We start from the raw sequence: 114,890 nt of genomic DNA on the forward strand, positions 1-114,890 counted from the left end.
CATGGTGTTCCAGAAGCCGAACCCGTTTCCCAAGTCGATCTATGACAATGTCGCCTACGGGCCGCGCATCCACGGGCTGGCCCGCAGCAAGGCCGATCTCGACGAGATCGTCGAGCGCTCGCTGCGGCGCGCGGCGATCTGGGACGAGGTCAAGGACCGCCTGCAGGCACCCGGCACCGGGCTTTCGGGCGGCCAGCAGCAACGGCTCTGCATCGCCCGCGCCGTCGCGACCGAACCAGAGGTTTTGCTGATGGACGAGCCCTGCTCGGCGCTCGACCCGATCGCCACCGCCCAGGTCGAGGAGCTGATCGACGAGCTGCGCACGCAATATTCGGTGGTGATCGTGACCCATTCGATGCAGCAGGCCGCGCGCGTCAGCCAGCGCACCGCGTTTTTCCATCTCGGCAGTCTGGTCGAATATGGCGAGACGGCGAAGATCTTCACAAATCCGGGCGATCCCCGCACCGAGAGCTACATCACCGGCCGCATCGGCTGAGAAAGGACCTTTCATGTCGGATGTGATGAAAGACCCGCATATCGTCAAATCCTACGACCGCGACCTCGAATCTATCCAGGCGCTCATCATGAAGATGGGCGGGCTGGTCGAGATCGCGATCCTCGAGGCCGCGACCTCGCTCGAGGCGCGCGACGAGGAACTGGCCGAGCGCGTGCGCGACGGCGACAAGGCCATCGACGCGCTCGAGGAACAGGTCAACGAGGAGGCCGCGCGGCTGCTTGCGCTGCGCCAGCCCTCGGCCGGCGATCTGCGCACGGTGCTGTCGGTGATGAAGATCTCGGCCAATCTCGAACGCTGCGGCGATTATGCCAAGAACATGGCCAAGCGCACCGGCGTCCTGGTGCAGATGGCCCCGATGGAGGGCGCGGCCGGGGCGATCCGGCGGATGGCCAAGGCGGTCGAGCTGATGCTGAAGGATGCGCTCGACGCCTATATCCAGCGCGATGCCGAACTGGCCGAGGATGTGCGCCAGCGCGATCTCGAGGTCGACCAGATGTATAATGCCTTGTTCCGCGAATTCCTGACCTTCATGATGGAGGATCCGCGCAACATCACCGCCTGCATGCATCTGCATTTCATCGCCAAGAACATCGAGCGGATGGGCGATCATGTCACCTCCATCGCCGAGCAGGTGATCTACCTGGCCACCGGCCACATGCCCGAGGACGACCGGCCCAAGGCCGACCGCACCTCGGTCGAAACGCTCAGGAGTTGAGCCGATGAGCCCGAGCGAACAGCCGACCATCCTGATCGTCGAGGACGAACCCGCGCAGCGCGAAGTTCTGGCCTACAACCTGCAGGCCGAAGGCTTCCGGGTCTCGAAGGCCGAGAATGGCGAAGAGGCGCTTTTGCTGGTCGAGGAGCACGCGCCCGACATCATCGTGCTGGACTGGATGCTGCCCTCGGTCTCGGGGATCGAGGTCTGCCGTCGTCTGAAGACCCGACCCGAGACCCGGGGCGTGCCGATCATCATGCTCTCGGCCCGCTCGGAGGAGGTCGACCGGGTCCGCGGGCTGGAAACCGGCGCCGACGACTATGTGGTCAAGCCTTATTCGGTGGTCGAGCTGATGGCGCGGGTCCGCGCCCAGCTGCGGCGCACCCGTCCGGCGACCGTGGGCCAGCGGCTCGAATTCGAGGACATCCTGCTCGATGCCGAAACCCACAAGGTGTTCCGTTCGGAAAAGCCGTTGAAGCTCGGCCCGACCGAATTCCGGCTGCTCTCGACCTTCATGGAAAAGCCCGGCCGGGTCTGGAGCCGCGAACAGCTTCTCGACCGGGTCTGGGGGCGCGACATCTATGTCGATACCCGCACCGTCGATGTCCATATCGGGCGGCTGCGGAAGGCGCTGTGCCAGCATGGCGGCCCGGATCCGGTGCGCACGGTCCGCGGGGCAGGCTACGCCCTGGGCTGAGGTCGGCCGGGCATTTCCGGTCGAGTGTTTCCGTTCGATTGTTTCCGGCCCGGCGTTTCCGATTTTTTTCCTCAGGAATTGATCCCGGCGCGGGCGGTCCCTATGCTGCGCGCGGGTTCGGGGCGGCTCAGGACGCAGCCGGCCGCGATGATCTGAGCGAGCAGGGGATCGGAAAGATGAAACGAACCGGTACGGGAGCCGGACTGGCGCTGGTTGCGGCGCTGCTGGCAGGCGGCACGCTTGGCGCTGCCGAGCCGGAGGAGGGGGCCTACAGCTCTCCCGAGGCTTTCGGCGAGGCGTTGTTCTTCGACGTCAATCTCTCGAAGTCGCGGAGCCAGGCCTGTGCCACCTGCCACGATCCGGACCATGCCTTCACCGACCCGCGGCCGACGCTGGCCGGGCGGGCGGTCTCGCTCGGTGCGGATGGGCAGTCGCTTGGCGACCGCAACACGCCGACCGCCGCCTATGCCCGGTTCTCGCCGCCCTTCGGCCGGCGCGCCGACGGCATCTATATCGGCGGCCAGTTCCATGACGGCCGCGCCGCCGGTCTGGCCGAGCAGGCGGCCGGACCGCCGCTGAATCCGATCGAGATGGGGCTCGACGATGTCGGGGAGGCGGCCGCCCGCATCCTCGAGAATCCGCGCTATGGCGCGACGCTGAGCGCGCTTTACGGCGACGCGACGCCCGACGATCCCGAAGCCGTCTTCCGCGCCGCGACCTCCGCCATTGCCGCGTTCGAGGGGACCGATCGTTTCGCGCCCTTTGATTCCAGATATGACAGATACTTGCGCGGCGAAGTTCAACTGACGGACAAGGAAGAGCTTGGCCGGCTTCTGTTCTTCTCGCAGCAATTCACCAACTGCAATCTGTGCCATCAGCTGCGCAAGTCGCCGATGGCCGCGGATGAGACCTTCACCGATTACAGCTATCACAATATCGGCGTTCCGGCGAATGCGGCAGCGCGCGAGGTCAACGGCGCCGCAGGGCCAGATCTCGGGCTTTTGGCCAATCCGGCGGTCGAGGATCCTGCAGAGGCGGGCAAGTTCAAGGTGCCGACGCTGCGCAACGTGGCCGTGACCGGACCTTACATGCATAATGGCGTGTTCGAGGAACTGCGCACCGTCATCCTGTTCTACAACAAGTACAACAGCAAGGCGGCGGCGCGCCAGATCGACCCCGAGACCGGTGCGCCCTGGGCCGCGCCCGAGGTTCCGGACACGCTCTCGATGGACAAGCTCACCACCGGGCCGGCGCTCGATGACGAACGGATCGACGCACTGGTTGCGTTTCTCGAGACGCTGACCGACAGCCGTTATGAATACCTGCTGGACCGGGACAGCGTCACGGTCGGGGCCGGAGGTGCCCACGCAGACCCGTGACCGCCAGCGCCCGAAACCGCTTAGGGGCCGGTCGCGCCATTTCCGCATTCTGCCGCGTGACGGGCGGGCGTTTTTTTCATGTCGGGGCCGTGGCTTGCGGGACAGGAAGAGGGATTTCCGGCGTCACGTCAGATCTTATGGCCATCCAGAGAGAGAGCGGCGATTCAGGGGGGTGGCTCCGGCTGGGCTCCGGGAGCGAAGAGTGGTGCTGTCCCGCACCGCCAGATCATGATCCGATAATCATGATTATGTAAACAAATGATGCTGTCGCGCTGCGCCGGAAGCTGCGACCAATTCGACATTCCCTGCAACTCAGGGGTTTCCTTCGGTCCCTCCCTCGTGTTCCAATTGACGGAACAATATGCCCTGATAACAAAGGCTAGACGGTGCCTGACCGAATTTGCGCCCGAAAAACCATCCTCCTGCAGTCGTCACGGTTCCAGATATCCGGACGCGCCTGCACTTTGGCCGCGCTCGACAGTCCCCGCAGGCCTGCACTAAGAGACCTTTTCGGAGGGTAACATTATGACAGCCAGAATTCAGCGGGTCGCTTTGTCGTGCCGGCATGCACGACAACGCGGCCGGATGGGGTCTTCATGAGCCTCGAATACATGAGCGCATTGATCGCCGCGCGCAGCCTCGAGGAACTCTGGGCGCTTCATACCCGCAAGATGGCCGCTTTCGGCTTCGACCGGCTGATCTATGGCTTCACCCGCTTTCGTGCCGCCAACAGTTTCGGCGACCGAGACGACGTGATCGTGCTGTCGAACCATTCGCCCGAATATGTGCGCAATTTCGTCGACAAGGGCCTCTACAAGAACGCCCCCATGGTCCGCTGGGCCGCGAAGCATGAAGGCACCAGCAGCTGGCGACTGGTCTCCGACCGGCTGGCGCGCGGCGAGCTGACGCCGGAGGAACTGGACGTCCTGAAATTCAATCGAGACATGGGCGTGATCGCAGGCTACACGATCAGCTTCTGCGAGATATCGGTCCGTTCCAAGGGCGCGATCGGCCTGACGGCGCGGCCGGGGCTGAGCCAGGACGATGTCGATCGGATCTGGGCCAAGCATGGCGACGTGATCCAGCTGATGAACGATGTGATGCATCTGAAGGTACACAACCTCCCTTATGCCGCGCAGCGCCCGCCCCTGACGCCACGCCAGCGCGAGGTTCTGGAATGGGTCGGCGACGGCAAGACCACGCTCGATATCGCCACCATTCTCGGCGTCACCCAGGCTACGGTCGAAAAGCATCTCCGGCTCGCCCGCGAGTCGCTGGATGTCGAGACCACCGCGCAGGCCGTGTTGAAGGCCTGGTTTCAGAACCAGATCTTCCGCGCCGAGTCGCCATAAGCAGGTTCTTGCCCGCATCGCTCCGACCGGAAATGACGCAACGTTATATCGGGGCGGTTTTCACACAACAACACCTCGCCTAAAGGTTGAAATCATTTGATTTTTTAACCAATATAAGTACGGATTACCATACTATCTTTTCGGCCGGTAAGTAGGCAATTTTTAGCCGTTCCGTGAGTGGTGGCCTTGGGCCAGGGAACATGATCGGTGCTGAATCGCATCTTTTCGCGGTGAACGCCGGACCGGGAGACCGGAGCAGGATTGGACTGTCTATTGTTCGTCGGTCTGGTTCTGCGCCTTTTCGGTCAGGCTGCCCGATCCAACGGGCGGCTTACGGAAAGGCCAATAGGGGCGGCGGGCTATTTAGGGGGGCCTCGCCGCCCCTCTCATGTGTCAGGAACGGCCTTTTACGGGCTACCGATCCTGTAGTGCCCCCTGCCCCGTTTCCGCCAGTTCCGAGCCCCGCACGATGGAGCCGCCACCGCGGCGTTCGGCAACGTAAAGCGCATTCTCGGCACGTCGCAACGCCGCCTCGAGATTTGCTTCGCCGAAGGCCGACATGCTGATCCCGATGGCGGCGACCGGCCGGTCCGGCTCCGGCCTCAGCACCTGTTCCAGGCGTTCGCCGATCCGGGCCAGATCGGACTCGCTCGGCACATGAGCCACCACCATGAGCATGTCCCGCCGCCAGCGCCCGATATTGTCCTCGGCGCGAAGATTGCGGACCGCGCGCCGCAGCGCCGACTGCATCTCGCGCTCATCTGCCTCCGGATCGGCGCCGCGACCGCCAGGCCGGGGAGCGCAGAGGATCACCCCGACCGGCCCCTTGCCGTCGATCAGATCCCGGTCGGGCCGGAACCTGCAGGCCCGCCCGGTCACCGGGTCGAACAGTTCGGCACGCGCATCCGCACGGGCCGTCCGCTCCAGCAGCACCCCGACCGTCAGCACCAGCGCCAGCTGCGTCGCCCCGAACAGCCCCAGCAGAGGGGGCAGCAACAGCCGCGCCGATGCCGCCTGAGGCGCCAGATGCAGGGTCACAATGCCCACGAACCATGGCCCGATCAGCGCCAGAGCCAGAAGCATGCGCATCCGGCGTCCATGTCCCTCATGCGAGAAGAGCGGGCGCAACAACCGTTCCGCGCGCAGGATATGCGTCATGGCAAGACCGGCGAGAACCATGCAACTCAGCGAAAAGGCGGAAACCGGGCGCCCCCAGATCGTTGCCTCGAACAGATCCGTCATGGTGCTCCACCAGATCCCGGCCCAGGCCGCCGCCAGCACTGTCATTGCCGCTCCGCGATGAAATGGCTGGAGGGCAAGGCAGAGATGCAGCGTCATGAGGGCATAGGTTGTGGACAGATCGAAGGAGACGGGCCCCGGCATCCGCCCGGGCCAGAGCGCGACGGCCTCGCCCAGATAGGGGCCACCCGGCAGCAGCCCTTCGATCAGGCGCAGCCCGGCGAGCACCGCGACGCAGCCTCCGAGCATGCTCCACCAGAGAAGCTTCAGCGCTTTCCAGCCCCGCAACAGCACCGAAAGCGCGAACAGCACGAAGCCGAGAGCCTCGGCCGGATGCAGCACGGGCACATGGCGCGAAGCGGCGTTCAGGATGGAATGCAGCATGCCGAAGGTCGCGATGGTCAGCAGCGCCAGGCCGAGGAGGCGAAGCGCCTGAGGCGTTGGCAGCTGGGTATGGCTGGTCGTGGTCGAATGGAACAAGATCGGGCACCCCGGTGAGACGGCAGATCGGTCTCGCCAGGGTAACTTTTCGCGCCTAAATCGGAGTTAAGGTTAATAACTCTGCGTCAGAGACACGCAAAGCGCGCTCCGGGTAACCAAATATTAAACCTGTCGCGGCCCTATCCTGAGGCAGTTTTGTGTCGAGCGAGCATCAGGATGGCAAGCGAAGGCCAGAGGCCCCGAAAGACCCTGACGATCCGGCTTCTGGGCCTGGCCATTCTGATCGCGATCGGTCTGGGGCTGCTGCAGAACCTGATCGATCCGCCCGAAGACAGTGCGGCCGCGCTGCATCTTCTTCCGGCGGTCGGATTTTCCCTCTTCGGAGGGCTCTTTTTGCTCGGCCGCCGCGCGCCCGGCCTGCGCCGCCCCGTTCGGATTCTGGCTTGTATCGTCGCACTGCTGGCAACCGAACGACTGTTCGAAGCCGCCAGTCCCGGCTGGGCCCGGATCATCGGGCATCCCTTGCTTGCAGACAGCCTGGAGAGAATCGCACCGCAGGGCCTTCTCTCGGTCGAGACCGCCTTCGTGCTGGCGATGCTCAATATGGCGCTGCTGGCGGAAGCGCATCAACGCCAGACGGCGCTCTTGTTTCTTGCAGCGGCCTGGGTCGGCACCACCATGGGCATGCTCAAGCTCGCCTTCAACCTCACGATCTGGCGCGGAGAGATGTCTCCCTATGCGCTGGCGATCATGATCCTGGTCTGTTCGGCCCAGACGCTGAACCTGCGGGATCAGCCCTTGCTGCGACCGCTCTTCGCCCGCACCAGCTATGGGACCTATACCCGTGCACTTGTAAGCGGGGCGCTGCTCGTGCCCTGGATATCGGGGTTTCTCTACGTCCTCAATGTGCGCCCCGATCCGGCCAGCCATCTTGCGCTGGAGCTGGCCTTCGGCTTCATCGGCTGGATCATGCTGGCGCTGGTGCTGGCGATCGGCCATCTGATGGAGAAATCCAGCCTCGCGCTCGAATACGCCGCCCGGCACGATCCTCTGACCGGGGCGTTGAACCGGCGCGGCCTGTCGGTGGCGCTGAGCGAGCGCACCGAGATCCGTGGCGTCGTGCTGTTCGATCTCGACCACTTCAAGACGGTCAATGACATGCTGGGTCATGACGCGGGCGACAGGTTGCTCTGCAACATCGCGCAGGTCGTCACCCGCTCGCTCGGCGACAGCGATCTTCTTGTCCGCTGGGGCGGCGAGGAATTTCTTCTGGTGATGACCAGTTCTGCCGAGGTGCTTCTGGTGCAGATGGCGGAACGGCTGCGCCGGACCATTGCCGCCCAGGCGTCGATGCGGATCGGGGCCATGCCCTATCCGGTCAGCGCCTCCTTCGGGGTCAGCATGGTCAGGCCCGGCGAGGACGGTATCGGGTCGGCCATCCGCCGCGCCGACAAGGCGCTTTACGCCGCCAAGATCCGAGGCCGCAACCGCGTCGTGTCGGCCGCCTCCCTTGAAGAGGCCGACAGCGATCCCCTCTCCGCCGCCACCCAGAGGAGCGACGAGGCGACGCCGCCGCGTCTGGCCTCGTGAAATCCCCCTGCCCCGCGCCTCGCGAGCCGGAATGAAAAACGGCGCGGCACCGTCCGGGTGCCGCGCCGCCTGTTTCTGTCAGCCTCGGGGCTCGATCAGCCCTGGACGACCTTCGCCACTTCGGCCGCGAAATCTTCCTCGGCCTTCTCGATGCCTTCGCCGACCTCAAGCCGGACAAAGCCGGTGATGGTGGCGCCGGCGGCCTGGGCCGCGGCCTCGACGGTCAGGTCGGGGTTCACCACGAAAGCCTGACCCATGAGCGTCGATTCCGAGATGAATTTCTTCATCCGGCCGGGAATGATGTTGTTGGTGATCACCGCCTCGGGTTTCGGCTTGGCGGCGGTGGCATTCTCGTCCAGCGCCTTGGCGGTCTGAACGGCAAGTTCCTTCTCGAGCACGGCCGGATCCATATCGGCCTCGGACAGCGCCGCCGGGTTCACCGCGGCGACATGCATCGCCACCTGACGCCCGAAGGCCTCGTCGCCGCCGCTCATTGCGACCAAGACGCCGATCTTGCCCATGCCCTCGGTCGCCGCGTTATGGACGTAGGCCACGACCTGCTCGCCCTCGATCCGGGCCATCCGGCGCAGGGTCATGTTCTCGCCGACGGTGGCGATCTTGTCGGTCAGCGTGTCGGCCACCGACTTGCCGCCGAGATCGGCCGCTTTCAGCGCCTCGAGATCGTCGACGCCAAGCGCCGCCTTGGCGATATCCGAGACCATCGCCTGGAATTCGGCATTCTTGGCAACGAAGTCGGTTTCCGAGTTGACCTCGACCGCGACCCCCTTGCCGCCCTCGACGACGACGGCCACGAGTCCCTCGGCGGCGGTGCGGCCGGATTTCTTGGCGGCCTTGGCCAGCCCCTTGGTACGCAGCCAGTCGATGGCGGCATCCATGTTGCCGTCATTCTCGGTCAGTGCCTTCTTGGCATCCATCATGCCCGCGCCGGTCTTGTCGCGCAGTTCCTTCACCAGTGCAGCGGTGATCGCCATGGTTTGGCTCTCCTCGTAATCCTTGGGTGACCGGGCGGGCTCTAGCCGCGCCCGGTATCAATTCCGTGACGGGGTGAGGCTCAGGCCTCTCCCTCGGCCCGGGCGTCGGCCAGCAGTTCCTCGACCGGTGCCGCTTCCAGCGCACCGAGATCGACGCCGGCGGCATTCATCTGCGCGCTCATGCCGTCAAGCGCGGCACGGCTGACCAGATCGCAGTAAAGCTGGATCGCACGGGCCGCGTCGTCATTGCCAGGGATGATGTAGTCCACGCCCTCGGGCGAGCAGTTGGTGTCGACCACGGCGACCACCGGAATGCCCAGCTTGCGGGCTTCGAGGATCGCCAGATCTTCCTTGCGCACGTCGATCACGAACAGAAGGTCCGGCAGGCCGCCCATTTCGCGGATGCCGCCCAGAGACGCCTGCAGCTTGATCTGCTCGCGCTCCATGTGCAGCCGTTCCTTCTTGGTCAGGCCCTCGGCGCCGGCAACCATGCGCTCGTCGATCTCGTTCAGACGCTTGATCGACTGCGAAACGGTCTTCCAGTTGGTCAGCGTGCCGCCGAGCCAGCGGTGGTTCATGTAGTATTGCGCGCATTTCTCGGCCGCCTCGGCCACCGATTTCTGCGCCTGCCGCTTGGTGCCGACGAAGAGGATGCGGCCGCCACGCGCCACGGTATCGCGGATCACGTTCAGCGCCTGGTCCAGCATCGGGACGGTCTGGGTCAGGTCGACGATGTGGATGCCATTGCGGTCGCCATAGATATAGGGCGCCATGCGGGGGTTCCACCGCTGGGTTTGGTGACCGAAGTGAACGCCAGCTTCCAGCAGCTGACGCATGGAGAAATCGGGAAGCGCCATGTCCTTGTCCTTTCCGGTTTGCGCCTGGGCGGGACGTCAAGGGCATATGCCCAACCGGCGGACCGCTGCGGGATGTCTCCCCGCAGGGCCCAGCCCCGCCTGTCGAAGTGAGGCGCCCATACCCTCATTCTTCCCCCTGCACAAGCCCTGCCTCCTGTTCCGGGTGCAAATATACCCCGTTTGTCCGGCGTGCCAGAGCGTCTGCCGGATCCCGGAAAGAAAGAAATGGCGGGCTTTTCCCGATCCTGCACTGATCCTGCCCCGATCCAGCATGATGGTGTCCGCCCCCGACCTTCCCGCACGGACCTCCGTGCAGGATTTCACGCGCATGGCAAAGCGCCCGGGAAACAGGCAGCTCCGCGCCGCATGCCCGCCATGCCGGGCTCCAGGGTTCCAAATTGGTCCGCAGGCGGACCGGGGCTATTGTCGCGCGGCGGTGCTGCGCCTAGCTAAGGGGCGATAAGGGAGAATCCAGCCAAGCATGTTCGAACCCAAAGATCCCTCCGCCGAACCGGCCGATCCGCAGGACCCGCAACCGCGCAAGTTCTGGCGCGGCGTGCTGGCCAGGCTGCGCAACAACTTTCTGGCCGGTCTGGTGGTGATCGCCCCGGTCGGGCTGACCGTCTGGCTGATCTGGACCGTGACCGGCTGGATCGACGGCTTCGTGCTGCCCTTCGTGCCGCAGAAGTTCCAGCCCGAGCAATATATCGGCATCGATATCCGTGGCCTCGGCGTGATCTTCTTCCTCGTCTTCACGCTTGTCGTCGGCTGGATGGCCAAGGGCATGATCGGACGTTCGTTCATCGGCTGGGGCGAGCGGGTCGTGGGCCAGATGCCGGTGATCCGCTCGGTCTATAACGGGCTCAAGCAGATCGCCGAGACCGTCTTCGCCCAGACCGAGACCAGTTTCGACCGCGTCGTCCTGATTCAGTATCCGCGACCGGGGCTCTGGGCCATCGCCTTTGTCTCCACCAATGCCAAGGGCGAGATCCGGCGGCTGGTCCCGGCCGATGACCCGATCCTGTCGGTGTTCCTGCCGACCACGCCCAACCCGACCTCGGGCTTTCTTCTCTTCGTGCCGCAGAGCGAGGTGATCGAGCTTGAGATGAGCGTCGAGGAAGCCGCCAAGATGGTGATCTCGGCCGGGCTCGTCTCGCCCGAGGACCCGCAGGTTCTGGCCGCCGCAGCAGCTGCTGCTCCGCGCGCGCTGCAGCAGGCGACACGGCGAACGCGCGACCGCGAGAAGATCGGCGCCTGATCCGAGATGGAACGATGACCTTGCTGGCCCCGGCGCTGACCGGTTTCGCGACCTCGCTGTCTCTCATTCTGGCGATCGGCGCGCAGAACGCCTTCGTCCTGCGTCAGGGGTTGCTGCAATCGCATGTCTTCGTGCTGTGCCTGTTCTGCGCGCTGTCGGATGCGCTTCTGATCTCGGCCGGCGTCGCCGGCTTCGGGGCCATCACCGGCGCCCTGCCCTGGCTGCCCGGGGCGCTGACGCTGGGCGGCGCGGCCTTCCTGATCGTCTATGGCTTGCTTCGCGCCCGCGCGGCGCTGAAAGGCGGGCACCGGCTCGAGGCCAGCGGCCGCTCGGGCGCGGTCTGGACGGTGCTCGGGACAGCGGCGGCCCTGACCTGGCTCAACCCGCATGTCTATCTCGACACGCTGGGCCTGATCGGCGCGATCTCGACCGAGTTCGGCCCCGGCGGGCCGCGGCTTGCCTTCGGCCTCGGGGCCGTTGCCGCCTCGTTCTGCTTCTTCTTCGCGCTCGGCTATGGTGCGCGGCTTCTGGCTCCCGCCATGGCGCGCCCCCTCGCCTGGCGGCTGCTCGACGGGCTGATCGCGGTGGTGATGTGGGCCATCGCCGCGCGGCTGCTGCTGGGAAGCTGAGCCGGTCCCGGCTCAGCCATCCGCACAGATCCGCCTGAGATCGACGCTGCTGGCCTTCTGCAGGTTGGGCTTGACCTCGCACAGGAAGCGCTCGGCCGCCGCCTGACCAGCCGCCTTGAGTTCGGCCAGAACGATCGGGCTCGGCATCAGCTTGGTGACGATGCTGAGGCTATTCATCAGCCGGTCATCCGAGATCATGTGAATGCGCGGCAGCTTCAGCGGGCCGGGATCGATCCGGCCTTCGTCGATAAGCTCCTGAAGCTGCGAGATCGACCGCAACTCGCGCAAGAGCGACGAGTTGAAGCTGATCTCGTTGATGCGGTTCTGGATGTCCTGCGGCGTGGTCGGGACCTCGTCGCGTTCCATAGGGTTGATCGACACCACGACGATATCCTCGGGCAGTTCCGGTGCGAAGAGCGGAAAGAGCGCCGGGTTGCCGGTATAGCCGCCATCCCAATAGGCCTCGGTCCGGCCAGTCGCGGGGTCGTCGATCTCGACCGCCTGGAACAGGGTCGGCAGGCAGGCCGAGGCCAGCAGAACGTCGCTGTTGATCTCGTCGCCCTTGAAGATCCGCACCTTGCCGGTCCGCACATTGGTGGCGCCGACGAACAGAAGCGGCTCGGCCCGGGCGCAGACGCGCCCGAAATCCAGCCGGCGCACGACCCGCTCCAGCGGGTTGCGATAGAACGGCCCCAGCGCATAGGGGCTGACCGAGCGGCTGGCGGCGTCGATCAGCGAGACCGGCAACGCCTGTTCCATGAATTGCGCCACCGCGCCCGCGCCGGGCAGGAAGGCCGCCATCCAGCTGGTCAGCCGCATGTCGCCGACCGCGCCGACCTGTTGCCAGAACCAGTCGAGAGTCTCGCGCGCGGTCTGATGCCCGCCGGAAACGAGCCCGGCCTTGACCGCAGCACCGTTCATCGCGCCGGCCGAGGCGCCCGAGATCGCGGCGATCTCGATCTCGGGGTCCTGCAGCAGCCGGTCGAGGACGCCCCAGGTGAAGGCGCCATGCGCGCCCCCGCCCTGCAGCGCCAGATTGATGCGCCGGGTTGTCATCGCCGGCTCACAGCGCGGTCCAGCCGCCATCGACACTGATCGTCGTGCCGGTGATCTGTTTCGCCGCATCCGAACAGAGGAACACGGCCGTGCCGCCGATCTCTTCGACGGTCGCGAATTCCTTCGAGGGCTGGCGATCCAGCATCACCTCGCGGATCACCGTCTCGCGGTCCATGTCATGCGTCTTCATCTGATCGGGGATCTGCGCCTCGACCAGCGGCGTCAGCACATAGCCCGGACAGATCGCGTTGCAGGTGATGGGCTCTTCGGCGGTCTCGAGCGCGGTGACCTTGGTGAAGCCCACGATGCCGTGCTTGGCCGCGACATAGGCGCTCTTGAAGGGGCTCGCGGTCAGGCCATGGGCCGAGGCGATGTTGACGATCCGTCCCCAGCCCGCCTTGCGCATCATCGGCAGCGCCGCGGCGGTGGTGTGGAAGGCCGAGCTGAGATTGATGGCAAGGATCGCGTCCCATTTCTCGACCGGAAATTCCTCGATCCGGGCGACATGCTGGATACCCGCATTGTTGACCAGGATATCGCAGGCCCCGGCGCTCTCGATCAGCGCGCGGCACTCCTCGCCCTTCGACATGTCGGCCTTGATGTAGCGGACCTTGACCCCGTGCTGTGCGGCCATGTCTTCGGCCAGCTTGTGATCCTCGTCCCGGTCGGTGAACGAGTTCAGAACGACATCGGCCCCGGCCCGGGCCAGCTCATGCGCGACACCAAGCCCGATGCCCGAATTCGAGCCGGTGACGATGGCGACTTTTCCGGAAAGCGACATGGAAAACCTCTTTCGTGAATGCAGTTGCAGAAATCCTATATGGCGCATGGCTGCGGCGATAGCAGGAAACACACGGCATCGGGAGCCAACGTGAATTGGGTGTGCCCTGCGCGGGCTGTAGTCATTTCCCGCCCGGCCATCGGGCCGGATGAGTCTCACATTGGAAATGCGACTGCCGCGCAAAGAAAAAAACGCCCGCACGAAGCGGGCGTTAAGTTATTGAGGCAGGTTTCATACAGGCAAGAAACCTATCGAGCAGTGCCCTCTTTATACGCAATCTCGCGCCGAGGTCCAAGCTAAAAGTTTGAAAAGCCAAAGCGCTCCGCGTAGGGTCCGACGCAAAGAAAACAAGGCCCGGAACAAGGCCAGCCGGAAACGAGGCCCGAGCCCCATGACAGCCATCCACCAGCGCGCAGCCCGAGCCGCGGGAATCGCGTTTACTATGATTCTCTCCACGATTCTCTCTGCCGGGCAGACCCCCGCCGGCCCCCCTGCCCATGGCATCGCCATGTATGGCGCACCGGCCCTGCCACCGGATTTTGCGTCCCTGCCCTATGTCAATCCCGACGCCCCCAGGGGCGGCCGGATCGTCCTGGGCGAGACCGGCAGCTTCGACAGCCTCAATCCCTTCATCCTGAAGGGCACCCCGCCCTGGGCGCTGGCGCATGAAAGCTATGAAAGCCTTCTGGGCCGGTCCTGGGACGAACCCTTCACGCTTTACGGCCTGCTTGCCGAAACCGTCCAGACCGGCCCGAATCGGAACTGGGTCGAATTCACCCTGCGCCCCGGGGCGCGGTTCTCGGATGGCAGCCCGGTCACGGTCGAGGATGTGCTCTGGTCGGTCGAGACGCTGGGCCGGATCGGCCATCCGCGGTATCGCAACGGCCATGACAAGATCGCCCGGGCCGAGGCGGTGGGGCCGCGCCGCGTCCGCTTCACCTTCAATGCGCCCGACCGCGAACTGCCCTTGATCCTCGGGCTCAAGCCGATCCTGAAGAAGGCGCAATGGCAGGGCCGCGACTTCGCGCAAAGCGGGCTGGAGCCCCCGATCGGCAGCGGGCCCTATGTGATCGCCTCGGCCGAGCCCGGGCGCCAGGTCACGCTCAGGCGCAACCCCGACTACTGGGGCCGCGATCTGCCCTTCAACCGCGGCCAGCACAATTTCGACGAGATCCGCCACGACTATTACGCCGACGGCGCGGCGCTGTTCTCGGCGCTGAAGGCGGGTGAGGTCGATGTCTTCCGCGAGACCAACGAGGCCAAGTGGCAGACCGCCTACGACTTTCCGGCGATCCGCTCGGGCGCGATCCTGCGTGCCGACATCCCGCATGGACGGCCCTCGGGCATTGCCGGGCTGGCGATGAACACCCGCCGCGCGCTTTTCTCCGACTGGCGGGTGCGCGATGCGATGGTTCTGGCCTTCAACTTCGAGTTCATCAACCAGACCATGACCGGCAGCGCCCTGCCCCGGATCACCTCGTATTTCTCGAATTCCGAACTCGGCATGCGGCCCGGCCCGGCCGAGGGCAAGGTGCGCGCGCTGCTCGCCCCCTTTGCCGATACGCTCCTGCCCGGCGCGCTCGAGGGCTATGCCCTGCCGGTCTCGGACGGACGGCCGCAGAACCGGCGGAACCTGCGCGCGGCCCTCGAGCGGCTGGCCGAGGCGGGCTGGAGGGTCGGCCGCGACGGGGTCTTGCGCAATGCCGAGGGCCGGCCCTTCCGCTTCGAGATCCTGCTGCCGCAGGGGGCGACGGACAGCACGCGGATCGTCACGCTCTTTGCCGATGCGTTGCAGCGTCTTGGCGCCGAGGTCCGCGTGACCGAGGTCGATACCGCGCAATATGTCCAGCGCACCACCAGCTATGATTTCGACATGACCTTCTACACCCGGGCGCTGTCGCTCTCGCCGGGCAACGAGCAATGGCTCTACTGGGGCTCGGCCGGGGTAGAGGTCCCCGGCACCGGCAACTGGATGGGGATCGACAGCCCTGCCGCCGAGGCGATGATCCGGACCCTGCTGGGCGCGGAGGAGCGCAGCGATTTCGTGGCGGCCGTGCGGGCGCTCGACCGGGTGCTGACGACGGGGCGCTACGTGATCCCGATCTGGTATGCGCCGCAGTCCCATCTTGCCCATTCCGCAAGGCTGCATTACCCGGCCCGCATTCCGGTTTATGGTGACTGGGTCGGCTTCCTGCCGGATGTCTGGTGGTCAGAGGAGAACTGAGATGACACGACTGCTTTTCATCATGCTTGCGCTGGCGCTGGCGAGCTGTTCCACCGTCGAGGGCGTGGGCAAGGACATCTCGGCCGGGGCCCGCACCGTGCGCAACGCGCTCTGAGGGGATGCGGGGGTCTCGGGGCCCCCATCGCGGCCCCCCTTCATCGCCGCGGCAGGGCGAGAACACCTCCGGACCGCCTTGCCGCGCCGCCTCTCACTCGACCGAGGTCACCCAGAGGATCGTCGCATCCTCCTGGCTGATCGAAACCACGTTATGCCCCATCGCCGCGTCGTAATAGGCGCTGTCGCCACGGCGCATGTCCACGGGGGCGTAGAACTCGGTATAGAGGCGCACGACCCCGGTCAGCACATAGAGGAATTCCTCGCCCTCATGCCGCACCCAGCCGTCGAACTCGCCGACATCGCGGGCGCGGATCCGGGTCCGGTAGGGCATCATCCGCTTGCGCGCCAGCGCCCCCGCCATCAGCTCGTGCTCGTAGGTGGCAGTGGCATGGGCCGCGCCCTCGCCGGTGCGCGTCACCGCCATCCGCCCGCCCGCCCGGGCGCCGCGCATCGGCGTGAACAGCTGCGGCACGGACACGCCCAGCCCGGTGGCAAGCTTCTTGAGCGCGTCATAGGTCGGAGACATCTGGTCGTTCTCGATCTTCGACAGGGTCGAGCGCGCAAGCCCGGCATGGCGGGCGGCCTGTTCCAGCGTCCAGCCCTTCTCGGTACGCAATTCACGTACCCGACGCCCCAGATCGAGAGGCTCGGCAGCTTGCGCCTCGCTCTCGGCACGGATGATCCGGATCAGGCTATGTTCGCGCTCATCGGCCATGCTCTCGGCTCTTAGTGCTTACCCCTTGCAACCGCAAGGCCGCGCGGCTAGCACCGGGGCCATGCATGCGATCTTCGATGAAGGCGCGTCTGCGCCCTGCCCCGCCCCGTTCAACCTGGCCGCCTATGTGCTGGCCCCGGCCGCGCTTTCTCCGGAAAAGGTGGCGCTGGCCATCATCGGCCCGCATGGCGCCGAGCGCTGGTCCTATGCCCGGCTCGAAGCGGCCGTGCGCGGTCTGGCCGCGGGCCTTCTGGAAATGGGCCTGCCCGAGGGCGGGCGCGTCCTGCTGCGGCTCGGCAACGGGGTCGAATTCCCGATCGGCTATCTCGCCGCCATGGCCGCAGGGCTGGTGCCGGTGCCGACCTCGGCGATGCTGACCCGGACCGAGATCGGCAAGCTTGCCGCCGAGATCGAGCCCGTGGCGATCCTTGCCGGGCCGAATGTGGCGCTGCCCGACGACTGCCCGGCGCCGGTGCTCGACATAAAGGCCCAGAGGGGCTTCTACGATCATGCGCCCGCCGATTATGTGCAGGGCGACCCGGACCGGCCGGCCTATATCGTCTACACCTCGGGCAGCTCGGGCCAGCCACGCGGCGTGATCCATGCCCATCGCGCAATCTGGGCGCGGCGGATGATGTGGGAGGGCTGGTACGGGCTCTGCCCCGAGGACCGGCTGCTCCATGCCGGGGCCTTCAACTGGACCTATACGCTTGGCACCGGTCTTCTCGACCCCTGGACCATCGGCGCGACCGCGCTGATCCCGGCGCCGGGGGTGCTGCCGGGCGAGCTGCCGCTTCTGCTGCGCCGCTTCGATGCGACGCTCTTTGCCGCCGCGCCGGGTGTCTACCGCCAGATGCTGAAAAAGCATCCGCAGATCGTGCTGCCGAAGCTGCGCCACGGGCTGTCCGCGGGCGAGAAGATGCCCGAAGCCACCCGCGCCGCCTGGCGCGAGGCGACCGGCACCTTCGTCTATGAGGCACTCGGCATGTCCGAATGCTCGACCTTCGTCTCGGGCAGCCCCGCGCGGCCCGCCCCGCTTCCCGCCTCGGGCTATCCGCAGGCCGGGCGCCGCATCGCCGTTCTGGGCCCCGACAATACCCCCGTCGCGCGCGGCGAGCCGGGCCAGCTGGCGGTCTCGAACCGCGATCCGGGGCTGATGCTGGGCTATCTCAAGGCCGAGGCCGAGACCCGTGCGCGCTTCGAGGGCGAATGGTTTCTGACCGGCGACATGGTCGAGATGGCCGAGGACGGCGCCATCACCTATCTGGGGCGCGGCGACGACATGCTGAATGCGGGCGGGGTCCGGGTCTCGCCGCTCGAGGTCGAACGCGCGCTGATGGAGCATCCCGAGATCCACGAGGTCGCCGCGACCGAGATCGCGGTCAAGGCCGACACCACCGTCATCGCCGCCTTCTATACCGGCACGCCGCAGGACGAGGCCGGGCTTGCCGCCTTTGCCGCCGAGCGGCTGGCCCGCTACAAGCAGCCCCGGTTTTACATCCATCTCGACGCGTTGCCGAAGACCCCGAACGGCAAGCTGAACCGCCGCCTGATCCGGCAGACCCATGAGGCTGCGCTTGGTCCGGCTTGACATCTTCGCCGACCCGATCTGCCCCTGGTGCCTGATCGGCAAGCGGCTTCTGGACGCGGCCCTGGCCGAGCGGCCCGACCATCCCTTCACCATCGCCTGGCAGCCGTTCCAGCTGAACCCCGAGATGCCGCGCGCGGGCATGGACAGGCGCAGCTATCTCGAGGCCAAGTTCGGCGGCCAGACCGAGGCCGTCCAAGCCTATGCCGAGATCGACCGGCACGCCCGCGCCGCCGGGATCGCGCTCGACCTTGGCGCCATCGCCCGCACGCCGAACACGCTCGATGCGCAGCGGCTGATCCACTGGGCCGGGATAGAGCATCGTCAGCCCGCAGTCGTAGAGGCGCTGTTCCAGGCCTATTTCATCGACGGACGCGATATCGGCGATGGGGCGGTGCTGGCCGATCTCGCGGCCTCGGCCGGGCTCGACGGCGCGCTGGTGGCGCGCCTCCTGGAAAGCGATGCCGATCTCGACGGGATCCGCGAGCGCGACGCTCATGCCCGTTCCCGCGGCGTGACGGGGGCGCCGACCTTCATCCTCGCCGATACCCATGTGCTGGTCGGGGCGCAGCCGACCGCGCTCTGGCTGCAGGTCATTGCCGAACTGGTCGGCGAGGCCCCGAAGGCAGGTCTTCAATAGCTCCTCCGGAGGCCAGGCCCGCCTTGTGCGGCACCGCACAGCCTGGGTGCCTTGTCCGGGCCGACCGGATGGTCTAGGGCACTGCCTTCCGCGTCGCGCTCCCCGGCGCCGGCGCCGAGACTCCCGCTTCACGAAAGGACCTGCCATGGCCACAAGGCGTCTCACGCGTGTAGAATTCGTCGCCATGACGGCCCTGCTCTTCGCCACGGTCGCCTTCTCGATCGACGCGATGCTGCCCGCGCTGCCCGAAATCGGCGCCGAACTGACCCCGGACAACCTGAACAAGGCGCAATTCGTGGTCACGAGCTTCATGCTGGGCATGGGGGCGGGCACGCTGATCATGGGGCCGCTCTCGGACTGTTTCGGACGCAAGCCGGTGATCCTCGGCACCGCCACCGCCTACATGCTGGGCGCGGCCATTGCCGGGCTCGGGCAAAGCCTCGAATGGCTGCTGATCGGCCGCGTGATCCAGGGCTTTGGCGCGGCGGGGGTGCGGGTGGTGGCGCTGGCCGTGGTGCGCGACCTCTATTCGGGCCGCGACATGGCCAAGATCGTCTCCTTCGTGATGACCATCTTCACACTTCTGCCCGCACTCGCTCCCTCGATCGGGGCGGTGGTGATGGCGGGCTTCGGCTGGCGCGGCATCTTCGGCTCGTTCCTCGTCTTCTCGCTGATCTCGATGGGCTGGTTCGCCTTCCGCCAGGCCGAGACCCTGGCGCCGGAAAACCGCCGCGCGATGCGCCCCGGCCCGCTTCTGGCCGCTGCGCGCGAGGTGGTGGCCTCGCCGGTCGCGCGGAGCGCGACGCTGGTGCAGACCTTCATCTTCGCCGGGTTCTTCGGCTTCCTGACCTCGACCCAGCAGATCTACGACATCTATTTCGACCGCGCCGACAGCTTCCCTCTCTGGTTCGGGGTGGTCGCGCTCTGCGCCGGATCGGCGAGCTTTCTCAACGGCATGCTGGTCGGACGGCTGGGCATGCGCTTCATGATCCGCACCGCGCTGATGAGCCAATTCCTGCTGTCGGGGCTGATGATGGCCGCATTCTGGCTGCACCTGCTACCGGGCTGGGCCGAGTTTCCGGCCTTCCTGCTGTGGTCGATCACCTTCTTCGGGATGAACGCGCTGACCATCGGCAACCTGAACGCGCTGGCGATGGAGCCGCTCGGCCATGTCGCGGGCATGGCGGCCTCGATCATCGGGGCCTTCGCGACCGTGGTCTCGGCGCTGCTGGCCTCGCCGATCGGGCTGCTCTTCGATGGCACGCCCCAGCCGCTGACCGTCGGCTGCTTTCTCTCGGTCGGCGTGGCGCTGGCGGTGATGCTGACGGTGCCCAAGCGCTAGGCGCGCCGGTCAGGCGGTTTCGCGCAGCTTGTCCGCCAGGTCGCGGGCGATGGCGAAGGCACCCTTGATCTTGTCGCTGTCCTTCTTCCAGTCGCGGCGCAGGATGATCTTGTTGTCCTTGACCCTGGCCAGCCCCTGCTGGTCCTGGATGAAGGCCACAAGCCCTGCCGGATTGGCGAATTTGTCATTGTGAAACTGCACCGTGGCGCCCTTGGGCCCGCCATCGAGCCGGGCGATGCCCGCACGCTTGCACATCGCCTTGATGCGCACGACCAGCAGAAGCGTGTTGACCTCTTTCGGCAGCTTGCCGAAGCGGTCGATCAGCTCGGCCGCGAAACCTTCCAGCTCGACCTTGGTCGAGAGCGTCGAGAGCCGCCGGTACAGCCCCAGCCGCACGTCGAGATCGGGGACGTAATCGTCGGGGATCAGCACCGGCACGCCCAGATTGATCTGGGGCGACCAGTCGCTGTCGGTATCCGTCATGCCCTCCAGCTCGCCCGACCTGATCTTGGCGATCGCCTCTTCCAGCATCGACTGGTAAAGCTCGAAGCCGACCTCGCGGACATGGCCCGACTGTTCCTCGCCGATCAAGTTGCCGGCGCCGCGGATGTCGAGATCCTGTGAGGCCAGCGTGAAGCCCGCCCCCAGCGTGTCGAGCGAGCCCAGCACGCGCAGCCGTTTCTGCGCCTGCGCCGTCAGGGGCGCGCGGGGCTTCGTCGTGAGATAGGCATAGGCGCGCGCCTTCGAGCGCCCGACCCGGCCCCGGATCTGGTACAGCTGGGCCAGCCCGAACATGTCGGCGCGGTGCACGATCATCGTGTTCGCGGTCGGGATGTCGAGCCCGGATTCCACGATGGTCGTGGCCAGCAGCACGTCATATTTGCCGTCGTAAAAGGCATTCATCCGCTCGTCGAGATCGCCCGCCGCCAACTGGCCATGGGCGGTGATGAAGCTGACCTCTGGAACCTGCTCGCGCAGGAAATGCTCCATGTCGGGCAGGTCCCTGACGCGGGGCACCACGAAGAAGCTCTGACCGCCGCGATAATGTTCGCGCAACAGCGCCTCGCGGATGGTGACGGTATCGAATTCGCTGACATAGGTCCGGATCGACAGCCGGTCGACGGGCGGCGTGCCGATGATCGACAGATCGCGCACGCCGGTCAGGCTCATCTGCAGGGTGCGCGGGATCGGGGTCGCGGTCAGGGTCAGCACATGCACATCCGAGCGCATCTGCTTCAGCCTCTCCTTGTGGGCGACGCCGAAATGCTGTTCCTCGTCGATGATCAGCAGGCCCAGATTGCGGAACTTCACGCTCTTGGCCAGAAGCGCATGGGTGCCGATGCAGATATCGACCGTGCCCTCGGCCAGCCCCGCGCGTGTCGCGGCGGCCTCCCTGGCGGGCACGAAGCGCGAGAGCTGCCGGACCTCGACCGGGAAGCCCCGGAACCGCTCGGCAAAGCCCTTGGCATGCTGGCGCGCCAGCAGCGTCGTCGGCGCCACCACCGCGACCTGCACGCCCGACATCGCCGCGACGAAGGCTGCGCGCATCGCGACCTCGGTCTTGCCGAAGCCCACATCGCCGCAGATCAGCCGGTCCATCGGCGTGCCCGAGGCCATGTCGGTCAGTACGTCCTCGATCGCGGCCAGCTGGTCGTCGGTCTCCTGATAGGGGAAGCGCGCAGAGAACGCCTCCCACATGTGATGACCGGGCTCCAGGATCGGGGCATGGCGCAGCACACGCTCGGCCGCGACCCGGATCAGCTTGTCGGCCATCTCGCGGATGCGTTCCTTGAGCCTGGCCTTGCGCGCCTGCCAGGCGCCGCCGCCCAGCCGGTCGAGCAGCCCCTCGTCATGGCCATAGCGGCTGAGCAGCTCGATATTCTCGACCGGGACGTAAAGCTTGCCATCCTCGGCATAGACCAGAAGCAGGAATTCATGCGGCGCGCCGGGCTTGCCGGTGGCCGGGTCGGGCACCGCCACGGTCTCGAGCCCCATGTAGCGGCCGACCCCGTGCTCGACATGCACGACCAGATCGCCGGGCGAGAGCGACTGCGTCTCGGTCAGGAAATTCTCGGCCCGACGGCGCTTTTTCGGGCCGCGGATCAGCCGCTCGCCCAGCACGTCCTGTTCCGAGATGACGGTCAGCCCCGGCCCCTCGAAACCATGTTCGAGCGCCCAGACCGCCAGATGCAGCCCGCGTGCCCCGGTCACCTCGCGAATATCCGAGACCAGCGTCGCGTCGGTCAGCTCCTCGTCTTCGAGCAAGCCCTTCAGCCGCTCGCGCGCGCCCTCTGAATAGGAGGCGACCACGACCGCGCCCTCTTCGCGCCGCGCCTGGATATGATCCTTCAAGGCGCTGAAAAGACTGACTTGTTCCAGCTTGCGCTCGGGCGCGAAATTGCGCCCGATACGGCCGCCTGCATCGATCACGCCCGGGCCCAGACCCTGCGGCAGCGGGGCCAGCTGCACCAGCCGGTGATCGGCCAGGGCAGCCTCCCAGGCGGCGTCGTCAAGATACATCAGGCCCGGCGGACAGGGCTTGTAGACCGTGTCGATCCGGCCCTTCTGCGCCATCGCCTCGCGCCGGTTCTGGTACTGGTCCTCGATGGTCTCCCAGCGCGCCAGCCGCGCAGGCGTCACCTGATCGTCGAGATAGACCGCAGCCTCCGGCAGATAGTCGAAAAGCGTCTCGAGCCGGTCATGGAAGAAGGGCAGCCAGTGCTCGACGCCCGCATGCTTGCGCCCCGCGCTCACCGCCTCGTAAAGCGGGTCATCGGTGCCCGCCGCGCCGAATTCGATCCGGTAATTCTGCCGGAAGCGGGTGATCGCGGCCTCGTCCAGAATGACCTCCGAGACCGGCGCCAGCTCGACCGATTTCAGTTTCTCGGTGGTGCGCTGGGTCGCCGGATCGAAGCGGCGCGCGCCGTCGAGCACATCGCCGAAGAGATCGAGCCGCACCGGCCCGGCCTCGCCCGGCGGATAGATATCGACGATGCCGCCCCGGATCGCGTAATCGCCGGGCTCCATCACCGTCGGCGCCTGGGTGAACCCCATCCGGACGAGAAAGGCCCTCAGCGCCGCCTCGTCGATCTGCATGCCGACCCGCGCGGTGAAGGAGGCCCCCTGCAACAGCGCGCGTGCGGGCACCCTCTGGGTCGTGGCATTCAGCGTGGTCAGCAGGATGAAGGGACCGGAGAGCCCCGCGGCCAGCCCCGCCAGCGTTGCCATCCGCGCCGCCTCGACATCGGCATTGGGCGAGACCCGGTCATAGGGCAGGCAGTCCCAGGCCGGAAAGTCGAGCACGACCGCCTCGGGCGCGAAGAAGGCCAGCGCCGCGCGCATCGCCGCCAGCCGCTTGTCGTCGCGGGCGACATGAAGGATGGGCCGGCCGCTCCGGGTCAGCTCGCGGGCCAGAAGCCGGGCATCGTACCCTTCGGGGGCGCCGCCGGCGGTGATATGACGCTGCTCTTCCATGAGGGGGTTCAGATACGGGCGCGGGGGCCGGTGTCAACCGCAACCCGCACGGGCCTGCGATCCCGGCCTACTACAGTCCGGTCACAAGCATGTTGATCCACATGCCCCATGTCACGGTGACGAAGACCGATACGATGCCAATCGCCTGCACCCCCAGCCGGTGCCAGCGCAGCATCCGGTAAAGCGCCTCGCCCTCGGGGCCGCGCGCTGCATAAAGCCGCGCTGTCCTGACCGACCAGAGCCCGACCAGGGTCATCGGCGCGACAAGCAGGAACACGGCCTGGCAGAATTCGACCCGATAGCCGAAGCCAAGGACCGCCAGCATGGTCAGCGCAAAGCCGGTGAAGCCCGCGATCCAGAGCCCGCCCGCAGCGACGAGAGAGAGATAACGCCGCGCGGTGATACCGGCCAGCGTCGCCACATCCTCGGCCGCCTGCCCGTCCTGACGCCCTGCGCGCTGGATCAGACCGAAGGGCACGCCCAGCACCCAGTGGCTTGCGCCCGACCACAGCACGGCCAGCGCGATCCAGTACCACAGATTCGAAAAGGATCGCATGTCGATCAGGTCGAAGAGTTTGACGTAAAGATCCACCCGCCCGCCTTTCCTGCCTCGCCTCCGGCCCGGCCCGCACCTGGGACGATTCCCGCCCTTTCGGCCGAACCCGGTTGGGTGTAACGCAGTCGCAGCAATTGTTGAAGGAGCCCTTGCCATGCGCCCGACCGTCGCCCCCTTCCCTGCCACGCGGCTGCGCCGCACCCGCCGCAGCGCCGCGCTGCGCGCGCTGACCAGCGAGACCACGCTGTCGGTGGGCGACCTGATCTGGCCGATCTTCGTGCGCGCGGGCGAGAATATCGAGGAACCCGTGCCTTCGATGCCGGGCGTGATGCGCCGTTCGGTCGATCTGTCGGTCGAGGCGGTGAAGGAAGCGGCCGCGCTGGGCATCCCGGCGGTCTGTATCTTCCCCTATACCGACGTCTCGCTGAAGACCGAGCTCTGCGAGGAAGCCTGGAACCCCGACAACCTCTCGAACCGGCTGATCCGCGCGATCAAGGCCGAGGTCCCCGAGATCGCGGTGATGACCGATATCGCGCTCGACCCCTACAATGCCAACGGTCATGACGGCATCGTGCGGGACGGCGAGATCGTCAATGACGAGACCGTCGAGGCGCTGGTAAAGATGGCCCTGGCCCAGGCCGATGCGGGGGCCGACATCCTCGGGCCCTCCGACATGATGGACGGCCGGATCGGCGCGATCCGCACCGCTCTGGAGGAAAACGGCCATCAGGGCGTGACCATCATGTCCTATTCGGCGAAATACGCCTCGGCCTTCTACGGCCCGTTCCGCGACGCGGTCGGCGCCTCGGGCGCGCTGACGGGCGACAAGAAGACCTATCAGATGGATCCGGCCAATTCCGACGAGGCGATGCGGCTGATCGAGCGCGACCTGATGGAAGGCGCCGACATGGTGATGGTGAAGCCCGGCATGCCCTATCTCGACATCTGCCGCCGGGTGAAGACCGAATTCGGCGTGCCGACCTATGCCTATCAGGTCTCGGGCGAATACGCGATGCTGATGGCCGCGATCCAGAACGGCTGGCTCGATCATGACAAGGTGATGATGGAAAGCCTGATGGCCTTCAAGCGCGCGGGCTGCGACGGCATCCTGACCTATTTCGCCCCCGCCGCGGCGAAGATCCTGAACGCGCGCTGAAGCTGCGCGCAGGCGCCGTCCGGCCCCACCTCGGTCCGGGGGTCGGCCGGTCGGCGCCGATATGACCGCTAGGACCGCGGTCGCGGCGTCTCGCGTGGTGACAGCTGCCCGGCTGCTCTCTATAGTTTGCGCAAAAGGCCACCAAGGCCACAACAGCATGGGGCACGAGAGCAATGTTCAACGACAAGACCTCCCACCTGATTTCCCGTCGCGGCTTTGTCGTGGCGGCCGGAGCCGCGACGACGCTGGCCGCCTGCGGCAACGGCGTGGGCAGCAATGGCGCGCGCGATCTTGATGCCCGCGTCGACAAGACCCGCGACTACCTGTTCAAGCGCTATCCGGCCACGCGCGATCTGGCGCAGAAGGCGCAGGGCATCCTCTGGATACCGCTGATGACAAAGGCCGGATTCTGGTTCGGCGGGGCCTACGGGCGCGGCGCGCTCCGGATCGACGACATCTCGGTCGACTACTATTCGGCGACCCAGGCCAGTTTCGGGCTGCAGATCGGCGCCCAGCAATATGCCCATGCCCTGTTCTTCATGACCCCCGAGGCGCTCCGCCAGTTCCGCTCGGGCATGGGCTGGTCCGCGGGGGCCGATCTGGAATATGCGGTCACCAATGATGGAGGCATGGTCTCGGCCGATACCATCACCGCGCTCGACCCGGTGATCGCCGTGGTCTTCGGTCAGGCCGGACTGATCTTCGGCGCGACGCTCGAAGGCACCAAATACACCCGTATCATCCCCTGAGCGAGGCCCGCGCGCCGAAGTCCCGCGCGGCCCGCTCCGGCGGGCCGTTTCCGCGTGGACATTCGCGGGAGCGGCAGGGATAGTCGCGCGGGACAGCCGAACCCGAGAGCCGAAGCGGAGGCCCCATGCAGATCGCGACATTCAACATCAACGGCGTCAAGGCGCGCCTGCAGACGGTGCTCGACTGGCTCGACGCGGCCGCGCCCGACGTCGCGCTTCTGCAGGAGATCAAGTCGGTCGACGAGGCCTTTCCCCGCGCGCCCTTCGAGGAGCGTGGCTACAATCTCGAAACCCATGGCCAGAAGGGTTTCAACGGGGTCGCGATCCTGTCGAAATACCCGCTCGAGGATGTCCGGCGCGGGCTGCCCGGCGATGACGGGGACAGCCAGGCGCGCTGGATCGAGGCCACCGTGGTCGACCGCCGCGCGGTCCGGCTCTGCGGGCTCTACCTGCCGAACGGCAACCCGGCGCCGGGACCGAAATACGACTACAAGCTGGCCTGGATGGCGCGGCTCGAGGCCCGCGCGCGGGACCTTCTGGCCTCTGAGGAAGCGATCGTGATGGCGGGCGATTACAACGTCATCCCGCAAGACGAGGATGCCGCCCGGCCCGAGGCCTGGGCGAAGGACGCGCTGGCTTTGCCCGAGACCCGCGCGGCGTTTCGAAGGCTGCTGAACCTCGGCTTCACCGAAGCCTTCCGCGCCCGGGTCGCGGGCCCGGGGCATTACTCGTTCTGGGATTACCACGCCGGCGCCTGGAACCGGAATAACGGGATTCGCATCGACCACATGCTGCTCAGCCCGCAGGCGGCCGATCTCATGACAGACTGCCGGATCGAGTCCGAGCTTCGGGCGGGCGAGAAGCCCTCCGATCACGTGCCGGTCTGGCTGAGCCTCGACGCCTGAGCCCGGCCCGTCATCCTGTCGCCGCGCCCGCGCGCCCGCGCGGTCGGGCCGACGGCGGACGGGTCCCGCCGATGCTCAGCTTGCCGCGGGATAGCTCAGCGTGGCGTCGTAACCGTAAAGCCAGTCGAAGCGACGCAGCGCGACCCCCGGCGCCATGAGCCCGCCGATCCGCAGCGCGGTCTGGGCCGCGAGCCGGAGCGGCGGAAAGCTCAGATGGTAGTTCCGGGCATTGCGCGACGCCATCTCGACGATCCGCTGCGCGCGCGGGCGCCGTTCGGCCTGATAGGAGGCAAAGGCCGCTTCGGGCTCGGCATGCCGCGACAGGGCCGCCGCCAGAACCCAGGCATCCTCCAGCGCCATGTTCGCGCCCTGCGCCATGAAGGGCAGCGTCGGATGCGCGGCATCCCCCAGGATCACCGCCGAGCCGCGATACCAGTGCTCGGCCACCGGATGCCGGAACAGCCCCCAGAGATTGACGCTTTGTACCTGCTCCAGCAGATACGGCACCTCGCCGCCGAAATCGGCAAAGATCGCGCGCATCCTGTCGGGATCTCCGGGAAGGTTCCAGCCTTCCTCGACCCAGGCCTCGCGCTCTTCCACGGCGACGATGTTGATCAGATCGCCGCCGCGCAGCGGGTAATGCACGAGATGCCGCCGTGGACCCATGTGGATATGAGCCTCGGCCGGCACATGGCCCCGCGCCGGAACCAGCGCGCGCCAGGCCACCTGCCCGGTGAAACGCGGCGCGGCGGTCCCGTTCAGGGCCGCCCGCACCACCGAATGCAGGCCATCGGCACCGATCACGATGTCGCTGCTGGCCCGCGCCCCCTGGGCCGTGATCAGGGCGGCCCGCGCGCCGTCGAAATCGAGCGTCGTGACCTCGTGCAACAGCCGGATCTGAACCCCCGCCGCCCGGGCTGCCCCGGCAAGCAGGTCGACCAGATCGGCACGATGCACGAAGAAGTAATCCTTCGCCTGCCGCTCGAGGTCGAGCTTCAGAACCGGCGCGCCGTTGCGGAAGTCGCGCAGCACCACCGCCCGGGCCCGCCCGGAGCGCTCGGCCAGCGCCTCGGCCAGTCCGAGCGCGCGCAGCACCGCCACTCCGTTGGGGCTGATCTGAAGCCCGGCGCCGACTTCGCGGATCGCATCGGCGCGTTCCAGCACCACCACATCCGCACCCTGACGCGCCAGGGCCGTCGCCACCGCCAGCCCTGCGATGCCAGCCCCGAGAACCGTCACCTTCCGATTGCCCAGAGACATTCCGGCACCTCTTACCCCAGGGCCATCCGGCCCGCACACGCGCCGTCGTCAGTCGTCGCGATGAACCTTTTCACGCCGCTCGTGCCGCTCCTGCGCCTCGAGGCTGAGCGTCGCGATCGGACGGGCGTCGAGCCGCTTGAGAGAGATCGGCTCGCCGGTCTCCTCGCAATAGCCGTATTCGCCCTCTTCGATCCGCCTGAGCGCCGCGTCGATCTTTGCCACCAGCTTGCGCTGCCGGTCCCGGGTCCGCAATTCCAGCGAGCGGTCGGTCTCTTCGCTGGCACGGTCGGCGATGTCGGGAATGTTCCGGCTCGAATCCTGAAGACCTTCGAGCGTCTCCCGGCTTTCGTTCAGAAGATCATTCTTCCAGGCAATGAGTTTGCGGCGGAAATATTCGAGCTGACGCTCGTTCATGAACGGCTCGTCCTCTGCGGGACGGTAATCGTCGGGCAAGAAAACTTCGGCTTTCATCCCTGCTCCTTCTACCGGGCCGGGCGAAACCTGTTTCATCATCATTCTCCCCCGGCGCATCTGGGCTCGCGTTTAGACCAATCGCCGTATCGTGTCACGAGGTTTGTGGTCCCTTACATGCCGCTTGAAGCTTTGTGAAGGGGCGCTATGGTCGCCCCCGATTTCAATGTATTGAAAGGCGGAATTGCGATGAAATTCGGCTCTACCGACGCCTATGTCGCCGCAGACGACCTCTCTGTCGCCGTGAATGCCGCAGTCACGCTCGAACGCCCGCTGCTGGTGAAAGGAGAGCCGGGCACCGGCAAGACCGAGCTGGCAAGGCAGGTTGCACAATCCCTGAGCATGCCGCTGATCGAATGGCACATCAAGTCCACGACCCGCGCCCAGCAGGGCCTGTACGAATACGATGCGGTGAGTCGGCTGCGCGACAGCCAGCTTGGCGACGAACGCGTGCATGACGTCGGCAACTACATCCGCCGCGGCAAGCTCTGGCAGGCCTTTGCAGCCTCCGGTCGTGTCGTGCTGCTGATCGACGAAATCGACAAGGCGGACATAGAATTTCCGAACGATCTTTTGCAGGAACTCGACCGGATGGAGTTTCATGTCTACGAGACAGGCGAAACCGTGAAAGCGCTGGAACGTCCGGTTGTCATAATTACGTCGAATAACGAAAAGGAATTGCCCGACGCATTCCTGCGCCGCTGTTTCTTCCACTATATTCGTTTCCCCGATCTCGACACGATGAAGAAGATCGTCGAGGTCCATCACCCGGGGATAAAGCAGGAGCTCCTGCATGTCGCCCTGACCCGCTTCTACGAGATCCGCGAGACCGACGGGCTGAAGAAACGGCCCTCGACCTCTGAGGTGCTCGACTGGCTCAAGCTCTTGCTGGCCGAGGACATGAGGCCCGAGGATCTGCGCAAGGACGGCCGCTCGGCGCTGCCGAAGCTGCATGGCGCGCTGCTGAAGAACGAGCAGGATGTGCAGCTGTTCGAACGGCTCGCCTTCATGGCGCGGCGCGGGGGCTGAACGCCCGCGCGCGCCCCGGTTCTCAGACGTCGGCGAAGGGCCTCAGCGCCCGCCCCCGAGACCGGCCAGCGCGTCGTCTAGAAGGCCGCGAAGCTCTCCTGCATCGACCTCGGTCGCGACGAAGGCCGCGCCGATCCCGCGGGCCAGGACGAAGCGCAGCTTTCCGTCCAGCACCTTCTTGTCCTGCGCCATCAGCGCGATCAGCCCGTCCGCATCGGGCAGATCGCCCGGAATGTCGGCCAGATCCTTCTTCATCCCCATCGCGTCGAGATGGGCACGCACCCGGCTCGGATCCTCCTGCGAACAAAGCCCCATCCGGGCCGACAGCTCGAAGGCCAGCGCACAGCCGATGGCGACGCCCTCGCCATGCAGAAGCCGGTCGGAATAGCCGGTCGCGGCCTCCAGCGCATGGCCGAAGGTGTGGCCGAGATTCAGCAGCGCGCGGTCGCCCTGCTCGGTCTCGTCGCGTTCGACGATCCGTGCCTTCGCCTCGCAGGAGCGTTTCACCGCCGCGATCCGGGCCGCGACATCGCCCGCCGCCAGCGCCGGGCCCTGGGCCTCGAGCCAGTCGAAGAATTCCGCATCGCCCAGAAGCCCGTATTTCACCACCTCGCCATAGCCAGCGAGGAAATCGCGCGGCGCCAGCGTTCCCAGAACGCCGGTATCGGCCAGGACCAGCGAGGGCTGGTGAAAGGCGCCGATCAGGTTCTTGCCCCGGGCCGAGTTGATGCCGGTCTTGCCCCCGACCGAGCTGTCGACCTGGGCCAGAAGCGTCGTCGGCACCTGCACGAAACGCACGCCCCGGCGCAGCACGGCGGCGGCAAAGCCCGCCAGATCGCCGATCACCCCGCCGCCAAGCGCAACGACGATATCGCTCCGCTCGACCTTCTCTTCGATCAGCCATTCGACGGCGCGACCGAACTGGGCCCAGCATTTCGTCGCCTCGCCCGCGGGCAGCGCCAGCGCCGGCGCCTCGATGGGCCCGAGCCCGGCGCGGAACGCCTCGAGATGAAGCCCCGCCACGGTCTCGTCGGTCAGGATCGCCACGCGCGGGCGCCGCAGCAAGGGCCCGATCTCGGCCCCGGCCCGGGCCAGAAGCCCCTCGCCGATGCGGATGTCATACTCGCGCCCCGGCAGGGCCACATGCACCGTTTCGATCGTCTCGCTCACGCCGCCTCCAACACATCGGGCCGGGTCTTCAGCGCCTCGATCACGCGCCCGGCCATGTCCTCGACCGAATAGCCCGGATCGGCGCGGACGGCCAGATCGGCCTGCGCATAGACGGGGCGGCGTTCATGGTAAAACTCCGCCAGCGTGCCGTAGGGGTCCGGGGTGCGCAAAAGCGGCCGGGTGTCCTTGTGCCGCACCCGCTGCCACAGCAGATCGAGGCCTGCATCGAGCCAGACCGAGACCCCCAGATCGGAAATGGCCGCGCGGTTCGCAGCCCCCATGAAGGCGCCGCCGCCGGTCGACAACACCCCCGGTGCGGCGCGCAGAAGCCGCGTGATCACCTCGGCCTCGCGGGCCCGGAAGAAGGCCTCGCCATCGCGGGCGAAGATCTCGGGAATCGTCATGTTGGCGGCTTTCACGATCTCGGCGTCGGAATCGAGAAAAGGCACGTCGAGCCGGCGCGCCAGGGCACTGCCGACCGCCGTCTTTCCTGCTCCCATCAGCCCGACCAGAACCACTGTCTTCTTCAGCTTTGTGCCCACCTGGGCAACCTCCCGCCACTGCTGTCGATTTCTGTCCCTGAATGGCGTGAACTCCGGAGAAATGCCAGTTATAATCGGGTCCAAGCGGGAAACGCGCGAGCAGACCGAAAGAGGCAGAGCAGCATGGTGCGACTGATCAAGGCACTGTTTATCATCATTATTCTATTGTTCCTCGGGCTGGTGGGCTTTGCCTATCTGGGCGATCTGGATCCGGCGCAGCAGACGGTGACCGAAAGCCTCACCCTCGATGTCGACTGAGGCGCGCATCGCGGCGCTCGTCGCGGGCGCCCTGACATGGGCCGCGCCCGCGCTGGCCGAGCGGCCGCTCTCGGCGATCGACTGGCTGTCGGATTCGGTCGCGGCCGCAGGCCCGCGCAAGCCCCCGCCCGTCATCACCCCGGTGCCCGGCGCCGAGCCGATAACGGTGGTTCCGCTGGGCACGACGCTGCTCGATGCGGTCGGATTGCTGCCGCCGCAGGTCAGCGGCCTGCCGCGCAGCTTCTGGGGGCCGGGCGAGACCCAGGCCATCGCCCGCGCGGTGCGGGCCGAGCGGGTCGATACCCTGCCCGCGGTGCAGGCGCTTCTGGTCACGCTGCTGCTGGCCGAGCTGGACCCGCCGACCGGCGGCGGCCCCGACGGGCAGCTTCTGCTGGCGCGGCTCGACAAGCTGCTCGATCTGGGCGCGCTCGATCAGGCGCAGGCGCTGGTCGAACGCGCAGGCCCGACGGCGCCCTCGCTGTTCCGGCGCTGGTTCGATATCTCGCTGCTGACCGGACAGGAGGACCGCGCCTGTTCGGCGATGCGGGCCAATCCCGGCATCGCCCCGACCTTCCCGGCCCGGATCTTCTGTCTGGCGCGCGGCGGCGACTGGAACGCGGCCGCCCTGACACTGGAAACCGGCCTCGCGCTCGGCTTCGTCAAGCCCGAGGAAGACGTGCTTCTGGCCCGCTTCCTCGACCCGGCTCTGGCCGAAGAGAGCGACGCGCTGCCGCTGCCGACCCGGCCCTCGCCGCTGATCTTCCGGATGCGCGAGGCGATCGGCGAGCCGCTCTCGACCACCACCCTGCCCGTCGCCTTCGCCCGCGCCGACATGCGTAGCTCCGCCGGCTGGAAGCCGCGGATAGAGGCCGCCGAGCGGCTGGCCCGGACCGGGGCGCTGACGCCGAACGAGCTGCTCGGGGTCTGGACCGAACGCAAACCCGCCGCCTCGGGCGGGCTCTGGGACCGGGTCGCGGCCTTGCAGGCCTTCGATCTGGCGATTCTGTCGGGCGATCCCGAGGCAGTGACCGAAACCCTTGCCCCGGCCTGGAAGGCCATGGCCTCGGCCGAGCTCGAAGTGCCCTTCGCCCAGCTTTACGGACCGCGGCTGGCGCGGCTGACCCTGCCCGGCGCGACCGGGGCGCTGGCGTTCCGGATCGGTCTGCTCAGCGACGAATATGAAGCCATCGCCCAGGGCCGCGAGCCGCAGACCAACGAAGAGGCGTTTCTGGTCGGCATCGCCCGGGGCGGCGAATTGCAGGGGGTGCCGCCGCTGGGTTCGCTGGCCGCCGCGCTGCGGGACGGCTTCGACCGGCCCGGGCTCGGGTCAGGCCCGTCGCGGCTGATCGAGGAGGGCCGGCTTGGCGAGGCCGTCCTTGCCGCCATCGATCTGCTGACCGACGGCGCGCAGGGCGACATTCTCGACGTGACCCGCGGGCTGGGGCTGTTGCGCCAGCTCGGGCTCGAGGACGCGGCCCGCAAATCGGCGCTGCAACTGATGCTGCTGGAGCGGCGGGGATGACACCGGATGCCGCGCGCTGGATCTCGGCCTTTCTCGAGGCCAAGGCCGCCGAACAGGACGCGACCGCCAATACCCAGCTTGCCTATGGCCGCGATCTGAAGGATTTCGCGGGTTTTCTCGAGCGCCGGAAGCGGTGCTTCGAAACTGCCGACGAACCCCTCATCACCGCCTATCTCGTCGCCTGCGAGGCCGAGGGGCTGGCCAGGACGACACGCGCGCGGCGGCTGTCGGCGATCAAGCAGCTCTACCGCTTCGCCTATGAGGAGGGCTGGCGGCCGGACAATCCGGCGCTGCAGATCCGCGGCCCCGGCCGGGCGCGAAGCCTGCCGATGACGCTGAGCCATGACGAGGTCGAGCGCCTGATCGCGGCCGCGGGCCAGAGCCCCCGCGACGCGATCCGCAATACATGCCTGATGCAGGTGCTCTATGCGACGGGCATGCGCGTGAGCGAGCTGGTCACGCTGCCGGTGGCCGCGGCGCGGGGCGACCCGCGCATGCTGCTGGTCCGGGGCAAGGGCGGCAAGGAGCGGATGGTGCCGCTGACCCGGGACGCGCGCGACGCGCTGACCGCCTGGCTTGCCGAGCGCGACGCGGCCGAGGAGGCCGCCCAGGCCAGGGGGCAGCCCGCCAGCCGCTATCTCTTTCCGGGCCGCGGCCGGGACGGGCATCTGACCCGGCACCGGTTCTATGTGCTGATCAAGGAATTCGCGCTGGCGGGCGCGGTCGATCCGGCCCGGGTCACGCCGCATACGCTGCGTCATGCCTTCGCCACCCATCTTCTGGCCGGGGGCGCCGACCTGCGCGCGATCCAGACCCTTCTGGGCCATGCCGATATCGCCACCACCGAAATCTACACCCATGTGCTGGACGAGCGGCTGCGCGAGCTGGTTCTGACGCATCATCCTCTGGCCCGCGACGCCGATCCGTCTTGAACGGGCGCCCCCCTGCCCCCATAACCAGAGGGACGATCCCGAACAGAGAGATCCATGGACACCCCCACCGCGGTCGCAGATGCGGCCTTATTCATTTCAGCCAGCGCCATCATTGCCCTGCTGCTGATGTCGGCCTTTTTCTCGGGGTCGGAAACCGCGCTGACGGCCGCCTCGCGCGGCAAGCTCCGGGCCCGGGCCGACAAGGGCGAGAACGGTGCCCAGACCGCGCTCGACATTACCGAGGACAACGAGCGCCTGATCGGCTCGGTTCTGCTGGGAAACAACTTCGTCAACATCCTCGCGACCTCGCTCGCGACCTCGCTTTTCACCAGGATCTTCGGCGATTCGGGCGTGGCGCTGGCGACGCTGGTGATGACGCTCGTGGTGCTGGTCTTCGCCGAGGTGCTGCCCAAGACCTATGCCATCACCAATCCCGAGCTCGCCGCCTCGCGGGTCTCGCCCCTGATCCGGCTGATCATCCTGATCCTGTCGCCGATCGTCAGCGCGGTGCGCGTTCTGGTGCGGCAGATCCTGGCCCTGTTCGGCGTCCGGGCCGATCCCGACAGCCAGATCATGGCGGTGCGCGACGAGATCGCCGGAGCGCTGCAGCTCGGGCATTCCGAAGGCGTGGTTGAAAAGGAAGACCGCGACCGCATTCTCGGCGCGCTCGATCTCGGCGACCGGACCGTCGAGGAGATCATGCTGCACCGCTCGCAGATCGAGGTGGTCGATGCCGACCTGCCACCCGAGGCGATCCTGTCGCAATGCCTTGAAAGCTCGCATACGCGGCTGCCGATCTACAAGGGCGACCCCGAGAACATCATCGGTGTGATCCATGCCAAGGATCTTCTGCGCGCGGTCGAGCGGCTGATGCGCGGCCCCGACGGCTCGCCCGAGAAGCTGTCGGAGATGCGCGTGCTCGAACTGGCACGCAAACCCTATTTCGTGCCCGACACCACCACGCTTGACGACCAGATGCGCGAGTTCCTGCGTCGCCACACCCATTTCGCGCTGGTGGTCGACGAATACGGCTCGCTGCGGGGGCTGATCACGCTGGAGGACATCCTGGAAGAGATCGTCGGCGAGATCACCGACGAGTTCGATGTCGACAGCGAGCGCCCGCTGCGCCGCAGCGAGGACGGGTCGGTGCTGGTCGATGGCGCGATGACGATCCGCGATCTGAACCGGGCGATGGACTGGAACCTGCCCGACGACGAGGCCAATACCATTGCGGGGCTGGTGATTCACGAAGCCCAGTCGATCCCGACCCCGGGCCAGGTGTTCTCGTTCCACGGCTTTCGCTTCGAGGTTCTGCAGCGACAGGCGAACCGGATCACCCGGCTGAAAATCCGTCCGCTCTGAGAACCGGGGCGCTCCCGCCCCCGGCCGGCAGCGCGCCTCCGGCGCCCCTTGTCCGGGCTTGGGCCCGGCCGCGCCCGTTCCGGGCGCGGCGCCTGCGGCGCGGGGTATTTCCGCCAGGAAGAAGAGAGGGCTGTCCGCGCGGGCATTCTTCGGGACGCGCGGGTCTCGCCGGGCGGGGCCGCGACCGCGAGGCTCCGTCCTGAACAGACGGTTGATGAAGCGAATAAACGCCCGGGGATTTCGGACAGCGGCAGGGCGACTGCAATCTGCGCCTCATCGTCGCAGAAAACCGGCCTCCTGCCCCGCCGACTTTGTTTCTTCGAAAACTTTAGGCGGATTTGACAATACTTATTTAACTTTTCGCTGCCAATCTTCTTCCTATCCCGCTTTCCGGGCCTTCGGTTCGGGCGGGTCTTCCTCCCTGATGGACTGGCCGCATCTCCGCGATGCGGCCTTTTTTGTCGCCCCCAGGTTGCGGGCGCAATAATCTTTGTATGTTGACGCTCCCTGGCAAACTTCGTAGCCTGTCCTTCATCAAAAAAGGTCGGCCCGTCCGACAGGGAGCAAGCACTAAGGGAAAAGGGTCGCGGCGCGGCCCTTTTTTCACGTCCGGAAAAGCCTTGCCTGCCCTGCAATTGCCCACTGACAGCAGGTCGCAGCTGGTGTAGACCGGCAGCGACGAGCATCCAAGAAAGGCAGGCATGACGATGCGAGAGTTTATCGGACCCCTTGGACTGGCCCTCATGACCGCGATCGCGGCGCCGGCTCTGGCCCAGGTTGCCCCGGCCCAGCCCGAGGGCAACGCGGCTCCGGCCCAGGTCGAAAGCACTCCGGCCGGAGATCTGCAGATGGGCCAGGAAGAGGCGCCACAGGCGCCGAAGGCCTTCGTGAAGGACACCTTCAAGGACTGGCGCGTGATCTGCGTCGAGATCGAAGAGCGCGAATCCTGCAACATGCAGCAACTGATGCGCGACAGTGACGACAATGCCGTGGCGCAGATTTCGGTCGCGCCGATGCCGCCGGCCGCAGCGCCGCGCGTCGCAGCCGTCGAGATCGCGACCCCGCTTGAGACGCTGCTGTCGGAGGATCTGCGGATCCAGATCGATTCCGCTCAGGCGAAGCGCTATCGCTTCTCCTTCTGTACCCCGCAAGCCTGCGTGGTGCGCTTTGCGCTGTCGGCCGAGGATCTCGCGGCCTTCAAGGGCGGCAAGGGAGCCACCGTCTCGATCGTTCCGCTGGCCGCTCCGGACCAGAGAGCCGATATCAAGATGTCGCTTTCGGGCTTCACCGCCGCATTCGACGACGCGCTGTCGACGATGTCGGGCAACTGAGACACGGATCTTCCCGCGTGATCCGGACAGAAAAACGCCGCCCCTCGGGGCGGCGTTTCTTGTCAGGAGACCCTGAAGACCGGCGCGACAGGATCAGGCCTTGCGCAGCGCCAGAACCGCGTTGAGCCCGCCGAAGGCGAAGGCATTCGACAGCACAGCGCTGACCTGCGCCTCGCGCGCCACATTCGGGACAACGTCGAGCGCACATTCCGGGTCCGGCTCCTGATAGCTGACCGTCGGCGGGATCACCCCCTCGCGCAGCGCCATGATGCAGGCCAGAAGCTCGACCGCGCCGGTGCCGCCGATCAGATGGCCATGCATCGACTTGGTCGAGGACATCATCAGCCGGTCGGCATCGGCACCGAAGACATCGGCCACCGCCGCACATTCGGTCTTGTCATTGGCCGCAGTACCGGTGCCATGGGCATTGATATAGCCGACATCGCCGGGCGCGAGCCGGGCATCGCGCAGTGCCCCAGAGATGGCACGGGCCGCGCCCTGCCGCGAGGGCATCACGATGTCGGAAGCATCCGAGGTCATGGCAAAGCCGATCACCTCGGCCAGTATCTCGGCACCACGGGCCTTGGCATGGTCGTATTCCTCGAAGACGAAGACCGCCGCGCCCTCGCCCTGGACCATGCCGTTGCGATTGGCGCTGAACGGGCGGCAGGCATCCTTCGACATCACCCGCAGCCCTTCCCAGGCCTTGATCCCACCGAAGCACAGCATCGATTCCGAGCCGCCGGTGACCATCACCCGGCTCAGCCCCGAACGGATCATCTGGAAGGCCTGCCCCATCGCGTGGTTCGACGAAGCACAGGCCGTCGCCACGGTGAAACTCGGCCCCTTGAGATTATAGGCCATCGAGACATGGCTCGCGGCCGCATTGTTCATCAGCTTCGGCACGACGAAGGGGTGAACGCGGTTCTTGCCCTCCTCGTAGACCGAGCGGTAATTCTCGTCGAGCGTGTTCATGCCGCCGCCCGAGGTCCCGAGCACCACGCCTGCCTCTTCAGACAGCTCGCCGTCGAAGGTCAGCCCGGACTGCCCGACCGCCTGTTGGGCCGCCAGCAGCGTGAACTGGGTGAAACGGTCGTAAAGCGCGATCTGTTGGCGGTTGAAATGGGCCTCGGGGTCATAGCCCCGGACCTGACCGCCGATCCGGATCGACAGCCGCTCGATATCGCGAAGGTCAAGCTCGCCGATCCCGCAGCGCCCCTCGCGGAACGCAGCCAGGGTCTCGGCGACCGAATGGCCAAGCGCGTTGATCGTGCCCTGGCCGGTAATGACGACGCGCTTCATGCCTGTTTTTCGGCAACCAGGCCTTCCACGGCTTTCACGATGGCCTCGACCGAGGAGATGTCGAATTCGCTTTCGGTGGGTTCGTTGGCGTTGAACGGCACCTGGATGTCGAAGGCCTCTTCGATCGCGAAGATCGACTCGACCAGGCCGAGGCTGTCGATCCCGAGATCTTCCAGCGTCGAGTCCATCTTCACGTCCGAGGGCTCCAGCACCGCCTGTTCAGCGATGATCTCGATCACCTTGTCCTTGACGCTATCAGACATGAAAAGCCTCTCTGCCCTTGAATCAGCGTGGGTTTAGTCTCTATCGGCCAGCTTTGAAACCGCTTTTTGCAGCTCGGCCACCTGAGCGAACAGCCGCGGCAGGCGGCGCAGGCCCTTGTAGGATTCGATATGGGTTTCCATCCGCATCGCGGGATAGCCCAGCAGCACCCGGCCGGCCGGCGCATTGGAAAAGATCTTGGTCGCGCCGCCCGCGATCACGTCATCGCCGACGAAGATGTTGTCATTGACCCCGACCTGCCCGGCCAGCACCACACGGTTGCCGATCCGGGCCGAACCGGCGACGCCCACCAGGCCGCACATCAGGCAGTCTTCGCCAACCTGGCAGTTGTGGCCGATCTGCACGAGGTTGTCGATCTTGGTGCCCGAGCCGATGCTCGTGTCGCGGATCGTGCCCCGGTCGATGGTCGAATTGGCACCCAGCTCGACATCGTCGCCGATCGTGACAGAGCCCAGCGAATGGATGCGGGTGTAATGCTGCTGACGCGCGCTGCCGGTGTCGCCCAGGGTCTCGCGCACCGCCTCGACCGCCGATTTCTCGGGGGTAACGAAGGAAAAGCCGTCTCCGCCCACCGTCGCGCCCGGCTGGGCGATGAAGCGGTCGCCGATCGTGACCCGGGCGCAGATCCGGACGCCATACATCAGCAGAACATCATCGCCGATGCGCACATCCTCGGCCACCACCGCATGGGCGGCGATGCGGGCATTGGCACCGATCCGGGCCCGCGCTCCGATCACCGCATAGGGGCCGATGGCAGCCCCCGGCCCGATCATGGCCGAGGGATCGACGATGGCGGTCGGGTGGATGCCGGGGCCGATTTCGGGGCCCGGATCCATCATCCGGGTCAGCCCGGCCATGGCCAGACGGGGGCGCGGCGCGAAGATCGCGGCCTTCAGCCCCATCGCCCGCCAGTCGGCGCCCGACCACAAGACCGCGGCCTGCGCCGCTCCTTCGGTCAGACCGTCGGCATATTTCGGGTCCATGGCCAAAGCCAGCTGGTCCGCGCGCGCCGCCATCGGTTCCGCCGCACCGGTCACCTTGAAGTCGAGAGCGCCCTCGGCGGGCGCGCCGAGGGCGGTTGCGATCTCCTGGATCGTGAAGCTCATGCCGTTCTCCTGCCCGATTATCCGGAACGCCCCAGGGCGCCCCGGCTGGTTCTGGCGGGAGATTTAGCCCTGAACCTCGGGCAGCGCCACCCCGGCGGCCTGCAATGCGTCGAAAATGGCACCGTCGCGCCCGTAGACATCGCGACGATACTGCATCCGCCCCTTGGGATTGCCCATCGCGGTGCGATAGATCAGATGCACCGGCAGCGGCGGGTCAAGATTGACACGGGTCTCGCGACCGCTGCGCAGCTTGGACTCGAACAGTCCCTTCGGGTCGTCGGTCTGACCGGCGAGCAGTGCATAGGCAAAGTCGAACGGATCGTTGAGCCGGATGCAGCCATGGCTGAAAGCGCGGGTCTCGCGATTGAACAGCGACTTCGACGGCGTGTCGTGCAGGTAGATGTTGTAGCGGTTGGGGAACATGAACTTCACCCGCCCCAGCGCGTTGCCGTTCGACGGCGGCTGCTTGAGGTCGAAGGGGAAATTCGACGCGGTATATTTGCTGAAATCGACCGCGGCACGGGTGACCACGCGCCCCGCGCCGTCGACCAGCATCAGATGCCCGGCCGCATTGGGGTTGTTCTGGAATTGCGGCAGGTATTCGCGCACGGCGATCGAGCGCGGCACGTTCCAGGTCGGATTGACGACCATGTGGTTCATCATGTCCGAGAATTCCGGCGTCCGGTAGTCGCGCGCATTGCGGCCGACGACCGAACGGGTCTCGAAGACGGTCTCGCCGTGATCGACGATACTGGCATGGAAATCGGCGATGTTGACCAGCACATGCCGGTCCCCGCGCGCATTGCCCAGCCAGCGCTCGCGCTCCATCGCCACCAGCACCGAGCGCAGGCGGCGTTCGGGCGGGACGTCGAGCTCTTCGAGGGTGCTGGGGCCGACAATGCCATCGGCATTGAGCCCGTGGTCGAACTGGAAGGCCTGCACCGCCTTCTGCAGCGTGGCATCATAGGTCTGGGTCGCGATGCGCGGCAGGTAGCCCATCGCGATCAGGCGGTTTCTCAGCGCGATGACGCGCGGGCCGGACTGGCCGGGCTCGATCTTGCCGACGGCGCCGATCTCGGGCCCCCAGCCGCCTTCGGCGATCAGTCGTTCAAGCCGGATCTTCTCGCGCATCAGGCGGGCATATTCGGGGCTTTGCGGCGAGAGGCCGCGCAGATAGGCCAGCGGCGAGGGTGCCGCGGCAAGCCTCGCGATCAGCGTCGCGGGCGCGGGCCGGTCGAGCTTGCGCTTGATCTCGGACAGCACCGCCCCCGGGGTGAGAACGCCCCGGCTCGCGTCATGCGCATAGTCGAGATACATCCGCATCGCCGCGACCTCGGCCCGGCCGATGCCGCGCTGGGTACGGGCGTCACGGAAGGTCTCGACCAGGCGTTCGACATCGTAGCGGGCGGCCGGAAGCCCCTGTGCCGAGGCGTCCTGCAGGACCGTCACCAGCGCGCGGCGACGCGCCTCGGCCTCGGCCGAGGTCCAGAACGGCGCATAATCGCGGTCGCGATAGAAGGCGGAGATCGCATCGTCCTGCGCGGCGGCGGCAGCGACCGCTTGCTTGAAGGCGGTCATTTCGGTCTCGGCAAGGGCCGGGGCCGCAACCCCAAGGCAAGCGGCTGCAAGGCCCGCAAAAGCGGCCCCGCGGAGGAAGGTCATGGGCATCAATTCTTTCCCGTCAGGCAGTTCCAGTCGCGCGAATGGCACCCACAATCGGGCAATTCCGAAGTTCTGTCCACTTAGATTAGGCGCCACAACCAAAACGCGGGGTTAACCGTGGCCGTTCCGCCTCATCGTGAAAAAAACGTCGCGCGCCCCCGAAATGAGCAAGATCTTGCCAATTTGACCCACCCCGAAAGGGGTGCGGCGATTCCTTCCTTGGCCCGGCCGCCGAGTTATGAGATAGGGTGGCAGGGTTCCGGGGACGGGCCCGACCATAAAAAACACCGCGAAAACGCGGGATTGGAGCGAATTGGGGCAGGCGGAGCAAACATGACGACACCCAGAAACTGTTTCACACGCCGTGGCGTGTTGGCGGCTTTTGCGGCGACTGCCGCGGTGGCTGCACCGACATATTCGAATGCTTTCGGACTGATGCGCGGGGCCGGCGATGTGCGGCGCCTGCGGATGTATTCGGGCCGAACCGGCGAAAGCATCGACACTGTATACTGGATCGACGGCGAGTATGTCGGCGAGGCAGTCAAGGAAATCAACCACTTCATGCGCGACTGGCGTTCGGGCTCGGTGATCCCGATGGACCTTCGCAATCTCGACATCCTGGCGGCCGCGCATGGCCTCATGGATGTGCGCGAACCCTATATGCTGCTTTCGGGCTATCGCACCGCGCAAACCAACGCGATGCTTCGGGCGCACTCTTCGGGTGTCGCCAAGAAATCCCTTCACATGCAGGGTCAGGCGGCGGATGTCCGGCTCAAGAGCCGGTCGGTCGATCAGATCGCGCGCGCGGCAGGCGCCTGCCATTCCGGCGGTGTCGGGCGTTATTCCCGCTCCAACTTCGTGCATATGGATTGCGGGCCGGTACGCAGCTGGGGCCGCTGAGGCGGATCCGGCGACAGTTTGCCATGACGCGAAGCGGCACGATACCGGACTGCGACAGCCGGTCCGACAGTCGTGTCGTTGCGCCTCATGCCCCGGAATTGCCCCGTCCCGGCGCATCCCGCGGATGTGTTGCGTCCCCGACATCATGCCCTCCCAACGCCGGACATCGCGTTCGGTTCCTCATGTCGGGGCGGTCCCGCGACTCGGGCCGCGTCCGCAGACGGGCCTGCATCCCCATGGATCGCGGCCGCGCGCGGGGATCGAAGGCCCGCCCCGGGCTGGAAAAATCCCGGAACCGCATTGATTTCCACATCGGTGGGGCTGACATGAAAGTTTCAAATGACAGTCACCTCGCCGCTCCGGTAACGAACGCCGCATGGGCGGCGCGATGCCGCCGGTTTTAAGACCCCGAAAGGAGATGTCGATGAAGATTGCGGTTCTTGGCGGAGACGGTTTTTGTGGCTGGCCCACATCGCTGCACCTGTCCAACCTCGGCCACGAGATACACATCATCGACAATCTCAGCCGGCGCTGGATCGACACCGAGCTGGGCGTGCAGTCGCTGACGCCGATGGACTCGATCCAGGAACGCTGCCGGATCTGGAAGGAAGTCTCGGGCGAGCAGATCCATTTCCACCTGATCGACCTCGCCAAGGAATATTACCGGCTCCGCGACTGGCTGGCCGAGAACCGCCCCGACGCGGTGATCCATTTCGCCGAACAGCGCGCCGCGCCCTATTCGATGATCTCTGACCGCCACAAGATCTACACCGTCGACAACAACATCAACGCCACTCACAACCTGCTGGTGGCGATGGTCGAGACCGGGCTCGACGCGCATCTGGTGCATCTGGGCACGATGGGGGTGTATGGCTACTCGACAGTCGGCGCGCCGATCCCCGAGGGCTATCTCGACGTCTCGATCGACACGCCCGACGGGTCGAAGGAGATGGAGATCCTCTATCCGACCCGGCCGGGCTCGGTCTATCACATGACCAAGTCGCTCGATCAGATCCTGTTCCAGTTCTACGCCCAGAATGACGGCGTGCGCGTGACCGACCTGCATCAGGGCATCGTCTGGGGCACCAATACCGACCAGACCCGGCGCCATCCGCAGCTGGTGAACCGGTTCGATTATGACGGCGATTACGGCACCGTGCTGAACCGCTTCCTGGCCCAGGCCGCCATCGGCTATCCGCTGACCGTGCATGGCACCGGTGGGCAGACCCGCGCCTTCATCCACATCCAGGACACCGTGCGCTGCATCGAACTGGCGCTGAAGGATGCCCCCGCCAAGGGCGACCGGGTGAAGATCTTCAACCAGATGACCGAGACCCACCGGGTTCGCGATCTGGCCGAGCTGGTGTCGAAGATGACCGGTGCCAGGATCGCCTATCTGCCGAATCCGCGCAAGGAAGCCGCCGAGAACGAGCTGATCGTGAAGAACGACAATTTCCTCGGCCTCGGGCTCGATCCGATCACGCTGCAGGAGGGCCTGCTGGAAGAGGTGGTCGAGATCGCGAAGAAATTCGCCCACCGGGTCGACCGCAAGCGCGTGCCCTGCGTCTCGGCCTGGACCCGCGATCTGGCCAGCCGGGTCGAGCGCGATCCGGAAGGCAAGCGGCTGAAGTCGGTCTCGTGACCGAGGGCCTTAGGCCCGCGCGGGGCGCAGGGGCACGGCATGCCTATGTGACGCTGGTCACCAACGCGGATTTCGCGTTGGGGGCCAGGGCCCTGATACGCTCGCTGAAACGGACGGACGGACGGGCCTCGGATATCTGCGTGCTGCATACCGGCGGCGTGGCCGAGGCGGATCTCGCGCCCCTTTCCGATCTGGGCGCGCGGCTGGTCGAGACCGACCTGCTGCCGACCTCGGACGCCTTCAACGCCGCCCATGCCCGCGACAAGCTGCATCGCGATGCGCCCTTCACCAAGGGCACCAAGCCCGCCTTCCACACGCCGCTCGACAATTTCTGCAAGCTCCGGCTCTGGCAGCTCGATTACGAGCGGGTGATCTTTCTCGATGCCGATACGCTGGTGCTGCAACCGATCGACCGGCTGTTCGACTACCCCGAGCTTTGCGCCGCGCCGAATGTCTATGAAAGCCTGGCCGATTTCCGGCGCATGAATTCGGGCGTCTTCACCGCCCGGCCCGATCCCGCCACCTTCGGGGCGATGATGGCACGGCTCGATGCGCCGGGCGCGTTCTGGCGGCGGACCGACCAGACCTTCCTGCAGGAATTCTTCCCGGACTGGCACGGGCTGCCGGTCTTCTGCAACATGCTGCAATATGTCTGGTTCAACCTGCCCGAGCTCTGGTCCTGGCCAGACATCCGCGTGCTGCATTTCCAGTATGAAAAACCCTGGCAGGACCACGACAAGGCCGACCGCCTCAAACCGCTGATCGATCTCTGGCGGGCCCATGCGGATGGCAGCGAGATCCCCGACACCACCTCCCTGCCCGGACCCGCCGCCTCATGACCCTGGCCGTCACCGGCGCCACCGGCCTTGTCGGGCGCTTTTTCGTGGAAGAGGCACTGGCCCGGGGCGAGTCCGTCACGATCCTCGGCCGCACGCCGCCGCCACCCGGCTTCTTCCCGGCGCCGACCGGGTTCCGCCCCTATGCGCTTGGCGACCGCCCGGACCTGAGCGGCATCGACGCGCTGATCCATTGCGCCTTCTCGCATCTGCCGGGACGCTACCGGGGCGGCGAGGGCAGCGACCCCGAGGGTTTCACCCGCGCCAATCTCGACGGCTCGGTCGCGCTTTTCGAAGCCGCCCGCGCGGCCGGAACCGGCACCGTCCTGTTCCTGTCGAGCCGCGCGGTCTACGGCCGCTACCCGCCCGGGACCGCTCTAACCGAGACGCTCACCCCCTATCCCGACACGCTTTACGGCAAGGTCAAGGCCGAGGCCGAGCGCCGCCTCTTTGCCCTCGCCAGCGACAGCTTCGCCCCGGTCGCCCTGCGTGCCACCGGCATCTACGGCGCCGCAGGCCCCGGCCGGGCCCATAAATGGCAAGCGCTCTTCGAGGATTTCCGCCAGGACCGCCCGATTGCGCCCCGCCGCGGCACCGAGCTGCATGGCGCCGATCTCGCCGCTGCCGCCCGGCTGCTGCGGGACACCGGCGCCCGCGGGATCTTCAACGCCTCCGACATCCTGCTCGACCGCCATGACCTGCTGGCGCTTGTGGCCGAGGCCGAGGGGATCCTCCATCCGCTGCCGCCCCGCTCGGACGCGGCCGTCAGCGTGATGCAATGCGACCGCCTCGCGGCCCTGGGCTGGACGCCCGGCGGAATCGCCCGGCTCAAGGCGAGTCTTCCCGCGCTTTGCCGCCCCCGACCGGCCCTGACCGGCCCGGGCCCGGCCGACTGACCGCCCGCACCCGGCCTGTCTCTTCTTCCTGGCGAAAATACCCATGACACGGACTGCCCCCCTTCCCGCCACCCGGGGATGGAACCCTGGCGGGGCGTCCCTACATATTCCTCAAGACGTCATCAGTGAGGATTTCCGAACCATGATCGACATTACCGAGGAAACGGCCGAAGGCCTGCTCGAAATCCGGGCCACCGGCCGCGTCACCGAACAGGATTACGAAACCGTCCTGATCCCCGCCGTCACCCGCGCCCTCGACTGGGGCATGCCGATCCGGCTGCTCTACCAGATCGGCCCCGATTTCGAGGGCTATTCCGCGGGCGCGCTCTGGGCCGATGCCCGGCTCGGGCTGAAGCGCTGGCGCGGCTTCGGAAAGATCGCCGTCGTCACCGACAGCGACAAGATCGAAGCAGGCGTCCGGATGTTCGGCTTCACCCTGCCCTGCCCGGTCCGCACCTTCGATCTCGACGAGCGCGACGCCGCGCGGCTCTGGCTGCGCGAATCGCTCGGCACAATCCATCTCGAGGAAATCGGCGCCGACGCCCTCGAGGTCCGGCTCATCGGGCGCCTCGACAGCGCCAGCTACAAGACCCGCAGCCCCGATCTCGACGCCTATGCCGCCGCGCATGAGCGGTTCCGGCTGATGGTCGATCTGCGCCGCTTCGAGGGCTGGCAGGGGCCCTCGGCGCTTGGCGAGCATGTCAACCTGATCCGCCATCACCGGCATCAGCCCTGCCGGATCGCCGTCGTTGGCGACAAGTCATGGATGAAGCTTGCGGAAACCCTGCTGCCGATGATGCTGGATGCCAAGGCCAAGTATTTCGACGAGGACGATTATACCGCCGCCCGGGCCTGGCTTCTGACCTGAGCCCGCGCAGCGCCCGGTTGCCGGCCCGTCTCCCCCGGGCCGGCTTCGCCCTGTCCTCGCGGTCCCTGGCGATGACCGCTGCCTGCCAGCCCTGAAACGAGACCCGATGCAAGATTCGACGCGAGACTCGACGGGGCTGCGCTGTTCCCGCATGATCGCTGAGGTGGCAAGAGGAACACGGCATAACGCATGTACGTTGCATTCTTCGGACTGGCGCAACGCCCGTTCGGCCTGGCGCCCTGCGAGGGGGCGGTGCATTGGACCGACCCGCATTGGCATGATTTCGAACGCCTGCGCCTGGCGCTGATCGACGGCGCGCCTCTGGCGCTGGTGCTGGGCGACACCGGCACCGGCAAGACCACCTTTCTGCGCGCGCTCCTGCGGGACGACACCCTGACCGGGATCTTCCGGCCCGCCTTCCATGCCAATCCCATCGGAGACGGTCCCGCGCTCCTGCGCTGGATCCTCTCGGCCTTCGGCGCCGAGGCGGGCGCAGCCGAGCCCGACAGGCTCCTGGCCCGGGTCGAGACCGTGATGGCCGAGATCCGTGCCGCCGGCCGGCTGCCGCTGCTGGCGATCGACGAGGCGCAGGGCCTGTCAACGGCCGGTCTCGAGATGCTCGACCGGGTGGCCCGCCCCGGACAGGGCGCAGGCGCGGCCTTCCGGCTGGTGCTGTCCGGCCTGCCCGAACTCGAACCCCATCTCGAACAGAGCCATCCCTCCTTTCTGGATCTGGCGCAGGACAGCCTGGTCCGGCTGCAGCCGATGACCGCGACTGAGACCGCCGATTACATCCGAAGCCGCATCGTAGCGGCCGGAGGGGAGGCAGATGCAATTTTCGACCCAGAGGCACTGGCGCTGATCCACCGTCATGCCCATGGCCTGCCGCGACTGGTCAACACGATCTGCGACCGCGGCCTAAACGCCGCTTTCGGCGCCGACCGGACCTACCTCGACGGCGCCTTCCTCCGCGAGCTGCTGGCCGACTGGCAGGATACCGCCGGCGATGGCCTGTGCCTGTTCGAAGGCCCCGCCCCTTCGCTGCCGCCGCGGCCGAAGGCGGCCCCGCCGGGCGCGCGACTGCGCCCCGTTGCGCAATCGCCACCGCCCGAGACGGCCTCCGAGACGGCCCCCCCGGCGGCGGCTGTCGGCTCTGCGCGGGCGGAAGCTGACCGGGTCAGCGAGCCTGTCTCGGCGGCGGCTTCCGTCCCCGAGCCCTGCCCCGCGCCGCCCCGCCTCCGCCCGCGCAGGACGCGCCTTCTGGCCGCCACGACCGGCGCCGGGCTCGGCCTTGCGGCGGTCTTCGTCGGCAGCACCCTGATCGTCGGGGGGCCAGACGATCCGGGATCTCCGGGCGATACAGGCGCCCCGCGCCTGGCCGCTGCCAGCCCCTTTTCCGAAGGCCGCAGCGAGGCGCCGCTCGCTGACCGGCTGCGCGCAGCGGAAACCGCCAGCGCCGAAACGGGTGCGGCAGCCGAACACCTCACCAGGACCCGGATCGCGGCCGCCGAGGCCCGTCTTGCCGAGACCCGCGCCGAGCTCGACCGCCTTGCGGCGCGGCGTCGCGACGCCATCCAGGAGACCGCCGCCGCCGAGGCCAGACGCGCTGCGGCCCGTGTCGCCGCCGACCGCGCCACGGCAGATTTCGCGCAATTGCAGGACAGGATCGCCGAAGCGGAACTGCGGCTTGACGCGCTGAACGGGCGGCTGAGCGCGGGCCGCGCTGCGTCGTTGACAGGGGTGCAGGCCACCGCCGCGCGTCCCGTTCCAAAGCCCGACCCCGGCTCCGGCCCGCCCCCCGAGCAGCGAACCGAGCAGAGCCCCGAGCCGAAGCCCGAGCCGAAGCTAGATCCGGCCGCCTCTCCGCTCATGCTCGACGCCGCACCGGCCGATGCGCGCGTGGCGCAGCGCCAGTACCGGCATGCGCTGGCCAGCAGCGATCCGCTTGACATCGCCATCGCCTATTCCCGGGCGGCGGTGAACGGTCAGAGCCGTGCCGCCTATTACCTCGGCCAGATCTACGAGGTCGGTGACGGCGTCGAGCGCAATATCGACACCGCGCGGCACTGGTACCGGATCGCCGCGACCGAGGTGGTGGCAGCGCAGGTCCGGCTGGACGACCTGCCCGAGGGGCCCGCCGATCCCGACCGGGCCACCGCCCGGCCGCTGGCCGCGCACCTGGCCGGGGGCGTCATCGAGCTGGTCTGGCAGGGAAGCGGCCCCTTCCTGGTCGAACTGGCTGCCGAGCCCGGCCCGCCACAGGCCCGCTTCGCCACGGCTCTGACGGCGGCCCGCCTGAGCCTGCCTGCGGACCTGGCCCTGAACTGGTGGCGGATACGCGCCGGGCGCAATGCCCCCACCGACTGGCAAAGGATCGAGCCGCGCTAGCGGAGCGGGCGGCGGCCCGGGCGGTTGGCATCGGACATGCGCCCGGGATCCGCACAGAGCTATGTGCGGGCTTCCGGACGGCACCGGATGCCCGTTCAGCAACCGCCGATGGCGGCGCAGACCCGATGACGGTAAAGCGCATTCGCCTCGCTCGCGCCGGGCCCCATGGTCGCGCCCTCGCGGGTGCATGGCAGCGAGAATTCGGGATCTATCCCCATGTTGACGCAGGCGGCCACCTCCCAGCCGGGCGGGATATCGGTCAGATCGACCTGCTTCCATTTCGGATGGCCGGTCTTCTTCAACTCCTCGAACCGCGCCAGCAGCAGGTGCGAGAGGCTGCGCACCGCATCGCAACTGGCGCGGTGATAGCGGTTCTTGCGGATCTGATAGTCATAGGTCATCAGAACCGCCTTGACCGCCACCGCCTCGACCGGCCCGGACTGGAACGGATAGGTGTCCGCAGGGATGGTCGCGGGCGTATAGACCGCCTGCAGAACCGGGTCTGTCAGCGCCAGCAGATGGAAACGCCCGGCCTCGATCCCGGGGGTCTGGAAAAGCTTGGTCGGCGCGCCCGCGACATAGAAGAAGGCATCGATCTCGCCTGCCAGGAGCTGGCGCAGCGCCTCGTCGGGGCCGATCTTCACGCGCTCTGCCGCCACCTCGGCCAGGTCGAGCACCAGCGTCGCGGTGACATAGGTCCCGCTGTTCTCGACACCGACCGCAACGCGCCTGCCAGCCAGTTCGGCGAGGCTGCCGATCCCGGAACGAGCCAGCAGATGGACCTCTTCGTTGTAAAGGGGAAAGGCGATCCGTACCCCCGCGATGGTGCGCGCCATCTCCGGATCGTTCGCGGCATAGGTGCGCAGATATTCCAGAACGTCGCTCTGGACGATGCCGAACTGGGTAAAGCTTCGTTGCCGGACACCGACGAAATTCTCGAGCGATCCGGCGCTTTCCAGGACATTGAGCGTGATGCCGCATTCCGCGGCGATACCGGCAATGTCGCGGCCGAACTGGATATAGGTGCCGGTCGGGCCGCCGGTCAGGATGTTCTTCTCGAAGGTCTGGGCCGGGACGGAGGCCGCCGGAACCAGGCCCGCGAGCGCGGTGAAAACCATGATGAGGCCTGCCTTCAGGCCGGAAAAGGGACGACTGAAAAGGGACATTCGGCAACACTCCTCACAACGCGGACGGACGGCACCAGCTTGCTAGCACCGGCCGAGGCCGCGGATCAGCGAAACGAGAGTCTGGCGGTTGATCCCGCCGAAGACGGTGCGCAGCGCATCGGGCGCGCACATGCCCTCGCCGAGCAGCCGTTCAAGCTCGGCGCGTTCGGCCTGACTGGCTTCGGCAAGCCCCGGGGCCTCGGAAACCGCCCGGGCGACCGCCTCGGCCGGGGGCGCCGCCCCGGCCCGAAAGGCCGGCCGCGCGCCCGGCGGGAGGGCGGGAGCATCCGGTTCCGGGGGCGCAGTGTCGGCCGCCTCGGTCATCGGTGCAGCGGTTGCGGGCAGCAGGCGCCGCGCGGCCTCGATATCGGCAGCAAGCTGTGCGGCCCGGGCCTCGAGGGCCACGACCTTCGCCTCGGCCGCCCGCTCGCGCTCCTCGGCCATCACCCGCGCCTCCTCGACCAGCGTCGCCGCGCGGGCGCGGCCGTCTTCCGCCGCAGCCTCGGCCTCCTGCCGTGCCAGCCCGGCCGCGTCGCGCGCCGCAGTTGCCGCCTCGAGCTCCTCACGCAACGATGCCAGCGCGGCTTCGGCCTCTTGTCCATCCGCCAGCAGGCCCTCGTGCCGGGCCTCGGCCGCGGCGATCTTCTGCGCCAGTGCCGCAGCCCCGGCTTCGGCCGCATCCGCCGCCTCCTGCGCGGCCGCCGCGCGTTCCCGTGCCGCGCGCTCGGCCTCGACCGCCCGTTCCTGCGCGTCCCGAAGATCGGCCAGCCGGCTTTCGGCCGCGCTGCGCTCCGAACCGGCCTGTCTCGCCGCGGCCTCGTGCTTTTCCCGAAGCGCCTCGACCGTTTCCAGCGCCGCCCGGGCTTCGGCGGTCTGCGCGCGGACTGTCTCGAAAGCGGCCTCCGCTTCGGCCATCCGGGCGGTCTCGGCCTCGAGCCGGGAACGGATGTCGGCCAGCGCCGCCTCTGCCTCTTGCCGTTCGGCCTGCGCGGCCCCGGCGGCGGCCCTTGCCTGCTTGACAGCTTCGGAAAGTTCCGCCGCCTCCTTGCCCGCCGCATCGCGCGCGGCACGGGCCGCCTCGGCCGCGCCTTCCGCCGCTTCGGCGGCATCGGTCGCCGTCTCGATCCGGGCCGTCAGCGCGGCCAGCTCGGCCTCGCGCCCCGTCAGCTCCGCGCGCGCGGCCTCGATCCGGCCGCTCAGGTCCGACAGCTCGGCCTGCCCCGAAGCCTCGGCCTCGGATTGCTGCTGTGAGATCCGGTCAAGCCGCGCCTCGGCCTCGGCCAGCGCGTTCAGCGCCAGGCGCAGCCGCTCCTGCGTCTTCTGCAGTACCGCCTCGGCCTGGGTGCTCTCTTCCGAAAGCGCCGCGATGATCCGCCGGTAGGAGGCCGCCTGCTGCGACAACTCGGCGACGCCCTCGGGCGTGCCGTCATCCTGACAGATCCCCACCGTGCCCGATATCGACAGCACGGCCGCCGCCGTGGCCAGCCAAGCGTAACGCATCCGTCCCTCGCCTCGTCAAAGCGGTCCCCCCGGACCGGATGCAGAAAATTGTGCCCCCGGGCCGGACTCAAGGCAAGGGCCGAAACCCGGACCCCGCCGCGGCGCCTGGCCTCCGTATCGCCCCCCGGCAACGCACCGTTCCGCGCCCGTCGCGGACCGCTCGAATTGTCCGGGTTTTCTTCGGCTGCGTTAAGACTGCGCCAAATCCGGGGTCGCAGGATGCGCGGGCGAACAAATTGTGAACAGGAATGCCCCGCCACCGCCTGCCCTCCACCGACCGGACCGGCGCGCATCGACCGGCCATGCCGTGCCGATGACCCGGCTCGATGTCGACCGAAGGTTCCTGCTGTTGACTGCGGCGGGGTACCTGACGGCGCTTGCCGCCATCGCCGCGGCGCTGTGGCTCGTGGCCATGCCGGCGCTGCACAAGCTGCACCGGGCCGCGCTCGAGACCCAGGCCCAGACCCGCGCGGCCAGCGTGCAGGATGCGCTGACACTGGTGTTGTCGGATGCAAGGGAACTGGCCGAGGCGCCGGCCACGGCCGCCTATCTCGCCGGGTCAGGCCGGGTTCGTCCGGCGCAGATGCGACGCGACCTGGAACGGCTAGTCGACGGGGTGACGGCGCAGGCCTTGCTGTTCGACCGCCAGGGTCATGTCCGGCTGCGAACGCCGGGCCGGGTCCGGCGTCCGGTCTTCGGCCTTGCCGAAACCCGCCAGGGGCTCAGCAGTCTCGAAAACGGGCTCATCGGCAACGCGCCCATCGTGTCCTACCGGCCCGGCAAGACGCCGGTCGAGGCGGCCTTCCTCATTTCGCTGCCCATCCTGTCTGACGGGCCGCCGCGCGGCATGCTGGTGATCGAGAAGCATCTCGACCTCAGCCGGGTTCTGGCGGGCGACGCGGTCTCTGCCGCGACACAGCTCGCCACCGGATTTCAGGTGCAGATGTATCCCGAATGGAGCGGCGACCGCACCGATCCGATCGCCGCACCGGTCGTGGGTACCGATTTCTACGTGAAGATCGCACGCAATACCAAGCTCACCGCGCGGCTCGGCTGGGAAATGGGACGCGAGGTCTTCCTGTTCACCGGCTTCGCATTGCTGCTGCCCTTCATGGCAATGGGGCTGGCCGGGCGCCGCTTCATCGTCGCGCCGCATCGCGCGCTGGAAGACAGCCGCCGGCGCCTGGCATCCCAGCAGGTCGAACTGGCCGAACTGGCGCAGATCGCCAGGATGTCCCATGATTCCATCCTGGTCTCGGATCGCGACCGGCGCATCGTCTGGACCAATCCCGCCTTTCTGACCATGACAGGCTATACGGCAGAGGAAGTGCTGGGCCAGAATGCGGATGCGCTTCTTCAGGGGCCCGGCACCGACCCGGACGTCAGTCGCAGCCTGCGCGAGGCCATCGCCGACACGCGTCCGGTCCGCGCCGAAATCCTGAATTACCGCCGCGACGGAACGCCGTTCTGGGCCTATCTCAGCATCACGCCGATCTTTGACAGCCAGGGACAGGTCGCCCGTTTCGCGACCATTTCCTCCGATATCACCCGCCGCAAGGCCTATGAAGGCCAGCTTGAAAGCGTCCGGCGCAAGCTTGAACAGCAGGCCCTTCAGGACAGCCTGACCGGCCTGCCGAACCGGCGCGCGCTTGAACACCTGTTCGAGGAACTCGGCTCCGAGGCGGATCCGCGCACGATCATCCGCATTGATCTCGACCATTTCAAGAACGTCAACGACACCCTTGGCCACGCGGCGGGCGATCATGTCCTGACCCGGATTGCGGCGATCCTGCGCGACGGCATCGCGCCGGGCGATGTCGCGGCAAGGATCGGCGGTGATGAATTCGTGATCCTGCTCGGGAGCGGGCGCGATTCCATTGAGGCGCAGGCCATGGCCGAACGGCTTCGCGACGAGATCCTGCGCGACATCCCGTTCCAGAACAAGACCTGCCGGGTCGGGGCCAGTTTCGGTATCTGCGCCGCCGATGGCCGGCTGGTCGACAATTCCGCGCTGCTGGTCAGTGCGGATGCCGCGCTTTACGCATCGAAAGACGGCGGACGCAACGCGATCACGCTCTATACGCCCTCGCTGCACCGCGACGTGCAGGAAAAGCGCCGCCTTGCCCTCGAGATCGAACAGGCCGTGCTGCGCGAGGAATTCGTGCCCTATTTCCAGCCCCAGTTCGATGCCGCGACCCATGCGCTGGTCGGCATCGAGACGCTGGCGCGCTGGCGCCATCCGCTGCGCGGCATCCTGCCCCCATCCGCGTTTCTCGGGCTTGCCGGGCAGATGTCGATGCTGCCCGAGATCGACCGCATCATCTATCGCAAGGGGCTCGAAGAGGTCGCCGCGATGAACCGTGCGGGCCTTGCCATCCCGAAAATCTCGTTCAATGCAGGCGTCGCCCAATTGCGCGATTCCGATCTGCCCGGCATCGCCGCGGGGATCGAGATCGGGTCCACGCGGATCGCTCTCGAAGTGCTCGAAAGCGTGCTGGTCGAAGAGCAGAACGAGGAATTCTGCTTTCACATCGATCTGTTGCGCGAACAGGGCTTCGGCATCGAGGTCGATGATTTCGGATCGGGCCATGCCTCGGTGGTGGGCCTGATGCAGCTTGCACCCGACGTGATGAAGATCGACCAGCGTCTGGTCGTGCCGGTCACCCGGACCGAGCGGGCCCGACGGCTGGTGCGCAGCATCGTCGATATCGGCCGGACATTCGGTATCGGCGTGACGGCCGAAGGCGTCGAGACCTCGACCCATGCCGAAATCCTCGCCGGGCTCGGTTGCGACACGTTGCAGGGGTTTCATTTCGCCCGCCCGCTGTCCGCAAACGATTTCGGCAAACGGCTGGCTGCGGGCCGGTTCGGCGACCGCGGCCCGGGCGCGTCCTCGGTCGCCTGAGCCTTCCCTGGGCAGCCTGTCCCGGCAGTCTTCAAGACTTTCGTAACCCATTGGGCGTACCACCGGGAGTGACTGGATGAGCAGGGAGAATCCCGTGACTGGTTTTGCGAACGAGATGTCCCCGGCGTCGGCAAGCTCCGGCCCGGACAGCGCGGCCGCGACGGCCGATGCCACCGTCGAGCCTCGGCCCACACACCTTCTGACCATGTCGCGCGGCGCGCCCGAGGCGGTTCCGGCCTCGGCAATGCGTGTCCTTCGCGCGATGGGCGTCGAGGCCATCATGATGCCCGGCCAGGGCGTGGGCCTCACCTTCCGGCGCGAGATCCCGAATTTCCTTCGGCTCGACCCGTTCCGGCTCACCGATCTGGCCCCCGTGCCCGCTCCCGAAGAGGAGGCGGAGATCGTCCCCGACGATCCCGGCCTCGTGGCGGGGGTATCGGACGAGGCTGACGAAACCGCGCCTGCCGGTGACGCGGTCGAAACTGCCGGGATGGCCGACGAGGTCGTCCCGGATGCGGCCCCGGAAGATGAGCCTTCCGACTCCGGGGACGCAATGCCCGAAGACGCCGCCGACGAGCCCGCTTTCGAGGCGGCCATCACGGAGGATGAGGCCTCGGTTCTGGAAGCGATGGCGGAGGAAGAGTTCCCGGATGTTCCGGGCGTCCCCGAGACAGAGCTCCGGACGCCACCCGATACCATGTCCGAAACCGGGGACGAAGCCGTCTCCGGCCTGGCCGGGCTGCCCGATGAGACCGGTCCGGGCCCCGATATCGCGCCCGAAGACGACGCCGCCACCGGGGCAGAGCCCCCTCTCTCCGACAATATCGCGCCGGAGGCAGACGACCTCCTTCCCGACATGTCCGAGGCAGAGACAGAGGCCGGGGAAGACCAGCCCGCGGCCGACGGCTCCGACAGTACGGCAGAGGACGAATTCCCCGATCACACTGGCGAACCGGACGAGGCTGCGGCCGAGACTTTCGGCGCCGCTCTCGACCGGGTGATGGATCGGCTCGACCTGATCGAATTCATGCTCGGCAATCCGCGCGACGATCAGGCAGATGCGGATCCGGGAGAAAGCCTCGGAACGCGGATCTCGACCATCGAGGCCGCAATGACACGGATCGAGGACCGCCAGCAACGTCTGGCCGAAGGTCTCGAGCGGGTCGAAGCCGCTGTGGAGCGGATCGAAACGGCGCTTTATGCGCTCGCCCAATCGTCGAGCGCCCCGACCGACGATGCCGACAGTTCGGAGGCCGCCATCGAGGCGATCGAGCAGCGGATCGAGGCCATTGCCGAACGTCTGGGCGAGGTTCAATCCTCGCATTCGGGCGAGATCGCCGATCTGCTCGAACGGATCGAGCGACTGGCCGAGGCCCAGCCCGAGGGCAGTGTCAGTGGCGACGACATCGCTGCCCGCGCCATCGAGATCGACGCCTTGTCAAGCCTCGTGACCGCGCTGTCCGAACAGCTGATGGCCGGCCATGGAGCCGAGCGGAAGGACAATCTCGATGCCGTTCTCGACCGGCTGAACGCGACCCAGGAGAGCATCGCTGCGATGGTCAGTCAGTTGCTCGAAGGCCGCCCCGTCGCCGAGCGGCGGTTCGGCGCCTGAAACATCTATCGCAGCTTGGGTCCGGGACCGGCGTCTTCCCCCATGCGCCGCCCGGACAGACAAGGCCCCCGATCCGATCCGCGATCGGGGATCGGATCGGGGGTCTTGTCTGCTACGCAAGACGGCAGGCCGTCCACTCTCCGTTGCGGGATCCGGGCTCGGCAGGCTCCGGCCGCCGCTCGTCCGGCCTGCACCCGAACCAGATGCGCGCGGTGATCGGCGCTCAGCCCCGCCTCCGGATTCGGCCCTGAAATCGCGTCCGGAAACGCGGCCTTGGCCCGCGGGACACGCCCTCTTCCGAAGCGCGAGCGACCGCCACGCGCCCCCATCGGCAAAGCGCGAGGCCGGCTGGGCGAATATGACATAGGCCGCCTGATGGGAAACCGGAAAGCGGATCTCGGTGATGATTTCACTCTCTTCCAAGGCGGTATCGAACATGCCCCTAGATAGCCGTCGAGCATGATCTCGCGGATGTTGGTCCGGGTCGCTGGCCTGAGGCAAGCACCACCTCCGTATCGCCGACATGGGCGACCAGATCGGCCAGTGCCGGGGAGGACGCTGCCGCCTCGTCGCAAATGGCGTTGCTGCGCCGATGCAAGGCGCGCCGTCATCGACAAGGCGGATATCCTTGAGTTCGTCGATGCCTGACAGACTGACCAGCCGGACACCGCTTGGCAAGCGCTGCTCGAGCGCCGGGATCAGAGTCTGCCCGCCCCGCCTGCTATTCGACCAAGGCAGGAGCCCATCGGCGCAGTGCTTCGAACTTGGTGCCGATGAGCGCGCCAGCCACGCCGTACCAGGCTTAGGCCCGCCCCGGTTCCCGCTCGGCCTTCACCTCCAACCGGCCCAAAGGCAGATACCCTATGAGCGCCGCTCCGATCCGCCCGACCGTCCCCCCGATTTGCCAATGCGATGGTGATCGACAATCACCCCGGTTTTTTGCGATGCGCTGTCAATGACACTGAAATCGGCGGTCGGCATCGGCAAGCTCTAAACCAGCGGCCATCTCGAAGACGCGCCCCGTCGGCTCGGCACCGCGCGGCGCCCCGATATCTTGCTGCTCGATTTCAACCTGCCGGATGTCAGCAGGCTCGACGGGCTGATCCGGCTCAAGACCACGCTCGGGGCGACACCGGTCGTCGTCTCCTCCATGGCCGGTCCGCGCCTCATCGGCACCGCGCTCCGGGCGGGGGCCGTCGGTCGCGTGCCCAAGCGCAGTATGCGCGACGTCTTCCGTTACGCAATTGTCTCCATCGCCGAGGGCATCGAGATTGCCGATGATCCGGAGCAGACCGCTGCCAAAGGTCGGGAACATGCGATCCGCTCTTGACGTCGCAGCATGGACGCATCCTGCAGGCAAGCGGCGGGGATAAGTTCGACCAACAGATTACATTCGACCTCTCGATTGTCGAAACCAATGTTAAGGCCCATGTAACCGCGATCATGCCCAAGCTCGGGGTCCAGAGCCGCGCCCAGGCGGGGCTGATCGCCCAGGAGGCCAGCTTCTCCGGGGGGATGCGCGATCCAGGCTAGAGGCATCTCCCGCAGGGAAGGCAGCCATTTCCGGCGAAGGCCGTCTTCGGGAGAGGATGGATGGACCGGAAAGCGAATCCCGCGCGGGTGCTCTCGAACCGCAGTTGCTGGCCGCAGCGATGCTGACCGGACTTGACACCGCACTCCTGATCGGCGGCTCGGCAGGCGGCGGCACCCGGTTAGAACGCATGCAGGACGGCACGGGCGGCCCTTCCCCTCGGCCATGGCGCTCAGCTTCCTCCGCAACGACTGCCCGCTACGGGCCTTCAGCCATGATCATCTGCTGCCCGGCCGGGTGCGGATCGCGTGCGGCGCTGCGCTGCTGACCAAACCGCTCTCACCCGCGGCACGCCGCGTCGTCTTCGCCGAGATCGCAGAACAACGGGCCTTAGCGCCCGAAATCACGCTCCGTAAAGCCCCGCGACCCGCGCCCTCAGCGCGACCAACGCCAGAACGGTATCGATGGCAGGCGTCGGCGTGCCGGTGATGCGGCCCAGCTCCTGCACCGACCCCACCAGCGCGTCGATTTCCATCGGCCGCCCCAGATCCAGATCCTGCAGCATCGAGGTCCGGTGCGCCCCGACCGCGGCGCCTCCCTCGATCCGGCGCTCGACATCGATCGGGAACTTCACCCCAAGCTTCTCGGCAATCGCCTGCGCCTCGATCATCATCGCCCGCGCCACGGCACGCGTGCCCGGATCGGTGCAAAGCACATCCAGCGTGGCATGGGTCAGCGCCGAGATCGGATTGAAGGACAGGTTCCCCCAAAGCTTGACCCAGATCTCGTCGCGCAGCTTCGGGCGCACCGGCGCCTTCAGCCCTGCCGAAGCCAGCGCCTTCGACAGCCGGAGCGCGCGTTCCGATTTCGACCCATCGGGCTCGCCCAGCGAAAAGCGGTTGCCCTCGATATGCCGGACGACACCGGGCTCGATCACCTCGGCGGCCGGATAGACGACACAACCCAGAACCCTGTCGGGCCCGAACCCGTTCCATTGCGCATCGCCCGGATCGACCGAGGCGAGCCGCGTGCCCTCGAGCGGGCCGCCGATCCTGTGGAAATACCACCAGGGCACCCCGTTCACGCCGGACACGATGGTCGTCCCCTCGCCGATCAGGGGTTGCATCCTGCGAACCACCGGCGGCACCGAATGCGCCTTCAGCGTCACGACCACATAGTCCTGCCGTCCGAGCTCGGCGGCATCCTCCGCGACACTGACCGGCACCGTCTCGTCGGTACCGCTCTCCTCCTCGATCAGCCGAAGCCCCCGCGCCTTCATCGCCGCAAGATGCGGGCCGCGCGCGACAAGGCTCACCTCGGCCCCCGCCTTTGCCAGCTTCGCGCCCATATAGCCGCCAATGGCACCCGCCCCGAACACACAGATCTTCATCGAAAAACGCCCCTCGTTCTGCCAGCGGGCCCGAAAGGCCCGCCGCGTTCCTCTTCTTCTTGGGAAAAATACCCGCCGCGCAGCGTCCGGGCAAAGCCCGGAAACCGGCTCAGGCCGGCTCCGACAGGCCCAGCTTTTCGGCCAGGCCGATCCGCTGCAGCTTGCCGGTCGCCCCTTTCGGGATCTCGTCGAGGATCACCACCTTGCGCGGCACCTTGAAATCGGCCATGCGCGCGGCCGCGAATTCCCGGATCTCGCGTTCGCTGGCCCCCGCGCCCTCCTTAAGCACCACCGCCGCCGCGACCTCCTCGCCCAGCTTCGGATGCGGCAGCGCGAAGCTCACGCATTGCGCAATCGCCGGATGATCCATCAGCACCCCGTCGACCTCGAGCGGGCTGACCTTCTCGCCGCCCCGGTTGATGATCTCCTTGAGACGCCCCGTCAGATGCAGATAGCCGTCCTCGTCGAAGGCGCCCTGATCGCCGGTGCGGAACCAGCGCCGCCCCTCGGCCTCGAAGAAGCTTTTCGCATTGGCCTCGGGATTGCCCTCATAGCCCGGCGTCACGTTGGGCCCCGAGATCACCACCTCGCCGGTGCCCTCGATCAGCCGGTTCTCGGCCTCATGGGCGATGCGCACCTCGGGGCCGGCGGCCACGCCGACCGATCCGGGCTTCTGGCTCCCGCGCGGCAGCGGGTTGCAGCACATCTGATGCGCGGCCTCGGTCATCCCGTACGCCTCGATCAGCGGCGCGTCGAAGGTCTCGACCAGCGCGGTCATGACCTGCGCGGGCAGCGAGGCCGAGGAAGAGCGCAGGAAACGCAAGGGCACCGCCTCTATCACATCGCGGTTCCGGCCCGCGCGCGACAGGATCGCCTGATGCATGGTCGGCACGGCGCTGTACCAGCTGGGCCGCGCCTCCGACATCCAGCCGAAGAATTTCAGCGCATCGAAGCCCGGCGCGCACCAGATCGAGGCGCCGGCCGACAAAGACGCCGTCACCGCCGCCAGGAGCCCGTGAATATGGAACAGCGGCATCACGTTCAGGCAGCGATCCCCGGGCTTCAGCGCCAGCGAGTCGCGGATATGGACCGCCGAGGCCGCCACATTCGCCTGCGTCAGCGGCACGATCTTCGGCCGCGAGGTGGTGCCCGAGGTATGCAGGATCAGCGCCACATCCCCGGGGCCCGGCGCGGCCGCGTCGCAGGCACCGCCCCCGCCCTCGGCACTCAGCGAGAAGCGCCCGGCAGGTTCGTCCGGATCGACCGACAGTCGCAGCACGCAAAGCCCCAGCCGCTCTGCCGCGGCCGCCGCAGGGCCGTCATAGCCCTCGGGCAAGACGACGGCCCGGGCCTTCAGGTCCTCGAGATAGAAGGCGAATTCCTCCTCGCGATAGGCCGGGTTCAGCGGTGCCGTCACCGCCGCCTGCGCCACGGTGACGAAGGCTGCGGCCATTTCGGGCCCGTTCGGCAGCACGATGGCCACCCGGTCGCCCCGACCGATGCCCGCGCCATGCAGCGCCTCCGCCACCCGCCTCGCCTGATCGCGAAGCCCCGCGAAATCGAGCCAGTCGCGCCCCGGCGCCCCGATGGCCGGCGCGGCATTGTCCTGTCCCTGAAGAAGGTCCGAGATGGTCTGCAAGGTCATGTCCTTTCTGTCTCGTTACATCACTCGGCCGGAGCCGGTCGGGAGCCGCCATTGCGGCCCCGGCGCAGGGCCCGGATCAGCGGCAGCGCGAAAAGCAAGACCGAGATCGCCACGAAGATCGCCGCGATCGGCCGCTCGATGAAGACCGTCAGGTCGCCATGTTCCGCGATCATGGTCTGACGGAAACTCTTTTCCATCAAGGGTCCCAGCACCAGCGCCAGCACCAGCGGCGCCAGCGGGTAATCGGCCTTGCGCAGAAGGTAGCCCGCGACCCCGAAGCCCGCGATCATCCAGACGTCGTGCAGGCGCTGATCGGGCGCGTAGCCGCCGACGATGCACAGGACCAGCACCATGGCGCAGAGCACCGACAAAGGCATCCTCAGCGCCCAGACGAAGACCGGGATCAGCGCGATATTGACCAGCACCGCCGCCAGGTTCGCGGTGTAAAGCGAGCTGATCAGCCCCCAGACGAATTCCTTCTGCTCGACGAACAGCATCGGGCCGGGCGTCAGCCCCCACATCACCATGCCCCCCAGCAGAAGCGCCGTGGTCGGCGAGCCGGGAATGCCCAGCGTCAGCATCGGCAGGAGCGAGCCGGTCGATGCAGCGTTATTGGCGGTCTCGGGCGCGGCCACGCCCTCGGGGTTGCCCAGTCCGAAACTGTCGGGACGTTTCGAGATCGACTTCGCGACGCCATAGCTCATCAGCGCGGCGGGCGTCGCGCCCGCCGCCGGCAGGATGCCGACGAAGAAGCCCAGAACCGAGCCCAGGCTCATGGTCCGCCACATCCCGCGCATCTTCGACAGCCCCGCCCGCAGTTCCCCGAAGGTCAGGCGCGCGGGCGTCACCATGGGCGCATTGCGCGAGGTCTCGATGGTGTAAAGCACCTCGCCCACGCCATAGACCCCGATCGCCAGCACCAGAAACGAGATCCCCGAATAGAAGCCCGGCAGATCGCCGAACACCAGCCGCGGCTCGCCCGAGATGATGTCGAGCCCGACGGTCGAAAGCACGAGCCCGAGGCAGATCATCACGACGGTCTTGAGGATGTCGTCGCCCCCCAGCCCCACGAAGGTGGTGAAGGCCAGCAGCACCAGCGCGAATTCCTCGGCCGGACCGAAGGCCAGCGCCATGTCGGCCAGCGGCACCGCGAAGATGGTGAAGAGCAGGACCGAGATCGTGCCGCCGATGAAGGAGGCGACGGCGGCCACGATCAGCGCCAGCCCCGCCTCGCCCTTCTGCGCCATCGGCCGGCCGTCGAAGGTGGTGGCGACAGCGGTCGAGGCGCCGGGAATGCCCAGCAGGATCGAGCTGATCGCGCCGCCATACATCGCCCCGTAATAGATCGCGGCCAGAAGGATGATGGCCGAGCCCGGCGGCACGATGAAGGTCAGCGGCAGCACGATGGCCACCCCGTTGACCGATCCGAGCCCCGGCATCGCCCCGATGAAGATGCCGACCGTCACCCCGATCAGCACGATCAGGAGGTTCAGCGGCGAGATCGAGCTGGCAAAGCCGTCGGCCAGAAGCGCAAGAACGTCCATCTCCGGGCCTCCTCAGAAGAACATCGCGTAAAGCGGGTAGAACAGCGGCTCGGTCACGCCCTTGGGCAGCAGGATCTTCAGCGTCACCTCAAAGAAGAAGAACAGGAAGACCGGCGTCGTCAGCGTCAGGATGCCGGTCAGCAGCCAGCCATGCCCGCCCATCAGCCGCAGATAGGCCAGCAGGAACAGCATCAGCGCGATATAGGCCCCCAGAAGCGGGATCAGCGCGATGGCGCCCAGCAACAGCCCGACCACGCCCAGGATCTGCGGGATCGCGTCGGCATCGGGGATGAAGGTCTCGCCCGAATGCGGCCGCGTCACGAAGCTCCGCGCCAGGATCGCGCCCGAAGCTGTCAGCATCCCGAGCCCCAGCCAGAACGGAAAGGCGCCCGCCCCCGGTCCGGTCTCGGCCTCCCAGCCGAACGGCAGGCGCTGGGCATACCACATGACGAAGACGGAAAAGCCCATCAGGGCCAGGGCGATGAGACGGTCGGCGGCAAGCATGGGCGTCGCTCCTCCTTCTGCGGTGATGCTGGACCTGCGGGCACGGGATGCGCGCGTACGCCCGTCGGGCCGGGTCTGGCTCAGCTCGACGAGCTCATGTCGCGCAGGATCTCGGCATGCTTGTCGCGTTCCTCGAGGAAATAGGCCTGCAACGCGTCGCCGGTCAGGAAATCGGCCAGCAACGCCTGTTCCTCGGTATATTTGCGCCATTGCTCGGTCTCGCTGAGCTGGCGGAACATCTCGGTGTAATAGGCCACCGCGCCTGCGGGCATGTCCTTCGGCCCGACGAAGGAGCGCTGCATGGTATAGACCAGCGGATGACCAAGCTCGGTGAAGGTCGGCAGATCGGGGAAGCGCGTCAGCCGCTCGGCGGTCAGAACCGCGATGGGGCGCGACTTGCCCGCGCGGTAAAAGCCCATCTGTTCCGACGGGTTGTTGACGGTCGAGGAGACATGCCCGCCGATCAGCGCGGTCGCCACATCGCCGCCACCCTTGTAGGGCACATAGGTGAGCTTGATGCCGAATTCCTTCTCGAGCATCGCGGTCACCAGGCTGTCCTCCTGCCCGGTGCCGGTGCCGCCCATCTTGAAGCTGCCGCCCGCCGTCTTCACCGCGGCGACATAGTCGTCGAGGTTGTGAATGTCGCTGTCGGCCGCGACCCAGAGCACGAAACTGTCCAGCGCCATCCGCGCGATCGGCGTGAATTCGGCGATGTCGACGCCGATATCGGTGCGGAGCGGCGTCGTGTAATAGCTGTTCAGCGTCGCCATGATGGTATGGGCGTTGCCCTCGCGGTCCTTGAGATAGCGCAGCGCCTCGGCGCCCGAGCCGCCCCCCTTGTTGACCGGCAGGACCGGCATCCGCGACAGGCCCTGTTTCTGGATGATCGCCTGGAACAGCCGCGCCAGCTGATCGGCCCCGCCGCCCTGCCCGGCCATGATCACCATCTCGACGGGCTTGATCGGCTTCCACTCATCGGCGAAGGCCGGAGCGGCCGCGCTCAGCGCCGCGGCGCCCATCAGGGCAAGGCTCGCCCGACGTGTGAATGCATCTGTCATCTTGATCCTCCCGAACTGAGCGCGGGGCGGAACCTGCGGGCGTGTTCCCTCCCTTCCCGCAGATCCCGTCCCGTCGCAGGGTCGAGAATAGGCATGGGGCCTGATTTTTCACACGAAACCGCGTCGATCTGTTAAGATCGGATCTTACAAGCCGCAGTTGTGTAATGTTGTAAATCATGCGAAAAGCGTTGATCGGATCGAAACTGCGCCAGTTGCGACGCGATCATGGTCAGACCCAGGCCGAAATGGCGCGCCAGCTGAATATCAGCCCGGCCTATGTCAACCTGCTGGAAAATAACCAGAGATCGTTATCGGTCAAGGTGTTGATGGCGCTGGCCGAGGCCTATGGCGTCGAGATCCGCGAGCTGCTGAGCGACCGCAATGCCGGACGGCTGGCCGATCTGCGCGCGGCCGTCGCCGACCCCGCCTTCGGCCGCGACCGGCCCGACCTGCAGGAGCTGCGCGGCGCAATCGACCATGCCCCCCGGCTTGTCGACCTGTTCCTGCAGCTCTATCGCAGCCATCGCACCGCCGTCGACCGGATCACCCGGGTCGGCGGCAACGGCTCCGGCACCGCGCTGCTGGTGACATCGCCCGAAACCGCGGTGCATGACTTCTTCCGCGAGAACCGCAACTATTTCGACGCGCTGGAAACCGCGGCCGAGAATGTGCGCGCCCAGTTCGCGGGCGATCCGGATGACATCTATGCCCAGCTCAAACGCTATCTGCGGCAGAAGCTCGGGATCGAGGTCCGGCTCGCCCCCGCCGCCGACATGCCCGATGCGCTGAGGGTCTTCGACCGGAAGGTGGGCGAGGTGCGCCTGTCGCAGGCGCTCGACCATGCCAACCGGGCCTTCCAGCTGGCCCATGTCCTGGCGCTGGCCGACATTCCCTATCTGCTCGAGTCGATGATCGAGGAAGGCGGCATCGACAGCGATCCGGCCGCCGCGCGCTGCCGGGTCGAGCTGGCCAACTACTTCGCCGCGGCGCTGTTGATGCCCTATGCCCCCTTCCTCGCCCTGGCCGAAGAGACCGCTTACGATGTCGACCGGCTGGGCGCGGCCTTCGGCACCTCCTTCGAGCAGGTCAGCCACCGCCTGACCGCGCTCCAGCGCGACGGCGCGCGCGGCGTGGGTTTCTTCCTGATCCGCGTCGACAAGGCCGGCAACGTGACCAAGCGGGTCAATGCCAGCCCCTTCGCGCTGGCCGAAAAGGGCGGCTCCTGCCCGGTCTGGAATGTGCATAACGCCTTTGCGACGCCCGGGGTGATCCTGCCGCAGCTGGTCGAGATGCCCGATGGCAGCCAGTTCTTCACCCTCAGCCGCACCGTCAAGCGCCCGGTCTTCAGCCCGCATCTGCAGGATAACCGGCTGGCGGTGGCGCTGGGCTGCGAGCGCGGCGAGGCGCATCGGATCGGCTATGCCCAGGCCATCAATCTGGGCGCCGACGGGCCGGTCGCAAGGATCGGGGTCAGTTGCCAGCTTTGCCCGCGCCAGGCCTGTTCGCAGCGCGCCCATCAGCCGCTGCACATGGATCTGCCGATGGATGCCGACCGGCGCGGCAAGACCCGCTATGAAAGCTGAGCGTCAGCGGCCGCACCCAGGACCGGGCCGCGAACGGCCCGGCCGGGGCCTGCCCGGCCGCCTTGTGCATCGGTGCCGCAAGGTCGCCGCGATCAACCCCAGGTCGAGCGCCAGGGAGGCGATCCGGCTGTAGCGCAGATCGTCATGGACCCGGTCGCAGAAATGCGCACCCTCCCGCGGCCCTTCCAGGGCATCGGCAAGCCCGGTCAGCCCCGGGCGCATCGCCAGATAGCCGCTTCGCGCCAGACCATAGCGTGCCAGAACGGCAGGCGTGGCCGGGCGCGGTCCGACAAGGCTCATCTCGCCCCGAAGCACCGACCAGAGCAATGGCAAGCCGGACAGGCCGGCACGCCGCACCCAGCCGGCGACCTCCCCGTCGCGACGCCCGAGATGAAAGACGAGACAGCGGATGGGTCTGCCTCCACGCCCGATCCGCCGATGACAGGCGAAGCCCTGCCCGGTCCCGGCCCGCAGGAGCAGCCAGATCGCCAGCATCAGCGGCGCCGTCAGCGTCAGAAGCAGCGCCGCGACCAGCAGATCGAACGCCCGCTTGCCCCGATAACCGCCCAGCCGTTCGGTCGGCATCGCCCCCACCTCGGCGCGCGGCACCTGCAACAGAGTGATGTTCATTCCTACCCCTCCCGGAGACACGCTGCGTGCCCGCGGCGAGGATCGACGAAAACAGGTAAGCCAGTGGTTAACGATATAAAAGTGAATAAATAAATTTTTGATATTATTCATATTATTACGCGTACTTTCTCATGTGGTATATGAGGTTTCGAACAGAGACAGTAGGCCCGGGCGTTGCTCCGTCGATCTGCCCTCTGCCCTCTGAGGACGCGCCCGGTCGGGCGCTTGCCCGAAGCTGTTTTGCCAAAGGCAAACCAGCGGCAGTCCTTCCGGGACTGCCGCTGGTCTGGGTTTCAGCGTCTTTCAAGGCCTTTCAGCGGGCCACAGGCCCTGCTCCGCCTCACATGACTCGGTAATTCGGACTTTCGCGGGTGATCGTCACGTCATGGACATGGCTTTCCTTCAGCCCCGCCCCGGTGATCCGGACGAAGCTGCAGTTCCGGCGCATCTCCTCGACGGTGGCGCAGCCGGTATAGCCCATCGCGGCGCGGAGCCCGCCCACCAGCTGATGCACCACGGTTCCGGCCGGCCCCTTGTAGGGCACCTGCCCCTCAATCCCCTCGGGCACCAGCTTGTCGGAGGCCGCGTCCTTCTGGAAATAGCGGTCGGCCGAGCCCCGCGCCATCGCGCCAAGCGAGCCCATGCCGCGGTATTCCTTGAAGGACCGGCCCTGATAGAGCACGACCTCGCCCGGGGATTCGTCGGTGCCCGCGATCATCGAACCGACCATGGCGCAGGAGGCGCCGGCCGCGATCGCCTTGGCGAAATCGCCCGAATACTTGATGCCGCCATCGGCGATCACCGGCACATCTCCTGCCGCGGCGGCGCAATCCATGATCGCGGTCAGCTGGGGCACGCCCACCCCGGCCACCATCCGCGTGGTGCAGATCGAGCCCGGGCCGATGCCCACCTTGACCGCATCCGCGCCGGCATCGATCAGGGCCCGGGTGGCCGCGGCGGTGGCGACGTTGCCGGCCATGATCTGCACGTCATTCGAGGCCTTGCGGAGCCGCTCGACCGCCTTCGCGACGCCCTCGGAATGGCCATGCGCGGTATCGATAACGACCATGTCGACGCCGGCATCGACCAGCGCCAGCGAGCGTTCGAAGCCGGCATCGCCTACCGTGGTCGCGGCGGCAACGCGCAGCCGGCCGAGCTCGTCCTTGACCGCCTGCGGGTTCAGCACCGATTTCTCGGTATCCTTCAGCGTCAGAAGCCCCGTCAGCTTGCCCGCCCCGTCGGTGATCAGAAGCTTCTCGATCCGGCGCGCCTTCATCAGGTTCAGCGCCTCTGCCCGGTCGACGGGCTCGCGCAGCACGGCAAGGTCGCTGCCGGTCATCATCGCGCCGACCTGGGTCGCATCGCTGGAGGCAAAGCGCATGTCGCGGTTGGTCAGGATGCCCACCACGTGGCCGCGTTCGTCGACCACCGGGAAGCCGGTGAAGTTATAGCGTTCGATCAGCGCCTTGGCATCGCCCAGCGTCTGGTCGGGCCGCAGCGTGATCGGGTTGTAAACCACGCCGGATTCGAAGCGCTTGACCCGGCTGACCTCGCGCGCCTGTTCCTCGACCGTCAGGTTGCGGTGGATCACCCCGATGCCGCCGGCCTGGGCCATGGCGATCGCCATGCGGCCCTCGGTGACGGTATCCATGGCCGAAGACAGAAGCGGGATGTTCAGCCTGATCTTGCGACTGACAAGGGTCGAGGTATCGGCCGTGCTGGGCAGAACCGAGCTTGCGGCGGGAACGAGAAGGACGTCATCGAAGGTGAGGGCCTCGCGAATCTCCATGGGAGTTCTCCTGGGGGAGTTTTCGTTTGGCGCTTCCCTATTTCACGCAAGGGAAGAAAAGAAAAGGGCCAATCGGCTGGAAAGCTTGCCGCCCCCGGTCCGCACGGCGCCAATGGCCCCGCTGTGGCGCCGCTGCCCCGGCCTTCGGCCGGCCCTTGCCACCCCGTTCCGGCGACCGCAAGGCGCCTCCGGCGGGGGTATTTCGGCCAGGAAGAAGACCGGGTTCAGCAGCAGGTCTGTTCGAGATCGTAGAGCAGCTCTTCGGCCGCGTCGTCGCCCAGTTCCTCGAAGAAGGCGGCGAGACTGTTCACCTGGCTGCCCACGAAATGCAGGTTGTCATTGCCCATGCGGGCCTTCTCGGCAAGCTTCTGCTCGAAATAGCCGACCCAGCGGGACTGGCTTTCGGCCATATGGGCCGCCAGCATCGCAATCAGGCGGTCGGCCTTGCGGTCGCAATCGATGCCGCAGAAGCTCACGTAGCGGTCGGGGGTCTGGTCGGTCATGGCCATGCGCTCCTCTTCCGGCCCGGGCGCCCCCGGGGACCGGATGCTGATAGGCGATGGCGGCGACCGGTTCTGTCAGCCGGGCGACAGATCGACCATCGCCTCGAGCCGGGCAATGTCGAGAAGCCTCAGATGGCGGCGGTCCGGCCGGGACAGGACACCCTCGCGGATCAGCCGGTTGATCAGGGTCGAGAGCGTCTGGCGCGAGGTCCCGAGCGCCGTCGCGAGGGATTCGGTGCTGTCGATCAGCCGGATCAGCGCGCTCTGTTGCAGCGCGCGTTCGTTCAGCAGGAACCGCGCGAAGCGCGACTCGACCGGCCGGAAGGCGAGATCCTCGATCAGGTTCAGCGCGCCATGCAGGAGCTGGCCCACCTCGCGAAAGGCGGCAAGGCCGAGGGCGGGCTGGCGGCTGACCAGGGCCAGCATCTCGCCGACCGGCCAGGAGATCACGGTGCATGGGCTGACCGCCTCGACCCAGGCCCGGGTATGGGTGACATAGGCCCCGCCGGGGCGCAGGTAACCGATGGTCAGCGCCCGCGCCGTGCCGTTGAGGCAGATCCGGGCCAGCCCCTCGTCCAGCACGAAAAGCCGGTCGGGCACGTCTGCGTCCCCGTCACCAATGCCGGGGCGGCTCAGATCGCCCGGCCGCGCGATGGCCGCGCCCGGCTGGAACCGGCGGCGGAGCCCGCCGGGCAGTTCGCCAAGCCAGGCGGAATGGGGAAACGGGGCGGTATCCTGCATGATCCCAGCCTAGCGCGCGTCGGCCGCCCAAGGCCAGAGCCGCTCAGGCCCGGGCGGCATTGGTTTGCGCCGCGAGCCGGTTTTTTGCCCAAAGCTGCATCACGAAAACGAGGATCGGAGGGATTGCCAGCGTCGCCGCAACCAGCGCGCCGCCGCCCGCGATGCGGAAAAGATCGCCCGGGGCCGAGCCCTCGAGCGCGGTCGCAAGCACGAGCATCAGGCTTGCGAAGGCCGCCATCGGAAAGCTCAGTGCCCCCCAGAGCGGCGAGGCCCCGGCGGCCAGCAGCCAGCGCGCCGAGATCAGCAGAGCCCCCAGCAGCACCGCCGCGACGACAGCCGCGGCCAGCGCGAGCGGCATCAGCCCGAGCGAGGCGGCCACGGTGCCGATCAGGCAGGCCGGGGCCAGGTGGATCGCCAGCAGCGGGCGCAGCGGCGCGGGCAGCCTCTGGCGCAGCATCTGGACAAGGCTCGCCGCCCAGATCGCCAGCGCCGCGCCGGTGGTTGCGTAAAGCAGGAGGGTGGCCAGCCCGGTATGGCCGAGCGGCACGGCGGACAGGCAGGCGAGGATGAAGCCCACGAAATGCAGGTGCCAGACCGGCGTCACGCGGCGTTGCTCGGCCGGGCCGGTGGCCAGAAGCCACAGCAGCAGCCCAGCCAGCCCGGTGTGAAGTGCAAGCCCCGCCCAGAGCAGGAGCGCGGCCAGCGCCGGGACCAGCGGCACCAGGGCCGCCGCCAGCAGATAGACCGACAGCACCGCCGCCGACAGCCCCGCGCGGCCCGGCAGGACCCGGAAATCCTCGACGAGGACCTTCGGGCGTCGCCAGAGCTTCAGCCCATAAGATGCCAGCATAAAAAGAAAAAGCATGGTGATGGCGCCAAGGATCAGATCGCCCGCACCGGGCGATACCCCGAACGGATCGACCGCGCGCCGCCAGGCAAGCCCGAGCCCGAGAGCGCCGAAGACAGGCGGGAAGATCGCGGGCGGGGTCTGGCTGCCGAAACCTGGGCGCGGGGCGAACATCGGAGCGTCTCTCCTTCTTGACCGGTCCCCTCTGCCATGGCGGACCGCTCCGGGCAAGCGCTGCCAGTTTTTGCTTTACCGACGCGCGCGGCCGGTTACTCTCGACCGAAAAGGGAGATCAGGGAGGATCCACCGATGAAAGCTGCGATCGGCGCCATGGCGCTGGGCGCGTTCGGCTGCTGTCTGGCAGGCGAGGCGCTGGCGGAGACCTGGAATGTCTCGCTCTGGGGCAAGCGGCGCGCCTTCACCGAGAATGTCGAGAAGCTTGCGGAACTGGTCAGCGAGAAGACCGGCGGCGCATTCACGCTGTCCCTCTCCTATGGCGGGCTGTCGAAAAGCACCGAGAATCTCGACGGGATCCAGATCGGCGCCTTCGAGATGGCCCAGATCTGCGCGGGCTATCACCGCGACAAGAACCCGACGCTGACGGTGCTGGAGCTGCCCTTCCTGGGTGTCGACAGCCTGGAACAGGAACGCGACCTGTCGATGGCGCTCTACCGCCATCCGGCGGTCGAGGCCGATCTGGCGCGCTGGAACGCGACGCTCCTGATGCCGACGCCGATGCCGCAATATAATTTCGTGGGCGTCGGCGAGCCGCCCCGGGGCCTTGCCGATTTCAACGGCATGACCGTGCGGGCGACCGGCGGGATCGGCGAGGCGATGGAGATCATCGGCGCGGTGCCGACCTCGATGGATGCCACCGAGGTGCGCCAGGCGCTGGATTCCGGCGTGGTCAAGGCGGTGTCCTTCGCGCCGCATGCGCATATGTCCTTCGGCACCATCGATACCGGCAGCTGGTGGACGACGAACCTCAACCCCGGCACGGTGAACTGCCCGGTGGTGGTCAACAGCGACGCGCTGGCGGCACTGTCCGAAGAGCATCGCGCAGCGCTGCTGGGCTCGGTCGACGAGGCGCTGGCGCATTATATCGACTATTACAACAGCGAGACCATGGCGCGCTGGGGCCCTGCGCTTGACGAGCGCGGGATCGAACGGATCACCTTCGCGCCCGAGGCCATGGCCGAGTTCCGCGAGGCAGCAGCGGGTCCCGTGGCCGCGGCCTGGATCGAAGAGATGAGCGCCCGCGGCCTGCCCGCGCAGGAGCTTTACGAGACCGTGACCGGCCAAGTCGGGCAGGTCGGGCAGTAGTCCCCCCGACCTTCCGGAAACAGGTCCGGGCCGGGCGCTTCCTGCCCCGGCCCAGCACCGTCGATCCACCGCCCCGTCCGGAGCGCGACGACAGACCCGACCCTGCGAGGAGAGGACCCATGGCCATCCATGCCCCGGTGCTGGAGGATGACAGCCCGCTCTCGCGGCTCGACCGCGGGCTTTACCGACTCGAGCGGCGGCTTGCGCTGCTGGCGGGGCTGACGGTCTTCGTGCTGATGCTGCTGGCCGTGGTGTCGGTCGGCGGGCGGCATCTCTTCAACCGGCCGCTGCCCGGCTCTGTCGACTGGATCCAGCAGGGCATGCCGCTGATCGCCTTTCTGGGCATCGCCTATACCCAGCGCGATGGCGGCCATATCCGGATGGACATTCTGGTGGCGCGGCTGTCGGACCGGGCCTTGTGGGCGGCCGAGGCGGTGACGACGCTGGCCATGCTGATCGTCATGGCCCTGCTGGTCTGGGGCAGCTTCGCCCATTTCCAGCGCAGCTTCGACTGGGGCGCGCCGATGTTCAGCCGGGACAGCTCGATCGACATCAACCTGCCGCTCTGGCCCGCCAAGCTTCTGGCACCGGTCGCCTTCTCGGTTCTGTGCCTGCGGCTGGCGCTTCAGCTCTGGGGCTATGGCCGGGCCTTCGTTCTGGGGCTGGCGGCCCCCGTGGCGGTGCCGCTGGTGGTGTCCGTGGCCGATCAGGCAGCGGCCGAGGCGACCCATGTCTCGGGCGCGGACGATTAGGAGGAAGCCATGGACCCGATCGGGATCGGCCTCGCGGTCACGGCGCTTCTGTTCGTCTCGGTCCTGCTGGGCATGCGGGTGGGCTTTGCCGCCGCGCTGGCAGGGCTTCTGGGGCTGATCTGGATCTTCTGGTCGAAGAAGGGCTATGACGCGGACGCGTTCGGCTGGGCGCTGACGGTCGCGGTCAAGACCGCTGGCCAGGTGCCGCATTCGAAAGTGGCAAGCCAGGCGCTGAGCCTGATCCCCACCTTCATCCTGATCGGCTATCTGGCCTATTACGCGGGGCTGACCCGCGCGCTTTTCGATGCGGCGAAGAAATGGTTCGGCTGGTTGCCGGGCGGGCTTGCGGTCTCGACCGTCTTTGCCACGGCGGGCTTTGCCGCGGTCTCGGGCGCCTCGGTCGCGACCTCGGCGGTCTTCGCCCGGATCGCCATCCCCGAGATGCTGAAGATCGGCTATGACAAGCGCTTTGCCGCGGGCGTCGTCGCGGCGGGCGGCACGCTGGCCAGCCTGATCCCGCCCTCGGCGATCTTGGTGATCTACGCCATCATCGTCGAGCAGGATGTGGGCAAGCTGCTGCTGGCGGGCTTCGTGCCGGGCATGGTCTCGGCCTGCATCTATGCGCTGCTGATCGTGGCACTGGCGCTGACTTTGCCCCGCTTCGGCCCGGCTGTCCGGGGCTTCACCTGGGGCGAGAGGGTTCGCGCCCTGCCCAGGGCGCTGCCGATCCTCTTCGTGGTCTGGACCATCGTCTTCTTCGTCTACAACCCCTTCGGCGGCGATGCCTGGGGCACCCCGACCGAGGGCGGGGCCATCGGCGCCTTCGTGGTCTTCCTGATGGCCCTGGCGCACGGGATGCGCTGGGCGCAATTCAAGGACGCGCTGCTCGAGACCGCAAAGCTCTCGGCCATGATCTTCACCATCATCTGGGGGGTGCTGATCTATGTCCGCTTCCTTGGCTTTGCCGACCTGCCAGGCGCCTTCTCGGACTGGATCGCCGGACTGAACCACCCGCCGATGCTGACCTTGGTGATGATCCTGCTGGCCTATGCGGTGCTGGGCATGTTCATGGACGCGATCGGCATGCTGCTGCTGACCCTGCCCGTGGTCTATCCGGCGGTGATGGCGCTGAACGGCGGCGAATATGTCTCGGCCGCGGACAGCGCCTTCGGCATGTCGGGGCCGATGTGCGCGATCTGGTTCGGCATCCTCGTTGTCAAGATGGCCGAACTGTGCCTGATCACGCCGCCCATCGGGCTGAACTGCTTCGTGGTGGCCGGCGTGCGCGACGACCTGAGCGTGCAGGACGTCTTTCGCGGTGTCGCGCCCTTCTTCGTGGCCGATGCGATCACCATCGCCGTGCTGATCGCGGTGCCGGGCATCGTGCTCTGGCTGCCGGGCCTTGCCTGATCGGGGCCGCTACGAGACGCCCGCGCCCCCCTCGGCCCGGGCCTCGGCCCCAAGCTCGCGCAGGAAGGCCGCGATATTCTCGCGCGCCGCGCCCTCATTGGCATAGCGCAGCCGCTCGGTCCCGAGGAAGGCCTCGCCCAGCCGCGCGGTATGGCGGGTGACGATGCGCCGTTCCCAGCGGGTCTTGCCGGCGCGGTCCTGCAACCGGTAGCGCACCGTCAGCGCGACCTGCATGTCGAACCCGAAAAGCGGCTGGGTGATCTCCTCGATCTCGGACCTCAGCACGTAACGCCCCGAGGCGGAATAGGCCCCCGACAGCAGAAGCGCGCTGCGCAGCGCGGCCTTGAAATCGGCATCGGCAATCTGCGAGGCCAGCGCCGGATTGGTGTCCTTGCCTCCTGCAGTCCCGATGCCGGAAATCGCGCCGCGATGAGGGTTGCCTGCGGGCAGCGGCGCGATGGCGGCGGGGATCATCGCGGTCTCGTCCGCCCCATGGGCGCAGGCCGCCAGAACCGCGCAAAGCGCGAGCGCTCCGAATTGGCGGGGATCGGCATGGTCATCCTCCCACAGACTCCCACAGCGGCCGCGCCGGGCGGTGTCCCGAGAAGCATGCCAGACCTTCGCGGTCCCGCAGGGCGACGCGATGCCACAACCGCTCCGGCTAGAACGGCCCGCCGGTCGGCGCGCCCTCGGCGCTGGCGCCAAGCGCGCGCAGCAACAGCGCGATATTGTCCTTGGCGGCGTTTTCGCTGGCGATCCGCAACCGGTCGACGCCGCGCACCGCCTGCCCCAGCGGCGAGGTATAAGAGGTCGTCACGGTCTGATCGAAGACCGCCCGGCCGGTCGCGTCCTGGATGGTGTAATGCACCACCATCGCCACCTGCACTTTGGTACCGGTCTGGGGCTGGGTCACGCTCTGGACATCGGCATTCAGCCGGTAGGCTCCGCCGGGCGTCAGGATCCCGGCGCGCGTCAGCGACTGCGCCAGATCGGAGCGAAAGCCCGGTTCCGAGAATTCGGCGTTCCAGATCGGGTTCGCGACCAGCCCGTCCGTGCCGGTGACACGGCCGACCGCGCCCGCCCAGGTACTGCCCTGTGCCACCGGGCCGATCACGCCGGGCGCCATCGAGCCCATCGGCCCGGTCTGGACACAGGCGCCAAGCATCAGCAGCGGAAGCGCGACAAGCAGGGACCGGCGGGCCATCATACGCGGCATCGGAGGAAATCCTTCCTTCATGGGGCGGCCCGCCCGCGGCACCGGTCGGCGCCCGGACGGGCCTGTCGCGCCTGTTCTCGGCCCTGCCCCGCGCGCCGTCAAGCGCCGCCCGCGCGCTCCGGCGGGCTATCGCCAGAGCAGCGACTGCCCCCCGGCAAAGAGATGCACACGGCCCGGATCGGCGGTCATCCTGAGGGTCTTGCCGCGCAGCCCGGCATGGACCCCGGACAGCTTGGCGATCACCGGATCGGCCTCGGGGGCCTTGCGCTCGAAATAAAGCTGGGTGACCTCGCCCAGGGCCTCGAGGATCTCGACCCGGCCCTCGAAGGCGTAGTCGTCACCTTCGGTCGGCTCCATGTCCTCGGGGCGGATGCCGACCCGGACCTTGCGGCCCTCGTCGCCGGACCCGGTCGGCACCTGCGAGGCAATCGTGCCGCCGCCCGCCGCCAGCTGCAGATGGGTCGTCTTGCCGGTCCTTGAAATGACGCCCTCGAACAGGTTCATGGCCGGGCTGCCGATGAACTGCGCCACGAATTCCGAGCGCGGCTTTTCGTAAAGCTCGAGCGGCGGGCCGACCTGGGCCACCCCCTTGTCGGCCAGCACCACGATGCGGCTTGCCAGCGTCATCGCCTCGACCTGGTCATGGGTGACATAGATCATCGTGCTGTCGGGCATCGCCTCCTTCAGCTGGGCGATCTCGATCCGGGTGGCCACGCGCAGCGCCGCGTCGAGATTCGAGAGCGGCTCGTCGAAGAGATAGACCTTGGGGTCGCGCACGATGGCGCGCCCGATGGCCACGCGCTGACGCTGCCCGCCCGACAGCGCCTTTGGCAACCGGTCGAGATAGGGCTCGAGCTGAAGCGTGCGTGCGGCCCGGGTCACGGCGGCCTCGATCTCGTCGCGCGAGCGCCCGGCGATCTTCAGCGCGAAGGCCATGTTGTCGCGCACGCTCATATGCGGGTAGAGCGCGTAGGACTGGAACACCATGGCGATGCCGCGCTGCGCGGGCGGCACGTCGTTCACGCGCAGCCCGTCGATGCTCAGCGTGCCCGCAGTGATCCGTTCGAGCCCCGCGATCATCCGCAGAAGCGTGGACTTGCCACAGCCCGAGGGGCCGACGAAGACCACCAGCTCGCCGGTCTCGATCTCCAGATCGATCCCCTTCAGCACCTCGACCGCGCCATAGCTCTTGCCCACGCCGCTGAGTGTCAGACCCGCCATCACGCCCCCTCCCGTCGCAACATCAGCGAGGGCTGCCAGGGCCCCAGATGCACCAGCCCGTCCGCCCCGGGCCGGGCCGCGTTGATCTCGGCGCCCAGAGGCTGCCAGTTGCCCTCGGGCGGGACCAGCGCGGCCGGCATCTCGCCCAGATTGATCGCGACGAACATCTCGGCCGTCGCGTCATGGCGCCGGAAGGACAGCACATGGCCCTCGGCGCGCACCGTGTCCATCGCGCCCCGCGCCAGCACCGGATTGGCATGGCGAAACGCGATGGCGCGGCGGTAATGGTGGATCGGCGCCTCGGGCGCGTGCTCCTGCGCCGCCACGGCCAGCCCGATATGGGTCTCGGGGATCGGCAGCCAGGTACGCGGCGCGGCCGAAAACCCGGCATGAAGTTCCTCGGCCGCCCAGACCATCGGCGTGCGGCAGCCGTCGCGCCCCTTGAATTCGGGCCAGAAGGCGATGCCGTAAGGGTCCTGCAGCGCCTCGAAGGGCACATCGGCCTCGGGCAGGCCAAGCTCCTCGCCCTGATACAGACAGACCGAGCCGCGCAGGCAGATCATCAAGGTCAGAAAGGCGCGTTGTGCGGCGGGCGAGAGGGTCCAGCGGGTCGGGTGGCGGACGACGTCATGGTTCGAGAGCGCCCAGCAGACCCAGCCCTCGGCCGCGACCCGGTCGAGCCGCTCATAGACCTGCGCGATGCGCGCGGCGGTCAGGGCCGCACTGCCGAGGAAATCGAAGGCATAGCACATCTGCACCTTGTCTCCGCCCGAGGTGTATTGGCCGAGGATTTCCAGATCGCTTTGCGCATCTCCCACCTCGCCCAGTGCCATGGCCCCGTACTCATCGAGTACCGATCTGAATTTCGTCAGGAATTCAATATTTTCCGGCTGGTTTTTGTCATAGATGTGACGCTGGTGATTATAGGGGTTCACCCGGGGCGCGATATTGTCATTCCGCTCTTCGGGCGGCAGCGCAGGGTTGGATCGGAACTCCCTGTCACAGAAGTAGAAATTGATGGTGTCGAGGCGAAATCCATCGACGCCGCGGTCGAGCCAGAACCGCGCGGTCTCGAAGATGGCCTGCTGCACCGCCTCGCAATGCAGATTCAGGTCGGGCTGCGAGGCCAGGAAATTATGCAGGTAATACTGCTCGCGCCCCGCATCCCAGGCCCAGGCGGGCCCGCCGAAGATCGACAGCCAGTTATTGGGCGGCGTGCCATCGGGCCTCGGGTCCGACCAGACATACCACTCGGCCCTGGGGTTGTCGCGGCTCGAGCGGCTTTCGATGAACCAGGGATGGCGGTCCGAGGAATGCGACAGCACCAGATCGATCATCACCCTGAGCCCCAGCCCATGGGCGGCCGCGACCAGCGCGTCGAAATCGGCAAGGCTGCCGAACATCGGATCGACATCGCAATATTCCGAGATGTCGTAGCCGAAATCCTTCATCGGCGAGGGGAAGAAGGGCGAGATCCAGATCGCGTCCACTCCCAGCGAGGCGACATGCGGCAGCCGCCGGATGATGCCCGAAAGGTCGCCCACCCCGTCGCCATTCGAATCCTGGAAGCTGCGCGGGTAGATCTGGTAGATCACCGCGCCGCGCCACCAGTCGGGATCGTCGTTCAGGGCCAAGGCTGTCTCCTCATTTCACCGACCCGGCCAGCAGGCCGCGCACAAGATACCGTTGCAACGCGAAGAACACGGCCAGCGGCACCGCCATCGAGATGAAGGCCGCCGCCGCCAGGATGCCCCAGTCCCCCCCGCGCGAGCCCAGGAGGTCGTCGGCGATCTTGACCGTCATCACCTTGGTCTCCGAGGCGGCGGGCAGGAACACCTTGGCGACCAGAAGGTCGTTCCAGGTCCAGAGGAACTGGAAGATGGCGAAGCTCGCCAGGGCCGGAAAGCTCAGCGGCAGCACGATCCGGGTGAAGACCTGGAAATCGGTGGCGCCGTCGACCTTGGCGCTTTCGATGATGTCGCGCGGCAGCCCGGCCATGTAGTTGCGCAGCAGATAGACGGCCAGCGGCAGGCCGAAACCGGTATGGGCGAACCAGATACCCATGAAGCTCTGGCCGATCCCCACCGTCTCATGCAGCCGCAGAAGCGGCACCAGCGCCAGTTGCAGCGGCACCACCAGAAGCCCTACCACCGCCGCGATCAGCAGGCCCCGCCCCGGGAACTCCATCCAGGCCAGCGCATAGGCCGCGAAGGCCGCGATCAGGATCGGGATGACCGTGGCCGGGATCGTCACCGTCAGCGTGTTGATGAAGGCCCGGTCCATGCCATCGGCGCCCAGAACCATGCGGTAATTGTCGAGCGTGACCTTGGGCGGGGTCTCGGCCTCGAAATAGATCGTGGGGCCGCGCCGACCGAAGGGCGCCTCAGCCTCGGCGGTGAAGCTGCCATCGCGCGCCACCGTCAGCCGGCCGCCGCCGCGCAGGCCGGCGCTCTCGCCCGGGGCGAATTCGGCGGGCGCGCGGCCCGTGACGCCGAAGCCCGTGACCCTGCCCGCCCGGGCGCTGTCCTCGCTGTCGAAGACATTGCCGCTCAGGATGACCCGCCCGTCGCGCTCGACCGCCGCGCCGGGATCGGTGCGGACCCGGTAGGTCTGCTCGACCGGCAGCGGCGCCTCCCACCAGCCCGAGGCCGAGATCTGGTCACGATCGCGGAAGGAGGACACCAGAAGCCCCACCGTCGGCAGCAGCCAGAGCAGGACCAGCGCCGCCACGCTCAGATGCACCGCCCAGACCAGACCCGATTTCCGCCCCGCATGTCCCGGCATCAGCGCATCTCCTTGCGGGCCTGAACGATGTTCCAGACCATCACCGGCAGCACGATCAGCATGATCACGAAGGCCACGGCGGTGGCGCGGCCGTCATCCTTGAACATGTAGCTCATCATGTAGCTGGGCAGGATCTGGGTACCGAAATTGCCCCCCGTCATGGTGTAGACGATGTCGAAGACCTTCAGCACGAGGATGGTGATGGTGGTCCAGACCACGAGGATGGTGCCGGTGATCTGCGGCACCATGATCCGGAAGAAGATCTGCAACGGATTGGCGCCGTCGAGGATCGCGGCCTCGATGGTCTCGTCGGGGATGCCGCGCAGCGCCGCCGACAGGATCACCATGGCAAAGCCGGTCTGGATCCAGATCAGGATCGCCATCAGGAAGAAATTGTTCCAGAACGGGATCTGGATCACGTCGAGCGGATCGTCGAAGCCCAGCGCCGCCCGGATCGCGTTGAGAAGCCCGATATCGGCCTCGTTCGCATAGACGAATTTCCAGATCAGCGAGGCGCCGACGAAAGAGATCGCCATCGGCATGAAGATGATCGACTTGGCGATGTTGCCCCAGCGGATGCGGTCGGTCAGCTGCGCCGCGACAAGCCCGATGAAGGTCGAGGCCGCGGGCACCACCAGCACCCAGAGAAGGTTGTTGAAGACCGCGGTGCGAAAGGCCGGATCGGCCGCCAGATCGGTGTAGTTGCCAGGCCCGATGAAGGTGCCGCCATCCCGGTTGTAAAGCGAGCGCCAGAACGAACCAACGACCGGATAGACCAGATAAAGCCCCAGCGCCGCCATCGCGGGCGCCAGGAACAGCCAGGGCCGGACCGCGTTCGCGCGCGAGATGTTGGCCCCCGGATCGCGCCCCCGGGGCGGAAAGATCACCCGGTCGAGCAGCAGATTGGCGCCGTAGAAATAGCCGACGCAGCCTCCGACCCCGATCAGGATCGTCGCGATCCCCTGCAGCAGAGGCGACATCGGCTCTCCTCCTTTCGTACGGCGTGCCGGCATCTCCGGCATGGTTTGCGGGCCGTCCTTCCGGCCCTTCCCCTCAGGCCCCCGAACAGGCGGGGCACGGCGGCCTCAGCGGATCGCGTTCCAGCGCCGCTCAATCTCCTGCGCCACGGTCTCGGCGTCGCTCCGGCCGGTGGTGTAGGCGATCATGCCTTTCCAGAACGCATCCGCCCCGATCTCGCCCGGCATCAGGTCCGAGCCGTCGAAGCGGAAGGTGGTGGCGCTGGTCAGGATCTCGCCCTGCGCGCGCATGCTGTCGGTGGCATAGGCCTCGGGACTGGCGCCGGTGAAGGGTGTCAGGAAGCCCGATTGCGCCATCCATATCTCATGCGCGATCGGGGTCTTCAGGAAATCGATGAAGACATGCGCGGCCTCGCTGTCGCGGGTGATCGCCCAGAGCGTGCCCGCGCCCAGAACCGGCCGGCCGAGATCGCGCCCGGCATAGGCCGGAAAGTAGAAGAAATCGACATCGAGCCCGATCTCGGAGCCTTCGGGAAAGTAGGTGTCGATGAAACTGGCTTGCCGGTGCATGTAGCAGCCCGGCGGAAAGGTGAAGAGCCCGGCCGGGCTTTCGCGGAAATCGGTGGTGGCGGCCGCCTGCGCGCCGCCCTCGACGAAGGCGTCGTTCCGCGCGAACCAGCCGTAATCCTCGATCGCGCCGACCACCGCGGGGTCGTTGAACGGGATCTCGTGGCTGACCCAGGCGTCATAGGTCTCGGGCCTCTCGCGGCGCAGCATCAGGTCCTCGACCCAGTCGGTGGCGGGCCAGCCTGTGGCCGCGCCCGAGCCCAGCCCGATGCACCAGGGCGTACCGCCATCTGCGGCGATGCGTTCGGTCAGCGCCTTGAGATCCTCGAGCGTTCCAGGCACCTCGTAGCCCGCCTCGGCAAAGGCATCCGGCACGTACCAGACCAGCGATTTCACGTCGATCTTGTAGAAGAAGCCGTAAAGCGCCTCGGCGCCGGTCTCGTTCTCGTAGCTGCCCAGATCGACCCAGCTCTTGCCCGCGGCGTAGTTCCGGCGCACCCAGTCGGCCGTGTCCTCGCCCAGCGGCGTGAGAAAGCCGCGCCGCGCCATGTCGGCGGCAAGGCCCGGCTGGGGAAAGACCGCGATATCGGGCGCCGATCCGGCCTGGGCGGCGATGACGATATCCTGCTCGAAGCTCTCCGAGCCGGAATAGCGCACCTGCGCGCCGGTTGCGGCCTCGAAATAGGCCAGCACGCTTTCGACCAGGTCCTTGTCGGGGCCGGTCCAGACCCCCGAGATGTCGAGCGTTTGGCCGCTCAGATCATGGCTGTCGGCGAAGGTCTCGTAGCTTTGCCACGAGAAGCGATCATCCTCGCCGGGGGTGAATTCGAGACCCTGCGCATGGGCCGAACCCGTCGCAAGGGCCAGCGCGGCGGCCACGCGGCCCGCCATCGCGATCAGTTGCATATCGACCTCCCCTCGGACCTGAGCGCATCGGCCAGGCCCCTGTCGTTTTGTCTTGTCGTTCTGTCGTCTTGCTCCCGTCCGGGGGCAGGCACGCCCCGGGGGGAGTCGCCCCGAAACGGTGGCCGATGGTCGCGAAGCTGTCAACCGAGGCGCGAGAGATGACCGGCCCGGCTTCCGAAAAGACGTCCCGCCTGCCTGTTTCGGCCGCGCCCCTGCCGGCATCTGCCCGCATGCGCCCGGCTCTGCGCGGGCGACGCTCCGGCAGGCTTGACGCCTCCCTTGCCGCAGGCAAGCATGCGGGGGAAACAGATCGCAGCACCCCCGCCCGATGCCCCGGCCCACCGCGACCGGCCGACCGAACGGCCCGGTCCCCAGCCCGCCCCGGAGGAGCGCATGATCCCGACCCGCGCCGATTTTCCGCCCGGCTTCCTGTTCGGAACCGCCACCTCGGCCTATCAGATCGAGGGCGCGGCCCTGGGCGGCGCCGGCCCCTGCCACTGGGACAGTTTCGCCGCCACGCCCGGCAATGTCGCGGGCGCGGCAGACGGGGCGCGGGCCTGCGATCACCTCACCCGCTACGAGGCCGATCTGGATCTGGTCGCAGGCGCGGGCTTCGACATCTACCGCTTCTCGACCTCCTGGGCGCGGGTGCTGCCCGGAGGCGCGGGGGCGCCCAATCCCGAGGGGCTCGATTTCTACGACCGGCTCGTCGACGCGACGCTGGCGCGTGGGCTCAGGCCCGCGCTGACGCTCTATCACTGGGAGCTGCCCTCGGCGCTGGCCGATCTGGGCGGCTGGGCCAATCGCGACACCGCGCATCGCTTTGCCGATTTCGCGGCGCTGATGGCAAAGCGGCTGGGCGACCGGGTCTGGTCCTGGGCCACCGTCAACGAGCCCTTCTGCGCGGGCTGGCTCGGGCATTTCGAGGGGGTCCATGCGCCGGGTCTGCGCGACATCCGCGCCACCGCCCGGGCGATGCACCATCTGGCGCTCGCGCACGGGCTGGGGCTTGCCGCGCTCCGGGCGGCCGGGGCCTCCGAGATCGGGATCGTGCTGAATTTCGAACCCGCCTTCCCGGCCGACCCAGGCGAAGAAGCGCGCGCGGCGGCCCTGCGCTATGACGCGGTCTTCAACCGCTTCTTTCTGGGCGGCGTGGCGCGCGGGGCCTATCCGGATCTCGCGCTCGAGGGGCTCGGACCGTATCTTCCGCCGGGCTGGCAGGCCGACATAGCGGCGATCTCGGCACCAATCGACTGGCTCGGCGTGAATTATTACACCGTCAAGCGCATCGCGCCGGCCCCCGGCCCCTGGCCCGGCTGGGCCGAGCGGCCAGCCCCCGGGCGCAAGACCGACATGGGCTGGGAGATCGCCCCGATGGCCCTGCCCGATCTTCTGCGCTGGATCAGCGGCAGCCACACGGGCGATCTTCCGCTTTACGTGACCGAGAACGGCATGGCCGCCCCCGACACGGTGCTCGCGGGCGCGAACGGCCCCGAGATCCGCGACGAGGACCGCATCGCCTTTCTTGCAGGCCATCTGGCCGCGGCGCGCGAGGCCATCGCCGGCGGCGTGCCGCTGAAGGGCTATATCCTCTGGTCGCTGCTCGACAATTTCGAATGGGCCTTCGGCTACGGCAAGCGCTTCGGCCTTGTCCATGTCGATTTCGAGAGCTTGCAGCGCACCCCCAAGGCATCCTACCACGCGCTCAGACGCATGCTGCAGGAGAGCACGCCGTGACATCGCTTGTCGCCGATATCGGGGGCACCAATACCCGTGTCGCTCTGGCCGAAGGGCCCGGTCTGCTGGCCGGAACGGTCCGGCGCTACCGCAATGCCGACCATGCCGATCTGGGCGATGTGCTGACCGACTATCTGCGGGCGGCGGGCTCGCCCGAGATCGCGGGCGCCTGCGCGGCGCTGGCCGGGCCGGTCCGCCACGGGCGCGGGCGGCTGACCAATCTCGACTGGACGATCGAGGAAGCGGCCATCGCCCGGGTGACGGGCACGCCGCGGGTCAGGCTTCTGAACGATCTGGCCGCCCAGGGCCATGCGCTCGACCATATCGCGCCCGGGACGCTGGTGCCGGTTCTGGACGGCCCCGCCCAGCCCGGCGCGACGCGGCTGGTGATCGGGATCGGCACCGGATTCAACGCGGCCGCGGTCCATGCCCTGCCCCATGGTCCCCTTGTCACCGAGGCCGAGGCCGGGCAGGTTTCCCTGCCGGTCGGCGATGGCGAGACGCTGTCGCTGGCGCATTTCCTCGCCGGAGCGGACGGTTTCGCCCCGGTCGAGGAGGCGCTTTCGGGGCGCGGGCTGGGGCGGCTTTACGACTGGGCGACGGCCGGGGCCGGAACGCCGCGCAAGCTGGACGGCCACGGTGTTCTGGCTGCGCTCGGCACCGATCCCGAGGCGCTCCGGGCGACCCGGACCTTCATCGGGCTGCTGGGCACGGTCGCGGGCGATCTGGCGCTGCAGCATCTGCCCTATGGCGGGATCTACCTGATCGGCGGCATGGCCCGCGCGGTCACGCCCCATGCCGGGGCCATGGGCTTTGCCGGGGCGTTCCGGCGCAAGGGACGGTTCTCGGCACTGATGGCCGAATTCCGGGTCTCGACCGTGATCGACGATTTCTCGGCGCTGACCGGATGCGCGGGCTTTCTGGCCCGCGCCGAGTGAGACGACTGACCGCGTTTTCGCAAGGCCACCGGCCGGGCGAAAAGGCAGGTGGGGTGGACAGGGTGAAGGAAAGGACCGAGGGGCCATGAAGATCGACGGGACCCATTATCGTTCCATCTGGCGCGAGGCCGATGGAAGCGTGAAGATCATCGACCAGCGCTGGCTGCCGCACGAGCTTCGGATCGTCGCGCTGACCAGCCGTCAGGACTTCGCCGCGGCGATCCGCGACATGTGGGTCCGGGGCGCGCCGCTGATCGGGGCCACGGCCGCCTATGGGGTGGCGGTGCAGATGGCCGATGACGCCTCGGACGCGGCGCTGGCCGAGACCTGGGAGGTGCTGCACGCGACCCGGCCGACCGCGATCAACCTGCGCTGGGCGCTGGACGAGATGACCCGGGTGCTGAAGCCGCTGCCGCCTTCCGAGCGTGCCGCGGCCGCCTTCCGCCGCGCCGCCGAGATCTGCGACGAGGATGTCGAGATCAACCGGCAGATCGGGCTGAACGGGCTCGAGCTCATCCGCGCCATCTCCGAGCGCAAGGGCGGCAAGCGGGTCAACGTGCTGACCCATTGCAATGCGGGCTGGCTGGCGACCGTCGACTGGGGCACCGCGACCTCGCCGATCTATCACGCGCTCGAGGCGGGGATCGACGTCCATGTCTTCGTCGACGAGACCCGGCCGCGCAACCAGGGCGCCCAGCTCACCGCCTGGGAGATGAACCATCACGGCGTCAGCCACGACCTGATCGTCGACAATGCCGGCGGCCATCTGATGCAGCATGGCGAGATCGATCTTTGCATCGTCGGCACCGACCGCACCACCGCACGGGGCGATGTCTGCAACAAGATCGGCACCTACCTGAAGGCTCTGGCCGCGAAGGACAATGGCGTGCCCTTCTATGTCGCCCTGCCCTCGCCCACCATCGACTGGACGGTGCAGGACGGGGTGAAGGAAATCCCGATCGAGGAGCGCGACGGCGGCGAGGTCACCCATGTCCAGGGCCGGATGCCGGGCGGCGTGGTGGGGCTGGTGCAGATCTCGCCCGATGGCACGCCCGCGCGCAACCCCGCCTTCGACGTGACGCCCGCGCGGCTGGTCTCGGGGCTGATCACCGAACGCGGCGTCGCCGAGGCCAGCACCGCGGGCCTGGCGCGCCTGTTTCCCGAACATGCAGCGTTGAAGCTGGGCTGAGCCCCGCCGCAACAGCGATCCCATGAGGGGCGTGCCGGTCCGGCGCGCCCCTTTTCGTTCCGGCGCCGGGTCCGCAACCCGGCCGCACTCCTATCCCGGCATTCCTGTATCCGAGCAAAAAAGTCAGGTTGACTTATCCGAGCATTTTCGTCAGTTTTCGGGGTAACGCGAACACCGACCCGAACCCACCCTGACGGAAGGCCCGGGCATTCTGACCGACCAGGACATGACGGCACAGAGGGGGCGGGGCAGCCCGGCTCCGGCCTGGCCGGATGCTGAGGAGAACCGACAGATGAATGCCGATCCCAACAGACGCGGCGGCGCCGCCGTTGGCTTTCTCGACGATCTCGACCCGGTAGAGGCGGGCGCGGTGCGCTGCCTGCGGCTCTGGGCCGATGGCGATGACGCGCAGGAGCGGCTGCGCAGCGAGTTTTCGGACCGTCTCGGGCCGCGTCAGGGCAGCGATGCAGCCGACAGCCTGCACGAGATCTGCACGCTCTGTGCCATGTATGGACGGCGGCCGCTGATGCGGCACGCCGCCGCCTGTCCCTGCCTTGGCGCGGACGAATCCTGTTTTGCCACATTTGTTGCCGCTGCCGGCGCGGGAGATCGCGAGGATGCGATGCTGCTGGCGGCAATGCTGGTCCGGGCCGACATGGCCCCGGGCCTGGTCGATCCCGCTGCAAGGCTGGCGATTGCGCTCCGGCGCCTCGCGCTTGCCGCGGTTTCGGCCCGCAGGGCGCCCGAGCGCGCCCCGAGCGCCCGGCCCTCACGCCGGGCAACATTGCACTGACGCAAGACCAGAAGACCAAAGGAAGGGAACGCATGACGAAACCGACGCTCGCCACCTGCACGCTGGCCATGGGACTGGCCGGAACGGCAGCCCTGGCCGACGCCCCGGCCCCGGATGCGGTGCTGTCCACCTATGCGGACATTGCCGCCGCCACCTATGGCGACGCGCTGACCGGCGCCGAACGGCTGCAACAGGCGGTGGACGCGCTTGTCGCCAAGCCCTCGCCGCAGGCGCTCGACGCCGCGCGCCGGGCATGGCTCGCGGCCCGCGTGCCCTATCAGCAGAGCGAGGCGTTCCGCTTCGGCAACCCGATCGTCGATGACTGGGAGGGCAAGGTGAATGCCTGGCCGCTCGACGAGGGGCTGATCGACTATGTCGATGCCGGCTATGGCGGCGCGACCGACGAGAACCCGCTGGCCGCAATCAACGTGATCGCCTCGCCGAGCTTCGAGATCGCGGGCGAGACCATCGACGCCTCGGAGATCACCCCCGAGCTGCTGTCCGAGACGCTGCACGAGGCCGACGGGGTCGAAGCCAATGTCGCGACCGGCTATCACGCCATCGAATTCCTGCTCTGGGGGCAGGATCTGAACGGCACCGATCCCGGTGCGGGCGAGCGGCCCTGGACCGATTATGCCCGGGGCGATGACTGCACCAACGACAATTGCGACCGGCGCGGCGCCTATCTCAAGGCCGCGACCGATCTTCTGGTCTCCGATCTCGGCTGGATGGTGGCGCAATGGGAAGAGGGCGGCGAGGCCCGCGCGGCGGTGATGGCCGATAACGCGGCCGGGCTGTCGGCGATCCTGACCGGCATGGGCAGCCTGTCCTATGGCGAGCAGGCCGGCGAGCGGATGCGCCTGGGGCTGATGCTGAACGATCCCGAGGAAGAGCATGACTGCTTCTCTGACAACACCCATAACAGCCATTACTATGACGGGTTGGGCATCCGGAACGTCTATCTGGGCAGCTATACCCGGATCGACGGCACCGAGGTCTCGGGGCCTTCGGTCTCGGATCTGGTCGCGGCTAAGGATGCCGATCTCGACATCGAGATGAAGACCAAGCTCGACGCCACCATGGCGGCGCTGGCCCGGCTGAAGACCGCGGCCGAGGCGGGCTTTGCCTATGACCAGATGCTTGCGCGCGGCAACGACGCCGGCGAGGCGCTGATCATGGGCGGCGTGAACGCGCTTGTCGACCAGACCGCCAGCATCGAACGCGTGGTCGAGACGCTCGGCGTCAGTGGGGTCTCGGTCGAGGGCTCGGACAGCCTCGACAACCCCTCGGCCGTTTTCCAGTGACGTCCTGACCCGGGGCCCCGCAAGCCGGGGCCCCGCACCTTTCCGAAGGAGCCCCCGGATGATCGTCTGCCACTGCCAGTGCATTTCCGATCAGGATATCAACGCCGCCATCGACTGGATGCGTGCCTCGGATCCGGCAACCATCATCACCCCGGGCAAGGTTTTCCGCTCGCTCGGCAAACGCGCCGACTGCGGCGACTGCATGACGCTCTTCCTAGACACGATGCGTGCAAACGCTAGTCTAGAGGTTCCACCTGGCTTACAGAACCTCAGGCCCAAGCATCGAAAGGAAAAGACCTCATGCAAGGCGACCCAAAGGTCATCGAATACCTGAACAGCGCGCTCCGCAGCGAACTGACCGCCATCAGCCAGTACTGGCTGCATTACCGTCTGCAGGATGACTGGGGGCTCGGCCATATGGCCAAGAAGAGCCGCGAGGAAAGCATCGAGGAGATGAACCACGCCGACAAGCTGATGGCGCGGATCCTGTTCCTCGAAGGCCACCCCAACCTGCAAAAGCTCGACCCGCTCCGGATCGGGCAGAGCCCCAAGGAGACCCTCGAATGCGATCTGGCCGCCGAACAGGATGCCCGCGCGCTTTACAAGGAAGCGCGGGAATACTGCGCCGAGATCGGCGATCACGTCACCAAGGAGCTGTTCGATGAGCTTCTGGCCGACGAGGAAGGCCATATCGACTTCCTCGAGACCCAGCTCGACCTCTACGGCCGTGTCGGCGCCGAGAATTACGCGCTGCTCAACGCCTCGAAGATGGACGAGGCCGAGTAAGGCCGCCCTTCTCGGGCTCTGGATGGGGTCGGCGGCCGCCGCCGGCCCCCTGACCCAGGCCGTCACCGGACCGGGTCTTTCCGCACTGCCCTTCACCGCAGCCGAACAGGCCCGCATCTCGGAGGCGACCGCCCTGCCGCGCGACTTCACGCGACCGCAGCCCTTCGAGGCGCTGGCGGGCGGCGCGGGCACGGTGGCGGGGGCCGCCGCCTTCTCGTCGCCGCTGGCCAACCTGCTCCCGGGCGAGGGGCTCGATTTTCGCGGCGGGCAGGCGCTTTTCGACCGCGGCTGGGTCTCGGCCCCGTCCTCGACCATCGCCTCTGACGGGCTCGGCCCGCTGTTCAACGCGCGCTCCTGCCTGGCCTGCCATCCGGGCGGCGGCCGGGGCGCGGCGCCCAAGGGGCCGGGCGATCTGCCCGCCGCGCTGATGCTGCAGCTCTCGGTTCCCGACCCCGGCGCATCCGGCATCGAGGGTTACCTCGCCGCAGGGCCCGACCCGGTCTATGGCCGCCAGATCCAGCCGCTGGGCCTGCCCGGGCTGACCGCCGAAGGCCGCCCGAGGGTCGCCTATGACGAGATCGAGATGGCGCTGTCCGGGGGCGAAAGCGCCCTGCTCAGGCGCCCCCGCTACGAACTGGCCGATCCGGGATATGGCCCGCTTGGCGCCGACACTGTCATCAGCCCGCGCATCGCGCCGGGGCTGGCGGGGCTGGGGCTCCTCGAGGCGATCCCCGAAGAGGCGATCCTGGCTCTGGCCGATCCCGAGGATGAAGATGGCGACGGCATTTCCGGACGGGCCAGCCTGCTGCCCGGCCCCGACGGGCGCCCGGTGCTGGGCCGCTTCGGCTGGACCGCCGCGCAACCGACGCTGGAGGCCCAGATCGCCCATGCCTTCGCCCATGACATCGGGCTGAGCTCGCCGCTTTATCCCGAGGGCCATGGCGACTGCACCCCGGCCCAGACCGCCTGCCGCGCCGCGCCCGATGGCGGCGATCCGGAACAGGACGGTTTCGAGATCTCGGCAACCGCGCTCGATCTGGTGACGCGGCATTCCCGCCATACCGCCGTGCCCGCCCGGCGCGATGCGGCCGCCCCCGGGGTGCTGGCGGGCAAGAAGCTGTTCCACGACAGCGGCTGCGCCGCCTGCCACCGCCCCGCCTTCGTCACCCGCCGTCTGCCCGAGGCCCCGGCGCTCAGCTTTCAGCTGATCTGGCCCTATAGCGACCTTCTGCTGCATGACATGGGCGAGGGTCTGGCCGGAGGCGGCGCCGGGCCCTCGGGGCGCGAATGGCGCACGCCGCCGCTCTGGGGGCTGGGTCTGGCCCGCGCGCTGGAACCGCAGGCGGGCTATCTGCATGACGGCCGCGCCCGGAGCCTGCTCGAAGCCGTGCTCTGGCATGGCGGCGAGGCCGCCCCCGCCCGCGACCGCGTGGCGACGATGCCAGCGGCCGACCGCGCCGCCCTGATCCGTTTCCTGGAGAGCCTATGATCCGAAGAACCGTCCTTTTCCTCGCACTGGCGCTTGCCGCAGCGCCACTTGCCGCCGCGCCCGCCGATATCGCCGATGCGGTGATCGAGCGCCATGTGCTGCCCGGGTTTGCCCGGCTCGAAGCCTCGACCGCCGCGCTCGAAGCCGCGGCCGGGACCGATTGCACCCTCGGCTCGGAACCGCTGCGCGCGGCCTGGAACGAGGCCTTCGATGCCTGGCTTGCGGTCAGCCATCTGCGGCTCGGCCCGACCGAGACCGATAACCGTGCCTTCGCGCTGGCCTTCTGGCCCGACCCGCGCGGCATGACGCCCAGGACGCTGTCCGGGCTGATCGCCGATGCCGACCCGGTGGTCGGGAACGAAGCGGAATTCGCCACCGTCTCGGTCGCGGCGCGGGGCTTTTACGCGCTCGAATACCTGCTTTACGATCCGGATTTCGCCGAGCCCACGCCCTATGGCTGCGCCCTGATCCGGGCCGAGGCGCGCGACATCCATGCGCTGGCCGCGGCGATCCTCGCCGACTGGCAGGACGGCTATGCCAAGATGATGCGCAATCCCGGCCCCGGCACGCCCTACAAGGACGAACGCGAGGTGCTAAAGGCCTTCTTCACCGCGCTCCATGAAGGGCTGCAGGTCGATGTCGACCTCAGGCTCGGCCGTCCGCTCGGCACCTTCGAGCGGCCGCGCCCGAACCGGGCCGAAAGCCGGCGCTCGGGACGGTCGCTGCATAACGTGACGGTGACGCTGGACGCGCTGCGCGAGCTGGCGCTGCTGATGGCTGCGGAAGACCCGGCCAGCGCCGCCGCCCTGAAGGCCGATTTCGACCGCGCCGACGGGATCGCGGCCAATCTGGACGATCCGGTCTTTGCCGGGGTCGCAACGCCACAGGGGCGGCTAAGGGTCGAGATCCTGCAACAGGCGATCCACGAGATCGCCGAGGAAAGCCGGGCAAGCCTCGGCCCCGCGCTCGGCGTCGCGGCCGGGTTCAATTCGAGAGACGGAGACTGAGATGGCCGATCGCCGAAGCTTCCTGACCGGGGCGCTTGCCGCCTCGCTCTGCCCCCGGGTGGGCTGGGCCGATGCCGGCAGCCCGGCCTTTCTGAGCGCCGCGCAGGAAAGCGACGGGCGACAGATGCTGGTCGGGCTAGATGCCGGGGGCGGCGAGAGGTTCCGCCTGCCCCTGCCCCAGCGCGGCCATGCCGCCGCCGCCCATCCGATCCGGCCCGAGGCCACGGCGTTTGCCCGCCGCCCCGGCACCTTCGCGCTGGTGATCGACTGTCGCGAGGGACGGATCAACGCCGTGCTCGACGCACCCGAGGGGCGGCATTTCTACGGCCATGGCGCCTATTCCGCCGACGGGCGCTACATGTACACGGCCGAAAACGACTATGATGCGGCGCGTGGCGTGATCGGAATCTGGGACACCGAGGCAGGCTATCTTCGGGTCGGCGAATTCGACAGCCACGGCACCGGTCCGCATGAGATCAGGCTGATGCCCGACGGCCGCAGCCTGGTGATCGCCAATGGCGGGATCGAGACCCATCCCGACAGCGGCCGGACCAAGCTCAACATCCCGTTCATGGCGCCGAACCTCGCCTATGTAAGCCTCGAGGGGACGCTGCTTGAAACCGTCGCGCCGCCCGAGGAGTGGCACATGAATTCGATCCGGCATCTGGCGCTGGGCCCGGGCGGCACCGTCGCCTTCGCCATGCAATGGCAGGGCCCGAGGGACGAGCGGCCGCCGCTTCTGGGCCTGCACCGGCCGGGAACCGCGCCGGTCTGGCTTGACGCTCCCGGCGAGGAACATGCCGCGATGCAGGGCTATGCGGGCTCGGTCGCGATCTCCGGGGATGGGGCCGAGGTCGCGATCTCGTCGCCGCGCGGCGGCCGGGTACAGGTCTTCGACATCGCGGCAGAGCGGTTTGCGGGCGCGATCGAGGCCCACGATGTCTGCGGCCTGGCCCCCGCCGAGGGCGGCGGCTTCGTTGCCACGACCGGGACCGGGACGGTGCTGGGGCTGCAGGGCCTGCGCCCGGTCTGGACGGTCCGGCAGGCCCGTTCCTTCGACAACCACCTGGTGACGGTGGGCGTGGCCTGACAGCCCGCCCAGGGGCGCGCCGAGCCCCCCGAGGACGCAAGGGCGCTCAGCCGAGTTCCAGCGTCGCCACCGCTGCGATTGCGGGGCCCGGCACCGGCGCCGGGCCGCGATACATCCGCGCCGTGCCGAAGACCGGGACCAGCCCCAGCGCCCGGCAATGCCCGGCAAGCCAGGGGCTCGACTGCGGCACGTCGATCATCGCGGGGGCGCCATGGGCGATCCGGCCGCAGGTCTCGATCAAGGCCGCCGCGACCGCCCTATCCGCAGCCACCAGCGGGCCGATCTTCCAGCCCTCGCGGCAGGCCCGGATGGTGGCAAAACCCGCGACCCCGCCTGCCGCACGGCAAACAAGCGTGCGCCGGGTCTCGCAATCCGTCGTCCATGCCGACAGGAAGGCGCGCTTCTCATAGCCCGTGGCCCCGGCCTCCATCGCGATCAGCGTCCCGAGATCGCCTTGCAGCACGGGCCCGATGCCGGAATGGGCGCGTCCGGGCAGCACCCCGGCATAGCGCACCGTCCGTCCGGCCGGTTCGAACCCGCTCTTGCGGTAATTCTCCTGCTGCGCCTCGACCCCGTCGAGCCCCACCGTCCGCGCCCCCGCATGCCCGAGCGCATGGGTCCAGAGCGCATGGCCGATGCCCTGCTTGCGCCAGTCGGGACGGCAAAGGTAAAGCCCCAGAAAGGCGACAGCGTCGGTATGGTTCACGACCGAAATGGCGGCCACGATCCTCCCCCCGGCCTTGGCCCCGGCCTCGGCCACGAAAAAGCCCGCGGGATCGGCGGCATGGAAGGCCGCCGCATCGTCGAGCCCGGGGTTCCAGCCCTCCTCGGCGGCCCAGTCCAGCACCACGGGCAGTTCGTCGGCGGTCATCCTGCGCAGGTTCAGGTTCATTCGCCTGTCAGAGCCTCCCTCAGTGTCAGTGGCACCGGCGCGGGCTCGTGCAGATCGAGAAGCGACAGAAGGTCGAGCAGATGGCCCTTCATGATCTCGGCGGCCCGGTCGCCGTCGCGGTCCTCAAGCGCCCGCATGAGCGCGTGATGGGCATGAGCCTCGCACATCGCCTGCGGTCGCCGCCAGTATAGCGCGATCACCAGCGACGAGCGCGAGATCAGTTGCGTGATGAAGCCCGCGAGAATGGCCTGATCGGCGATCCGCGCGATCTCGATATGGAACTGCCCCGACAGCCGCAGCGCCTGCCCGTTGCGGCACGCCGCCATGGCCTCGTGCTCCTGCTCGATATGCTGGGCGAGCAACGCGATATCCTGCGCCGTCGCGCGCAGGGCGGCCGAGCGCGCGGTGCGCGGTTCGACAAGGGCGCGCGCCTCGAACACCTCGCGCGCCTCGCGCACGGTCGGATGGGCGACGAAGGCGCCGCGATGGGGTTCGATGACGACCAGGCAGTCATGGGCGAGCTGTTGCAGCGCCGCCCGCACGATGGTGCGGCTGACCCCGAAGATCTCTCCCACCTCGTCCTCGGACAGCTTCATCCCGGGCCCCAGCCGGCGTTCGTGGATCGCCCGGGTCAGATGCCCGGCCACGTCGCGGGCACGGCTGGCCCGCCTGCTCTCCTGGCGCGGTGTCGGGGACAGGTCGGTCACGGCGTTCTCCTCGTCTGCCCCTGTCCTGCCGCGACTCGGGCAGCCGGACAAGACTCCCCAAGGTTGTGATGGTCAGGCGAGGAGATCGTATACAATCTTCGATCATCCTCCCGACAATATTGTCCGCATCCGCCCAAAATTCCGGCGTGCCGCGAAAGGCCGGGGCATGCCGGGCGCCCGGGCCTTTTCGCGCCCGGCATGCCTCGGAAAGGTGAGGCAATGGCTTCTGGGGAGCGGCATGCGCACTGAACTCGATCTGGAACTCGTGGCCCTGACGAAACGCTATGGCGAGACTGTCGCGGTCGATGGCATCCAACATCTGTTCCGGGGCGGCACCTATGCCTGTCTGCTGGGGCCGTCGGGCTGCGGCAAGTCCTCGACGCTCAGGATGATCGCAGGCCATGAAGAGGTCTCGGACGGCGCCATCGTGCTGGCCGGGCAGGATATCTCGCGCCTGCCGCCCGCGCGTCGCGGCACCGCGATGATGTTCCAGAACTATGCGCTTTTCCCGCATCTGTCGGTCGCCGACAATGTGGCCTTCAGCCTGAAGATGAAGGGGGTCGAGCGCGAGACCCGCCGCCGCCGCGCGATGGAGCTTCTGGAGCTCGTGCACATGACCGCCTATGCCGGACGCCTGCCCGCCCAGCTGTCGGGCGGCCAGCAGCAGCGGGTGGCGCTGGCCAGGGCGCTGATCACCAATCCGCAGGTCCTGCTGCTGGACGAGCCGCTGTCGGCGCTCGACCCGTTCCTGCGCATCCGGATGCGGTCCGAGCTGAAGAAGCTGCAGCGCGAGCTGGGCATCACCTTCGTCCATGTCACCCATGGCCAGGACGAGGCGCTGGCGCTCGCCGACGAGATCGTGGTGATGAACGATGCGGTGATCGAGCAGGCGGGCCCCGCGCGTGAGGTGTTCAACAGCCCGCGCACCGAATTCGTGGCGCGCTTCATGGGCGGGCATAACGTCATCGCCCTGCCGCGCGGCCATTTCGCGATCCGTGCCGACCAGATCGCCGTGACCGAGGCCCAAACCGGCAAGCTCGAGGGTCATGTCACCGGCATCGAATACCAGGGCACCAGCGTCGCGCTGACGCTGATGACCGCGGGCGATCAGGAGCTGACCGCGATCCTGCCCGAAGACCGCTATTTTTCCCGTCCCATCCAGCCCGGCGACGGCGTCGGACTGAGCTGGGACGACGCCCACCTCCACGCGCTTACCGCGTGATCCGATGAAGTCCAGCATGGAGACAGAGATGACAAAAGCCACCGGTACCGGCCTGAACCGGCGCAGCCTGCTGAAGGGCGCCGCCGCGGGCGTTGCGGCCAGCGCCTTTCCGGCGCCGCTGATCTGGGCCCAGAACATCAGGGACGTAACCCTGCGCCAGTTCGGCACCGGCGTGTCGAACATCAACGAAGTGGCGCAGAAGGTGAAGGAGGATCTGGGCTTCACCCTCGAGATGACCGCGCTTGACAGCGACGCCGTCACCCAGCGCGCCGCGACCCAGCCCAAATCCTTCGACATCGCCGATATCGAATACTGGATCTGCAAGAAGGTCTGGCCGACCGGCAACCTGCAGGGCATGGATGTCGGCAGGATCAAGAATTACGACAAGATCGTCGGCATCTTCAAGGATGGCCGGCTGACGCCCGGCGCGGCCATCGCCCAGGGCACCTCGCCCCATAGCGTGGGCTTCACCGACGGCCCCGACGGGACCGGCTTCGCCGATCACGAGACCGGCTGGATGACGCTGATCCCGACGATCTACAATGCCGACACGCTGGGCATCCGCCCCGATCTCATCGACCACCCGGTCGAGAGCTGGGCCGAGCTTCTGAACCCCGCCTTCCGGGGCAAGGCCTCGATCCTCGACATCTCGGCCATCGGCATCATGGATGCGGCCATGGTCTGCGAGGCGATGGGCGAGATCACCTATGGCGACAAGGGCAACATGACCCGCGACGAGATCGACAGGACCCTCGCGATCATGACCGAGGCCAAGAAGGCCGGACAATTCCGCGCCTTCTGGAAGACCTTCGACGAAAGCGTGAACCTGATGGCCTCGGGCGAGGTGGTGATCCAGTCGATGTGGTCGCCCGCCATCGCCGCGGTCAAGTCGCGCGGCATTCCCTGCGTGTACCAGCCGCTGAAGGAAGGCTACCGCGCCTGGGGCGGCGGCATCGGGCTGTCGAGGAACCTCTCGGGGATCGAGCTCGACGCGGCCTATGACTACATCAACTGGTATCTCGACGGCTGGGTCGGCGGCTTCCTGATGCGGCAGGGCTACTATTCGGCCGTTCCGGAAACCTCGAAGGCCTATATGAGCGAGAACGAATGGGGCTACTGGTTCGAGGGCAAGCCCGCGACCGAGGTCATCACCGATCCTTACGGCAAGCCCATGGCACAGCCCGGCGAGACCCGCGATGGCGGCTCTTTCGACGACCGCATGAGCCATATCGCCTGCTGGAACGCGGTCATGGACGAGAACCAGTACATGATCCGCAAGTGGAACGAGTTCATCGCCGCCTGACGGCCAAGTCGTGAGCCAAGTCTTGGGTCGGGGCGAGGAAGCCAGGCCCCCCTGACCGACGGGACCGGCGCGGGTTTCCCATCTTCCGTGGCGCCCGGTCCCCGCCCTTCCCCCGGCCCCCCGGGGGAGGGGCTCCATTCCGGAACAGAAGAGAGCGCGCATGGCCGCCCATCCGAAGACCTTTCCCGCCGCCTCGCGGCTTTTGTCCGGCGCGCTTCTGAAGAACCGCCATGTCTCGGGCTGGTTGCTGGCCTCGCCGCTGGGGCTTGTGCTCGCGGTCTTCCTGCTGCTGCCGATCGCGATGATCGTGATCGTCAGCTTCTGGGGCGCGACCGAATTCTCGATCTATCCGGCCTTCCGCTGGGACAATTACGAATTCCTGCTGACCTCGCCCGTGACCTGGAAGGTGTTCCTGAACACCTTCAAATACGCGGCACTGACCTGGGCCTTCACGCTGACCATAGGCTTCACGGTGGCCTATTTCCTGGCCTTCCATGTCCGCTCGCTGACCTGGCAGATCGCGCTGTTTCTTCTGTGCACCATTCCCTTCTGGACCTCGAACATCATCCGGATGATTTCCTGGATCCCGTTTCTGGGGCGCAACGGCATCGCCAATTCGACGCTGATGTCGCTGGGCGTGACCGACCGGCCGATGGACTGGCTGCTTTATTCCGATTTCTCGGTGATCCTGGCCTTCGTCCATCTCTACACGCTGTTCATGGTGGTGCCGATCTTCAACACCATGATGCGGATCGACCGCTCGCTGATCGAGGCGGCCTATGATGCCGGCGCGACCGGGTTCCAGACCCTGACCAATGTCATCATCCCGCTCTGCAAGCCCGGTATCATGATCGGCTCGATCTTCGTGGTGACGCTGGTGATGGGCGATTTCATCACCGTGCGCTTCATGTCGGGCTCGCAATCCGCGAATGTCGGACGCCTGATCTCGAACGACATCGCGCTTCTGCAATACCCTTCGGCCGCCGCCACCGCCGTCATCCTGCTGATCACGGTCTTGCTGGTCATCGGCATCCTGCTGCGCTTCGTCGACATCCGGAAGGAGCTTTGACATGGACCGCCGCCCGCGTTCCTTCTACCTGCTGGCCGCGTTCTTCGCGCTGTTCCTGCTGTTTCTCTACGGCCCGACCCTGACCATCGCCATTCTCAGCTTTCAGGGGCCCGAAGGCGGGCTGACCTTCCCGATGCGAGGGGTCTCGCTGCACTGGTTCCGCGATCTCTTCGAGCAGCAGGCGGTGGGCGATATCTGGGGCAGCTTCGGGCGGTCCTTCACGCTGGGGCTGATGGTGATGGGGACGACAATCGTCGTGTCGGTGATGGGGGGGCTTGCCTTTCGCAAGCGCTTTGCCGGGTCGGGGGTGCTGTTCTATCTGGTGGTGACCTCGCTCGTGATCCCGTCGATCCTGGTCTCGCTGGGGGTCGGGCTGATCTTCAGCCAGTCGGGGCTCGACGTCCATTGGGCGACATCGGGCTTCGGTGCGCAGCTGACCTGGACCCTGCCCTTCGGCCTTCTGATCATGTTCGCGGTCTTCAACCGCTTCGACAAGAGCTATGAGGAGGCCGCGCGCGATCAGGGCGCCAGTGCCTGGCAGACCATCCGCCATGTGGTGCTGCCGATCATCGCGCCCTCGCTGATCGGGGTGGCGCTGTTCGGCTTCACGCTGTCCTACGACGAATTCGCCCGGACCCTGCTGACCGCCGGCAGCCACAATACCCTGCCGCTGGAGATCTACGGCATGACCACCAATGTCACGACGCCCGTGATCTTCGCGCTGGGCACGCTGACCACCGCCTTCTCGCTGGTCGTGATCGGCGCCTTCCTCGCCGCAGTCTGGGCGATGAATCGCAGCCGCGCGCGGCAGGGCTCGGATGCCGGTCGGGGGATGGTCTGAGCCCCGGCGCGTCCCTGGCCGAAGCACGGGAAAGAAGCACCGGGCAGAAGCCCACAGGAAAGAAGCACCGGGCATGGCCTTCGCGTAGGAGCTCCCGGAATGCGCGGCCGCGACGCGGGCGCGGGGCCGAGGAGAGACCGGGACAGGCAGCTTTTCACCCGGCGGAACCTCGCGTTTTCGGGGTGGCCTGCGGCCCGGTGCCAAGGCGGAACTTGGGGCTGATCTCCGCGCGGAGCGGCTGACAGCGCGTCCCGCGCGGGCCCAGCCGAGAGATCCGCCGCTGGCCGCCTCTTGAGGAGGATACAGCCTCCGGCTCCCGGCCAGGGCGATGGATGGCGACGGACCACCGCGCGCCATGTCTCGAAGCTGTGAGGCCCTGTCAAAAGCCAGGGTCTCAGCGCCCGGCGCGCGCCATGACATGAGCCGCGCGCCGGACCGGCTCGCAGTCTGCCAGATCGGCGGCGGCCGGGCCGATCCGGCGGCGCCAGTTCGGATGGCTGTCAACGGTCCCGGGCAGGTTCGCCTGCTCGGTTGCGCCCAGCATGTCCTCGGTCTGAAGCGCGACCAGCCGGGCCGGAGAGGCCGCGAGCGCGGCATGCAGCGCATCGACCCCGACCCCGCCGAGCCGGACGCTGAGCGCCTGGGCCCGGGCCGCGCGCTCGGCCCCGAGCGCCTCGGCCTGCTCGGGCGCAATATGACCCAGCCGCAGATGCCAGTCGATGTCGCGCCCCGCGCCCCAGGCAGCGAAAGGCGGCAGATCGTGGCTGCCGAAACTGCCCAGAACCGGCTCGGGCCAGTCCGCCATATCGGGGTCGAACATCGCCAGACGGCAGCCCAGAAGCCCCGAGGCGGCCAGATCCTCGCGCAGCCCCTCGGGCACATTGCCCAGATCCTCGCCCACGATCACGGCCCCCGCCCGCGCCGCCTCGATCCGCGCCACCGCCAGCAATGCGGCGCGCGGCATCTTCACATAGCCGCCCGGCGCGCCGCCTTCGGGCACCCAGAAGGTGCGCTCGAAGCCGAGGATATGATCGATCCGCAAAAGCCCGGCAAAGCGCAGCTGGGCCCGCAGGATCTCGGCCAGCGGGCGGAAGCCGCGCGCGGCCAGCACCCCGGGCCGCATCGGCGCAAGCCCCCAGCTTTGGCCTTGCGGGGCGAAGGCATCGGGCGGCGCCCCAAGCGAGACGCCTCGCGCGAAAAGTCCCGGATCGCCCCCGGCTTCGGCCCCGGTCTTTGCCCCGGTTTCGGCCCAGGTCTCGGCCCCGGCCGGATGGGTGCCGACGGCAAGATCGAGATAGAGCCCCTGCCGCATTCCCGCCGCCGCCCCCGCCTCGCGGATCGCGGCCAGCTGGGTCCAGGCCAGAAGCTGCAGCCAGGCATGGAATGCCACGGCCTCGCCATTGGCCGCCGCGAAGGCCGAAACCGCCGGGCCGTCGCAGATGCGGTAGTCGGCGGGCCAGTCGGGCCAATAGGGGCCGAAGCGGTCCGAAAGCGCCTGATGGCGTGCGAAACGCTCCAGCTCCGGGCCTTCGGCGGCGCGGAACGCGGCCAGCTCGGACAGCGCATCCGCTTGAAGCCCGGCGAAAGCGGCCTTCAGCGCCGCGAGACGCGCGGCGATGGCGGAGGGATAATCGACCAGATCGCCCCCAGGCCGGGCGGCCTCGCCGGGCACCGCCAGATGCGCGACGTTGAAGCGGCGCCGGTGCGAGGGCGAATAGGGGCTGATCGCACGCGGGTCGGCGGGAAAGCCCGCATGGATCGGATTGACGCCGACAAAGCCCGCGCCAAGCCCGGCGAAGCCCTCCAGCGCCTGCCGCAGATCGGCGTAATCGCCGAGCCCGCCGCGCCCGGCATCGCGCAATCCGTAAAGCGGCAGGACGACCCCCCAGCCGCGCGCGGGCAGCGGCAGCGCAGGCGGTGCGGACAGCAAAGTCGCCTCCTCGGCACCGACGCTCAGCCGGTGGATCCCGAGCGGCAGCGCGGGCAGCGGATCCTCCGCGCGGCCCTCCAGCACATCGCCGCCTTCAAGCTCGATCCGCCAGCCGGCCGGAACGGTCAGTTCGGGCGCGCAGCCCTCGGCCACGACCAGCCAGTCGGGAAGATGGCGCGCGGACCGGGCTGCCTCGAGCGCGGCCAGCGACGCCGCCGCCTCGATCTCGGTCGCGGCCGCCAGCCCCATCGCCGCCAGCAGCGCCTGCGCCGTCTCGGGCCCGGTCGGCCGATCGGTGCCGGTCAGGTCGCGATAGCCGGGCAGGATCCCCGCAGCCTGGGCAAGGGCAGCAACGCTGCTCAAACCGGGGGGTCCTCTTCGAGTACGAAGACCGCGACCGCCTCGGCCGACATCCCGAAGCTGCCCGCGACCGGCTCTGGCGCCAGATCGGGACGCGAGCTGTCCAGATGCAGGGCCCAGTGCTGGCCCTCGGGCGCCTCGGGCACCGTCACCCCGACAGCGCCGCCGGCATTGAACACCGCGAAGATCGCGTATTCGAGCGCGCCATAGCGCGGCGTGCCCGAGGCGGTGCGGATCTCGACCGCAAGCAGCCGCAGATCGGGGTCTTCCCAGTCGGACCGGCACATCGGCTGGCCATCGGCCCGGCGCCAGAACAGATCCTCGATGCCGTCAAGCGCACGCTCGCGCGAATGCAGGAACAGCTTCTGGCGCAGGATCGGATGGGCCTTGCGGAAGGCGATGCATTTCGCGGTGAAGGCCAGAAAGGCCTCGTCGGCGCCCTGCCAGTCGACCCACGCGGTGGCATTGTCCTGGCAATAGGCATTGTTGTTGCCATGCTGGCTATGGCCGATCTCGTCGCCCGCGAGGATCATCGGCACGCCCTGGCTGAGCAGGAGCGTCGCCATCATGTTGCGCCGTCGCTGCGCGCGGGCGGCGATGATGGCGGGGTCCTGGCTCGGCCCCTCGGCGCCCATATTGTCCGAGTAATTCGCCGAATGGCCGTCGCGATTATCCTCGCCATTGGCCTCGTTATGCTTGTCGTTGTAGCTGACCGTATCCAGGAGCGTGAAGCCGTCATGGGCGGTCAGCAGGTTCACGCTCGAGGTCGCGGGCCGCCCGGAATGGTCGAATTGCGGCGAGGAGCCCACCAATCGCGCCGCCAGATCGGGCACCCGCCCCGGATCGCCCCGCCAGAACCGCCGCACGCCGTCGCGGAACTTGTCGTTCCATTCCGAGAAGGGCGGCGGAAAGGCGCCCAGCTGATAACCGCCCGGGCCGATATCCCAGGGTTCGGCGATCAGCTTGACCCGCGACAGTACCGGGTCCTGCCGCATCGCCTGGAAGATCGCTGCATCGGGGTCGAACCCATCGGGTCCCCGCCCCAGCGTCGCCGCCAGATCGAAGCGGAAGCCGTCGACATGCATGGTCTCGACCCAGTAGCGCAGGCTGTCCAGCACCATCCGCAGCACCATCGGATGGCCGGTATTGAGGGTATTGCCGCAGCCGGTATCGTTGACGTAATAGCGCCGGTCCCCGGCCAGCCGGTAATAGCTGGCATTGTCGATGCCCCGGAAGGACAGCGTCGGCCCCATCTCGTTGCCTTCGCAGGTATGGTTGTAGACCACGTCCAGCAGCACCTCGATGCCCGCGGCATGCAGCCGGGCCACCATGCGCTGAAACTCGGTGATGTCGCCGGTCTCCATGTAGCGCGGATCGGGGGCGAAGAAGGCCAGAGTCTGGTAGCCCCAGTAATTGGTCAGCCCCTTCTCGACCAGGAAGCGGTCATTGAGAAAGGCCTGCACCGGCAGAAGCTCGATCGCGGTCACGCCCAGCCCTTGCAGATGCTCCAGCATCGGGTCCGAGCCGAGCGCCCGGAAATGGCCCGGCGCCTGCAGCCGCGGATGGCGGCAGGTCAGGCCCTTGACATGGGCCTCGTAGATCACGGTCTCGGCCATGGGCGTTGCGGGCGGCGCGTCACCGGCCCAGTCGAAGACGGGCGCGGCCACGATCGAGCGCGGCGCATAGGGCGCGCTGTCGCGTTTGTCGAAGCTGAGATCGGCCTGCGCCGCCCCCACCTCATAGCCCATCAGCGCGTCATGCCAGCGCGGATGGCCCGAGATCCGCCGGGCATAGGGATCGAGCAGCAGCTTGTTGGGATTGAAGCGGTGGCCCTGGTCGGGGTGATAGGGGCCCGAGATCCGGTAGCCGTAATGCTGGCCCGGCTCGAGCCCGTCGATCCGGCCGTGCCAGACATGATGCGTGCGCTCGGGCAGATCGATATTGGCAAGCTCTGTCTGGCCGGTCTCGTCGAACAGGCACAGCGAGACCCGGCTGGCATGTTCCGAGAAGATCGCGAAGTTGACGCCCTCGCCATCATATCGGGCCCCGAGCGTATCCGGGCAGCCGGCGGCGATGGAGGTGGGGATCGTGGGGGATGGCGTCATGTGGCGGGGACAATCTCTCGGAAGAGGCGCGCATAGGCGGCGGCAGAGCCCTGCCAGCCGACCGGGGCGCGCATGGCGTTGCGCCGGAGCTTGGTGAAGAGGGCGGTATCGGCGTAGAGATCGCAGAGCCGGTCGAGCGCGACCGACAGCGCCTCGGCGGTGACCGGCGCGAACTGGATGCCGGTGGCCACGCCCGCCGCCAGCGCCGCCGGGTTGGCGTCGATCACGGTATCGGCAAGACCGCCGGTGCGGGCGACGACCGGGATGGTGCCATAGCGCAACCCGTAGAGCTGGGTCAGCCCGCAGGGCTCGAAGCGCGACGGCAAGAGGATCGCATCGCCCCCCGCGATCAGCCGGTGCGCGAGCGCCTCGTCATAGCCGATCCGGACCGCGACGCCCTCATGGCGCCGGGCGGCCGAGCGCCAGGCCTGTTCCAGCGGCGGCTCGCCCGAACCCAGAAGCACCAGCCGCCCGCCCCGCGCCACCAGATCGGGCAGCGCCTGCAACAGCAGATCGAGCCCCTTCTGCCCGGTCAGCCGCGAGACCACGACGCAAAGCGGCCCGGGCCCGTCGTCCAGACCCATTTCCTCGAGAAGCGCCGTGCGCGCCCTGGCCTTGCCGCGGGGTTGCCTGAAGCGCAGCACATGAGGGTCGGTCGCCGGGTCCCAGTCGGCCTCGTCGATGCCGTTCAGGATGCCCAGCACGTCACCCGCCCGCGCCCGGATCACCCCGTCGAGCCCGCCGCCGAATTCGGGCGTGCGCAGCTCGCGCGCATAGGTCGGGCTGACGGTCGTCACCTTCCAGGCATAGACCAGCCCCGCCTTCAGCGCCGAGACCTGGCCATAGAACTCCATGCCGCCGGGATGGAAGGCCCAGCCCGGCAGGCCGAGCGCCGCCATCCGGCTTGACGGCATCAGCCCGTGGAAGGCGATATTGTGCACCGTCATCACCGTCGGCAGATCGACATTGCGCGCCTTGAGATAGAGCGGCACAAGACCGGCCTGCCAGTCATGGCACTGAATCAGCTCGGGGCGCCAGTCGCCCGCGCCCTCGGCGCCGATCTGCGCCCCCATCCAGGACAGCGCACCGAAGCGGATGTCGTTATCGGGCCAGTCGCTGCCGCCGCCGTCGAGATAGGGGCCGCCGGGCCGGTCGTAAAGATGCGCGGCCTCGAGCACGTAAAGCCGCAGATCGCCATGGGTCGCGAAGGAAAGCCGCGCCGGACCGCCGAAGAAATCCTGGCTTTCCCACAGCGTCTCGCCGGTCTCGACCTTTGCCAGCACCGCCGGATAGCCCGGGATCAGCACCCGCATCTCGACCCCTTCGGCCTTCAGGGCGCCCGGCAGGGCCCCGGCCACATCGGCAAGCCCGCCGGTCTTGACCAGCGGCACGCATTCCGAGGCGACGGACAGCACGCGCAGGCTCATGCCCCGGCCCTCCGCTCCAGCATCGACTGGGTGATGAGGGTGATGCCGCCCTCGGTCACGCGGAACCATTTCGCATCCTCTTCCGGATCCTCGCCGACGACCAGCCCCGGCGGGATCACGACGCCCCGGTCGATCACCACATTGCTGAGCCGCGCGCGCCGGCCGACCTCGACATAGGGCAGCACCACCGCATGGTCGAGCACGGCGTAGGAATTGGTCCGGACCATGGTGAAGAGCAGCGAATTGCGCACCTCGGTGCCCGAGATGATGCAGCCGCCCGAAATCATCGAGGATACCGCCGAGCCGCGCCGGTTCTCCTCGTCATGGATGAATTTCGCGGGCGGCACCGATTCCGAATAGGTCCAGATCGGCCAGCTCTTGTCCCAGAGATTGAGATCGGGGGTGAAATCGGTCAGATCGATATTGGCCTTCCAGAAGGCGTCGATGGTGCCGACATCGCGCCAGTAGGCGGGCGAATCCGCGCGATCCTTGACGCAGGAAGAGGTGAAGCGATGCGCCATCGCCTTGCCGCCCTTCACGATCTGCGGGATCAGGTCGGAGCCGAAATCATGGCTGGAGCCGGGGTCCCCGGCATCGCGCAGAAGCAGATCGCGCAGGAATTTCCAGTCGAAGACATAGATCCCCATCGAGACCAGGCATTGCCCGGGATCGCCGGGCATCCCGGGCGGGTCCTTCGGCTTCTCGATGAAGTCGACGATCCGGTCGGTCTCGTCCACCTTCATCACCCCGAAGGCCGAGCCCTCCGTGCGCGGCACGGTCAGGCAGCCCACCGTCACCTCGGCGCCGGTTTCGACATGCTGGCGCAGCATGATCTCGTAATCCATCTTGTAGATGTGGTCGCCCGCGAGGATCAGCACGTAATCGACGCCGTAGCTGTCGACGATGTCGATATTCTGGGTCACCGCATCGGCCGTGCCGAGATACCACTGGTTCTCGGCGACACGCTGGCTGGCGGGCAGGATGTCGAGATATTCGTTGCGCTCGGCGCGGAAGAAATTCCAGCCGCGCTGACAGTGGCGGATCAGCGAATGCGCCTTGTACTGGGTCGCGACCGCCATCTTGCGGATGCCGGAATTCAGCGCATTCGACAGCGCGAAGTCGACGATCCGGGTCTTGCCGCCGAAATAGACCGCGGGCTTGGCCCGCATGTCGGTCAGTTCCTTCAGCCGGCTGCCCCGCCCGCCCGCCAGCACGAAAGCCATGCTTCGGCTCGCGAGCCTGCTGTAGCGCGTCTCCATCATCCTCTCCTCGTCAATCCTCACCCGGCATCAGATACAGCACCGACAGCGGCGGCAGGGTCAGCTCGGCCGAGAATGGCAGCCCCTGATGCGCGCGCTCCCCGGCAAGAACGCCGCCCAGATTGCCCCTGTTGCCGCCGCCATAGATCGCCGCGTCGGTATTCATCACCTCGCGCCAGCGCCCGGGCCGCGGCAGCCCCAGCCGGAAGCCCGTCCGTTCCACCGGGGTGAGGTTCGCGACCACCGCCACCGGCGGATCGCCATCGAGCCCCTGCCGGAGCCAGGCATAGACGGACATGTCGGCCGCATTGGCCTCGACCCAGCGGAAGCCCTCGGGCTCGCAATCCCGCACATGGAGCGCGGGCGTCGCCCGGTAGAGCGTGTTGAGATCGCGCACCAGCCGCTGCATGCCGCCATGCCAGTCTGCGCCCAGCACGCCCCAGTCCAGCTCGCCTGCCCTGTCCCATTCGGCACGCTGGGCGAATTCCTGGCCCATGAACAGAAGCTTCTTGCCGGGATGGCCCCACATGAAACCGTAATAGGCGCGCAGGTTGGCGAATTTCTCCCAGTCGTTGCCCGGCATCTTCGCCAGCATCGAGCCCTTGCCATGCACGACTTCGTCATGGCTGATCGGCAGGATGAAATTCTCGGAGAAGGCATAGACCAGCCCGAAGGTCATCTGGTGGTGATGGTATCTCCGGTGCACGGGATCATGGGCGATATAGGACAGGGTGTCATTCATCCAGCCCATGTTCCACTTGTAGCCGAAGCCGAGCCCGCCGGCATCGACCGGCCGCGAGACGCCGGGAAAGGAGGTGCTTTCCTCGGCCGCGGTCAAAATGCCCGGCACCTCGCCATAGCAGAGCGCGTTCATCCGCTGCATCATCGCGATGGCTTCGAGATTCTCGCGCCCGCCATGCACGTTGGGGATCCACTCGCCCTCCTTGCGGGAATAGTCGCGGTAGAGCATCGAGGCCACCGCATCGACCCGAAGCCCGTCGACGTGATATTCCTCGAGCCAGTACAGCGCGTTCGAGTAGAGGAAATTGGCGACCTCGGTCCGGCCGTAATTGTAGATCAGGGTATTCCAGTCGTGATGGAAGCCCTCGCGCGGATCGGCATGTTCGTAGAGCGCGGTGCCGTCGAAGCGGATCAGCCCGTGGGCATCGCTGGGGAAATGCCCCGGCACCCAGTCGAGGATCACCCCCAGCCCCTTGCGATGCGCCGCATCGACCAGATCGCGGAATTCATGCGGCGGCCCGTGCCGCACGGTGGGCGCGAACAGCCCGACCGGCTGATAGCCCCAGGAGCCGTCGAAGGGATGTTCCGAGAGCGGCAGGAATTCGAGATGGGTGAAGCCCATGTCGGCGGCGTAATCGACCAGCTCCTCGGCGGCCTCCCGGTAGGAGAGCGGCCGGTTGCCCTCGGCGCCCCGCCGCCGCCAGGAGCCCAGATGCACCTCGTAGATCGAAATCGGCGCCGTCCGGGCATTGTTGCCCGCCCGGTAGCTCATCCAGGCATCGTCATGCCAGCCATAGCCCCGGATGTCGCGCACCACGCTTGCGGTCTTCGGCGGATGCTCGGCGCCGAACCCCACCGGATCGGCCTTGAGCGGCTGCATGCTGCCATCCGCCCCGAGGATCTCGTATTTGTAGCACTCGCCCTCGCCGATGCCGGGCAGGAAGATTTCCCAAACCCCGGTCGCGCCGCGCCGCCGCATCGGGTGCCGGCGCCCGTCCCAGGCATTGAACGGGCCCACGACCGAGACCCGGCGCGCATTCGGCGCCCAGACCGCGAAATGGGTGCCCGCCACGCCCTCATGGGTCCGGACATGGGCGCCCAGCACCTGCCAGATCCGCTGATGGGTGCCCTCGGCAAGCAGATATTCGTCCAGCTCGCCGATGACGGGGCCGAGGCGGTAGGGGTCGTCGAATTCCCAGGCATGGCCGGCACCATCGGTCGCGCGCAGGCGGTAGACATCCTTGCCGGGAACCGCGCCGGCGAACAGATCGGGCGCGTCGGCCCGGCGGGTCAGCGGATGGGCCTTGTCCCCGACCACCGCCTCGAGCGTCGCGGCCCCGGGAAGGAAGGCCGCCACGATCCGGTCGCGGCCGCTGCCATGCGGGCCGAGCACGGCGAATGGGTCGTCATGCCGGCCGGCCTGCAGCAAAAGCGCATCCTGGCGGGAGGGAAACGGATCCTTCGAGGCGGAGCGAGCGAAATTCATGCCCCGAAGCCTAAGCCCGCCAGATCCAAATGCAACGCCATCCTCACTCTGCCGCCAGCGGCACCGTGCCCCAGATCTCCTCCATGTAGCCCCGGATCGTGCGGTCCGACGAGAACCAGCCCGCGCGCGCGGTGTTGCAGGCCGCCATCCGGTGCCAGACCGCCGGATCGGCAAAGGCCGCCTCGGCCCGGCGCTGGGCGTCCCAATAGGCGGTGAAATCCGAGCAGACCAGGAAATAGTCCTGCCCGGTCAGATTTGCGACCACGCCGCGATAGCGGTGCCTGTCGGTGGGCGAGAAGGCGCCCTGGCTGATCGCCGTCAGCGCGCCGCCCAGCCGGGGATCGGCCTGAATCGCCTGGCGGGCGTGATCTTGAACCGCGCGCCGCGCCTCGACCTCCTGGGCGGTCATCCCGAACAGGAAGAAGTTGCGCGCGCCCACCCGGTCGCGGATCTCGACATTGGCGCCGTCGAGCGTGCCGATGGTCGGCGCCCCGTTCAGCGCGAATTTCATGTTGCCGGTGCCCGAGGCCTCCTTGCCCGCGGTCGAGATCTGCTCCGACAGGTCCGCGGCCGGGATCAGCCGCTCGGCGAGGCTGACATTGTAATTGGGCAGGAACAGCACCTTGAGATAGGGGCTGGTGACCGGATCGGCATTCAGCACCTCGGCCACGTCGTTGATCAGATGGATGATCTCCTTGGCGAAGACATAGCCCGGCGCGGCCTTGCCCGCGAAGATCTTGACCCGCGGCACCCAGCCCGCGCCCGGATTGGCCCGGATCTCCTGCCAGAGCGCAACCGCTTCGAGGATGTTCAGATGCTGGCGCTTGTATTCGTGGATGCGCTTGATCTGGACGTCGAACAGGGCCGCGGGATCGACCCGCACCCCCTGCTCGGCCGCCAGCCAGTCGGAGAAGTCTTCCTTGTTCCGGCGCTTGGCTTTGGCATAGGCGTCGAGAAAGCCGGGATCGGAGATCGAGGCCTCGAGCTGCCCGAGCTGTCCGAGATCGTCGACCCAGCCCTCGCCGATGGTGTCGGTGATCAGCCGGCTGAGGCGCGGGTTGGCCGACAGCAGCCAGCGCCGCGGCGTGACGCCATTGGTCTCGTTGACGATCCGGTCGGGATGCAGCCGGTGCAGCTCGGCGAAGACGGTTTCCTTCATCAGATCGGTATGGAGCGCCGAGACCCCGTTGACCTTGTGCGCCATGGTGAAGGCGATCTCGCCCATCTTCACCTCGCCATTCTCGCGCAGCGTGACCCGGCGGCCGGGCATCTCGGCGGCATGGGCCTCGTCGATCCGCTCGATCAGCTGCATGTGGCGCGGCAGCAGCCGGGTCATCAGATCCTCGGACCAGCGCTCCAGCGCCTCGGGCATCAGGGTGTGGTTGGTATAGCTGAGACAGCCCCGCGCGGTGGCGATGGCCTCGTCGAGCGCCATGCCGCGCTCGTCATGCAAAAGCCGCACCAGTTCCGGCCCGGCAATCGCCGGATGGGTGTCGTTAAGCTGGATCGCGGCCTTCTTCGGCAGATCGGCCAGCGCGCCGCCCTCTTCCTCGAACCGGCGCAGGATGTCGCGGAGCGACGCGGCGGTGAAGAAATATTCCTGCTTCAGCCGCAATTCCTTGCCCGGCCCGGTGGTGTCATCGGGATAAAGCACCCGGCTGATGGTGCGGGCCAGGGCCTCGGGTTCGGCCGCGGCCGCGTATTCGCCGCGATTGAAGCGCGCCAGATCGAAGCCGTGGAGCGGCTGCGCCGACCAGAGCCTGAGCGTATTGGCCCAGCGCCCCTTCCAGCCGATGATCGGCGTGTCGAAGGCCGCCGCGATCACCGCCTCGGCCCCGGTCCAGACCGCGCGCCCGTCCTTCCGCGTGACCTCTCCGCCGAAGCGGATCTCCTGGGCCACGTCGCGCCGCTCGAATTCCCAGGCATGGAACTGGCTCAGCCAGTCCTCGGGCTCCTCGACCTGGCGGCCGTCCTGGAAGGACTGCCGGAACAGTCCGTTCTCGTAGCGGATGCCATAGCCGAAAGCCGGGCAACCGATGGTCGCGAGCGATTCCATGAAACAGGCAGCCAGCCGCCCGAGCCCGCCATTGCCAAGCGCGGCATCGGGCTCGTTCTGGATCACCGCGTCGAAGTCCAGCCCCAGATCGGCCAGCGCGGTCCCGACCTGCTCTTCGAGGCGCAGGTTGACGATGGCGTCTTCCAGCAGGCGGCCGATCAGGAATTCCATCGACAGGTAATAGACCCGCTTGGGCCGGGCTGCCCGGGTCGCCCGATTGGCTGCGAACCATCGGTCGACCAGCCGGTCGCGTACCGCCAGTGACAACGCGATCCGCCAATCGTGCAGGGTGGCATGGTCGGGATCGGTGCCAAGCTCGTAGGCGAGATGGCGCAGGATGGAATCGCGCATATCGGCGGCGGTCAAGGAAGAGGCCTCCATCTTTGGAATTGTCGGAATGTGGTGCTGCCGCGATATGGAAGGAAAAGGGCCTCCGCTTCAAGCGAGAGTTCGTTCGGAAGCTTCAAATGCCCTGTTCCGCGCCAGGGCGGTCGGCCTGCGTCCCTTTTCCGGGCACTGTCCGAAACGCCCCAAAGCCCTGCCCGGCGCGGACCCGGCGCCGGATCGGGGCAGGAACGAAGCTGCCGGGCGCAAAGGCATCGCCCGGTGCCCCCCCCGGCTCTGCCGGAGAGGGGATGGCAGAGAGGGGTCGACACCGGCGGATCGCGGCCGGACAGGACGGCCTGCCCCGGTTACAGAGCTCCAGAATACACCTATATATTGTTTTCAATTAATAATTATCTATTTTTGATTGCCTTCCGCTGTGACACAGTCTGAGGCAAGGCGCAGCCGGGATCCGGTCATGTCCAGACCGGTCCTGGGGCGGATCGGACCAAGCCTTTCCGGCCGTCGGCCCGAACTGTGATATGCCGCGTTTCTCAGGTTTCTGACTCCAGTATCTGGCACCGCGTTTGGTGCCGTGTTTGGTTCTGCCGGCTGGCTCTCCGCCCGCCGGCCCCGACACTAATGCCCGCCGCATCGCTGCGGGCAGGCCGTATCCAGCAACCTCAGGACAGGCAGCATTCCCTTGACGCATTTCCCGAAACGCATCCTCGTCACCGGCGGCGCCGGGTTCATCGGCTCGCATCTGTGCAGGGCGCTGTTGGCCAGGGGCCATACGGTGACCTGACTCGACAATTTCTCGACCGGGCGCGAGAGCAATATCGCCGCCCTGCTCGGCCAGCCCGGTTTCACGCTCCTGCGCCATGACGCGGCGCGGCCGCTGGAACGCGATGTCGACGAGATCTACAATCTGGCCTGTCCCGCCTCGCCCGCCCAATACGGCCGCGATCCGGTCCAGACCGTCAAGACCTCGGTGATCGGCATATCGAACCTGCTCGAGCTTGCCCGGAAGGGCGGCGCGCGGCTCGTGCAATGCTCGACCTCCGAGGTCTATGGCGATCCGCAGGTCCATCCCCGGACCGAGGAATACCGGGGGCATGTCAACCCGATCGGGCCGCGAGCCTGCTATGACGAGGGCAAGCGCTGCGCCGAGACGCTGATCTTCGATTTCCGGCGGCGCTACGGTGTTTCGGTCAAGGTGGCGCGGCTGTTCAACGTCTACGGCCCCGGCATGAGCCCGGATGACGGCCGCGTGGTGTCGAATTTCGCGATGCAGGCGCCGACCGGCGCACCGCTTACCGTTTATGGCGACGGCAGCCAGACCCGCTCCTTCTGCTATGTCTCGGACATGGTCGAGGCGCTGATCCGGCTGATGGCGACACCGCCCGAGGTCACCGGGCCGCTCAACCTGGGCAATCCCGCCGAGATGCGGGTGCTCGACCTCGCCCGGACCGCGCAGAGGCTGACCGGCGCGCGCTCGTCGCTGGTGTTTCATCCGCTGCCCTGTGACGCCCCGTTACAGCGCAGACCCGACATCACCCGGGCCCGCGCGGTGCTGGGCTGGTCGCCCGCAATCGGGCTCGAGGCCGGGCTGCGCGCCACGCTGGCCCGTTTCGCGGCCGAGGGCCTTGCCCCTGCGCCGGATGCCCCCCCCGGTTCCGCATGCTCTTCCCGCCGCGCCTCTGGAAATCGGTCTGGCCATGGGCTGAGCGCAGTCGCCATGTGACGCCGCCCCAGCCCCAGCCCCAGCCCCGGCGCCCGTCCGGGACGTCCCGGGGGCTTTACGCAGGATGCGAAACAACGCCGATCACGGAACGCCGATCGTCCGGCAGACAGAAACGGGGCGACCGACCGTCGCCCCGGATCGCCAGAGTCCGGGCGGAATTCCTTAAAATTGACGCAAACATGCGATGATCTCGGGAGCAGTGACGCCGCCTCCTGCGGCCTTGCCGCCCTGCCGAGGACGACCGCATGCCCGCCGACCAGCCGCTCCGCCGCCCCGCCCTTGCCGCCGTCCTGCGGCTGGGACGGCGCCTGCCGCCGCGTTGCGTGTTCGAGACGCTCGCCGCGGCGGCCGCGCTGGCGATTCTGGTGAGTGCCATCGTTGTGCTCGCCTTCGACATCCAGGACCGCGAGGCCCACCTGCACGATATCACGGCCGAGACGGCGCAATCCCAGCTGACCCGTCTCGAGATCGAACATGCCGAGCTGCATACCGCGCTTTATCTGACGGAACGGGGGGGAATGCCGCTCGACCGGCTGCGGCACGATTTCGCCGATTTCAGCGCGCAGGTGAAGGCGGTGACCGAGACCGCCCCCTTCGGAGAGCTTTTGCGCCGTTCGGGGCTCGAAGGGCAGGCTGACCGCATCACCGATGCGCTGCGCGAGATGGCCAACGCCTTCGCCGGGTCCGACGCGCGCCTGCGGGCGCAGTTGCCCGAGCTGTCGCGGACCGTCGACGCGATCGAACCCGATGTGCGGCGCTATTCGGCCGCGGGCGCGGATCTGATGGTCGAGTCGCATCTGAACGGGCATGCCCATGTCGAGCGGCTCGAAACCCTGCTGGCGCTGATCGGTCTGGCGGTGATCGTGCTGCTGCTGGCGGGGGTGGCGGCGCTGGCCCGGCTGAACCACCGGATGCGAAGCCGCAGCCGCACGCTCCGCGCGACCACCTCGCGGCTGAATGCCGTCGTCACCACAGCGCTCGACGCGGTGATCGTGACCGACGAGGCCGGAACCGTGCTGGAATACAATACCGCCGCCGAAGCCATCTTCGGCTATGACCGTGACGAGGTGCTCGGCCGCCCGCTTGAAGAGACCCTGGTGCCCGCCGCGCTGCGGGCGGACCATCCGGAGGTCATGGCGCGCTATCGCGACGCGATCCGGCAGGGCAGAGACGCGACCGGCCGCTTCGAACTGCCCGCGCAGCGCAAATCGGGCGCCCGCTTTCCCGCGGAAATCTCGTTCGGCCCCGCCGTGACCGAGGAAGGGACGGTCTTAGTGACCTTCCTGCGCGACATCTCCGAGCGCAAGCGTGTCGAAACCGAACTGACCGCCGCCCGCGACCGGGCACTGGCCGGCGAGAAGGCCAAGGCGCGGCTGCTGGCGGTGATGAGCCACGAGATGCGCACACCGCTCAACGGGCTGCTCGGCACCATGGAGCTGTTGCAGCGCAGCGGTCTGGACGACGCCCAGCGCCAGTATCTCGACATCATGTCCTGCTCGGGCGAGATCCTGCTGCACCATGTCGAGGACGTGCTGGAAGTCTCGCGCATAGATGCCGGGCGCTCGGAAACCCGGATCACCGATTTCGACCTGCCCGCGAAGCTCAAGCGTCTGGTGGCGCTGCATCAGCCGCTGGCCGCCGAGCGCGACACCCGGCTCGGGCTCGAGATCGGTGCCGGTCTCGGCCCGGCCGGTCTCGGCATCGTAAGGGGCGACTCGCAGCGACTGCGTCAGATCGTGGTCAACCTGATCTCGAACGCGGTCAAGTTCACCCAGGGTGGCCGGGTCACGGTCTCGGCGATGCGCCCCGCGCGCGACATGGTCGAGATCCGGGTTGCCGATACCGGCATCGGCATCGCTCCCGAGGACCAGCCGCGGATCTTCGACGAGTTCTTCATCGCCGATGCGACCTACAAGCGCGAGACGGGCGGCACCGGGCTGGGACTGGCCATCGTCGCCCGTCAGGTGAAACTGCTCGGCGGCAGGATCGAGGTCTCCAGCGAACCGGGCCAGGGCAGCACCTTCACCGTGACCCTGCCGCTTCCCAGGGCCGCGGCGACCGCCGAGCCCGGCGCAACGCCCCAGGCCGCCCCTGCCCCGGAGCCGGCCCCGGCCCCGGTCCGACGTCTCGACGTGCTGGTGGTCGAGGACAACCGCGTGAACCGCTTCATCGCGCGGCGCCTGCTCGAAGGGCTCGGTCACCGCGTCACCGAGGCCGTCGACGGGCTCGACGGGGTCGAAGCCGCCGCCGCCCGGGCCTACGATGTCATCCTGATGGATATCAGCATGCCCCGTCTCGACGGGGTCGAGGCGGCCCGACGCATCCGCGCGACCAACGACTGCCCGCCCCGGATCGTGGCGATGACCGCCCATGCCCTTCCCGAGGATCTCGCCCGTTTCCGCGCCGCTGGGATGGCGGATGTGGCGTTGAAACCGGTCTCGGGCGCGCGGCTGACCGAGATTCTGGTCGACATACCGGGCAAGGCACCAGTCGAGCCGTCGAATGACGTTCCGGACATTCGGGCGGAGGACGAGACTGCCTCTGCCGCGGCGCTTTCAGGTCAGGGGTGGGGCAGCCAGGCCGAGCACCGCCGCAGCGCCGCTGGCTGACAGCGCCGAGCCGGCTGCCTGCGGCGGGCCCATATGTGCCCCGGGCCGAACCGGACAGGCCCGGGACCGGCCGGGGGCGTCTGCGCATCGAGACGGCCCGGGCTGCCCGTCGAACGAGGCTGATCCGGGAACAGCACCGCCCCTGCCGCTCAGGGCCCGGCACGCGACGCGTCAGGCGGGCCGGGCAACGCCCGCGCCGCCGGGTACTGTCCTATCGGCCGATCCGGGCAACAGAGCCCTGACCGCGTCCATCGACGGGGTCGCGGCCCGGCCGGAGGCGTTGGGACCCCGGCAGGAAAGGCCCGCCTGCCTTCACCGGCAGAGCCGGACCGGAGGTCGGAGCCGCCTGAGGGCCTACGCGCGCGCCCCACAGCGCTGTCGCCGGGGCCGCCCGGACGGGCCGCTCAGCCGCCCCCCGGGCCGGCCTCGTCGAACAGGTCGAGCTGTCTTGCGGCGGCGCCCTCCGTCCTGGGCACAAGCCCCGAAAGCGTGATCCCAAGCAGCCGCACCGGACGCGGAAAGGGATGAAGACCGGCCAGAAGCTGCCGTGCCACCTCCAGCATTTCATGGGTCTCTGTCAGCGGCCGGGACAGCGTGCGCCGCCGGGTGATCTGCACGAAATCCGTGAACCGGACCTTCAGCGTCACCGTCCGCCCCGCCAGCCCCTTCTCGGCGCAGGGGCCGGACAGCTTGGCCGCCAGCCGCTCCAGCACCTCGGCCGCGGCTTCCAGCGCGCTCAGATCCTGCGACAGCGTGGTCTCGGCCCCGATTGACTTGCGCGGCCGGTCGGGCCGGACGGGACGCGGATCGATCCCCCGCGAGATGGCATGGTAATGCGCGGCCGAGGACCCGAAATGCGCCTGCAGGAAGGCGAGGCTCCTTGCCCTCAGATCGGCCCCGCTGCGAATGCCGAGCCGGTGCATCTTCGCCTCGGTCACCGGCCCGACCCCGTGGAACCGTCCGACCGGCAGCCCGGCCACGAAGGCCCCGGCGCGGCGCGGCGGGATCACCGTCAGACCGTCGGGCTTGTTCTGATCCGAGGCGAGCTTGGCGAGAAACTTGTTGTAGCTTACCCCGGCCGAGGCGGTCAGCCCGGTCGTTGCATGGATCCGGGCCCGGATCTCTTCCGCGATCGCGCTGGCCGGCCGGCCGCCGGCGCAGGCAAGGCTGACGTCGAGATAGGCCTCGTCCAGCGACAGCGGCTCGACGAGCTCTGTATAATCCGCGAAAATCGCGTGAATCTCGGCCGAGATCCCGCGATAGACATCGAAACGGGGCGGCACGAAGATCAGCTCGGGACATTTGCGCAGCGCCGTCACCGACGGCATCGCCGAGCGCACCCCGAATTCCCGCGCCTCGTAACTCGCCGCCGCCACGACGCCGCGCGAGCGACCATGCCCGACCGCAACCGGCCGACCGCGAAGCTCGGGCCGGTCGCGCTGTTCGACCGAGGCGAAAAAGGCGTCCATGTCGACATGGAGGATGCGCCGCGGCGGGGCGCTCTCCGAAGCGTCCGGCCCCTGTCCGGCCCCCGCCACGCTCTGCCGGCTGTCGCCGCCACACATCCCGCCAACCTCCCGGAGCCCGCCGCATCGGCGCAGGGAACGAGAGGCGGCATGCCTGCCCGCCCATGCACAGCGCCCCGATCAT

The 114,890-nt window shown here is 67.6% G+C and carries 95 protein-coding genes and 1 pseudogene (1 of these 96 cut by a window edge); 52 read left to right on the top strand and 44 right to left on the bottom strand.

Annotation, left to right across the window (positions count from 1 at the left end; all coding sequences use genetic code 11):
* From pstB to ACK8CO_RS00315, 5 genes are all read left to right on the top strand, one after another.
* Positions 1-496 carry the 3' portion of a phosphate ABC transporter ATP-binding protein PstB gene (pstB, locus tag ACK8CO_RS00295; RefSeq protein ID WP_080616356.1) on the top strand. The gene continues 302 nt to the left of window position 1, outside the view, so 496 of the gene's 798 nt are visible here — the last part of the coding sequence; the start codon falls outside the window, past its left edge; it ends in the stop codon at positions 494-496.
* Positions 497-521: 25 nt separating this feature from the next.
* Positions 522-1,232 carry a phosphate signaling complex protein PhoU gene (phoU, locus tag ACK8CO_RS00300; RefSeq protein ID WP_414898981.1) on the top strand — a complete coding sequence of 237 codons (711 nt, stop codon included), beginning with the start codon at positions 522-524 and terminating at the stop codon, positions 1,230-1,232.
* A 4-nt stretch (positions 1,233-1,236) separates the two neighbouring features.
* On the top strand, positions 1,237-1,929 hold the full coding sequence (gene phoB / locus ACK8CO_RS00305; RefSeq protein WP_414897736.1) for a phosphate regulon transcriptional regulator PhoB: 693 nt from the start codon (positions 1,237-1,239) through the stop codon (positions 1,927-1,929).
* Between the two features lie 176 nt (positions 1,930-2,105).
* Positions 2,106-3,308, top strand: coding sequence for a cytochrome-c peroxidase (locus tag ACK8CO_RS00310; protein ID WP_414897737.1), 1,203 nt, complete (start codon positions 2,106-2,108; stop codon positions 3,306-3,308).
* Between the two features lie 596 nt (positions 3,309-3,904).
* Positions 3,905-4,660 carry a LuxR family transcriptional regulator gene (locus ACK8CO_RS00315; protein ID WP_080616346.1) on the top strand — a complete coding sequence of 252 codons (756 nt, stop codon included), beginning with the start codon at positions 3,905-3,907 and terminating at the stop codon, positions 4,658-4,660.
* A 414-nt stretch (positions 4,661-5,074) separates the two neighbouring features.
* Here the strand turns inward: ACK8CO_RS00315 and ACK8CO_RS00320 are convergent, their stop codons facing one another.
* A complete protein-coding gene (locus ACK8CO_RS00320) occupies positions 5,075-6,379 on the bottom strand; it encodes a hypothetical protein (protein WP_414897738.1) in 1,305 nt (434 codons plus the stop codon).
* A 177-nt stretch (positions 6,380-6,556) separates the two neighbouring features.
* On the opposite strand from ACK8CO_RS00320, the gene ACK8CO_RS00325 reads away from it, so the two are divergent.
* Positions 6,557-7,930 carry a diguanylate cyclase gene (locus tag ACK8CO_RS00325; protein WP_414897739.1) on the top strand — a complete coding sequence of 458 codons (1,374 nt, stop codon included), beginning with the start codon at positions 6,557-6,559 and terminating at the stop codon, positions 7,928-7,930.
* Positions 7,931-8,025: 95 nt separating this feature from the next.
* Here the strand turns inward: ACK8CO_RS00325 and tsf are convergent, their stop codons facing one another.
* Both tsf and rpsB read right to left on the bottom strand, forming a co-directional pair.
* Positions 8,026-8,922: a translation elongation factor Ts gene (tsf, locus tag ACK8CO_RS00330; RefSeq protein WP_080616343.1), complete on the bottom strand. Its 897-nt coding sequence runs from the start codon at positions 8,920-8,922 to the stop codon at positions 8,026-8,028.
* An 80-nt stretch (positions 8,923-9,002) separates the two neighbouring features.
* Positions 9,003-9,779: a 30S ribosomal protein S2 gene (gene rpsB, locus ACK8CO_RS00335; protein ID WP_080616342.1), complete on the bottom strand. Its 777-nt coding sequence runs from the start codon at positions 9,777-9,779 to the stop codon at positions 9,003-9,005.
* Positions 9,780-10,260: 481 nt separating this feature from the next.
* On the opposite strand from rpsB, the gene ACK8CO_RS00340 reads away from it, so the two are divergent.
* Together ACK8CO_RS00340 and ACK8CO_RS00345 are read left to right on the top strand one after the other, a co-directional pair.
* Positions 10,261-11,037, top strand: a complete 777-nt coding sequence (locus tag ACK8CO_RS00340) for a DUF502 domain-containing protein (RefSeq protein WP_080616341.1) — start codon at positions 10,261-10,263, stop codon at positions 11,035-11,037.
* Positions 11,038-11,051: 14 nt separating this feature from the next.
* Positions 11,052-11,666: a LysE/ArgO family amino acid transporter gene (locus tag ACK8CO_RS00345; protein ID WP_080616340.1), complete on the top strand. Its 615-nt coding sequence runs from the start codon at positions 11,052-11,054 to the stop codon at positions 11,664-11,666.
* Between the two features lie 12 nt (positions 11,667-11,678).
* On the opposite strand, the gene ACK8CO_RS00350 is transcribed toward ACK8CO_RS00345, so the two are convergent.
* Together ACK8CO_RS00350 and ACK8CO_RS00355 are read right to left on the bottom strand one after the other, a co-directional pair.
* Complete coding sequence (locus ACK8CO_RS00350; RefSeq protein ID WP_414897740.1) at positions 11,679-12,722, bottom strand: patatin-like phospholipase family protein; 1,044 nt, start codon at positions 12,720-12,722, stop codon at positions 11,679-11,681.
* A 7-nt stretch (positions 12,723-12,729) separates the two neighbouring features.
* Positions 12,730-13,503, bottom strand: a complete 774-nt coding sequence (locus tag ACK8CO_RS00355) for a 3-hydroxybutyrate dehydrogenase (RefSeq protein ID WP_414897741.1) — start codon at positions 13,501-13,503, stop codon at positions 12,730-12,732.
* 442 nt (positions 13,504-13,945) lie between these two features.
* On the opposite strand from ACK8CO_RS00355, the gene ACK8CO_RS00360 reads away from it, so the two are divergent.
* Positions 13,946-15,727, top strand: coding sequence for an extracellular solute-binding protein (locus tag ACK8CO_RS00360; protein WP_414897742.1), 1,782 nt, complete (start codon positions 13,946-13,948; stop codon positions 15,725-15,727).
* A gap of 1 nt (position 15,728) precedes the next feature.
* Positions 15,729-15,842, top strand: coding sequence for an entericidin, EcnA/B family (locus ACK8CO_RS00365; RefSeq protein WP_414897743.1), 114 nt, complete (start codon positions 15,729-15,731; stop codon positions 15,840-15,842).
* Positions 15,843-15,935: 93 nt separating this feature from the next.
* Here ACK8CO_RS00365 and ACK8CO_RS00370 read toward each other — a convergent pair whose 3' ends face one another.
* The gene (locus ACK8CO_RS00370; RefSeq protein ID WP_080616336.1) at positions 15,936-16,559 is read right to left on the bottom strand and encodes a helix-turn-helix domain-containing protein; all 624 of its coding nucleotides are present in this window, start codon (positions 16,557-16,559) and stop codon (positions 15,936-15,938) included.
* A gap of 61 nt (positions 16,560-16,620) precedes the next feature.
* Here ACK8CO_RS00370 and ACK8CO_RS00375 point away from each other — a divergent pair, with 61 nt between their 5' ends.
* The 3 genes from ACK8CO_RS00375 to ACK8CO_RS00385 all read left to right on the top strand — a co-directional run bounded on the left by ACK8CO_RS00375 (position 16,621) and on the right by ACK8CO_RS00385 (position 20,129).
* Positions 16,621-18,150, top strand: a complete 1,530-nt coding sequence (locus ACK8CO_RS00375; protein WP_414897744.1) for a class I adenylate-forming enzyme family protein — start codon at positions 16,621-16,623, stop codon at positions 18,148-18,150.
* Positions 18,137-18,787, top strand: a complete 651-nt coding sequence (locus ACK8CO_RS00380; protein ID WP_414897745.1) for a DsbA family oxidoreductase — start codon at positions 18,137-18,139, stop codon at positions 18,785-18,787. The genes ACK8CO_RS00375 and ACK8CO_RS00380 overlap by 14 nt, the downstream gene beginning before the upstream one ends.
* 145 nt (positions 18,788-18,932) lie before the next feature.
* Positions 18,933-20,129: a multidrug effflux MFS transporter gene (locus ACK8CO_RS00385; RefSeq protein WP_414897746.1), complete on the top strand. Its 1,197-nt coding sequence runs from the start codon at positions 18,933-18,935 to the stop codon at positions 20,127-20,129.
* A gap of 9 nt (positions 20,130-20,138) precedes the next feature.
* On the opposite strand, the gene mfd is transcribed toward ACK8CO_RS00385, so the two are convergent.
* Both mfd and ACK8CO_RS00395 read right to left on the bottom strand, forming a co-directional pair.
* Positions 20,139-23,603, bottom strand: coding sequence for a transcription-repair coupling factor (gene mfd / locus ACK8CO_RS00390; RefSeq protein WP_414897747.1), 3,465 nt, complete (start codon positions 23,601-23,603; stop codon positions 20,139-20,141).
* A 70-nt stretch (positions 23,604-23,673) separates the two neighbouring features.
* Positions 23,674-24,195: a component of SufBCD complex gene (locus ACK8CO_RS00395; protein ID WP_414897748.1), complete on the bottom strand. Its 522-nt coding sequence runs from the start codon at positions 24,193-24,195 to the stop codon at positions 23,674-23,676.
* A gap of 118 nt (positions 24,196-24,313) precedes the next feature.
* Between ACK8CO_RS00395 and hemB the strand changes: the two genes are divergently transcribed.
* From hemB to xth, 3 genes are all read left to right on the top strand, one after another.
* Positions 24,314-25,315 (top strand): porphobilinogen synthase, encoded by a 1,002-nt coding sequence (gene hemB / locus ACK8CO_RS00400; RefSeq protein ID WP_080616330.1) that lies wholly within the window; start codon positions 24,314-24,316, stop codon positions 25,313-25,315.
* A gap of 173 nt (positions 25,316-25,488) precedes the next feature.
* Complete coding sequence (locus ACK8CO_RS00405) at positions 25,489-26,064, top strand: YSC84-related protein (protein WP_080616329.1); 576 nt, start codon at positions 25,489-25,491, stop codon at positions 26,062-26,064.
* A 125-nt stretch (positions 26,065-26,189) separates the two neighbouring features.
* Positions 26,190-26,969, top strand: coding sequence for an exodeoxyribonuclease III (xth, locus tag ACK8CO_RS00410; RefSeq protein ID WP_414897749.1), 780 nt, complete (start codon positions 26,190-26,192; stop codon positions 26,967-26,969).
* A gap of 75 nt (positions 26,970-27,044) precedes the next feature.
* On the opposite strand, the gene ACK8CO_RS00415 is transcribed toward xth, so the two are convergent.
* Positions 27,045-28,229 (bottom strand): FAD-dependent monooxygenase, encoded by a 1,185-nt coding sequence (locus tag ACK8CO_RS00415; RefSeq protein ID WP_080616327.1) that lies wholly within the window; start codon positions 28,227-28,229, stop codon positions 27,045-27,047.
* Between the two features lie 48 nt (positions 28,230-28,277).
* On the bottom strand, positions 28,278-28,700 hold the full coding sequence (gene dksA, locus ACK8CO_RS00420; protein WP_080616326.1) for an RNA polymerase-binding protein DksA: 423 nt from the start codon (positions 28,698-28,700) through the stop codon (positions 28,278-28,280).
* A 189-nt stretch (positions 28,701-28,889) separates the two neighbouring features.
* Between dksA and ACK8CO_RS00425 the strand changes: the two genes are divergently transcribed.
* A complete protein-coding gene (locus ACK8CO_RS00425) occupies positions 28,890-29,729 on the top strand; it encodes an AAA family ATPase (RefSeq protein WP_080617999.1) in 840 nt (279 codons plus the stop codon).
* Between the two features lie 42 nt (positions 29,730-29,771).
* Here ACK8CO_RS00425 and aroB read toward each other — a convergent pair whose 3' ends face one another.
* Together aroB and ACK8CO_RS00435 are read right to left on the bottom strand one after the other, a co-directional pair.
* Positions 29,772-30,899, bottom strand: a complete 1,128-nt coding sequence (aroB, locus tag ACK8CO_RS00430) for a 3-dehydroquinate synthase (RefSeq protein ID WP_414897750.1) — start codon at positions 30,897-30,899, stop codon at positions 29,772-29,774.
* Complete coding sequence (locus tag ACK8CO_RS00435) at positions 30,896-31,504, bottom strand: shikimate kinase (RefSeq protein ID WP_080617998.1); 609 nt, start codon at positions 31,502-31,504, stop codon at positions 30,896-30,898. The genes aroB and ACK8CO_RS00435 overlap by 4 nt, the downstream gene beginning before the upstream one ends.
* A 60-nt stretch (positions 31,505-31,564) precedes the next feature.
* On the opposite strand from ACK8CO_RS00435, the gene ACK8CO_RS00440 reads away from it, so the two are divergent.
* The 5 genes from ACK8CO_RS00440 to ACK8CO_RS00460 all read left to right on the top strand — a co-directional run bounded on the left by ACK8CO_RS00440 (position 31,565) and on the right by ACK8CO_RS00460 (position 36,846).
* Entirely contained in the window at positions 31,565-31,699 is a 135-nt protein-coding gene (locus tag ACK8CO_RS00440; protein WP_255377914.1) for a hypothetical protein, read from the top strand.
* On the top strand, positions 31,689-33,221 hold the full coding sequence (locus ACK8CO_RS00445) for a hypothetical protein (RefSeq protein ID WP_414897751.1): 1,533 nt from the start codon (positions 31,689-31,691) through the stop codon (positions 33,219-33,221). The genes ACK8CO_RS00440 and ACK8CO_RS00445 overlap by 11 nt, the downstream gene beginning before the upstream one ends.
* Positions 33,218-34,153 (top strand): tyrosine recombinase, encoded by a 936-nt coding sequence (locus ACK8CO_RS00450; RefSeq protein ID WP_414897752.1) that lies wholly within the window; start codon positions 33,218-33,220, stop codon positions 34,151-34,153. Before ACK8CO_RS00445 ends, ACK8CO_RS00450 begins: the two co-directional genes overlap by 4 nt.
* 54 nt (positions 34,154-34,207) lie before the next feature.
* Positions 34,208-35,515 (top strand): HlyC/CorC family transporter, encoded by a 1,308-nt coding sequence (locus tag ACK8CO_RS00455; protein WP_414897753.1) that lies wholly within the window; start codon positions 34,208-34,210, stop codon positions 35,513-35,515.
* A 743-nt stretch (positions 35,516-36,258) separates the two neighbouring features.
* Positions 36,259-36,846: an invasion associated locus B family protein gene (locus ACK8CO_RS00460; protein ID WP_414897754.1), complete on the top strand. Its 588-nt coding sequence runs from the start codon at positions 36,259-36,261 to the stop codon at positions 36,844-36,846.
* A 93-nt stretch (positions 36,847-36,939) separates the two neighbouring features.
* Here ACK8CO_RS00460 and ACK8CO_RS00465 read toward each other — a convergent pair whose 3' ends face one another.
* From ACK8CO_RS00465 to ACK8CO_RS00480, 4 genes are all read right to left on the bottom strand, one after another.
* The gene (locus ACK8CO_RS00465; RefSeq protein ID WP_414897755.1) at positions 36,940-38,148 is read right to left on the bottom strand and encodes a beta-ketoacyl-[acyl-carrier-protein] synthase family protein; all 1,209 of its coding nucleotides are present in this window, start codon (positions 38,146-38,148) and stop codon (positions 36,940-36,942) included.
* Positions 38,145-38,411 carry an acyl carrier protein gene (locus ACK8CO_RS00470; RefSeq protein ID WP_080616319.1) on the bottom strand — a complete coding sequence of 89 codons (267 nt, stop codon included), beginning with the start codon at positions 38,409-38,411 and terminating at the stop codon, positions 38,145-38,147. The genes ACK8CO_RS00465 and ACK8CO_RS00470 overlap by 4 nt, the downstream gene beginning before the upstream one ends.
* A 33-nt stretch (positions 38,412-38,444) precedes the next feature.
* Positions 38,445-39,536: a UDP-3-O-(3-hydroxymyristoyl)glucosamine N-acyltransferase gene (lpxD, locus tag ACK8CO_RS00475; protein WP_414897756.1), complete on the bottom strand. Its 1,092-nt coding sequence runs from the start codon at positions 39,534-39,536 to the stop codon at positions 38,445-38,447.
* A 63-nt stretch (positions 39,537-39,599) separates the two neighbouring features.
* On the bottom strand, positions 39,600-41,198 hold the full coding sequence (locus ACK8CO_RS00480) for a L,D-transpeptidase family protein (RefSeq protein WP_080616317.1): 1,599 nt from the start codon (positions 41,196-41,198) through the stop codon (positions 39,600-39,602).
* 333 nt (positions 41,199-41,531) lie between these two features.
* Between ACK8CO_RS00480 and ACK8CO_RS00485 the strand changes: the two genes are divergently transcribed.
* The 6 genes from ACK8CO_RS00485 (at position 41,532) to ACK8CO_RS00510 (ending at position 48,728) form a co-directional block, all read left to right on the top strand.
* Positions 41,532-42,098 carry a YcbK family protein gene (locus tag ACK8CO_RS00485; protein WP_080616316.1) on the top strand — a complete coding sequence of 189 codons (567 nt, stop codon included), beginning with the start codon at positions 41,532-41,534 and terminating at the stop codon, positions 42,096-42,098.
* 424 nt (positions 42,099-42,522) lie between these two features.
* Positions 42,523-43,740, top strand: coding sequence for an NAD-dependent epimerase/dehydratase family protein (locus tag ACK8CO_RS00490; RefSeq protein WP_080616315.1), 1,218 nt, complete (start codon positions 42,523-42,525; stop codon positions 43,738-43,740).
* Positions 43,737-44,579: a glycosyltransferase gene (locus tag ACK8CO_RS00495; RefSeq protein WP_414897757.1), complete on the top strand. Its 843-nt coding sequence runs from the start codon at positions 43,737-43,739 to the stop codon at positions 44,577-44,579. The genes ACK8CO_RS00490 and ACK8CO_RS00495 overlap by 4 nt, the downstream gene beginning before the upstream one ends.
* On the top strand, positions 44,576-45,472 hold the full coding sequence (locus ACK8CO_RS00500) for an NAD-dependent epimerase/dehydratase family protein (protein WP_414897758.1): 897 nt from the start codon (positions 44,576-44,578) through the stop codon (positions 45,470-45,472). Before ACK8CO_RS00495 ends, ACK8CO_RS00500 begins: the two co-directional genes overlap by 4 nt.
* Positions 45,473-45,614: 142 nt before the next feature.
* Complete coding sequence (locus tag ACK8CO_RS00505; RefSeq protein WP_080616312.1) at positions 45,615-46,340, top strand: STAS/SEC14 domain-containing protein; 726 nt, start codon at positions 45,615-45,617, stop codon at positions 46,338-46,340.
* A 189-nt stretch (positions 46,341-46,529) separates the two neighbouring features.
* Positions 46,530-48,728: an AAA family ATPase gene (locus tag ACK8CO_RS00510; RefSeq protein ID WP_414897759.1), complete on the top strand. Its 2,199-nt coding sequence runs from the start codon at positions 46,530-46,532 to the stop codon at positions 48,726-48,728.
* A gap of 95 nt (positions 48,729-48,823) precedes the next feature.
* Here the strand turns inward: ACK8CO_RS00510 and ACK8CO_RS00515 are convergent, their stop codons facing one another.
* The gene (locus tag ACK8CO_RS00515) at positions 48,824-49,894 is read right to left on the bottom strand and encodes a TAXI family TRAP transporter solute-binding subunit (protein ID WP_414897760.1); all 1,071 of its coding nucleotides are present in this window, start codon (positions 49,892-49,894) and stop codon (positions 48,824-48,826) included.
* Positions 49,895-49,936: 42 nt separating this feature from the next.
* Positions 49,937-51,394 carry a hypothetical protein gene (locus ACK8CO_RS00520; protein ID WP_414897761.1) on the bottom strand — a complete coding sequence of 486 codons (1,458 nt, stop codon included), beginning with the start codon at positions 51,392-51,394 and terminating at the stop codon, positions 49,937-49,939.
* Positions 51,395-51,707: 313 nt separating this feature from the next.
* Here ACK8CO_RS00520 and ACK8CO_RS00525 point away from each other — a divergent pair, with 313 nt between their 5' ends.
* From ACK8CO_RS00525 to ACK8CO_RS00540, 4 genes are all read left to right on the top strand, one after another.
* Positions 51,708-54,299, top strand: coding sequence for a putative bifunctional diguanylate cyclase/phosphodiesterase (locus tag ACK8CO_RS00525; RefSeq protein ID WP_414897762.1), 2,592 nt, complete (start codon positions 51,708-51,710; stop codon positions 54,297-54,299).
* 94 nt (positions 54,300-54,393) lie between these two features.
* Positions 54,394-55,911: a hypothetical protein gene (locus tag ACK8CO_RS00530; protein ID WP_414897763.1), complete on the top strand. Its 1,518-nt coding sequence runs from the start codon at positions 54,394-54,396 to the stop codon at positions 55,909-55,911.
* A 1,054-nt stretch (positions 55,912-56,965) separates the two neighbouring features.
* Positions 56,966-57,241: a hypothetical protein gene (locus tag ACK8CO_RS00535; protein ID WP_414897764.1), complete on the top strand. Its 276-nt coding sequence runs from the start codon at positions 56,966-56,968 to the stop codon at positions 57,239-57,241.
* Entirely contained in the window at positions 57,238-57,444 is a 207-nt protein-coding gene (locus ACK8CO_RS00540) for a LuxR C-terminal-related transcriptional regulator (protein ID WP_414897765.1), read from the top strand. The genes ACK8CO_RS00535 and ACK8CO_RS00540 overlap by 4 nt, the downstream gene beginning before the upstream one ends.
* A gap of 401 nt (positions 57,445-57,845) precedes the next feature.
* On the opposite strand, the gene ACK8CO_RS00545 is transcribed toward ACK8CO_RS00540, so the two are convergent.
* The 5 genes from ACK8CO_RS00545 to ACK8CO_RS00565 form a co-directional block, all read right to left on the bottom strand.
* The gene (locus ACK8CO_RS00545) at positions 57,846-58,832 is read right to left on the bottom strand and encodes a 2-dehydropantoate 2-reductase (protein ID WP_414897766.1); all 987 of its coding nucleotides are present in this window, start codon (positions 58,830-58,832) and stop codon (positions 57,846-57,848) included.
* Positions 58,833-58,941: 109 nt separating this feature from the next.
* Positions 58,942-60,477 (bottom strand): acyl--CoA ligase, encoded by a 1,536-nt coding sequence (locus tag ACK8CO_RS00550; protein WP_080616306.1) that lies wholly within the window; start codon positions 60,475-60,477, stop codon positions 58,942-58,944.
* A gap of 20 nt (positions 60,478-60,497) precedes the next feature.
* Positions 60,498-62,021, bottom strand: a complete 1,524-nt coding sequence (locus ACK8CO_RS00555; protein ID WP_414897767.1) for a tripartite tricarboxylate transporter permease — start codon at positions 62,019-62,021, stop codon at positions 60,498-60,500.
* Between the two features lie 12 nt (positions 62,022-62,033).
* On the bottom strand, positions 62,034-62,525 hold the full coding sequence (locus tag ACK8CO_RS00560; RefSeq protein WP_414897768.1) for a tripartite tricarboxylate transporter TctB family protein: 492 nt from the start codon (positions 62,523-62,525) through the stop codon (positions 62,034-62,036).
* An 80-nt stretch (positions 62,526-62,605) separates the two neighbouring features.
* On the bottom strand, positions 62,606-63,583 hold the full coding sequence (locus tag ACK8CO_RS00565) for a tripartite tricarboxylate transporter substrate binding protein (RefSeq protein ID WP_414897769.1): 978 nt from the start codon (positions 63,581-63,583) through the stop codon (positions 62,606-62,608).
* A 176-nt stretch (positions 63,584-63,759) separates the two neighbouring features.
* On the opposite strand from ACK8CO_RS00565, the gene ACK8CO_RS00570 reads away from it, so the two are divergent.
* Positions 63,760-65,166: a helix-turn-helix domain-containing protein gene (locus tag ACK8CO_RS00570; RefSeq protein WP_414897770.1), complete on the top strand. Its 1,407-nt coding sequence runs from the start codon at positions 63,760-63,762 to the stop codon at positions 65,164-65,166.
* A 3-nt stretch (positions 65,167-65,169) separates the two neighbouring features.
* On the opposite strand, the gene ACK8CO_RS00575 is transcribed toward ACK8CO_RS00570, so the two are convergent.
* The 5 genes from ACK8CO_RS00575 to ACK8CO_RS00595 all read right to left on the bottom strand — a co-directional run bounded on the left by ACK8CO_RS00575 (position 65,170) and on the right by ACK8CO_RS00595 (position 69,850).
* Positions 65,170-65,796 (bottom strand): sugar transferase, encoded by a 627-nt coding sequence (locus ACK8CO_RS00575; RefSeq protein ID WP_414897771.1) that lies wholly within the window; start codon positions 65,794-65,796, stop codon positions 65,170-65,172.
* A gap of 340 nt (positions 65,797-66,136) precedes the next feature.
* On the bottom strand, positions 66,137-67,585 hold the full coding sequence (guaB, locus tag ACK8CO_RS00580; RefSeq protein ID WP_414897772.1) for an IMP dehydrogenase: 1,449 nt from the start codon (positions 67,583-67,585) through the stop codon (positions 66,137-66,139).
* 224 nt (positions 67,586-67,809) lie between these two features.
* On the bottom strand, positions 67,810-68,088 hold the full coding sequence (gene cowN, locus ACK8CO_RS00585; RefSeq protein ID WP_414897773.1) for a N(2)-fixation sustaining protein CowN: 279 nt from the start codon (positions 68,086-68,088) through the stop codon (positions 67,810-67,812).
* Positions 68,089-68,163: 75 nt separating this feature from the next.
* Positions 68,164-68,829: a Crp/Fnr family transcriptional regulator gene (locus tag ACK8CO_RS00590; protein ID WP_414897774.1), complete on the bottom strand. Its 666-nt coding sequence runs from the start codon at positions 68,827-68,829 to the stop codon at positions 68,164-68,166.
* Between the two features lie 43 nt (positions 68,830-68,872).
* Positions 68,873-69,850, bottom strand: coding sequence for a tellurium resistance protein (locus ACK8CO_RS00595; protein WP_414897775.1), 978 nt, complete (start codon positions 69,848-69,850; stop codon positions 68,873-68,875).
* A gap of 135 nt (positions 69,851-69,985) precedes the next feature.
* Between ACK8CO_RS00595 and dctP the strand changes: the two genes are divergently transcribed.
* The 3 genes from dctP (at position 69,986) to ACK8CO_RS00610 (ending at position 73,161) form a co-directional block, all read left to right on the top strand.
* Positions 69,986-70,999 carry a TRAP transporter substrate-binding protein DctP gene (gene dctP, locus ACK8CO_RS00600; RefSeq protein ID WP_414897776.1) on the top strand — a complete coding sequence of 338 codons (1,014 nt, stop codon included), beginning with the start codon at positions 69,986-69,988 and terminating at the stop codon, positions 70,997-70,999.
* Positions 71,000-71,118: 119 nt separating this feature from the next.
* The gene (locus tag ACK8CO_RS00605; protein ID WP_414897777.1) at positions 71,119-71,751 is read left to right on the top strand and encodes a TRAP transporter small permease subunit; all 633 of its coding nucleotides are present in this window, start codon (positions 71,119-71,121) and stop codon (positions 71,749-71,751) included.
* A 9-nt stretch (positions 71,752-71,760) separates the two neighbouring features.
* Positions 71,761-73,161: a TRAP transporter large permease gene (locus tag ACK8CO_RS00610; RefSeq protein WP_414897778.1), complete on the top strand. Its 1,401-nt coding sequence runs from the start codon at positions 71,761-71,763 to the stop codon at positions 73,159-73,161.
* 9 nt (positions 73,162-73,170) lie between these two features.
* Here ACK8CO_RS00610 and ACK8CO_RS00615 read toward each other — a convergent pair whose 3' ends face one another.
* The 7 genes from ACK8CO_RS00615 to ACK8CO_RS00645 form a co-directional block, all read right to left on the bottom strand.
* Positions 73,171-73,635: a hypothetical protein gene (locus ACK8CO_RS00615; protein ID WP_414897779.1), complete on the bottom strand. Its 465-nt coding sequence runs from the start codon at positions 73,633-73,635 to the stop codon at positions 73,171-73,173.
* A 187-nt stretch (positions 73,636-73,822) separates the two neighbouring features.
* A complete protein-coding gene (locus ACK8CO_RS00620; protein WP_414897780.1) occupies positions 73,823-74,377 on the bottom strand; it encodes a hypothetical protein in 555 nt (184 codons plus the stop codon).
* Between the two features lie 126 nt (positions 74,378-74,503).
* Positions 74,504-75,598, bottom strand: coding sequence for an ABC transporter ATP-binding protein (locus tag ACK8CO_RS00625; protein WP_414897781.1), 1,095 nt, complete (start codon positions 75,596-75,598; stop codon positions 74,504-74,506).
* Complete coding sequence (locus ACK8CO_RS00630; RefSeq protein ID WP_414897782.1) at positions 75,598-77,232, bottom strand: alpha-amylase family glycosyl hydrolase; 1,635 nt, start codon at positions 77,230-77,232, stop codon at positions 75,598-75,600. The genes ACK8CO_RS00625 and ACK8CO_RS00630 overlap by 1 nt, the downstream gene beginning before the upstream one ends.
* Positions 77,233-77,242: 10 nt before the next feature.
* Positions 77,243-78,382, bottom strand: a complete 1,140-nt coding sequence (locus tag ACK8CO_RS00635) for a carbohydrate ABC transporter permease (protein WP_414897783.1) — start codon at positions 78,380-78,382, stop codon at positions 77,243-77,245.
* On the bottom strand, positions 78,382-79,362 hold the full coding sequence (locus ACK8CO_RS00640) for a carbohydrate ABC transporter permease (protein ID WP_080616289.1): 981 nt from the start codon (positions 79,360-79,362) through the stop codon (positions 78,382-78,384). The genes ACK8CO_RS00635 and ACK8CO_RS00640 overlap by 1 nt, the downstream gene beginning before the upstream one ends.
* Before the next feature lie 105 nt (positions 79,363-79,467).
* Entirely contained in the window at positions 79,468-80,832 is a 1,365-nt protein-coding gene (locus ACK8CO_RS00645) for an ABC transporter substrate-binding protein (RefSeq protein ID WP_414897784.1), read from the bottom strand.
* A 393-nt stretch (positions 80,833-81,225) separates the two neighbouring features.
* On the opposite strand from ACK8CO_RS00645, the gene ACK8CO_RS00650 reads away from it, so the two are divergent.
* From ACK8CO_RS00650 to ACK8CO_RS00695, 10 genes are all read left to right on the top strand, one after another.
* Entirely contained in the window at positions 81,226-82,569 is a 1,344-nt protein-coding gene (locus ACK8CO_RS00650) for a GH1 family beta-glucosidase (protein ID WP_414897785.1), read from the top strand.
* Positions 82,566-83,507 carry a glucokinase gene (locus ACK8CO_RS00655; protein WP_414897786.1) on the top strand — a complete coding sequence of 314 codons (942 nt, stop codon included), beginning with the start codon at positions 82,566-82,568 and terminating at the stop codon, positions 83,505-83,507. Before ACK8CO_RS00650 ends, ACK8CO_RS00655 begins: the two co-directional genes overlap by 4 nt.
* 85 nt (positions 83,508-83,592) lie before the next feature.
* Complete coding sequence (gene mtnA / locus ACK8CO_RS00660) at positions 83,593-84,696, top strand: S-methyl-5-thioribose-1-phosphate isomerase (protein ID WP_414897787.1); 1,104 nt, start codon at positions 83,593-83,595, stop codon at positions 84,694-84,696.
* 292 nt (positions 84,697-84,988) lie between these two features.
* Positions 84,989-85,489, top strand: coding sequence for a hypothetical protein (locus tag ACK8CO_RS00665; RefSeq protein ID WP_080616284.1), 501 nt, complete (start codon positions 84,989-84,991; stop codon positions 85,487-85,489).
* A 32-nt stretch (positions 85,490-85,521) separates the two neighbouring features.
* Positions 85,522-86,793, top strand: a complete 1,272-nt coding sequence (locus tag ACK8CO_RS00670; protein ID WP_414897788.1) for an imelysin family protein — start codon at positions 85,522-85,524, stop codon at positions 86,791-86,793.
* Between the two features lie 58 nt (positions 86,794-86,851).
* Positions 86,852-87,127: a bacterioferritin-associated ferredoxin gene (locus ACK8CO_RS00675; protein ID WP_080616282.1), complete on the top strand. Its 276-nt coding sequence runs from the start codon at positions 86,852-86,854 to the stop codon at positions 87,125-87,127.
* Positions 87,094-87,579, top strand: a complete 486-nt coding sequence (gene bfr / locus ACK8CO_RS00680) for a bacterioferritin (protein WP_080616281.1) — start codon at positions 87,094-87,096, stop codon at positions 87,577-87,579. Before ACK8CO_RS00675 ends, bfr begins: the two co-directional genes overlap by 34 nt.
* 22 nt (positions 87,580-87,601) lie before the next feature.
* Complete coding sequence (locus ACK8CO_RS00685; RefSeq protein WP_414897789.1) at positions 87,602-89,068, top strand: di-heme oxidoredictase family protein; 1,467 nt, start codon at positions 87,602-87,604, stop codon at positions 89,066-89,068.
* On the top strand, positions 89,065-90,075 hold the full coding sequence (locus tag ACK8CO_RS00690) for an imelysin family protein (protein ID WP_414897790.1): 1,011 nt from the start codon (positions 89,065-89,067) through the stop codon (positions 90,073-90,075). The genes ACK8CO_RS00685 and ACK8CO_RS00690 overlap by 4 nt, the downstream gene beginning before the upstream one ends.
* Before the next feature lies 1 nt (position 90,076).
* Positions 90,077-91,165 carry a DUF1513 domain-containing protein gene (locus tag ACK8CO_RS00695; RefSeq protein WP_414897791.1) on the top strand — a complete coding sequence of 363 codons (1,089 nt, stop codon included), beginning with the start codon at positions 90,077-90,079 and terminating at the stop codon, positions 91,163-91,165.
* Between the two features lie 46 nt (positions 91,166-91,211).
* Here the strand turns inward: ACK8CO_RS00695 and ACK8CO_RS00700 are convergent, their stop codons facing one another.
* Both ACK8CO_RS00700 and ACK8CO_RS00705 read right to left on the bottom strand, forming a co-directional pair.
* On the bottom strand, positions 91,212-92,057 hold the full coding sequence (locus ACK8CO_RS00700) for a GNAT family N-acetyltransferase (protein WP_414897792.1): 846 nt from the start codon (positions 92,055-92,057) through the stop codon (positions 91,212-91,214).
* Positions 92,054-92,764: a GntR family transcriptional regulator gene (locus tag ACK8CO_RS00705; protein ID WP_414897793.1), complete on the bottom strand. Its 711-nt coding sequence runs from the start codon at positions 92,762-92,764 to the stop codon at positions 92,054-92,056. Before ACK8CO_RS00705 ends, ACK8CO_RS00700 begins: the two co-directional genes overlap by 4 nt.
* 238 nt (positions 92,765-93,002) lie before the next feature.
* Between ACK8CO_RS00705 and ACK8CO_RS00710 the strand changes: the two genes are divergently transcribed.
* The 4 genes from ACK8CO_RS00710 to ACK8CO_RS00725 all read left to right on the top strand — a co-directional run bounded on the left by ACK8CO_RS00710 (position 93,003) and on the right by ACK8CO_RS00725 (position 97,199).
* Positions 93,003-93,986, top strand: coding sequence for an ABC transporter ATP-binding protein (locus ACK8CO_RS00710; protein ID WP_414897794.1), 984 nt, complete (start codon positions 93,003-93,005; stop codon positions 93,984-93,986).
* A 28-nt stretch (positions 93,987-94,014) separates the two neighbouring features.
* Positions 94,015-95,289 (top strand): ABC transporter substrate-binding protein, encoded by a 1,275-nt coding sequence (locus tag ACK8CO_RS00715; RefSeq protein ID WP_414897795.1) that lies wholly within the window; start codon positions 94,015-94,017, stop codon positions 95,287-95,289.
* A gap of 160 nt (positions 95,290-95,449) precedes the next feature.
* The gene (locus tag ACK8CO_RS00720) at positions 95,450-96,358 is read left to right on the top strand and encodes an ABC transporter permease (protein ID WP_414897796.1); all 909 of its coding nucleotides are present in this window, start codon (positions 95,450-95,452) and stop codon (positions 96,356-96,358) included.
* Position 96,359: 1 nt separating this feature from the next.
* On the top strand, positions 96,360-97,199 hold the full coding sequence (locus tag ACK8CO_RS00725; RefSeq protein WP_414897797.1) for an ABC transporter permease: 840 nt from the start codon (positions 96,360-96,362) through the stop codon (positions 97,197-97,199).
* A 394-nt stretch (positions 97,200-97,593) separates the two neighbouring features.
* On the opposite strand, the gene malQ is transcribed toward ACK8CO_RS00725, so the two are convergent.
* Genes malQ through ACK8CO_RS00755 form a run of 6 tightly spaced genes read right to left on the bottom strand, consistent with a single transcriptional unit; the run spans position 97,594 to position 108,944 of the window.
* The gene (gene malQ, locus ACK8CO_RS00730) at positions 97,594-99,492 is read right to left on the bottom strand and encodes a 4-alpha-glucanotransferase (RefSeq protein WP_414897798.1); all 1,899 of its coding nucleotides are present in this window, start codon (positions 99,490-99,492) and stop codon (positions 97,594-97,596) included.
* Positions 99,489-101,594, bottom strand: coding sequence for a glycogen debranching protein GlgX (gene glgX / locus ACK8CO_RS00735; RefSeq protein ID WP_414897799.1), 2,106 nt, complete (start codon positions 101,592-101,594; stop codon positions 99,489-99,491). The genes malQ and glgX overlap by 4 nt, the downstream gene beginning before the upstream one ends.
* On the bottom strand, positions 101,591-103,021 hold the full coding sequence (gene glgA, locus ACK8CO_RS00740; protein ID WP_414897800.1) for a glycogen synthase GlgA: 1,431 nt from the start codon (positions 103,019-103,021) through the stop codon (positions 101,591-101,593). Before glgA ends, glgX begins: the two co-directional genes overlap by 4 nt.
* The gene (glgC, locus tag ACK8CO_RS00745) at positions 103,018-104,280 is read right to left on the bottom strand and encodes a glucose-1-phosphate adenylyltransferase (RefSeq protein ID WP_080616270.1); all 1,263 of its coding nucleotides are present in this window, start codon (positions 104,278-104,280) and stop codon (positions 103,018-103,020) included. The genes glgA and glgC overlap by 4 nt, the downstream gene beginning before the upstream one ends.
* 13 nt (positions 104,281-104,293) lie before the next feature.
* The gene (glgB, locus tag ACK8CO_RS00750) at positions 104,294-106,507 is read right to left on the bottom strand and encodes a 1,4-alpha-glucan branching protein GlgB (protein ID WP_414897801.1); all 2,214 of its coding nucleotides are present in this window, start codon (positions 106,505-106,507) and stop codon (positions 104,294-104,296) included.
* Between the two features lie 43 nt (positions 106,508-106,550).
* Complete coding sequence (locus ACK8CO_RS00755) at positions 106,551-108,944, bottom strand: glycogen/starch/alpha-glucan phosphorylase (RefSeq protein WP_414897802.1); 2,394 nt, start codon at positions 108,942-108,944, stop codon at positions 106,551-106,553.
* Between the two features lie 640 nt (positions 108,945-109,584).
* On the opposite strand from ACK8CO_RS00755, the pseudogene ACK8CO_RS00760 reads away from it, so the two are divergent.
* Positions 109,585-110,631, top strand: a pseudogene (locus ACK8CO_RS00760) (UDP-glucuronic acid decarboxylase family protein).
* Between the two features lie 245 nt (positions 110,632-110,876).
* Entirely contained in the window at positions 110,877-113,240 is a 2,364-nt protein-coding gene (locus tag ACK8CO_RS00765; RefSeq protein ID WP_414897803.1) for an ATP-binding protein, read from the top strand.
* A 404-nt stretch (positions 113,241-113,644) separates the two neighbouring features.
* On the opposite strand, the gene dinB is transcribed toward ACK8CO_RS00765, so the two are convergent.
* A complete protein-coding gene (gene dinB / locus ACK8CO_RS00770) occupies positions 113,645-114,805 on the bottom strand; it encodes a DNA polymerase IV (protein ID WP_414897804.1) in 1,161 nt (386 codons plus the stop codon).
* Positions 114,806-114,890 lie beyond the last annotated feature (85 nt).

Origin of the sequence: Rhodovulum sp. HP10 (genome assembly GCF_047553435.1) — a bacterium.
In the GTDB taxonomy this organism is placed as follows: domain Bacteria; phylum Pseudomonadota; class Alphaproteobacteria; order Rhodobacterales; family Rhodobacteraceae; genus Rhodovulum.

Bases quoted from the DNA above. Each gene is read 5' to 3' on its own strand.
- phoU (WP_414898981.1), top strand. From the start codon at position 522: ATGAAAGACCCGCATATCGTCAAATCCTACGACCGCGACCTCGAATCT.
- phoB (WP_414897736.1), top strand. From the start codon at position 1,237: ATGAGCCCGAGCGAACAGCCGACCATCCTGATCGTCGAGGACGAACCC.
- ACK8CO_RS00310 (WP_414897737.1), top strand. From the start codon at position 2,106: ATGAAACGAACCGGTACGGGAGCCGGACTGGCGCTGGTTGCGGCGCTG.
- ACK8CO_RS00315 (WP_080616346.1), top strand. From the start codon at position 3,905: ATGAGCCTCGAATACATGAGCGCATTGATCGCCGCGCGCAGCCTCGAG.
- ACK8CO_RS00325 (WP_414897739.1), top strand. From the start codon at position 6,557: ATGGCAAGCGAAGGCCAGAGGCCCCGAAAGACCCTGACGATCCGGCTT.
- tsf (WP_080616343.1), bottom strand. From the start codon at position 8,922: ATGGCGATCACCGCTGCACTGGTGAAGGAACTGCGCGACAAGACCGGC.
- rpsB (WP_080616342.1), bottom strand. From the start codon at position 9,779: ATGGCGCTTCCCGATTTCTCCATGCGTCAGCTGCTGGAAGCTGGCGTT.
- ACK8CO_RS00340 (WP_080616341.1), top strand. From the start codon at position 10,261: ATGTTCGAACCCAAAGATCCCTCCGCCGAACCGGCCGATCCGCAGGAC.
- ACK8CO_RS00345 (WP_080616340.1), top strand. From the start codon at position 11,052: ATGACCTTGCTGGCCCCGGCGCTGACCGGTTTCGCGACCTCGCTGTCT.
- ACK8CO_RS00350 (WP_414897740.1), bottom strand. From the start codon at position 12,722: ATGACAACCCGGCGCATCAATCTGGCGCTGCAGGGCGGGGGCGCGCAT.
- ACK8CO_RS00355 (WP_414897741.1), bottom strand. From the start codon at position 13,503: ATGTCGCTTTCCGGAAAAGTCGCCATCGTCACCGGCTCGAATTCGGGC.
- ACK8CO_RS00360 (WP_414897742.1), top strand. From the start codon at position 13,946: ATGATTCTCTCCACGATTCTCTCTGCCGGGCAGACCCCCGCCGGCCCC.
- ACK8CO_RS00365 (WP_414897743.1), top strand. From the start codon at position 15,729: ATGACACGACTGCTTTTCATCATGCTTGCGCTGGCGCTGGCGAGCTGT.
- ACK8CO_RS00370 (WP_080616336.1), bottom strand. From the start codon at position 16,559: ATGGCCGATGAGCGCGAACATAGCCTGATCCGGATCATCCGTGCCGAG.
- ACK8CO_RS00375 (WP_414897744.1), top strand. From the start codon at position 16,621: ATGCATGCGATCTTCGATGAAGGCGCGTCTGCGCCCTGCCCCGCCCCG.
- ACK8CO_RS00385 (WP_414897746.1), top strand. From the start codon at position 18,933: ATGGCCACAAGGCGTCTCACGCGTGTAGAATTCGTCGCCATGACGGCC.
- mfd (WP_414897747.1), bottom strand. From the start codon at position 23,603: ATGGAAGAGCAGCGTCATATCACCGCCGGCGGCGCCCCCGAAGGGTAC.
- hemB (WP_080616330.1), top strand. From the start codon at position 24,314: ATGCGCCCGACCGTCGCCCCCTTCCCTGCCACGCGGCTGCGCCGCACC.
- ACK8CO_RS00405 (WP_080616329.1), top strand. From the start codon at position 25,489: ATGTTCAACGACAAGACCTCCCACCTGATTTCCCGTCGCGGCTTTGTC.
- xth (WP_414897749.1), top strand. From the start codon at position 26,190: ATGCAGATCGCGACATTCAACATCAACGGCGTCAAGGCGCGCCTGCAG.
- ACK8CO_RS00415 (WP_080616327.1), bottom strand. From the start codon at position 28,229: ATGTCTCTGGGCAATCGGAAGGTGACGGTTCTCGGGGCTGGCATCGCA.
- dksA (WP_080616326.1), bottom strand. From the start codon at position 28,700: ATGAAAGCCGAAGTTTTCTTGCCCGACGATTACCGTCCCGCAGAGGAC.
- ACK8CO_RS00425 (WP_080617999.1), top strand. From the start codon at position 28,890: ATGAAATTCGGCTCTACCGACGCCTATGTCGCCGCAGACGACCTCTCT.
- ACK8CO_RS00440 (WP_255377914.1), top strand. From the start codon at position 31,565: ATGGTGCGACTGATCAAGGCACTGTTTATCATCATTATTCTATTGTTC.
- ACK8CO_RS00445 (WP_414897751.1), top strand. From the start codon at position 31,689: ATGTCGACTGAGGCGCGCATCGCGGCGCTCGTCGCGGGCGCCCTGACA.
- ACK8CO_RS00450 (WP_414897752.1), top strand. From the start codon at position 33,218: ATGACACCGGATGCCGCGCGCTGGATCTCGGCCTTTCTCGAGGCCAAG.
- ACK8CO_RS00455 (WP_414897753.1), top strand. From the start codon at position 34,208: ATGGACACCCCCACCGCGGTCGCAGATGCGGCCTTATTCATTTCAGCC.
- ACK8CO_RS00460 (WP_414897754.1), top strand. From the start codon at position 36,259: ATGACCGCGATCGCGGCGCCGGCTCTGGCCCAGGTTGCCCCGGCCCAG.
- ACK8CO_RS00465 (WP_414897755.1), bottom strand. From the start codon at position 38,148: ATGAAGCGCGTCGTCATTACCGGCCAGGGCACGATCAACGCGCTTGGC.
- ACK8CO_RS00470 (WP_080616319.1), bottom strand. From the start codon at position 38,411: ATGTCTGATAGCGTCAAGGACAAGGTGATCGAGATCATCGCTGAACAG.
- lpxD (WP_414897756.1), bottom strand. From the start codon at position 39,536: ATGAGCTTCACGATCCAGGAGATCGCAACCGCCCTCGGCGCGCCCGCC.
- ACK8CO_RS00480 (WP_080616317.1), bottom strand. From the start codon at position 41,198: ATGACCTTCCTCCGCGGGGCCGCTTTTGCGGGCCTTGCAGCCGCTTGC.
- ACK8CO_RS00485 (WP_080616316.1), top strand. From the start codon at position 41,532: ATGACGACACCCAGAAACTGTTTCACACGCCGTGGCGTGTTGGCGGCT.
- ACK8CO_RS00490 (WP_080616315.1), top strand. From the start codon at position 42,523: ATGAAGATTGCGGTTCTTGGCGGAGACGGTTTTTGTGGCTGGCCCACA.
- ACK8CO_RS00500 (WP_414897758.1), top strand. From the start codon at position 44,576: ATGACCCTGGCCGTCACCGGCGCCACCGGCCTTGTCGGGCGCTTTTTC.
- ACK8CO_RS00505 (WP_080616312.1), top strand. From the start codon at position 45,615: ATGATCGACATTACCGAGGAAACGGCCGAAGGCCTGCTCGAAATCCGG.
- ACK8CO_RS00510 (WP_414897759.1), top strand. From the start codon at position 46,530: ATGTACGTTGCATTCTTCGGACTGGCGCAACGCCCGTTCGGCCTGGCG.
- ACK8CO_RS00515 (WP_414897760.1), bottom strand. From the start codon at position 49,894: ATGTCCCTTTTCAGTCGTCCCTTTTCCGGCCTGAAGGCAGGCCTCATC.
- ACK8CO_RS00520 (WP_414897761.1), bottom strand. From the start codon at position 51,394: ATGCGTTACGCTTGGCTGGCCACGGCGGCGGCCGTGCTGTCGATATCG.
- ACK8CO_RS00525 (WP_414897762.1), top strand. From the start codon at position 51,708: ATGACCCGGCTCGATGTCGACCGAAGGTTCCTGCTGTTGACTGCGGCG.
- ACK8CO_RS00545 (WP_414897766.1), bottom strand. From the start codon at position 58,832: ATGAAGATCTGTGTGTTCGGGGCGGGTGCCATTGGCGGCTATATGGGC.
- ACK8CO_RS00550 (WP_080616306.1), bottom strand. From the start codon at position 60,477: ATGACCTTGCAGACCATCTCGGACCTTCTTCAGGGACAGGACAATGCC.
- ACK8CO_RS00555 (WP_414897767.1), bottom strand. From the start codon at position 62,021: ATGGACGTTCTTGCGCTTCTGGCCGACGGCTTTGCCAGCTCGATCTCG.
- ACK8CO_RS00560 (WP_414897768.1), bottom strand. From the start codon at position 62,525: ATGCTTGCCGCCGACCGTCTCATCGCCCTGGCCCTGATGGGCTTTTCC.
- ACK8CO_RS00565 (WP_414897769.1), bottom strand. From the start codon at position 63,583: ATGACAGATGCATTCACACGTCGGGCGAGCCTTGCCCTGATGGGCGCC.
- ACK8CO_RS00570 (WP_414897770.1), top strand. From the start codon at position 63,760: ATGCGAAAAGCGTTGATCGGATCGAAACTGCGCCAGTTGCGACGCGAT.
- ACK8CO_RS00575 (WP_414897771.1), bottom strand. From the start codon at position 65,796: ATGAACATCACTCTGTTGCAGGTGCCGCGCGCCGAGGTGGGGGCGATG.
- guaB (WP_414897772.1), bottom strand. From the start codon at position 67,585: ATGGAGATTCGCGAGGCCCTCACCTTCGATGACGTCCTTCTCGTTCCC.
- cowN (WP_414897773.1), bottom strand. From the start codon at position 68,088: ATGACCGACCAGACCCCCGACCGCTACGTGAGCTTCTGCGGCATCGAT.
- ACK8CO_RS00590 (WP_414897774.1), bottom strand. From the start codon at position 68,829: ATGCAGGATACCGCCCCGTTTCCCCATTCCGCCTGGCTTGGCGAACTG.
- ACK8CO_RS00595 (WP_414897775.1), bottom strand. From the start codon at position 69,850: ATGTTCGCCCCGCGCCCAGGTTTCGGCAGCCAGACCCCGCCCGCGATC.
- dctP (WP_414897776.1), top strand. From the start codon at position 69,986: ATGAAAGCTGCGATCGGCGCCATGGCGCTGGGCGCGTTCGGCTGCTGT.
- ACK8CO_RS00605 (WP_414897777.1), top strand. From the start codon at position 71,119: ATGGCCATCCATGCCCCGGTGCTGGAGGATGACAGCCCGCTCTCGCGG.
- ACK8CO_RS00610 (WP_414897778.1), top strand. From the start codon at position 71,761: ATGGACCCGATCGGGATCGGCCTCGCGGTCACGGCGCTTCTGTTCGTC.
- ACK8CO_RS00615 (WP_414897779.1), bottom strand. From the start codon at position 73,635: ATGATCCCCGCCGCCATCGCGCCGCTGCCCGCAGGCAACCCTCATCGC.
- ACK8CO_RS00620 (WP_414897780.1), bottom strand. From the start codon at position 74,377: ATGCCGCGTATGATGGCCCGCCGGTCCCTGCTTGTCGCGCTTCCGCTG.
- ACK8CO_RS00625 (WP_414897781.1), bottom strand. From the start codon at position 75,598: ATGGCGGGTCTGACACTCAGCGGCGTGGGCAAGAGCTATGGCGCGGTC.
- ACK8CO_RS00635 (WP_414897783.1), bottom strand. From the start codon at position 78,382: ATGCCGGGACATGCGGGGCGGAAATCGGGTCTGGTCTGGGCGGTGCAT.
- ACK8CO_RS00640 (WP_080616289.1), bottom strand. From the start codon at position 79,362: ATGTCGCCTCTGCTGCAGGGGATCGCGACGATCCTGATCGGGGTCGGA.
- ACK8CO_RS00645 (WP_414897784.1), bottom strand. From the start codon at position 80,832: ATGCAACTGATCGCGATGGCGGGCCGCGTGGCCGCCGCGCTGGCCCTT.
- ACK8CO_RS00650 (WP_414897785.1), top strand. From the start codon at position 81,226: ATGATCCCGACCCGCGCCGATTTTCCGCCCGGCTTCCTGTTCGGAACC.
- mtnA (WP_414897787.1), top strand. From the start codon at position 83,593: ATGAAGATCGACGGGACCCATTATCGTTCCATCTGGCGCGAGGCCGAT.
- ACK8CO_RS00665 (WP_080616284.1), top strand. From the start codon at position 84,989: ATGAATGCCGATCCCAACAGACGCGGCGGCGCCGCCGTTGGCTTTCTC.
- ACK8CO_RS00670 (WP_414897788.1), top strand. From the start codon at position 85,522: ATGACGAAACCGACGCTCGCCACCTGCACGCTGGCCATGGGACTGGCC.
- ACK8CO_RS00675 (WP_080616282.1), top strand. From the start codon at position 86,852: ATGATCGTCTGCCACTGCCAGTGCATTTCCGATCAGGATATCAACGCC.
- bfr (WP_080616281.1), top strand. From the start codon at position 87,094: ATGCAAGGCGACCCAAAGGTCATCGAATACCTGAACAGCGCGCTCCGC.
- ACK8CO_RS00685 (WP_414897789.1), top strand. From the start codon at position 87,602: ATGGGGTCGGCGGCCGCCGCCGGCCCCCTGACCCAGGCCGTCACCGGA.
- ACK8CO_RS00690 (WP_414897790.1), top strand. From the start codon at position 89,065: ATGATCCGAAGAACCGTCCTTTTCCTCGCACTGGCGCTTGCCGCAGCG.
- ACK8CO_RS00695 (WP_414897791.1), top strand. From the start codon at position 90,077: ATGGCCGATCGCCGAAGCTTCCTGACCGGGGCGCTTGCCGCCTCGCTC.
- ACK8CO_RS00700 (WP_414897792.1), bottom strand. From the start codon at position 92,057: ATGAACCTGAACCTGCGCAGGATGACCGCCGACGAACTGCCCGTGGTG.
- ACK8CO_RS00710 (WP_414897794.1), top strand. From the start codon at position 93,003: ATGCGCACTGAACTCGATCTGGAACTCGTGGCCCTGACGAAACGCTAT.
- ACK8CO_RS00715 (WP_414897795.1), top strand. From the start codon at position 94,015: ATGACAAAAGCCACCGGTACCGGCCTGAACCGGCGCAGCCTGCTGAAG.
- ACK8CO_RS00720 (WP_414897796.1), top strand. From the start codon at position 95,450: ATGGCCGCCCATCCGAAGACCTTTCCCGCCGCCTCGCGGCTTTTGTCC.
- ACK8CO_RS00725 (WP_414897797.1), top strand. From the start codon at position 96,360: ATGGACCGCCGCCCGCGTTCCTTCTACCTGCTGGCCGCGTTCTTCGCG.
- glgX (WP_414897799.1), bottom strand. From the start codon at position 101,594: ATGACGCCATCCCCCACGATCCCCACCTCCATCGCCGCCGGCTGCCCG.
- glgA (WP_414897800.1), bottom strand. From the start codon at position 103,021: ATGAGCCTGCGCGTGCTGTCCGTCGCCTCGGAATGCGTGCCGCTGGTC.
- glgC (WP_080616270.1), bottom strand. From the start codon at position 104,280: ATGGAGACGCGCTACAGCAGGCTCGCGAGCCGAAGCATGGCTTTCGTG.
- glgB (WP_414897801.1), bottom strand. From the start codon at position 106,507: ATGAATTTCGCTCGCTCCGCCTCGAAGGATCCGTTTCCCTCCCGCCAG.
- ACK8CO_RS00755 (WP_414897802.1), bottom strand. From the start codon at position 108,944: ATGGAGGCCTCTTCCTTGACCGCCGCCGATATGCGCGATTCCATCCTG.
- ACK8CO_RS00765 (WP_414897803.1), top strand. From the start codon at position 110,877: ATGCCCGCCGACCAGCCGCTCCGCCGCCCCGCCCTTGCCGCCGTCCTG.
- dinB (WP_414897804.1), bottom strand. From the start codon at position 114,805: ATGTGTGGCGGCGACAGCCGGCAGAGCGTGGCGGGGGCCGGACAGGGG.